The organism is Okeania sp. SIO2B3 (assembly GCF_010672525.1).
Taxonomy (GTDB): Bacteria; Cyanobacteriota; Cyanobacteriia; order Cyanobacteriales; family Microcoleaceae; genus Okeania.
Genome location: NZ_JAAHGH010000013.1, coordinates 1 through 115,343 on the forward strand (window position 1 = coordinate 1; position 115,343 = coordinate 115,343).

Sequence of the window (115,343 nt, forward strand, 5' to 3'; positions counted from 1 at the left end):
TCAATCAAAACAAAATTCAAAGTAATAAAAAGAAGCCTCCAACAGAATTGGAAGCTGTAGTGTCAGTTAAGCACAGCGGTCATAACTATTATGGTTATGAGTTATATATTTCAGGTCCTTGCCAAATCGTCTATCGACCTTACAAACCAGCAAGTTGTGGCGCTCATCTGTGGATTAATACTTTTGATTCTGTGCAATTCATAGATACGAAATCCAATCCAGCCACTGCAAGGCAATCCAGCAAACAAATTTTCATCTAGTCTGGTTTCAAAAGCAGAATATCATCACCAAAAAATATTTATTCGCTCTAATAGCTTAACTGACAATAACTTCAGCAGGCTTTGTGCTGTTTGTGAGAAATCGTCACAGTATTAAAATTTTGATCTTCTGCCTTTATTAGAGTTGTTGGGAAATAAAAATTGAACAATGCTCAAAACCTTATAGAATAAGCTTTTCAGGATTCTAGGGCTGAAAAACGCTATAAACTTTGACCAATAAGGGTTTTAGCCATTTTTTTAGCTTAATTCCCAACAACTCTATTAGTTAGGATTGCTGAAGATTGGGAAACAGAAAATGAATAATCTCAAAAGAGGAGAATTCTGTTTAGTACAACATTTAAATCATTTTTAAAGGAAATCAGGACTTACGCAAAGACACTGTGTATAGAGTCCAGTAACTATTGGACAATAGTTATGAGTACTATATATAGCGTATCTGCGTAAGTCCTAGGAAATAATAAATATGCCAGAACTCAAAATTAAATGCCAGCACCCAGAATCATTAAAAATTTTATTAAAAGCAGCAGTAGAAAAAGAATTACAGTCTTTGTCTGATGGTATTGAACGAACAAAACAAAGACTGCAGAAATTTGAGACTAAATATCAGTTATCTACAGAAGAATTTCTCATAAGATATGAAAATTATGTACGCATATCAATATAGGAAAGAGTCACACGTATTTACGCATCACACTGAATCAAAATCCGATCGCCTCTCATAGTTACCGGATATTGTTGTAAGGTCATTTCTGGAGCAGTTAAACATTCTCCGGTTGCTAAGTTATACTTAAAGTTATGAAATGGGCAAGTTAGAATACCTTCTATTACTTCTCCTTTATCTAAAGGTTTAGCTAAATGACTACAACTATTACGATAGGCAATGACATTATTACCCACACGAGTCAAAATTAATTTCAACCCATCCACATCAACAGCTAAAATACCAGCTTTCGGTATCTGGTCAATATTTGCTAAAGCAACCCAACCTGTTTCTTCTTTTGCAGCAAAGGGACTCGCAATAGTATTGCTTGCTCTTCCACTAACTGGAGTATTGACCGAAACTACATTTTTGATTTCCGGACAGTGGGTTTTAATTGCCTGCTCGACTCCCTCTTTCATGGTTAAGGTTGAAGCAGGACAGTTACTACAATTTCCCACTAATTTTACTTCTACCGTATCCGGTAGTTTGATGGCGACTAATTCCACATTGCCATTATGGCTTTGCAAACCGGGACGCACTTCATCTAATGCCTGATGAATCCTAATTTCTAGAGAAGGTGTAGGTGGTTTAATCAATTCGTGGTAGCGCAGTAGACTATAAACTACTTCATCTTGCACTGCCTGACGCAATGCTGGCATAGATTCCTGTTTAACACTACGAATTAATCGGGTTAAAGCTTCTTTGTGTAATGCTTCTATGGCATTTTTCAACCCTTCAACCACTACCTTTTGATTTTCATCCCAATGAGCGATCGCCTGCTCAAAGTGAGTAATATCAGACACTAGAGATTCTAGACTCACAGATTCTTGCAAAGGAAGTTTAGCTTGAGTCACTTCAGTTATCAGTTATCAGTTATCAGTTATCAGTACCTCCTGTAATAGGGAGGCTTGAAAATACAGAATTCTCTTTTCTTTTGGTTCATTGGATATGGCGAGTTCCTCTCGCCATCCCACCCTACGGGAAGCTGCGCTACGACCGCTTTTTATTCCCTTAAAAGGGGAGGCTATTGACCTAATTTTTTGGTCATTTTGATGATTTTCTTCCTATTGCAACTTCAGATCTTTCAGCAAAAATGGCATAGAGATTCCAGTTACCAGACTAGAAATAATAATTGGAAGCAATAGTGTTGTTCCCATTTTGGCCATTGCTATTAGTAATAAAGCACCAAAAGAAGTAGCTATAGTTACTTGTTTGACAAAATAAAATGGATTTCGTAATAGTTTTCCTTTGAGTAATAATTTGGTGCTAAACCAACCGACTTCTAGCATAATTGTTTCTCCTTTTTTCTACTGTTAGTTACTTTAGGGTTCACAAATAGATTCATTACATGGTTTGGAAATTGTAACAAATACTCAAACATTGATATTTAAAGCACTTTCCGTTGTTATTAGGTACACCCCGGAGCGGGCAAGATGCCCGCACTACAATATTTTCATCATTTACCCTGTACCTCATTTGCCCGAAATATGCTGTATTATCGGTGGTGGTGCATTGTAATGGTGGTCTATTGTAATTATTTTGGTCAAGGACAAAGCAGTGGGAGCATCTTGCTCCCTTGTTAGTATCTTGATCTCATAAAGTACCATTGTTCATCCCCATCTACCATTACGTAAGCATGACTACCTTATTGTCAAACCTGTCATTGCCAACCCTAAAATCTTTGAAAATATTGACAAATTATGATGCACCAGATTTGATATTACGAATCAATCTCTGTACATCCTATCCAACAAATTAATGTCTTGCTCCTAAACAAATTTTAAAATTGCCAAGCCAACAATAACTGCCGGAATTACACCAGCAGGGCCAAATAAACCACCAATCATGGCAGCTAGACTATAACCTAAATCTTTTCTTGCTAACCATATTCCACCAATAGCTCCAGCTATAATGGAAATTCCGCTAGCAATTCCTAGCCAAAATATGGCTGTTAGTATTGTAATTTCTCCAGTAACTAAGTCACTGATAAAAATTTGAAAGCTTGGTATGGCTTCCAAGTCTGTAATCAGAGTATTGAAAACAGTAATTAGACTGCTCATTTCGTTGATTCTCCTTTTTATTTAGTAACTGCTGACTTAACTAGCTATCAGCTTTTAGCTAAAATCGGCGGGTTCGGTGTCCCCCACGCTTATTCTAAAAAATTAATGGTGTGTGTGTTCTGGGGGTAGGACACCCCCATCATATGCCTTGAGAGCTGTTGGCGATAGCCTTGCGATAGCAATAGGCTGACCGCTGACCGCTGACTGCTATTTCAACATCAAAAAGTGACAGTTCGCTTTCCACTGCTGCTAATGCTTCGGAAACTATTGTTGCTCTTTCTATTTCACTATACTGACAAAAAATTCCTTGAGCTTCTTCATAGAGCATTTTTGCCTGGAGTAGATTTTGCTGATTTCCTGCTTCTGGGTGTTTCGGGTTATCAGGTAAGTTGTATAGCAGGTTAGCTTTATTAGAGATTGTAGCTGCATACTCTAATGGTTGATCTTTTGCTGTACGGACTTTCAAGGCTTCATTGTATGCAGTTAATGCTCGCAAATTATTATCTACTGGATGCAGACTGGGGAGGTATTGCAAGGCATTGGCTAGGTTATTTTGCAACATCGCGTATTCGTTGGGATGTTCAATGAGGTTAACTGCCTTTAATGCTTCCTCAAATGATTGTACTGCCATTGCTTGTCGCATACCTTCTCTTTCTGGAGATAGGGTCATCGAGAGATAAGCGATCGCTATATTATTCTGTAATATGGCATATTCTTGTGGGTGTTTATCTGCGGTAAATATTAGTAACCCCCGTTGATATGTTTCTATTACCTGTTTCGTTGTTGCCAAGTTAAAATTAACTAATGCTTGTAAGACCAAGCCTAAATTCATTTCTGCCTCTGCAACTTCTTCAGGTATTCCTTGTTCCCGTAATATTTCTAGGGCAGTTTCATAAGCTTCTCTCGCCTCCAGCAATAGATCGGGTCCTTCTCCCGGCATAGCTCTTAATGCTGTTGCCATTCCTACCAATGCTCTTGCTTGCAGCAGAGGATAATCGTTGCTGGATAATTCTATAGCTTGTTGATATAGGCAAATAGCATCATCTAGTTGTTTAGGGTCTTTTGGTTTTTGTTGCAACCCATTTGCCATTTCTATCAGCATCTGAATTTTTTCTGCAACATTTGCTGATTCAGATTCAATGGCATTCAGTGCTGCTCTAACAGAGGTATCACTAATAGTTTGAAGCACAGTGTTTTAATAAATTAGTATTTTCAAGAAAAATATGCTGTTTTTGTTATTATTATCCAAGTCTAACTTTAAAGTTATTTTTATTTTATCAATATTCTTAGATTCCCCTCTTATTGTTTATACTCTTTTTATATTTTTGCCGAATTTGAGTAATATTATCGATCGCATACTACGCTAAATCCGGCGATCGACATAACCAATATTGATGAAGGTAAAGAAATAAGGCAGAGGGCTGCTATGCTGAAGAATTAGAGAGAAAGCAGAGTTGATTAATTTTTTGATGAAAACGACACTATTACTATCATTTACCATTAAAAAAAACTGTTATCTTGGCTACTTATTTAGATAAAAGTAAAATTGGTATTAATAACCGTAGGTTGGGAGTAGGAACGATCTTCGGAGCTTATCCGTAGGATAAGCTGCGCTAACACTTCGTACCCAACCTACATTTTTAGGTGGTTCACGTCACTATCAATAGCTAACTCCGTAACGAAAGCGCTATACAGAGCATATATCAGATTAATGTGTTACAACTGACGGGGTAAATATTTTTTGTTTGTTCCCTATCTTGCCCTCCACCTTCACCTACTAGGAAACTGCTGCATATAAAAAATCAAGCTCGTATGGATGTGTATTAATAGTAAAAAAATCTGAATAAATCATCAATTTCAACTATTAATATTCCCCAAAAACGAACTTGATTTATTATTTTAAACTCAAACTTTTGCTGTTTGAGACATTTGTGAATTACGCTCAAAGCTAATCATATTAGCAATAGATTCTGGTAATTCCTGCAAATCATCTGTATCTTGAGAACCACTTAAAGGAGAGACAAAAGTATAACAAGGGTCACATTCACCCGTATCATAAACCTGAAGAATCCAATAATCAGGATATCCTTCTATTGCTACTTCCACAATATACCAATTAGGCTCTTGTTTCGTATTTCTAATAGTAAACCACTCTTGTTCTGCCTGGGGAATTTCCCAATCATTCCTCAAGAAATCAATGGCTAATTTTTCTGCTTCTGTCTGAGAAAACATAACATTAACTATCTACATGATCTTTATCAAAATAATATGGGTCGCGCAACCCCGCTTTTTAAGGCGATCGGGTTTTTGGAGCGAAGGTCAAATCCCCTACTTCCCCTCCCCTCCACCGGAGGGGTTAGGGGTGGGTTAACTTTTGACTTCTGAGTTCTGAGTTCTGACGCGCGTTAACCCTTATGGGTTTAATACCCCACCGTCAGCAGGGGTGCAAATGCGGTTGGTAGGGTGAGAATTCCCATCGACTCCATTCTCCTGACTCCTGACTCCTTCTTCAATGGGCAGGTGTTGTAGCAGCTTCAGGGTCAGGATACAATCCTAGTTGTTTAGCTAATTCACGAGCAAGATGGAATAAAAACTTAGCACCATCTTGATTACCATGATGAATTTGTGCTTGACCAACTTGCATTAAAACTGACACAAAACCAGCATCAACTAATTCAATATTTTCATCTAAAACATCAGGCTCTTTTCCATTAGGACATTGCACTAATTTATCAATTAATTCATAATATTGTTCTGTTCTTTGTTCGTCCATGATAATTTCCTTGTGTTAAAGTAGCAGTCAGCAATTAGCCATCAGCTATCAGCTTTTTCTTTTGCTTTACTTTACTTTCCAAAAAACTGATAGATGGCTAAATTTAAGGAAGAATAAATAAGCTAAAAAGACAAACTTTCCACTTCTAATTCTCAATTTACAGTAATTGATAACTAAGTAAATAAGAACAATATTTGTATATTTACTACTCAGTTATATTTCCTGTTCTCTGTTCCCTCATGCCAAAATTTTAAATTAATTTTGCACGGGTACTTAATCAATTAAAGTTGATATAAGTTCTTGAAAAACCTTCTCAGCAGAACGCTGAACTACAGAAGAAAGTTCTAGACCAAAATCCAAATTTTCAGCTTCTATTAAATAGACAATTACATCTTGAGGAAAATCCTCCCGAAAGATTTTTCGACCCACCGCCAGAGCATTATCCCAACGAAAATCATGCAAACTATAACTAGGTTCTGGCAGTGCTTCCAACTCCGAACTAGGAACTTTAAATATTGCACCTGGTTCAGAACCTGTAGCACTAGCATCCAGAATAATTAATTGCTGAGTTCCCCGTGCCTGAAACATCACTTCCATTCCCGCAGTACCGCAGTCATAAACCCGGACATTTGGATGAGGATGTTCAGTCAGATATTGCTGCAAGCGTTGAGCAATAATTACTCCTACCCCATCATCACTACGGTTAAGATTACCGCAACCGATAATTGTCAACATTATTTATTTGTTAAGTGGGGTATTAGATGTGCCCAAAAGTAGATTTTATCTAGTTTATTAACTTTACGTCCTCAACACTAACCCATTTTTTAAACCGTTTTTGTAACCTAGTAACATATATTTGAAGTCAGAATTGGTAGGGGCGTTTTGCTGTCGCATAACTCCGTTAACGCTCCGCGACATATAAAGCGGCAGCTTTGCGTCAGCAAATGGCCATTCGCCCCTACAGAAGTCAAAAGTTAAGTTATTGTTGTGAGTGAGGCAAGAGAATTTGAGAATGTCGGCGATTGCTCTGTCTACTAAAATATTGGAAAGCAAGCAGTAGCATTAAATTGTTAAAAAGATAATTATTATAAGAAAAACTTTAGATTCCGAATATATTTATCGCTCAATACTCAAGCTAACTTTTGTAGTGTTTTGCTAAAGTCTCTGAAGGCAACTCCCCAAACATAGCTTTATAATCTCTAGCAAAATGACTTGCACTGTAGAACCCAAATTGACTAGCAAGGATGGCGATGGTACAACTTTCGGGTTCGCTTGCCTTCAGGCGTTGTCGCACTGCATTAAGTCGTCTTACCTTGAGATAGCGCATGGGACTCAGGCCAAATAAGTCTTTAAAACCAAAAGATAACGCACAACTGCTACACTTTAAATTTTGAGCTAGTTGTTTTAAGGTCAGAGGTTTTTTCAAGTGTCCTAGCATTTCTGTTTCAGCTTTGGCAATCAACTTTTCTCTTCGAGAAGGTTTGAGGAAAAACTTGGAATTTAACTTAATGGGAATGTTACTAATCAACAAAGGCAGGAAATCATCAGTAACCAGCTCCTCAATATGAGGTTTTTGTAACCAATTTGGTTGGTGTACTGCTAACCAAATCAGTTGTTTCAGATAATCTTTAATTTCTTTCATCCCAGTTAGAAGCAAATTTACATGATTTTTACTCCGGAAACTATCGTCTAGATCGTGGCGTTGTAGTTGGTCTGCATAAGCATCAAAAGTTTGAACAGGGATGACAATGTTTGTCAATGCTCCACCTTGAGGAAATATTTCGTGTGCTTCAGTGTTATTGAAACCAAAAACAGTCCTTTGAGGTTTGACAGGGTGACGGAAGGAGTAATATTCCTTTTCATTCTCAGACCAAAGTATCGCAAAACATATGTATCCCTTTGTACCATCACCCGAAAATTGAAACCCTTGGTTCACCTGATTATATACGAAAAATATGTCACCAACCTGAATCGACAAAAACTCACCTTGAAGAGAACCGGGAGTGAGTTGTATTATTTCCTTATTTTTATACTCAAAAAACTCTTTGAAATTATCCACATCTGTAAAGGATTTAGAAACAATTTTCTGATTACCTGTTCCAGGATCATCCTTAGCTTGAGTAATTGTACTCTTGTTTACATCCATTAACAAACTCATCTTTTTCTATCAAAATAATCAAATCAATTATAAGCCAAACTAATAAAAATAAAAAATTAGTTTTTTAATTTGTATAGCTGAGAAAGTTATAATTTTTGATCATTCACAGAGAGAGCTTACCACTAAACTAACCTTTAAGTCTTGGACTTACCCCATAGCACAACATAGTGGCTATTACTGAGTGAAAGTGTCCAGTATTCATCTCTTAAGATATTACCTACCCTCATGAGATTGATTGATCTGGAAAACTGATAACACCCATTGATTGATGAACTTTTGCGTCTGTAATTCAGCCAAGTGTAGGGTTCGGATCGAGCGTTCGGGATTCTAAAGGCCATACCAAGGCTATCCATGTTGTGTTTTGGGATATGACCTGAGATTGTGTTAACCCATTTTATGAGGTTTTATCTATGTTTTTGAACGGTCTTTGGAACCGAATTTTGAGAGGCGTTGTGGCGTTTACGCTCGTCACCGCTCTCCTCCTAACAACCCCTACCAAGGTACTAGCGGCTACCTATGAGCCAAATTATCCCGATCGCTATATGGGCGGTCCGGCGAACTTAGCCACAGCACAAAATGGGGCAATCGTTTACGACAAGACTCTTGAGGCCACGGAGAATAATATTTACACCGAACCCTATGTTGATGAACTCAAGGATGAATTCGGAAATGGCATAGGCATATGGGTGATTGGGGGAGAGTCCATGGTTAACTGCATTGTCATCGAAGCGCCATTAGGACTAATTGTTTATGAAACGGGTTCCTCCGGTGAAGATGGAGAACGCTTTCGGGAAGTGATTGAATCCCAGATTAGTACTAAGCCCATCAAAGCGATTATCTATAGTCATAGTCACTATGCCTTTGGTGCTGGGGCAATGGTAGACGATCCCGATTCTGTTGAAGTCATTGGTCATCCAAAACTCAAGGAGACTGTGGAGAATATGGTAGGGGAAGCCCCGTCCGCTATTCCCGAACTTAGCCCAATACTGACAGCGCGGAAGGCGGTTCAATTTAACAACTATCTTCCTGCTGAAGGACAGGATGCCGCGATCGCTGCCAAGCTTGAATACAAGGAAAAAGCATATCTACCCGTGACTTACGAGGTAGAAGATAGCGAAAAAAGAGATGTTGCGGGTCTAACCCTTGAGTTCTTCACAAAGTATATTTCGGACGATTACTCGGTTACGGTCTGGATTCCCGAAAAAAAGGCGGTTTTGAATAACTTTTTCTGGCCTGGCACACCCAACCTTTATTCCTTGCGGGGTGCTCTCTATCGAGATCCCCAACAGTTGATCGGTGGCCTGAAGGTGATACAGGGTCTCGAACCCACTTACCTTATTAGCAACCACGCTCGCGCGATCTCGGGTAAAACTCAAGCGGCTGAAGCATTGAGTAATTACGTTGATTTAATCGCTCTAACTTACGATCAAACTCTGCGCGGTATTCTCCAAGGTTTGGGTCCTGATGAACTCCGTTACTTCATCTACAAGCCCCAACACCTCGCCGATTCTGACTACAACGCCGAGATCTACGGTGAGACTCCTTGGTATCCTCCTGCTGTGTTTTACTACCAGATGGGTTGGTACGATCGCAATCCCACCAAGATTTTCCAACTCCCTCCCCAAGAAACTGCTCAACGGCTCGTTGCACTGATGGGCGGACGAGATGCTGTGGTGGCCGCAGCTCAGTTAGCTCTGGATGACAACGAATATGCTTGGGCAGCTCAACTGATCGACTACATCTACGAACTTGACCCCAAAGATGCAGAAGCTCGCACCATCAGGGCAAATGCACTGCGGAAAATGGGTCAACTTTCCATGGGTTCGATTGGTCGAGCTTGGTTGCTCAGTGAGGCACGAGCACTGGAAGGGAAAGAAAGGATTCAGAAACTTATTCCCCCCGACTTGGATACCATTGCGGAGGATCCAACAACATACGTGAACTATCACCGCGTTCGCATTGATCCCCGTAAAGCGGAGCCTATCGACAAGGTAATCACCTTTACCTTTAGTGATCTAGACAACAAAACCGTGGGTCTTCATATCCGCCGTGGTGTGGCAGAGTTTATCCGAGAACCCGCCAATTACAATCGGCCATCGGACATTGAAGTCTCTCTGACAAGCGAAACTTGGGCTAAGCTCTACCTCAACAGGACAACCCTGCCGTTAGCTATAATCCTTGGCAATGCTGAGGTGCTAACAGGCACCGACGATGATGCCGTTGAGATTCTCAATCTTTTCGACAAGTTCAATCCTGTCGGCAATTTATTCACAGTTCCCCCTGTAGGCCCAATCCCTGATTAGGTGAGAACTCCATAACGCATCCCAAGACCATCTCGATCGCATTTTGGGATGCGTCCCGAATTTTGTTAACTCTTTTTATAAGGTTTTACCCATGTTTTTTAACCGAATGTTGAGATTGATCGCCATATTTGCGATTTCTCTTTCTCTTCTCCTAACAACCCCGACTAAGGTACTAGCGGCAACCTACGACCCCAACTATCCTGATCGCTATATGGGCGGTGAGGCAACCCTGACCACAGCTCCCAATGGTGCAGTGATCTATGACGAAGCCCTTGAAGCAGCAAACGCCACCACCTACAACGAACCGACTGTTGAGAATCTCGGCAATGGTATTTGGATTATTGGGGGCTATTCCATTGTTAACTGCATCGTCATCGAAGCACCGGACGGGCTAATCGTTTACGATACGGGCGACTCTGCCGAACAAGGAAAACGTTTTCGCGAGGTTATTGAGTCGGAAATTAGCACCAAGCCCATCAAAGCAATTATCTATAGCCATAGCCACTATGCTTTGGGAGGTGGCGAAATGGTTGACGATCCAGACTCGGTTATGGTAATCGGTCACCCAAAACTCAATGATACTGTTGAAGCCAATCTTCAGAGTGGAGGTGCCCCCTCTGCAATTCCCGAACTGGGTCCGGTACTGACAGCTCGGGCTTTCGTCCAGTTCAACAACTATCTTCCGGAGGAAGGAGCCGATGCAGCGATCGATGGTCGCCTGACTATCGAACCTACCAACTTTTTAAAGGTAACAAAGACGGTAGAAGATGAGGAGGAACTGGTTGTTGCGGGCTTAACCCTTCAGTTTTTTACTGAGTATTCCTCAGATGATTACTGCGTTACCCTTTGGATTCCCGAAAAAGAAGCAGTTTTGAATAACTTCTTCTGGGAGACTACCCCAAACCTTTATTCCTTGAGAGGAGATGTCTATCGCGATCCTCTGAGTTGGATCGATGGCCTGCGGGAGATTCGAGATCTTAATCCCACTTACTTAATCAATGCGACTGCTGTTCCAATCATAGGAAAAGCTGAAGTTGCTGAAGCCTTGAAAAATTACACCGATCTTGTTACCTTGACCTATGATCAAAGTTTACGGGGTATCCTTCGGGGGCTGAGACCAGACGAACTCCGTTACTTTATCTACAAACCGCAACACTTGGCTGATGCTTCGTACAACGCCGAGACCTATGGTGAAACCCCTTGGTTTCCCCCAGCCATGTTTTATTACCAGATGGGTTGGTATGATCGCGACCCCAGCCAATTGTTTCCGCTCCCTCCCCAAGAAACAGCACAACGGCTAGTTACTTTGATGGGAGGACGGGATGCGGTGGTCGCTGCCGCTCAAGAGGCTCTGGAACGTGAGGAGTATGCTTGGGCTGCCCAACTCATCAATTACGCCTACGAAATTGACCCAATGGATGTTGAGGTTCGCACGATTAAAGCTGATGCGTTGCGGAAAATCGGTCAATTGGCAATGGGTTCGATCGCCCGAGCCTTCGCAATCAGTGAAGCGCGGGCACTGGAAGGGGAAGAAAGGATTCTGAAACTCATTCCTCCAAGCCCTGCTATCATTGCTGCCGATCCAACAACCTATGTGAACTATCACCGCGTTCGCATCGATCCCCGTCAAGCCGAAAACATTGATAAGGTAATCACTTTTATCTTTGACGATCGCGATAATGAAATGGCAGGGCTTCATATCCGCCGTGGTGTTGCCGAGTTTCTACCCGAGCCGGTTAATTACTCTCAACCATCAGATATTGAAATTGCCCTGTCAAGTGCAACTTGGGCTAACCTTTACCTCAACTTAACAACTCTGGAAGCAGCAGTAGACAGTGGAAATGCTCGGATAGAGAAAGGCTCCCGTGATGAAGCCACTGAGATTCTCGATCTTTTCGACAAGTTTCGCGATTTCTTTACCGTTCCGCCTTTAGTTCCTCCCACCGTTCCGCCTGTATTTCCATCCGCAGCTTCCTCACCGAGTCAACTCCAGATTAGGTGAGAACTTTAATAGGCGATCGCATTTTAGCTCTCTTCTGTCACTCTGGAACATTTCTACGAATTTCCGCCATTACAGCCGACGAAAAATCAACGTTTCAACCCGGTTTGACAGAAGAGAGTTAGGATGCGTCCCGAATTTTGTTAACTCTTTTTAGGAGATTTCACTTATGTTTTTGAACCGGATTTTGAAAGGAGTAGTGGCAGTAGCGACCGCCCTCACCATCTGCGGAGGCACCCTAGTTCCATCTGCAATGGCTCAAACCAGCAGCGATGACATTGCTGAAATTGCTACCCAAGCTTACATCTACGCCTATCCATTGGTGCTACTGGAAAAGACACGTCAGGCTACAACCAACGTCACACAGCCAATCGATACCTGTGCGCCAATGAATCAGTTTGCCCACCTACGGGAATTTCCAAACGCTTCATTTAAACAGGTTGCTCGCCCCAATGTTGACACCCTCTACTCTTCGGCTTTTTTCGACTTGTCCGATGGACCCTTGGTGCTTTCCGTGCCTGACACCGATCGATATTACCTCTTGCCAATTCTGGATATGTGGACTGATGTGGTTGCTGTGCCAGGAACTCGGACAACAGGCGAGAGTGCAGGAAAATTTGTCTTGGTCGGTCCGGATTGGGATGGGGCTTTACCCCAAGATCTGACTCCTATTATTCCCGTAACGACTAATCTGGGTTGGATTGTGGGGCGGACTCAAACCAATGGTAGTGATGATTATGAACACGTCTGGGAGATCCAAGACGGCTATCAACTCACGCCCCTTAGTCAGTGGGCCACGGGTGCAGTCCCTCCCATTGACGTGTTACCAGAAGGAACCTGTGACTCGAGTATTAAACCCTCTGAGCAAGTCGCAGCAATGGATGCAGATACCTTCTTTAGTTTGTTTGCAGAGTTACTCAAGCAAAATTCACCCCATCTCATTGACTGGAGCATGGTGGAACAGCTTGAGAAAATCGGCGTGGTTGTGGGAGAAAGCTTTGATTTTAATGCCCTTGACAGTGACACCCAAGCTGCACTGACTGCCGCTGTATCCGAAGGTTTGGATTTGGTCGTCAGTAAATCGTTAGTAGGAGATCAGGTGAACAATTGGGTTGTGGGACGAGAATTTAGGGGAACCTATGGTGCTGCCTATTGGCAACGGGCTAATGTTGCTTTCAGAGGGGTAGGTGCTAATCCTCCAGAAGATTCGATTTACACGGACACTGTTTCTGATGTCAATGGTGAGCGTTATGAAGGCGGAAATAACTATGTATTACATTTTGATGCTGACCAATTACCCCCCGTTAGTGCATTCTGGTCTGTGACCCTCTATGATCCAGACGGATATTTTGTCGGTAAGGGTGATCCGGGTGAACGTTATGCGGTCGGCGATCGGGATGACTTAACGTTCAACGATGATGGCTCCCTTGATATCTACATTCAGAGTGAGAGTCCTGGTCAGTCGCTAGAGTCTAACTGGTTGCCCGCACCTGCAACGGGTGGATTTGACCTGATGATGAGACTGTATTGGCCTAACCTAGACATTTTGACTGGTCAATGGAATCCTCCTGCTGTTTTCAAAGAAGAGTCTTAACCGCCCTATAATAATGCGCTTGTACTTACCAGAATACCCAGCATTGTCCCGGTGGTTGGTACCCCCCGCTTTGACGAATCTAGGCCCTGTTGGTGATGCGAACTAATTCTAGATCCCTCGCCCATAGCGGAATGGCACTCAGTTAAGGTCAAATCCTAAACTGATGAGGAGTGTGGGGGGTGTGGGAAGTGTGGGAGGGGTGGGGAGTAAAAGAGAGATGACTGGCTGTTGGGAGAACAGAGTCCTCCAACAGTTCATGCATTCAGACTATGATCTCTTCTCTCCCCACACTCCTCTGTCTTTCCCATCTCCCCATACCCATCTTCTCGAAAGGCTTTCGGCTTATCTTAGTGCCATTCGCCCATAGCGGTTTTACCATCGAACTAAAAAATAAAAAATCAGGAGTTTTTGACTTCATGCAACAAACAATAAACAAAGGAATCGCGATCGCGACCTCCCTGCTACTATTCCTTTCGGGAATGCTGTCCTTGCTCCCGAGTGCTCTTGCCGCCACTCCGGTGCTTAAGCCCAAGCCTAATATCATTGTGATTTTGGCAGATGACCTGGGTAATGCCGATCTAGGTTATCGTGGCAGCGAGATCCGGACACCGAATATTGACCAGCTTGCTGCTACAGGCGTGCGCTTGGAATCATACTACGGTTTGCCCCTATGCACTCCGGGAAGAGCAGCACTGTTGACAGGGCGTTACCCCATGCGCTACGGTTTGCAGACTAACGTTATCTTTGACGCACACAGGTACGGATTGCCCACGGATGAGGTGACTCTGCCTCAAGCTCTCAAAGGAGCTGGTTACGAAACGGCAATGGTCGGCAAATGGCATCTCGGCCATGCTTCTACGGATTATTGGCCTCAGAATCGCGGCTTTGACTATTTCTATGGCAACGTCATGGGTGAGGTAGATTATTTTACTAAGGAGCGTGGAGGTGTGATCGACTGGCAGCGCAACGGTGAAAGATTAGAAATTGTAGCACCCGAAGATGGCTACTACACAGAGTTGATTGGGGACGAAGCCGTCAAGCTAATCCATCAACACGACCAGTCGAATCCGTTTTTCCTCTATTTCTCTTCCCTTGCCCCCCACACTCCATTTGAAGCCCCCGAAGAAGATATTAAAGCTTATGAGGATGTGTTTCCGGGTGATGAGCAGAAGGATGTGGATAAACGCACCTACGCAGCGATGATAACCAGTATCGACACGCAGATCGGTCGTATGCTTGATGCCCTCGAAGAGGAAGGTATGCGCGAGAACACGCTGATCTTCTTCTCTACCGATAACGGTGGCGGCGCAGAAAGGCCCGAAATATTCTACGCACCGGGAGCCACAGTTCCAGACAGTCTGCCAAGCTCTAACGAGCCTTTCCGAGGTGGCAAGTTAGGCCTTTATGAGGGAGGAGTACGTTTACCTGCCATCATAAACTGGCCAGCCCAACTCCAGCCAGCAGAGGTGAACGAACCTCTAGATCATGTAGATATCATGCCTACCCTACTGGCTCTTGCCGATGCTGAGGGCAGTGCCGATCATCCTTTTGACGGGAAAAACGCATGGGCGACCATTGCTGAAGGGGCTCTTTCACCCCATGAGGAGATTTTGATCAATGTCGAGACCTATCGCGGGGCTATCCGCAAAGGCAATTGGAAGCTGATCAAGTACGCAACTTTTCCTGGTAAGACCGAGCTATTCGATCTTTCTCAGGACAAGGAGGAGCAGATTGACGTTGCCTGGCTGCATCCAGATATCGTGGAATATCTTGAAGCGCGGCTTGTTGCCTACGCAGAGGAGCAGAAATTCAGCGAGTGGTTCAAAGCCCAGCCCCAGTTCATGGACGATCAGGGGATACCCTACTTCGATCCTGATTATGAGGTAGATGATGGTGGCCCGCTAGACCAAATACCAGTATTGCCGGAAAACTTCTAGTCGTCGCTGTAGGGTGGGCACTGCCCGCCCTTTCAAGGTGCAGCTACGATTAACCCATGCAAAATATCCATACTAACCCTTGCATCTCTAATTCAGCTAAGACTGTAGAGTTCCAAGCTAGCGATCGGAACTCTACAGGCCATCCCAAGGCTATCCAGATCGCGTTTTGGGATGCAGCCTGAGTTTAGTTAACCTTTAGTCCATAAGGAGTTTCCTTTGAGAACTGTAAATAGAATCGCGAGCGGTCAGAGAAACCGCACGTTGAGATATCGTTTGATCCAGGCTCTTTTCATTTTCATTCTGTTCGCCGTGGCGTTCCTTTCTAGCGGCGGTCAGGTCTTAGCCCAGGATGGGGAGAATCCCATTAGCGGCAAACCACCAATAGGCTCGGAGCCGTCGGTTGATGACTTTGACTACCAGGTCAAGTACCAACGGGCATTCGAGGCAGTGATTTGGAGCAGGCCGGCACTCGGAATCTACTCCTTTCGCAGAGCCGCCTTCGATTGGTTAGGTTACCAGGACAACGACATCATCGCCTACTCCGAGTTGGCTACGCCGCGACTCGAAGCGCTGACTGCGAACAGTAGCACATCGTACATCGCAGCCTTCACTGACTTAAGGAAGGGGCCTGTCGTGGTTGAGATTCCCGCAGCCGGAGACGACGGCTCTCTCTATGGCCAAGTCGTTGATGCCTGGCACTTAACAATTGCCGATGTGGGTCCCTCTGGTATCGACAAGGGCGAAGGTGGCAAAATCGTTTTCACGCCACCAGGCTACAATAAAGAGATTGACGATAATGAATACATCCATGTTCCCTCACCCAACTATCGAATTGCCTTCGCGTTTCGTTCCGTTGTCCTACCTGGCAAGACGCTGGAGGATGCCTACGAGTATGCAAAACGGACGCGGATATATTACCTTTCAGAGGCTGATGAACCGCCGGAACCGAGGTTCATCGACCCCATCAACGATCGTTACCCGACCTTGCCGTTATATGACGAGCACCTCTTCGAAGACATTTACGACATCGTCACTGTCGAGCCCGTCCAGAAGAAAGACAAGGTGATGATGGGTATGCTGAAGTCTCTTGGTATCGAACGTGGCAAACCGTTTTCACCGGACGAGACTACTGAACTCGCTATGCGTCAAGCCGCGATCGACGGGTGGCATTACCTACAATACTTGGTCGATAAGGAGATGATAAACCGTCCCTATTGGGAGGATCGACATTACTACTCTCTGCAGCCGACAGATGCTAACAATAAGTTCGATTTCACCTATGAAGATCGGATTGATTTGATTGAGCGCGCTCTACCGTTTTTCTGGGGTACATTCTACCCGAAGGAGTTAGCCGAAACGCCAACCACGGAATACACGGCGGCGATCGCGGACAAGGACGGTAATTTGCTGGAGGCCGACAAACTCTACAAAGTTAACGTTCCTGCTGACGTGCCTGTGGAGCAATTCTGGGGGCTCACGGTCTATGACCGCGATACGTTCTCTTTTATCTACAGTGCCAGCAACCGCACCACCCTCTCGTCCTACGACATCGAGAAAATGGAAACGAATGCTGACGGAAGTGTCACGCTCTATGTGGGTCCCAATGCCCCTGATGGACTCGAATCCAATTGGATACCCACGTCAGGCAAGCGCCCGATGCCGGTAATGCGGTTCTATGGGCTGACCGAAGAGTTTAAGGATTCATTCATAATGCCAGATTTTGAATTGGTTGAATAATCGGAAACTGCTAACAAGCTGATGCAGCGGCCTGCCGTGGCGGAGCTGCTGCATGAGTCGAGCCTGTCCAATTTTAATTTCAACAATTTCTTTGTGGATATTGTCAAACTTGTCATTGACATCTTCAAACTTGTCATTTACTTCCTTTCGGAAAGTTTCAAACTTATCATCCATGCGATCGAGTTTCTGTATGCTTTGTCCAAAAACGTCTTCCAGAGAATACCAGCGGTTTTCATATGAATAAACCACAATGATACTGACTCCTAACTCCGTACGGACGTTTAGCTGGCGCACAACTTTCCTAAGGTCATGCTCCGCAAACGTTAACGCTGCGCGACATGAAACGCATTTTTGTTATGCAACGTCCCTACCTCCTAACTCCTAACTCCTGACTCCTGACTCCTGACTCCATAACAATGATATATAAGTAAAGTTAATACATTAAAAAAATTAGTTATTTAATTTGTATAGCTGAGAAAGTTATAATTTTCGATCATTCACAGAGATAGCTTACCACTAAACTAACTTTAAAGTCTTTGATTTACCCCATAGCACAACAGAGTGGACATGACTCACCCTGTTTCGATTAAGGCTTTGGATCAATGCTTTTTTGTGGTGTGGAATTGTTCTCCACCACGCTCTGAAAAATTGGCTCGTACCAAATCCGGGTTAAAAAAACCCGTTTTAAATAACCCAAAAAAGCTCTCTAGAGACCTTGCATGCAAGCTTTCTACAGGGTGGGAGCTAACGGGGATATTTATACCGGATTTGGTATCAGTAGTAGGGCGTCTACGTCAAAGCAGAAGTTATAACAACGAACCAATTTTTCCTGTCAAAGTCTCTTGTTGGCCTTAGAATTAAACCTTTCTTTCGCTCAAACTAGCTAGCGATATTGAGACTTTATTAACCCTTTTTGGGATGCGTCCCCAATTTTGTTAACTCTTTCTTATTAGGTTTTACCGATGTTTTTGAATCGAATGTTGAGAGCGATCGCGATATTTGCGATGGCCATCTCTCTCCTATGGGGAAGTATTACTCCCCCTGTATTGGCACAAACTGCTGATGGCTCGGTTCTGCCATTCCCGACAGTGCCATCAGCCAGCGTTGCTGGACCGACCTTGCAAGAGTCCACCATGATCCGGCGCGAGGAACCGAACCGTATACCCAACGAAGATCCGCCCAACATCCTGATTATCCTGCTGGATGATGTAGGCTTCGGGCAGCCTGACACCTTTGGTGGCGAGATCCACATGCCGACTCTAAGCCGTTTGTGGGATGAAGGGATTGCCTATAACACCTTTCACACTACTGCCATCTGCTCGCCCACCCGCGCCGCTCTCTTAACCGGGCGCAATCACCACCGGGCCCAATCAGGTACGATCGCAGAATTTTCGGTGGACTGGGATGGTTACCTGGGGGTTATTCCCAAGACCACTGCCACCGTCGCCGAAGTTTTGAGCGAATACGGCTACAAAACCTCTGCCTTTGGCAAATGGCACAATACCCCAACCAATGAGACCACAGCTATGGGTCCATTCGATCGCTGGCCTACTGGGCATGGTTTCGACTATTTCTACGGCTTCCTTGCGGGTGAAACCTCTCAGTATGAGCCGCGCCTCTATGAGAACCTCAACCCCATAGAGCCGCCCCACGACGAGACTTACCACCTGACTGAGGACATGGCGGATAAAGCGATCAACTGGATGCGTCACCACCGTTCCTATTCTCCCGACAAACCCTTCTTGATGTACTGGGCACCAGGGGCAGTCCACGGTCCTCACCATGTCTTCAAGGAATGGGCAGATAAGTATAAGGGTAAATTCGATGACGGCTGGGACGAGTACCAAAAGCGGGTCTTTGAAAACCAGAAAGCCCTGGGCTGGATTCCAGTAGATGCGCAGCTAGCTACTCGGCCTGATGACATGCAAGCATGGGATGATATTGAGGATGAGGAGGAACGTGATTTCCAACGGCGGTTGATGGAAGTCTATGCAGGGTTTCTCGAACATACAGATACCCAGGCAGGTAAGGTGATCTCGGAACTCGACAATCTGGGCATTCGCGACAATACCATCGTCTTTTATATTGTTGGTGACAACGGAGCCAGTGCCGAAGGTCAGGAGGGCACTATCAGCGAATTTCTTGCCCAGAACCTAATTCCCAGTACGATCGAGGAGCAACTTGAGGCTCTCGACGGACTAGGCGGACTTGATGCCCTGGGAACCCCAAAAACCGAAAATATGTACCACGCGGGTTGGGCCTGGGCAGGGGATGCCCCCTTCCGTTATACCAAGCTAGTTGCTTCCCACTTCGGTGGTACCCGCAACCCGATGGTAATCTCCTGGCCCAAGGGCATTACCCCCGACAAAACCCCCCGGTCTCAGTTTCACCATGTCAACGATATTGCTCCAACTATCTACGATATCCTCGGCATTACCCCCCCTGAAGAAGTTTACGGCTTCAAGCAAAAACCCCTCGATGGGATTAGCATGAAGTACACCTTCAACGATGCCAACGCAGAGGATCGAAAGAATCTTCAGTATTTCGAGAACAGCGGCAGCCGAGGCATCTATATCGATGGCTGGTATGCCTGCACCTTTGGTCCTCAGATCCCCTGGAATATAGCTAAATCAGCAGAGGACTTCCCTGACTGGGATGCCAATGAGGACGTTTGGGAACTGTATCACATTACCGACGACTTCACTCAAATGGAGAATCTGGCAGCTCAGGAGCCAGAGCTTTTGGAGGTAATGAAACAAATGTTCTTGGAAGAAGCAGAAGAGAATTTGGCATTCCCCATTGGGGGCGGCCTGTACGTCAACGCTAATCCCGAAGACCGGATCGGGAGTCCCTACACTAGCTGGACTTTTGATGAAAGCACAACTCGTATGCCTGAATTCACTGCACCGAGCCTAGGTCGCGAGAGCAACGTGGTTACGATTGATGTCGATCTGGAAGAAAATGCTTCCGGCGTTCTCTATGCCTTGGGAGGTTCCGGTGGCGGTGTGAGCTTGTTTATGGACAACGGAATTCTCAAGTACGAGTACAACATGCTGCTCCTCGAGCGTTATAAGGAAGAATCAAATGCACCGATCGCTGCTGGTCATCACACCATTGAAGTAGACACAACCATCGAGGATCTCTATTCCCCTGGTAAAGTGGTTATACGAGTGGATGGCTTAGAAGTCCTCGACCAGCCAATCACTATCCAAACAATCGTCGTGGGAGCCTTCAGTGCCAGTGAAACCTTCGATGTCGGCACGGATCTGGGGGCTCCGGTTTCCCTAGACTATGCCGATCGCGCTCCCTTTGAGTTCGACGGAACGATTAACACTGTGAAAGTAGAGCTGACATCAGCTGAACCTCACTTTTTACCTTCACTCCCAGCTCCCTTGGACTAGAATAATGCTGATGTAAAGGAATTTAGTTACGGGGTGGGCGTTGCCTACCCTCATTACCTAAGTTCTACTCTAATTCAGCTAAACCTGTAGAGTTCCGAGCCAGCTCGGGACTCTACAGGCCATCCCAAGGCTATTCAGATTGTGTTTTAGGATGCAGTCTGAGATTTTTTTGTTAACCCTTTTATGAGGTTTCACCCATGTTTTTGCAACGGATGTTGAGAGCGATCGCGATATTTACGATCGCCCTTTCCTTTTTCCTCAATACCTCTGTGTTGCCAGCAATGGCCCAGCAGATATTGCCCCATCCCGACCCTATTTTCACCGGCAAAATGGGACTCACTTACGAAGACTCCGAATCCGAAAAGGCAGACCTGAAATTACCCTCTACCTTCGGGATTGAAAATGCCCCCAATATCCTTGTGGTGATGTTGGATGACGTGGGCTATGGTCAGATGTCAACCTTTGGCGGCGCTATTCCCAGTCCGACCTTAGACAAGCTCGCAGATAATGGCTTGCGCTATACCCAGTTCCACACCACAGGCATCTGTTCCCCCACGCGAGCAGCCCTTCTCACCGGACGCAACGCTCACTCTGTAGCATCCGGGGCAGTCATGGAGGCCGGAACGAATTTTCCGGGCTATTCCACCCTTATCCCCCAGAATGCTGCAACAATCGGCCAGATTCTACAGTCCTATGGCTATGCCACGTCTTGGTTTGGTAAAAACCACAACGTTCCCGACTGGGAAACCGGGGCGATCGGGCCGTTCGAGCGCTGGCCTGTGGGTTTAGGATTTGACTATTTCTACGGCTTTGTTGGTGGCGAAACCAACCAATACCATCCTGCCTTGGTAGAAAATACAACTCGTTTGGAAGCGCCCAAAACTAATGCCGATGGATCGCCCTATATCTTCAATACCGATTTAGCCGATCATGCCATCAACTACATCCGCACAACCTATGCCCTGTCAGATGAAAAACCTTTTTTCATGTTCTTTGCTCCGGGCGCGACTCATGCCCCGCATCAGGTTCCCGAAGACTATATCAAGAAATTCGCGGGTCAATTTGATACGGGCTGGGATGAGTACCGCAATCAAACGTTTGAGAAACAAAAAGAATTAGGGGTTATTCCACCAAACGCCGAACTCACTCCTCGCGAGGATTTACCTGATTGGGAGGAATTAAATGCAGACGAACAAAGACTCTATGCCCGCATGATGGAAGTCTTTGCTGGCTTTACCCAACAAACAGATGAAGAAATCGGTCGAGTGATTGATGCCATTGAAGACTTGGATCTCTTGGACAATACGTTGGTGATTTATATTGCTGGCGATAATGGTGGTAGTGCAGAAGGTGGATTGGAAGGGACGATCAATACAACCACCTACCGCAACGGCTTGACAGAACCCTTTGCTGACAAACTGGCGGCGATTGACGAGTTAGGCAGTTCCAAACACGATAATCATTTTCCAGCCGGTTGGGCTTGGGCGATGGATACGCCCTTCCAATGGACCAAACAGGTTGCTTCCCACTTTGGAGGAACTCGTAATGGCATGGTTATTTCTTGGCCTGAGCGCATTACCGATAAGGGAGATGTACGCTACCAGTTCAGCCATGTTATCGACATTGTTCCGACTATTCTCGAAGCAGTTGGCATTGAAGCACCGACTCAAGTTAATGGTGTCACCCAGAAACCCATCGAAGGAACCAGTCTGGTTTATACCTTTGATGCAACGGATGCTGACGGTGACGATCTGAGCGCGATTGATGCCCCCAGCGAACATACAACCCAATATTTTGAGATTGCCGGAAATCAGGGTATCTACGATAATGGTTGGATGGCAAGTGCAATTCGGACAGTGCCGTGGGTTGGGGATACGCCGTTGGGCAACAGCCTGATCGATATGGATTGGGAGCTTTATAACGTTGGCGGAGATTCTGACGAGAATTGTTCTGTTAATACTCCAGACTTTACCCAAGCCAACGATCTGGCTGAGGAGTGTCCTGATAAGCTGGATGAAATGGTCAAGCTCTTTTATGCCGAGGCCGCCAAACATAATGTCTTTCCGTTGGACGATCGTCGTTACGAACGGTTCGATCCAGACCTGCGTCCCAGTTTGGTAGAAGGACGAACCCATTTTATCTTCCCAGATCATTTCCGCGCTCCTGAAGGTGTAGCACCTAACTTGAAGTCCAAAAGCCACACGATTACTGCAGATGTCGTGTTTCCACCGGGGGGCGAAGGTGTATTAGTGACTTTAGCGGGTGCTTTTGGCGGGTATGGGTTGTTTGTACAGGACGGTAAGTTAGTGTATGACTACAACTTAGCCAGACTTGAACACTATCGGATCGAAGGATCTTTATTGGAGATTCCAGTCCCCACCATTGGTCTCCCCATTACTCTCAAGGCAGTTTATAAAACTGTTTCTGATGAGCCTGGTGTGGGAGGAGAAGTCACCCTTTATGCCGACGGTCAGCAAATTGGTCACGGCTTTGTCTGTGAGACCTTGAGTACCCGCTACACCCCGGATGAAACCTTTGATATCGGCTTTGATACGGGTTCGGCAGTATCCGACACCTATGAGGAGCTGATGCCCTTTGATTTCAGCGGAACTTTGAACTCAGTGACAATCGAAATCACTGACGATGTAGCAGACAAAGAGTCCGTAGATGCATACTGCGGGGAGCCTTTACTTCTTAATCCCATTCCGTTCTACGATTAATCATTGCAAAATTCGACCATTGATTTAATATCAACATGACTTACGCATAACCACCATATCTTGTAGGGGCGATTTCCTACGGAATGCTCCGCAAACGCGAATCGCCCGTACATATAGCGGATGAGTTCGCATTTTGCGTAAGTCCTAATCAAATCCGGTAGTATCGGTAGAATTTAAGACCGTAGGGGTTTGGTCTCCAAACCCTCTACAAACTAGGAGTTTTCGCCAATAGTGATGGTAGAACCTTATTCTCCAAAGCCAACGGATTTGATATACAGCGCTTTTCAGATGAATAAACCACATCGTCATAACCAAAACCCTGTAGGGGCGATTCGCTTGCTCGCCCCTACTGTGGTCTACCGAAATGAAAACCGCTGTAAGACCGAAATGGAAGTAGGTATTTTAATAGCGAACTTTTAGTCGGGTGGGTAGCGCCCACCCTTATTCATGTCGCGCCAGTAGTGGCGCACTCCAAAAGAGATATATAAGTAAAGTTAATACATTAAAAAAATTAGTTATTTAATTTGTATAGCTCAGAAAGTTATAATTTTTGATCATCCACAGAGATAGCTTACCACTAAACTAACCATTAAGTCTTTGATTTACCCCATAGCACAACAGAGTGGACATGGCTCACCCTGTTTCGATTAATGCTTTGGATCAATGCTTTTTTGTGGTGTGGAATTGTTCTCCACCCCGCTCTAAAGAATTGGCTCATACCAAATCCGGGTTAAACAAACCCGTTTTAAATAACCCAAAAAAACTCTCTAGAGACCTTGCATCCAAGGTTTTTACAGGGTGGGAACTAACGGGAATATTTATACCGGATTTGGTATCAGTAGTAGCGCGTCTACACTAAAATTGTGAGTAAAACCTAACCCCCCAACCCCCTTCCTATCCCCCCTTGCCCCCCTTTCAAAGGGGGGAGGAGGGAAGGGGAGGATATTCACCCCTCTCAAAAGCAGGAGAGGGGGAGGGGCAGGGGGGAGAGGTCTCCCGGGATACTGAAATTTACCCACATTTTCAAACTAGACGTGCTAGTACAGACCTCCGCCCCTAGCCTGCTGCAACCCTGCACAAACAGGTTCAAGAGGATGTCACAAAAGAGTTAATCAATCAAAGACTCAAATGTTAACAGCACAGCACTAAGTGTATGAAGGAAACTTTACAGAAACTTAAAATACTACTCAATTTCCTAGTGGTAGTGATCTTTTCCCTAGGAGTATTAGTACCACCAGCCTTGGCTCAGGAAATTCTGCCACAACCAGACCCAGAATTTCAGGGTGACATTGGTGTTACTTACGAAACTTCCGGGCCGCCAGATAAGTCAATTATGGAATCCCCTGAAGCCCCAGAAGATGCCCCTAACATTGTCCTTGTACTCTTGGATGATGTGGGATTTGGTTCCTCAGAAACCTTTGGTGGCTCGATTAAAACACCTACTCTAGAGACACTGGCAGACGAAGGGATAACTTATAATCGATTCCACACAACTGCCCTCTGCGCACCAACTCGTGCAGCTCTACTAACTGGACGCAATCACCACTCAGTCGGCTCTGGAGTGATTCAGGAACTGGCAACAGGTTATCCTGGTTATAAAGGCTTGATTCCCAAAAGCACAGCGACAATTGCCGAAGTCCTCAAAGAGAATGGCTACAGCACAGCTTGGTTCGGCAAAAATCATAATGTTCCTGATAACCAAACCAGTATGGTTGGTCCCTTTGACCGCTGGCCTAATGGTTTAGGATTTGACTACTTCTACGGATTTATTGGTGGAGAAACTGACCAGTGGTATCCAGCACTGTATGAAAATCAGAACCCCATCGATCCACCCGCCAAAATGATGTACAATGGAAAAAAAGAGGACTACAACCTCACCCATGACCTTGCCGATAAAGCAATTGGTTGGATGAACAATCAGCATTCAATTGCACCAGATCGCCCATTCTTCCTTTACTTTGCTCCCGGTGCTACCCACTCACCTCACCAACCCCCAGATTCCTATCGCGATAAATACAAAGGTGTGTTTGATGACGGTTGGGACGCAGAGCGTGTGAAAATTTACAATCGTCAGAAAGCTCTCAACATAATTCCTATTAAGACTGAACTTACCCCTCGCCCAGAAGGAATACCTGCTTGGGAAGATTTCGACGACAGCGCTCATGTGGCATTAGCCAAGGAGATGGAAATCTATGCGGCTTTTCTAGAATACACTGATGTAGAGGTAGGTCGTGTTCTTCGTGCTATTCCTGAAGACGAAGTAGACAACACCATGATCATCTATATCGTGGGTGACAACGGTGGTTCAGCAGGCGGTGGTGTGAATGGAACTTGCAACACCATGAAAAATCTTAACGGACTGGGCTATAATATTGAAGAAATCAAGGAGTGTGCAGAGGATTGGGGTGGACGTGACAGCGGAACCTCGCCAGGATACGCCATTGGCTGGGCTTGGGCTACGGATGCGCCTTTTCAATGGACAAAGGAGATAGCTTCCCATTTTGGCGGTACTCGCAATCCCATGATTATTAAATGGCCAGAGGTTATTCGCCCGACTCCAAACAGAAGGGAGATCCGAGACCAGTTTCACCATGTTATTGATATCGCACCGACAATTCTGGAAGTAACTGGGATTCAGGAACCAGAGATCGTTAACAGCATCCAACAGCAGCCCATAGAAGGGGTGAGTTTAGCCTATACCTTTGGTTTTGGTAAGAAACTTGATAGTGGGAAAAATGCTGAAGGTACTCATAAAACTCAGTATTTTGAGATGTATGGGAATCGTGCCATATACAAGGACGAAGAAGAACACGAATGGATGGCATCAACTATACATGCTAAACCAGTTGGCGATGAACCTCTTAAAGATTTCGATGAAGATGAGTGGGAACTGTACGATTTAAAGACTGATTTCTCTCAATACGAGGACTTATCCAAATCGGAGTCAGAAGAAAAAGATGTTTATCTTGATAAATTAGAGGAACTCAAAGACTTATTCCTCGTTGAAGGAGGTAAGTATAATGTTTTCCCTCTGGACGATCGCTTTGTTGAACGAGGTGATGTTAATTTACGTCCCAGTTTTACTGCAGGACGCTATCATTTCAAGTTCTATGAAGGCGCGGTTCGATTGCCAGAAGGGACAGCACCCGATGTGAAAAGCAAATCTCATCAAGTTACTGCTGAGGTAACGATTCCTAAGAGACGCCCTAAAGGTGTAATCCTGGCGCTCGGAGGAGAGACAGGGGGCTATAGCTTCTACATTAAGGACAAAAAACTCCACTATACCTACAACTTCTTTGGCACCCCCTATGACGTTGTTTCTGAAGAAGATGTTCCCACTGGTGATGTTGAGCTAGGATTCAAGTTTGAATACTCAGGAGATTATGGAGATGGTGCGGGTAAAGCAGCTACAGTTAACCTCTTCATCGACGGTCGTCAAGTTACTGATTGCACTGATAACATCAATGATTGCACTGATAACATCAAGCAGACTGTACCTGCACGATTCTCTCTGGAAACTCAAGATGTAGGGATGGATTTACTCACACCAGTAAGTCATAAATATAAGTCACCTTTTAAGTTCAGAGGCACAATTGATCAAGTGACAATAGACATTGAACCACCACCTTGCTCAGAATCAGAATCAGAAGATTGCATAGAGTAAGCCTTCCGTTGAAGTAGCAATAGAATTGTATAGCAAAAGGCACTTATGCATCTCTCCTCCTGCCCCCCGATGATGCGCTATCCCTTATAAGGAACGGCTGAAAAGCTTGTGGGGACGGTGGAGAGGATGAGGAGGATGAGGAGGATAAGGTTTTGGGGATACCCAAGTTGCATGAATAAAAGCGGACTTTCCTCCCACACTTCCCACATTCCCCTCCTGGGAGGGGTTAGGGGTGGGTTCCCACACCTCCCTACCCTCTCCTACTTTTTTCTAGGCGTGACAATAAATTGACCCTGCCCTTTGAAGGGGGGAGGCAAAAGGAAAAATCTTGGTTTGTTTGGGTTTAGGGTTTTGATGTGGGAGCGCCCTTTGCTTCGACTGCTATAAGCTCAGATGCATTTATGTTTGCTGCTGATATCTTTAACTAACCTCAGTTCTACTCTAATTCAGCTAAGACTGTAGAGTCCCGATCGCTAGCTCGGAACTCTACAGGCCATCCCAAGGCTATCCATGTTGTGTTTTGGGATGCAGTCTGAGATTGTGTTAACCCCTTTGATGAAGTTTTATCTATGTTTTTCAACGGTCTTTTGCACCGAATTTTGAGAGGTGTCGTGGTGTTTGCGATGACCACCTCTCTTCTATTGGGGACTATCGCTCCCCCGGTCTTAGCAGAAACTGCTGACGGTACGGTGCTACCCTTCCCTCCCGTACCTTCCGCGAGTACCGCCAATGAGACCCTACAAGACTCCGAGATGATTCGACGGGAAGAACCGAACTATCTACCCGACGAGCCTCCAAATATCCTGATTATCCTCCTGGATGATGTGGGATTTGGGCAAGCTGAAGCCTTTGGGGGGGAAATTAAAGCGCCCACCATTCAACGCCTGTGGGATGAAGGAATTGCCTACAACACCTTTCACACCACCGCGCTCTGTTCTCCAACCCGTGCCTCCCTGTTGACCGGACGCAGTCAACATAATGTACACTCCGGCACCACCACCCAACGGGCGCTAGACTGGGATGGCTATATGGGCAGCATTCCCAAGACTACAGCGACACTACCAGAAGTGTTGCGGGAATATGGTTACAAAACCGCAGCCTTTGGGAAATGGCATAATACCCTCGCCAATGAAACCACGGCAATGGGACCCTTCGATCGCTGGCCTACCGGACACGGCTTTGACTATTTCTACGGCTTTAACGCTGGAGAAACCTCCCAATACGAGCCGCGCCTGTATGAAAACACCACCCCGATCGAACCCCCTCACGAGTTCCCGGATGGAAGTCCTTACCATTTAAGTGAAGATATGGCAAATCAGGCTGTGACTTGGCTGCGCCAACGCCAAGCGTATAGCCCTGATAAGCCCTTCTTTATCTACTGGGCTCCCGGTGCTGCTCACGGTCCCCATCACATCTTCGGCGATTTAGCCGATAAATATAAGGGTACATTTGACGATGGCTGGGATGCCTTGCGCGCCCGCACCTTTGAGCGCCAGAAAAAGTTGGACTGGCTCCCCTTGGCAGATGATGCCGTGGATACAAGACGCCCTGAAGAGATGACCGCTTGGACTGAAATTACAGACGATGACGAAAAGGCATTCCAAATCCGTTTGATGGAGCTTTACGCTGCCTTTGTCGAAGATGTGGATACCCAAGCAGGCAAGATCATTGACGAACTGGAAGCCGAAGACATTCGAGACAACACTCTGATCTTTTACGTTTGGGGCGACAATGGTGCCAGTGCCGACGGACGAGATGGCAGCATCAGCGAACTGTTGGCTCAGAACCAAATTCCCAATACCGTAGCAGAACAACTCGAAGCCCTCAGTGAGCAATTTGGCACCGAAGAAGATCCCTCGGGTCTGTCTGCTTTGGGAACGGCAAAAACGGACAATATGTACAATGCAGCTTGGGCTTGGGCTGGCGATGCACCGTTCCGCTATACCAAGATGATTGCCTCTCACTTTGGCGGTACTCGCAATCCTCTCGTGATTTCTTGGCCTAAAAAGATTACCCCCGACCCCACCCCCCGTTCCCAGTTCCATCACGTCAACGATATCGCCCCCACCATTTACGAGATTTTGGATATTACCCCACCGGAGGAGTTCTATGGTGTTTTCCAAGATCCGATTGATGGTGTCAGCATGAAATATAGCTTTGAAGATGCCAATGCTCCCGGCAAGAAGAAAATTCAGTATTTTGAGAATAACGGCAGTCGGGGTATCTATTTCGATGACTGGTATGCCTGCACGTTTGGTCCTCTGATTCCTTGGGAGACTGCCTCCAGCACCGATTTAGCAAATTGGGATTCTCGTGAAGATGTGTGGGAATTATATGACCTGACAACAGACTTCACGCAGCAGAACGACCTCGCAAAAGAAGAGCCAGAGATTCTGGAGATGATGAAGCAATTGTTCTTGCAAGAAGCAGAAGAAAATAAGGTCTTTCCCATTGGTGGCGGTCTCGAGACTAGCATCAATCCCGACGCTCGGCTTGAGAACCCGTATACCAGTTGGACGTTTAATACCAGCACCACCAGGATGCCGGAATTTACGGCGCCAGGTCTGGGTCGCGAAAGCAATACGGTGACGATTGATGTCGATCTCAAAGGCGACGATTCCGGGGTTCTCTATGCCCTCGGCGGTTCGAGTGGCGGTTTGACTTTGTTTATGGAGGACGGAAAGCTCAAGTATGAGTACAACATGATGTTGTTGGAACGCTACAAGACTGAACCCATCGCGATCGCAAGCGGTCATCACACGATTCAGGTGCAAACCACCATCAAGCTCTCGGAATCTGCTGACCCAGAAAATCCTGACCTAGAAGATATCTTTGCAGATGTAGAGATTCTGGTCGATGGAGATGAAGAGGGTAGCATTAAGGTCGATCGCATCGTGCCGTCTGCTTTTACCGCCAGCGAGACCTTTGATGTGGGGACGGATTTGGGTTCTCCTGTTTCGCTGGATTACGCCGATAACGTGCCTTTTCCTTTCACTGGTACGATTAACACAGTGAAAGTGGGTCTTGTAAATTCAATGGAACTTTACTTATTACCTTTACCCTCGCCTTCCTTCGACTAGATATTCATAGAAGAGTATTGATACTCCCATTACGCTCTAAGATTACCGAAAAATTGTAGGTTGGGTTGAGGAACGTTAGCGGAGCTTATCCGTTAGGATAAACCCAACACAGATATTGGGTTTCACTTCTTTCAACCCAACCTACTTTATAGAAAATCTTCCACCGGTAAGGGAGTCATGTGGCTTGTCAATAGACCGCGATTTAAACGCCAGTATAAATTTCAGAAATGCGGTCGGCTTGACCGTTAATGCCTGTGGACGGAGTGCTGCCGACAGTTCCGGTAGAAGCAGGAAGTAAACATTAAAATATCACGCTATGTGACGTTTTATATCAGTTTTATGAAGCAGTAGTTGATGAACTGTAGCATATCCCTGCTGGAATAGTGTGCCAGTAATTTAAGTTTTCTCAATTATCGTGGCTTACATTAGCCACGATCGCCTTCCTCTCATATCAAATAAATAAAGTTTCTCTGTTCAAAGCTATTCTCCACTTTAGAAAAAGGATTCTGTAACTTAAATGATGGATAATTCTCAAAATTATCAGGACTTAGGCAAACTTGTAGATAATACGCTATCTGTAGAGGGCAAATGCCATTTGCCCCTACGAGATATGGCGGTTCTGCGTAAGTCCTGTTATATTCAAAAACTCCTAATTGTTCTCAGTGTTTTTATTCTGACTGTTACTATTTTTAGTCCGAGTGCATTTGCCGTACCATCTTCAACTTGCCCCCAAGATATGGTTTTTATTCCGGGAGGAGATTTCAAAATGGGGTCGGATAAACCAGAATTTATCGAAGAACTACCCGTTGAAGATGTTAGTGTCAGTTCATTTTGCATTGATTCCCACGAAATTACCAACGCCCAATTTACCAAGTTTGTTGAAGATACAGGTTACGTTACCATAGCCGAACGTCCCCTATCAAAAGAACAATTTCCTGATTTACCTGATGAACAGCGATCGCCTGGTTCTCTCGTTTTTGAACCTCCCGCAGAAGGTATTCAACAAGTGGCTTATCTGAGTTGGTGGCATTGGGTTACAGGAGCAAACTGGCAACATCCCTACGGCCCCGATAGCAATATTAGCGGGAAAGAAAACCATCCCGTTGTTCATATTGCCTACGAAGACGCCTTAGCTTATGCAAAGTGGGCAGGAAAACAACTTCCCACCGAAGCCCAATGGGAATATGCTGCCAGAGGTGGTTTAAAAGAATCTACTTACACCTGGGGTCAAGAATATTCTGCCAAAAAAGCCAACACCTGGCAAGGAATTTTTCCCTTTCTAAATACCAAAGCAGACGGCTACTTGGGAACTGCTCCCGTTGCTTCGTTCTCGGCAAATGGTTACGGTTTGTATGACATGACGGGTAACGTTTGGGAATGGACTGCCGACTGGTATCGCGTTGAACGAAAGGATATGGCTCATAGCGTTAATCCAGAGGGTCCCAGACAAGCCGAAAGTTTTGACCCCAAAAAACCTGCCGAGGGTGCGGTACACGTGATTAAAGGTGGTTCTCACCTCTGTGCGCCCAACTATTGCAGTCGATACCGTCCGGCTGCACGGGAGTCTCAGTCACCGGATACAGGAACCACTCACATTGGTTTTCGTCTTGTCAAAAATTTAGGTTAACTCAAATTATCAATCGCTCGCGACTGATAGATACTGGCGTCTGGCGATCGCTTCCTCAATTGGTGCGTTATATTATGTCCGGTTGAATACTTATAAATAAACGACTGAGGAGACAGGAGACAGGAGTCAGGAGACAGGAGGGAAGAAAGAAGAAGAAAGAGGAGAAAGTTTTTTTGATCACTGATTATCCGGACATGATATTATATCAAATCCGGATGATTAGTTATTCTAAGTCCGCCCCAATCCGAAAAAATGTGCTAAGTAGGGTTTGCTGATTAAAGATCGCGCATATTGACTGGTATTGGTTTGAGCAATTTTAGGTCTGGAGGGGGTGCGAGGTTTTAGGTGGTAATGGTTCAAAAATTCAGGATTTTGGTCAAGAGTTGGGCAGAACAATCTTGGGACAAAACGCCCGCTCCTACCTCCTCCAAATTCCCCGTTCCTCCTGTCTTCCCCTCCTGGGAGGGGGAGGGGCGAGGGGTGGGTTGTCTCCTGTCTCCTACCTTCACCCATAAGACTTTTTCAGCAAGCCCTAAGTAGGTAGGCACGAATCAATCTCACTATGTAACGAAATGTTATACAGTTAAAACCCTTGATCTTGTTGCCTTCCACTCTGTTCCAGTCTCTGCGGACGTAACGGTTGCAGGACTGCCACTTATTTTTTGCTTTGATTGATCGGTTTAGAAGTTAAAACCAAGTGTAAACGAGCATGAATCAAACTTAACTCTGCCAAACCTAAATCTAGACTGCCATCCAAAACCACTCCAGTATTAATTATCCGGTCTAATAACTCTAAAATAGAAGGACTTTCAGATTTTTCTCCTGGATAATACTCTCCCGACTTTGGCAACAAAGTACCAATTTCACCCAAATCCAAATTCAAATCTTCGGGGTCAATATCAAATACCCCGCACAATTTAATCACCTGTTCTTCCAACTGTCGCAAACTTTCAGCCGCACGGTCTAATTCTTCATCACTCAACATTTCTGCATCCATTCGCCGAATCACCTGAGCTTCCATTAATTGCCGTAGCAACTCAATAACTGTTAGCAACAATGGAGCTAACCCTGCTTCTGAATTACTTTGAGATTTGCCAATAGGAATTATTGAGGGTTCTTCTGGAGACGGTTCTAGGGACATAAGAAATAAAGTGTGGGGAGTAATTTCAGTTATCAGTTATCAGTTATCAGTTATCAGTACCTCTGGCGGAAGCAAGAAGCTTGAAATTTGACAATATTCCCTTTTTTATCCCTTTAAAAGGGGAGGCTTTAGAGCCAAATTTTTCGGTAATTTTTTTGCCCTTGCTAACCAAGAAAATGAGCGTCATTTCAGTTATCAGTTATCAGTTATCAGTACCTCAATGGAATAGGGAGACAAGAAAATAGTGAATTTTCTTTTTTTTTTAATCCCCTTGAAAGGGGAGACTATTGACCTAATTTTCTGGTCAGTAATTACTTCTAAATTCTAAATTCTAAATTCTAAAACGTTGTAAAGCTTGCCATCGAACAAACCGCCATTGTTGAAGTTCTCTGTGAGACATAACTTCAGTTCTAGCAATACGCATTCTAGCTCTTTCAACTGCTCGATTATTTCGACCATAGAGACCGCGACAAGACAAACACCCACGAATAGCTTTACTACTGAGAATATCTTTGCTAGTTTTGATTTTTATTGCTGTATCTATTGCCATTTTGTACCGTTATTGTGACCATTATTGTGACCGTTATTTGAAGAGTGACCATTGGTATGATATTCATATCGATCGCTCTTAAGTGCTTTTATCTCTGACTCTAGAGAAGCAACTCGATCAAGAAGTTTTTGATTTGCCTCCATCAGAGAATTGCTTTGACTGCTGAGGTAGGGGTCACTTTCCCACCAGTTAATTCCAATTTCTCTGGCTTTATCCACAGAAGAAATTAACAGGCGAATTTTAATGCTGAGAAGTTCTGTCGAACCAACAGAAACAGAAATATCTCCTGCAATAACTATTCCCTTATCCAGAACTCTTTCCAGTATATCTGCTAAACTAGACCCATTAGTTGCTGTCGCTAATGTATTGTTAGTTTTGGTATTCATAGCTTCTATTCCCAGTTCTATATATATTTTATCATCGTTAGATTACTTCTTAGTACGACGACGACTACTCTGCTTCACAGTTTTTTGTTCCACTTCTGCGGGAAATAATTCCCGTAGAACTTCCTGAAGTTTCTCCATAGCTTCTCCCCTAGGTAAACTAGCTCGCGATATTAATATATCAGCACAAATATCTTGAAAATTAGGATCTTGACCATTCACTGGAACATTATGGTCGTGACAAACCTTACCAATAATTAGACAGGAACGCAAACCGCCTAATTTTTCTTCCCCCACTGTTGTCCGAAAAGTACGTACTAGGTTAACTATAGTTTCGGCTTTTTTGGGGTCGATACCTGTTTGACGTATGACTATTTCTTGTTCGGTTAGAGCATCAGGTTCTCCCATATTAATTGTCACCACTCGGTCTAATAAAGCATCTTGAGTAGCATGAACTCCACAATATTCTTCTGAGTTGGAAGTTAAAATTACTCTAAACCTAGGATTAACTTGAATATATTCCGAGCGGTCTTGGTTGGGTGGCAAAACCAACATTTTCTCTTCTAAAACTGAGAGTAAAATATTGTTTACCTCTGGACGAGAGCGATTAAATTCGTCATAAACTAAGGTAAAACCTTCTTTACAAGCTAAGGTTAATCTAGAGTCAATCCAATGATGTTTCAGTTCATCCTCAACTTTTAATACGGTATGGATATAATTATCCACAACTTTTTTCCTAGTATATCCAGATTGATTACCTATTAAATCTGAGGTTTTAAATTCATCATCTCCAAACATTAAAACAATGGGTTGGCGACGTAGATGAGCAAGGTGTAATGCAAGGGTTGTTTTACCTACTCCTGCTGGACCGCGCAAATGAACTGAATAGCCAGATTTTAAATAACGCAAAGCACGTTGAGCTATACGTTCGACACCGGGGGTGCTGACAAATTGTTGGGGTGAGACATTAAGTACAGTAGTCATTTCAGTTATCAGTTATCAGTTATCAGTTATCAGCTATTAGTTACGGCGTTGCTGAATTGAAGTATGAATGGGCGATTGTTTAGTTCTCGCCTTCGCCCCCGCGCATCCCGCAAAATTGGGGGACTTTTAGAGTTTTATTCCCCCCAAAATTGGGGGGCTAGGGGGGCAAAATCATATACGGCGTTGCTGAATTGAAGTATGAATGGGCGATTGTTTGGTTCTCGCCTTCGCCCCCGCGCATCCCGAAAATTGGGGGACTTTTAGAGTTTTATCCCCCCCAAAATTGGGGGCTAGGGGGGCAAAATCATACCCAGAAGAAGTGCTGTATAAATTATTAATTATTAATTATTAATTATTAATTATTTTAATATCCTAAAGTAATTGTTTTGAATTTTGATTTTTGTGGTTCTGGTGTTCTAGTTTGAGATTTTTCTAGTTTCTTACTTGTTAATTTATTCGTGCTAGGTTTCTGAGATTGAATTGGTTGCCGAGATTGATTTTTTAACTCTTTATTTGTTTGTTCATCTAGAACAGCAAGACGTTCTTTGATTTGATTACATCGCCTTTCTAAATTTTGCAGTTCTTTTTGTAAACGTTCTTTTTCTACAACATTTTTATATACTGTTAAATATGTTGTAGCTTCCGAACGTTGGCGCGGCATACTGCTAAGTTTTGGTGGAATTTTTCCACGTTTGGCTGAACGGTGCATAATATAATTTTTAGTTGAGTATTTGGTAGTTAGGATTTATGATTTATGAATTAATCATCTGAACTTTCATGTTTTAATTTTCTGGTGTTTAGAATTCAAATTGAAAGTAGCTCATGCTAAAAGTAAACTTTATTTTCCCACGGAGACACCACTAGGGAAAACTCTTTTTGGCAAGTTAGTCTAAACCACAGAGTAATACATTCAGCATTTCTAGATTTCCTGTGGCACTAGATTTTGACCTCCGCCGTTCAGGATTTCTATCCATGTTTGAAAGTCTAATGCTTTATACTCCTCAATTTTCTGACTAAGCATTTCTTTGAGTTGAGAAAAGGAAATTTCCACTCCTTTTAATTGAGCTTTTTTATACTCTGTCAGAACTTCAATATAAGCAAAACCAATTACTAGCATGGATAGTGATATTGAACCCCCAGCTATTATTTCTTGGGCAAGGTCATCAAAAATATATTTTGCTATTTTGTCTAAAACCTCATCCATAGATAAAGTAATTAAAGTCAGATCGGTTCCTACGAAAAGCAACTCAGGAATTTGCTCATTTTTTAGCTCCAATTCAAATAAATATAAAAAGTGTACAAGCATTAATGTTTGAACTGCAACATCACTCAATTTTTTGTTTAAGAAAGGAATTGGTATAAAACCAGCAATTACAAATCCACTTCCCGCATAGAGAAAAAGCGATATATAGGCAGCTTTTTTCTTCAAATCAATATCTAATAAAGCGTTTATAAATGATTGTCTGGCTATCTCTGGGATTAGCTCAGTAGTTGTTTTAACTAAAGACTCTAACCCAGGAGTATCTAACTTAGGACTATATACTTGTTGCCTAATTTGCTCAACAACTTGTATCGGTTCAGTTCCTACTCTAATAATTTTTGATAATTCTTGTTTCTTCAAGTAATCAAAGAAATCTTCCTTATAAGCTGGTTTAGTTAAAACAATAATCATTTTGATTTTGGCTTGCATTAGTTCTTCAATCCACTTTCTTTCTTCTTTTTCAAATCTCTCACTCCATTCACCCAAGCAGTACCATATACAATGAATATGTTCTTCTAGTTTCCGTTTTCGTCGATCTTTGATAAGTTTAAAAACATCTTTCTTGACGTTTTTAATCTTGCTTATTTCAAGGCCAGGAGTATCATAAATCCTAAAATTATTTGCAGGAATTTCATAATATTCAATATCTTTAGTGACTGCTTCACCTACCCCTGTTTCAGCCAATTCATCTTTAAAAACTGCGTTGATTAATGTACTTTTTCCTACACCAGTTCTGCCAGTTATTAAAATATTACATTTGCTTTTACTACTTTTACTAATGAATTGTCTGGCTTTTTGATATTCTCTTTGCAATTTTTCTTCTTCAGGTGTCATAAAATAAATATCTCGTAAAGCGTTTATAAATGATTGTTTAGCTATCTCTGGGATTAGCTCAGTAGTTGTTTTAACTAAACACTCTAATCCAGGAGTATCTAATTTAGAAGTATCTACTTGTTGCCTAATTTGCTCAACAACTTGTATCGGTTCAGTTCCTACTCTAATAATTTTTGGTAATTATTGCTCCTTTAAGTAATCAAATAATTCATCGTTATATGCTTGTTTAGTCATAACAATAATCATTCTGATTTTGTATTTTATTAGTTCTTCAATCCACTTTCTTTCTTCTCCTTCAAGTCTACCAGTCCCTTCATTTATGCAGTACCATATACAATTAATATGTTCTTCTAGCTTACGTTTTCGTTGCTCTTTAATCTTTTGAAAAACCTTTTGCTTGAATTTTTTGATATCCTTTATTTCAAGGCCATGGAGTATCATAAATTCTAAAATTATTTGCAGGAATTTCATAAGATTTAATATCTTTAGTGACTGGTTCACCTACCCCTGTTTCAGCCAATTTATCTTTAAAAACTGCGTTGATTAATGTACTTTTTCCTACACCAGTCATGCCAGTTATTAAAATATTACATTTGCTTTTACTATTTTTACTAATGAATTGTCTGGCTTTTTGATATTCTCTTTGCAATTTTTCTTCTTCAGGTGTCATAAAATAAATATCTCGTAAAGCGTTTATAAATGATTGTCTAGCTATCTCTGGGATTAGCTTAGTAGTTGTTTTAACTAAAGACTCTAACCCAGGAGTATCTAATTTAGGACTATATACTTGTTGCCTAATTTGCTCAACAACTTGTACCGGTTCAGTTCCTACTCTAATAATTTTTGGTAATTATTGCTCCTTTAAGTAATCAAATAATTCATCGTTATATGCTTGTTTAGTCAGAACAATAATCATTCTGATTTTGTATTTTATTAGTTCTTCAATCCACTTTTATTCTTCTGCTTCAAGTCGACCAGTCCCTTCATTTATGCAGTACCATATACAATGAATATGTTCTTCTAGCTTCCGTTTTCGTTGCTCTTTAATCTTTTGAAAAACCTTTTGCTTGAATTTTTTGATATCCTTTATTTCAAGGCCAGGAATATCATAAATTCTAAAATTATTTGCAGGAATTTCATAAGGTTTAATATCTTGAGTGACTGGTTCACCTACCCCTGTTTTAGCAAATTTATCTTTAAAAATTGCGTTGATTAATGTACTTTTTCCTACACCAGTTCTGCCAGTTATTAAAAGATTACATTTGCTTTTACTACTTTTACCAATTAATTGTCTGGCTTTTTGATATTCTTTTCCTAATTTTTCTTCTTCAAATTTAAATTTCATAATTAATCAAAATCCAATACTTGACAGTTTAATTATAACCAAACTTACCAATGGATAATTGATAATTGATAATTGATAATTAATCAATTCGGTTTAAAGCCTCTCTTTTTAAGGAGAAAAAATAAATTGTGATTTCCTTATCTTCAATTCCGTAACGGTTTTAACCAGAGTTAATTATCCATTATTGATGCTCCATTATTTATTAATGAAAAGGGGTTGCACATTATGGAATGATACTGCCAAAAATTGGCTTAGACTTTGACTAAAAAAAACCTAATGTTAATAATTCTAGCAATTGATTAATCCCAAATTATGTTCATCAAAAATCTCAAATCATTCCTCACTGTGCAACGCCAATGAAAATGTACCTACCACAAACAATCAACAAATCAAAATAAATAATTAGCTGCTCCTTTTATTTGTTCTATAGGTTCAATTGAACGAGGTAACATTGGCATACAAAAAACTTCTGCTCCTGGAAATTTATCCCTAGGAACAACGCTATTAGAGGTAAAACAATTTAAAACCACATAATTTTGTGCTATCTTCTTTTCTACAAGAGATTGATAAAGACGTTCTGCTTCGGCAATAACTCCGGTCTGGGGACGCATAACTCCAATAAATTCTGTTTTTTGCGAATCTTTCAGAATTTTTTGTGCATTAACTACCCGTTTCCGTAAAGTTCTTAAACGCCCCATAAATTCGGTTCGACCAATAATATCTTGATATTTTATCCATAGTTTAAAAATCCAACTCAACCAATCTTGCATAGCACTAGGCATTTCCAAAAAACGTAATAAATGACCAGTGGGAGCTGTATCTAAAATAATTAAATCTTCTTGGTTTTTTTCCAACAATTCAATTACTGTTAATAAGGATAATATTTCATCAATACCAGGTAAAGCTTGTTCGACAATTTGACGCCATCCCTTGGGAGCAAATGCCATTTCAAAAGATGCTGAATTATCGGCTTTTTCCCCACTCATTATTTCTGCTAATTCCCACAAATAATCTTCTCGAAATTTATCAAGAACTCGATTTGATTCTATTTCTTGTCCTTTGAGGTTAGTATTAATTATAGATGGTTCATGGCTTAGAGTTAGACCAAAAGCATCTCCTAAAGAATGGGCAGGATCTATAGAAACTGTTCTAATGTGACTTTCTGGATGCCGTTGTGCCATTTCCCAACCAATGGCAGCAGCTATAGTAGTTTTCCCTACACCTCCTTTTCCCCCAATAATTAATAAACGCTTACCCTCTTCAATAAAGTCAGTAAAACCAGGAGGAATTTTTTCCGGCCATTTAATATCTACTTTCTCAGAAGTTGAGAGTGGTAGACTTTCTGCTGGAGAAATTTGGTCGATTAGATTTTCTAGGGCAGTTATACCTAAAGGTTCAGAATTTTGTTGGGGTATCAGGTATACCGATTTTTCTCCTGCCAGTTCCATAAACTGACTAACTAACTTTCCTTGTTCCAGACAGCGATCGCCACTACTATCCTTATCTATAACAATTTGATTCACAAAAATCGCACCGTAAGGAATTTTCAGATTTTCCAAAGAATCTAAAAATCTCCTGGTCTCCTGAAAACTCATCGGTTCGGGTAGTGCCATAACTAAACAAGCGGTATTAGGAGACTCTTGTAATAAATGACGACCTGCTGCTAATTCGTCCTTAAGATTTTGTAATGTTTCATCCGCCTCATCTGGTGTATACTTACCCGCGAAACTTTCTTTTATGTAGCGATATTTCTGTTGAAAAAGTTCTAGGGAGTTGAGTAGGGTATCCAAAAAATCCATTAGTCGGAATAAGTTGAGAGTATGACCGCTCGGAGCCATATCTACTACTACTCGATTGACTACTTTTTCGTTACAGAGGCGTTGTATTTCCAGTAAACCCATTAATTCGTCTAATCCTGGCCAATCTAAATCCCAGACTGGGGTGAGGTCTTCCCCTTCAACAAAACTACCTCGTTCTACCAGTAGTTCTAGGATATCGCCGTAACGTTGTTTAAATTCTTCGAGCAGGAGATTAGCATCTAAAGCTCTGACTGAAAGATTGGGTAAATTTTGTAAAGGTGTTGGTGTATCTGTGACTTGTATTTGCAGGACATCTCCTAAAGAGTGGGCAGGATCGGTGGAAATTAAGAGGATTTTTTCATCAGGGAATTTTTTCGCCCATTGGCAAGCAAAAGCACAAGAAGTTGTGGTTTTTCCCACACCTCCTTTGCCACTAAACATTGCTAAGTTTAGGTTATCAAAAAGTTCCATCAGTTTTTTTATATTAAAAATCAAGGTTTATTTGAATTAGAACCCACCCCTACTATAAATTTTCCCATTCATCCTCAGAAATACCAGCTTGCATTAAAATTCGTCTGAGTAAATTCCTACTAATATCTCCTCGATGAGGGTTAGGAATACGAACTCGCAAACTATCACGCACCATAAACTGATGTTTTCCTCCAGAATAAGGACCAGAAAAACCTGCTGACCTCAATGCTGCAATTAAGTCGCGACGAGATATGGGACCAAAAACAGGCATTACCGAACAGACTCCACTTTTAAACTAACACCATCAAATTCAGGGAGTTGATGACCCATTGCCACACCAATAAGTACCCACTCTTCTAATACTTCTAATAATTCCTGACGACATTCTTCTAGAGTATTACCAGTTGCCCATACTCCATTAGCGCCAGAAATTGACCCATAAAAACCCTCTTCATCTTCAAGTATTTCATAATTAGCGGCTTGCATTGCTTTGTGTAGATATTCTTGAATCATTAATTAATGTTTCCTTCAATATGTTATTGGTTAGTTTGTGATAATAGAATACAAAACATCAGGGTCTAAATCTGCGCCATTTTCCCAATAAATGGCGCCCCATTCAGGATTAAGTTTGACGGTTTTAAAATAATTTATATCTTGTAATTTTGCAAAAATTCCTGTAAATTTTATTAGCTGACTAATATCTACAATTCCCTCTTTCCCATCTTCAAATTTAAGATGAAGTAGATAGTTTTCTTGATGATTAACTTCGATAATGTCTTCTAACATCAAATTAGATAAATGTTATAATATTTACCAAATAAATAGCAGAAGAATTTAAATAGATGCGATACCCAGTTAAACTGAAACAAACTGATGAAGAATATGCTGTTTGGTGTCCTTATTTACCTGGATGTTGGTCTCAGGGAGAAACTGAAGGTGAGGCATTGGAAAATATTAAGGATGTCATAGAATCTTATTTAGAATACATAGAAGAGTTAAATTCAGATAGTGAGTTACGTTAAAGTCCACAAGTCTCTGCACGAGAGAAGAAATTCCCTGCCAACCAACACAAAGAACTAGAGTGGGTGCAGTCAAACAAAGCTGGTAATTGTCCCCGATAAGAGCTTTCTAAATCAATATTCTCCCTCCTTCGCCTTATTCCCAATAGGTCATAACCCCATCCTACTTCTTCGCTAAACTCTTCCCAGATCGAGATATCTGCATTATTATATGTAGATGTACCACCAAAACTCTGATAAATTTTCTTCTGCACGGAAAAGCCAAATTTACCTTTACTATATTTTACCCAAAGTTGGTCTATTTTCTTGAAGTCTGGACATGAAAAGTTGGCAATTGACTCATAATTTAGCCAACCTTTTTTTTCTCGATTACTAACTTTAAAAATAATGTTATAAGTTTCCTTTTCAGCTTCTCTCCATTTATTTTGTTTTAGTAGATTTTCTAGAGTAGAATAATCTATCCTGATGTTAGTAGGTTGTTTGGTACTTTCAATGTTATCTGTGTGTTGTAGTTCAGATTGTAGTGATGTTATACTATTAATATTGTTTATGTTGTGTGAGCTACTTAAGTAAGATGTCACTATTAAAATACTCATGCACGTTACTAGCAAAATTACCTCTCCCAAGTTAGACCTTGATTCAAAACTATTAGCAGTATATTTAGTAGGATTTTTTCGAGCTACCGTTGAGAATGATACTTTTTGATCTTTGTTGTTTAATTGTGTAGAATTTTGTGATTCCAATGAATGAGTTATAATCTGTTTTTTTTCATTATTTTTAATTTCAACCACTGAAATATTTTGAAATTGTAAACCCGGTAGTTGAGAGATAATTCGTTTTTCTATAGGCTCAACATCTTCATTTCTCAGTCCTAAAATTGACTTGATATTCCGTAGTTTTTCCTTTTCAGTTTCCACAAATGGAAAACATTCTTCAACTGCTTGATGAAAAATATTTTCATAACGTTTTAACTTTTTATTAAACTGAATATAAGGTTCTTTTTCTTCAGTTTCAATCACCTTTGCTTCCTCATCAGATATACAATGTCTATTACATAGTTCCTCTAATAAAAAACGATTGAGAAAATCTATATTGCCATTATTTTTGCGCAATATTTCCTGCACTTTGCGACGATATTGCAATTTCGGATCGTCTTGGGGAGAACTTGCTAAATAAATTCGATAACCGTCATTCACAGGTGCAAATTGAGGAATCATTGCTGGAGATTCTTCTTTTACCTTTTCACTCACATATTGATGCAATTCATCCGCTGAAATTTTGCCATTATTATCAGTATCTGCTGCCCCAGTTTTAATTCCTTCAACTAGATATTTTGTATAAATAGATAGTTCCGAACCTTCAGGCGCATAAGAAACTTGGCCAGAACTAGAAGACATCAAAATTGCCCTACCTTTACCCCCTAATTCTGCTTGGATATCTATATTTTCATCCCCTTTAGCAATCATTCCTTTAGTAAATGCGCCACTATAACAACAGTCAATAATCACAACCAGGCGTTGGGAAAGACTATTATCCATTTCACCTTGTATAAAACTAGCACCCACAAAAGTCGGTGTAACAATTCCCCGTGTATCTTTGCGACTTTTAGGAGTGGCTAAAAATAGATTACCCTCTTGACTTGTAACACCATGACCAGAAAAATAAAAAAGTAAAACATCTTCCTGACTCCGGTTAGCAAACAATTCATAAATTGCCTCTTCTATTTGTTGGCGATCAGAATTTTTCAACACTTTAATATCATCAAAACCTCCCATTTCGGAATTACTTAAAACTTCTTTCATTGCCTCAACATCTTTCACAGGACTAGGCAAAGCTGTAAATTCTGGGAGGTATTCACTAATTCCAACTAATAAAGCTATTTTTGCCATGAAAAAATCTCCTTAACCATTAATAACTTTTTTTATTGTTGGCTCGACTTTCTCATACTCCTCATTCAATTCTTTAGCATTACGGCCTTCAATCTCGACTTCTACCTCTCGATCATTGCCTTTACCTTTAACTTTCATTTTAGCAGCTTTACCATAGAGGTGATCGGCTAAATACCTCACTAAAAATCTCAAACATTCACTCGTAATAACAGTTACTATGATAGTACCTATTTGAAAACCTCCGTCACTTTTAGCACCAGGTTCGGCAGTTTCTATTTGCATTAAATTTGCCTTTTGCACACCATCAAATTTCTTTATTTCCGACAAAATATTCCGGGTATCTGTTTGAAGTCTATCTTCGTCTAATTGTGGGTCAGATAGAGAAATTGTTAGTTGAATATTTTCTAATGACATAATGTTTGATTGTGACTTTTCAGGAATAAAATGATTATACCCTTAAATTAATTTTTTAAGGAAATTTAGGTGTCATATCCTACGATCAAGATTCTTGAAATTGAGAAATTAGAGAGGCAAAAACTTGATTTTGACTGACACTTCGACTCTGTTGTAAAGCCTCTTTTAAAACATCTATTACTAACCCTGGTAAAACTTGAGATTCTGTAATCCTTTTACTGCCACCATCAACCATAGTAAAAGCAATAATATCTACATTTTTTACGTCAATTATCCAATATTCTTTAACTTTTAAATCTTCATAAATCAACCTTTTCTCACCTTTATCATCAGAGAGTGAAGTATTGGCTATTTCTATGACTAAATCTGGCGATGGACATCTATCTAAATCTATAATAGAAGTTTCCACGGGAAAAATATTAGCATTATCACCTATATAGTAGGAAATATCTGGTTGTACTTCTCGAACTCCAATTTTTCTATAACTACAATCACCTAAACCATTACTGTCGATATTTTTGAGACTACAGAAAATATTAATAGCTGTGGAAATTAGTATATCATCCTTGGCATGGTTGTAACTTACTGGTGACATTTCTATTCTGAATTTTCCTTGATAATAATAAGATTTTGCTTTAGCATAAATGGGATTTTCAATAGTTTGGAGATATTCATCCCAAGTAGCTGAAACCCATGTATCTGTTGGAATTTTTACTTGTAAATTTGTCATAAATAAAATTACTGTTAACTAATACAGCAGTTTTGATGTTAATTAACTAAACAAAAAACTGAAGGCTAAAATAATTATTCTTCTTCTTTAAGCCTTTCTTCTTCCGCCGCCTGAATTGCTAATAAAAGCTCCTCTTCTTGTTCTTCAAAATCTTCTTCTGAAACCTCTCCCATGTCAAAAGCAAGTTGAAGAGCTAGAAGTTTTTTACTAAGATTTTCTTTATCATCCACTTCTGTATCAACTTGTTCTTGAATTTTTTTCCCTAACCAAACTATTCCTCCCAATGGACCAGTAATAGGCAGAGTTAATAAACGGATAATCATAATTATGAAGTCCTAAAATTAGTTATCTAAGCAAAAATTGTCCCATTTGTGGAAGTCAAAAGTCGTAGGGGCGAATGGCCATTCGCCCGTACAGAAATTGGATTTGATTGACTAAAAACTTTGACAAGACAATAGTTTCGGGTAATTATTTGACATTATAACTTTGAAACTATTTGTGAAATTCTTATAGTGAAATGGTGTTAATTCAGGGATTATTTACAGAATTATATTAACTGATGTACTCTAAAATTAGAGAATCAACCCCTAAATCATTATTCCATCTTAACAATTTGTTATGATTAAATATTAACAGTCAGATAGTTTTAGAGACCAAACCTCTACAATAATTAGAACTACTCCCTATTCCCTATTCCCTATTCCCTCAAATGAATTATTAATTATGAAATCTGGTTTCTATGTTTATGGTATATTCCTACCACCTGGTCCGCAAAATTTAAGTTTACAAGGATTGGATAAAGAAGTTGTAAATATTCAAATTGTTGATGAATTTGCTGTGCTTTATTCTATGGCAAAACAGGAACGTTATCTGGCAAGTCGTCGCAATTTAGTTACCCATGAAAAAGTGCTTGAGTCAGCGATGGAGGCAGGTTATAGAAATGTTTTGCCTATGCGATTTGGTTTAGTAGTTTCTGACTGGGAAAAATTTTCTCAACAGTTGACTAATCCTTTTGAACAGGTAATGAAAGAATTATTTGTTAAGTTAGAAAATAATCGAGAAGTAGGAATAAAAGTATATTGGGAACCAGATGCCGAAATTCAAAAGTTACTTGTAGAAAATCCACAACTAAAAACTCAAAGAGATAGTTTGGTTGGCAAAAATTTAAGTATGGATGAGGTGATTCAGATTGGGCAAGCTATTGAACAAGAAATGAATAGTCGTAAACAAGATATTATTGAAATTTTCCAAACAACTCTGAATAAAATGGCGATTGAAGTAGTAGAAAATGACCTGCAAACAGAAAAAATGATTTATAATGCAGCCTATCTAATACCCTGGGAAAAAGAATCTGAATTTGGTGAAAAAGTAGAAGCTATTGATAGTAAATTTGAGGGAAGATTTAAAATTCGCTACAATAGTTTTACTGCTCCTTTTAATTTTGCTCGAATTGAAGAATGAAAAGCATTCAGCCATTAGCTATCAGCTATCAGCTTTTTTCAAATGAAGGAGGTAATAACCTTTGAGAAATTGATAGATAATTAAAAGAAATTTCAGATTTCAAGCCTTCTACTAAATGAGGAGATACTAATAATTGATATAGCAATTCCCGCAGTTATAAAGTACATTTACGATCCCCCGCGCATCCCCCTTAGAAAGCTATGCTTTATAAACATCTTTCTTAACATAAAACTTGACAAAAATATCATTTGATGTATTACATTCTGAAAGCTCCTAGTGTCGTTGCGATCGCAACAACAAAAAACAACTTTTAGGAGTACACAAGTTAGCCAATTTGTCAAATCAGTAAAACCAACAAAATGCTCGTAAGCTTTTGAGAATAGGCATTATCCACTTTTGTAAAGAATTTTGCTGATAAAGCATAGCTGATTAAGGGGGGTTAGGGGGGATCTAAAACTGTACCTCTACTAAATGAGGAGATACTAATAATTGATATAGCAATTCCCGCAGTTATAAAGTAGATTTACGATCCCCCGCGCATCCCCCTTAGAAAGGGGGACTTTGAAGGCTCACCTTTTTAAGCGTTTCCCTATTTTTAAGCGGTTCCCCCCTTATTAAGGGGGGTTAGGGGGGATCTGGGAGCGGGGGAGGATCTAAGACTGTACCTCATAGATTAAAGAACTTTTATCACTCAAAAGCACTAATTTTAGAGGATATCTGAAAAGTTTTTTGATACTGAATTTTGCCCCCCTAGCCTCCCAACTTTGGGGGGAACAAGAGTTAATTTTCTTCTAAAAGTCCCCTAAAATTGGGGGATTTAGGGGGCTTGGATACTGAATTTTGCCCCCCTAGCCAACTTTGGGGGGAACAAGAGTTAATTTTCTTCTAAAAGTCCCCCAAAATTGGGGGATTTAGGGGGCCTGGATGTAGCATATTGGACTTCTCAGAAAACCTCTGATACTATCAAAAATTAAAACAATGAATCATTTTTTAAGATTAGACTTAAGACAAATAATAGAATTAGCAAAAGTTCTAGAAAAAAAATCCGAAACAGGGGAAGTAAAAACTTCCTATCAAGTACAGTCTCGAACTATTAACAATACTCCCAGAAGAACTAACACTAACATACCAAGAAGAAGAGACCCTTATCAAACCCAAATCAGACAACCTCCCAGACAAACCAGACCTCCACAACCAACTAACTTTACTCCCCCACCCCCAGACACAAAACCAGCACCCACCTCAAAAGAAACTGGCGGTGTAACAGAAAACAGACCTCAACAACAAACTAACTTTACTCCCCCACCTCCAGAAACTAAATCAAGACCTACTCTCAAAGACATTGGGGGTATGTCCGAAATAATTCAAGAATTAAGAGAAGTAATAGAACTCCCACTCAAACGCCCCGATCTATTATCACAATTAGGACTAGAACCTGCTCGTGGAGTCTTATTAGTTGGACCGCCAGGTACCGGTAAAACTCTCACAGCTAAAGCAATAGCAGAAGAACTGAGACTCAATTATATTGCAATTAACGGGCCCGAAGTAATCAGCAAATATTATGGGGAAGCAGAAGCGAGGTTACGCAAAATTTTTACCAAAGCAAAACAATCTGCTCCTTGTCTGATATTTATAGATGAGATTGATAGTATTGCTCCAGACCGTAGCAAAGTTGAAGGAGAAGTCGAAAAACGATTAGTTGCCCAATTATTAGGATTAATGGATGGATTTGTCGAACATCAGGGTGTCTTAATTTTAGCAGCAACAAACCGCCCAGACCATATCGATCCTGCTCTCCGTCGTCCGGGAAGATTTGACCGAGAAATTAATTTCCGTATTCCAGACCGCAATGGAAGATTAGAAATTTTGCAGATAATGACAAATTCTATGCCATTAGATAGTTCTGTTGACTTGGGAGAAATTGCCGATATGGCAGTTGGGTTAGTGGGTGCTGACTTAAAAGCTTTATGTCAAAAAGCAGCTTATTTAGCTCTCCGTCGTCAAGTTCCATCTTTAGATAGTCCGACTCCAGAGGATATGAGTTTATTGCAAACTGATTTTCTAGCAGCAATTAAAGAAATTAAACCTTCTGTATTACGGTCTGTAGCGGTAGAAGTGCCTAATGTCAGTTGGCAAAATATTGGCGGTCTGGATGCAGTAAAACAAAAATTACAAGAGTCAGTGGAGGGAGCATTACTGTATCCAGAATTATACGAACAAACCAAGGCAAAAGCTCCCAAAGGAATTTTATTATGGGGCGAACCAGGAACCGGAAAAACTTTGCTGGCAAAAGCTGTTGCTTCCCAAGCACAAGCTAATTTTATTGCTGTCAACGGACCAGAGTTGCTCAGTAAATGGGTGGGAGCAGCAGAAGAAGCAGTACGAGAACTTTTTTCTAAAGCAAGACAAGTTGCACCTTGTGTAATATTTATTGATGAAATTGATACTCTAGCTCCTGCTCGTGGTAAATTTATCGGAGACTCTGGAGTGAGCGATCGCCTAGTTGGTCAATTATTAACAGAATTAGATGGTTTGCGCGACTGTACTCAGACATTATTGGTGGGAGCAACTAACCGCCCCGATGCTCTAGAACCAGCATTATTGCGAGCGGGAAGATTAGATTTGCAAATTAAAGTAGACTTACCAGATAAAGCAGGTCGTTTAGCAATTTTGAAAGTTCATAATCAAGACCGTCCACTGCAAGGAGTAAATTTGAATGATTGGGCAAATTGTACCGAAGGTTGGAATGGAGCAGATTTGGCATTGTTAACTAATCAAGCTGCTTTAGCTGCTATTCGTAGTTATAGTGCCAAAGGAATTAAGTCTCCAAACAAAATTAGGATTAGAAATGCTCACTTTACTACTGCTTACAACGCTCTAATTAATCAAAAACAGTCTCATAATTTTAATTCTGATTCGAGCTCAAGTAGGGTGCGTTAATGAAATGTAACGCACCTTCTATCCGAAATATTTCGCTCAGTTACGCTTTCGGTGCGGAATGCTGCGCCAACGGTAACTCTCCCAAATATTTCGGTGCTCTCCCAAATATTTCGCTCAGTTACGCTTTCGGTGCGGAATGCTGCGCCAACGCTAACGCACCCTACTGGACTACTATTCGTAGTTATAGTGCTAAAGGAATTAAGTCTCCAAACAAAATTAGGATTAGAAATGCTCACTTTACTAATGCTTACAACGCTCTAATGAATCAAAAACAGTCTCATAATTTTAATTCTGATTCTAGTAAGTAGAATAATGTAGGTTGGGTTGAACCAGTGAAACCCAACAAATTCTTACACCATTTTAATAAAGTTTTGAGCCTATAAAATCTTACTTTTAACTTTTAACTTCCGTGAAACGATATTACTTGTGTTGGGTTTATCCTACGGATAAGCTGCGCTAACGAGGCACCCTCAACCCAACCTACGAGCAAAAAAAACTTACTGCCATAACACCAAGCACCCAAAATGTCATTTTATGTCTACGCTTTCGTTAATTTACCCAAATCATCCCTAACATTGCCAAAAGGTATGGAAAAGGAAGTCGAACTAATTCCATATCAAAATCTGGCTGCTGTAACTGAATCAGATATATCTATTGAAGCAATACAGGAAACAGACGAAAAATTACTCCAAGCAGTATTAACTCACGATCGCGTAGTTAGAGAAATATTTCAGCAAACTCCCCTAATACCACTCAGATTTGGAAATGCTTTTGCTGCTGTTGGAAATATTATTAATCACTTACAAAATCATCAGCAACAATATCTGACTACTTTAACTCAATTGGCAGAAAAGGCAGAATATACCATCAAATTTTCTCCCGTTTCTCCTCCTTCTAGTCTAGAAAGTAGTAATGCTCGTGGCAAAGCTTATTTATTAGCAAAAAAACAACGCTTTCAACAGCAGCAAGCTTTTCAAACTGAGCAACGTCAACAGTGGGAAAATATACGTCAGTTAATTCTCAAAGAATATCCTGAAGCAGTCTGGAAAAATAGTACAGAAAGCGAAATTAAGCAAGTCCATTTGTTGGCCAATAGTAAAGTAGAAGTTCTAACTACTCAACAATTACCAACTTGGCAAGCTGAGTGTTCCTATTGGGAAATTAGTTTGAGTGAAGCACTTCCACCTTATCATTTTGTATAGCAAGAAACAAAAAGAAATGTTTTTCCCACTGTTGCCTATTCCCTGTTTCCTGTTCCCTGCTATATGAAAATTATCATCAGAATGACAAGTCTAATGTTATAGTTAACTGAGACTTAAAAATCTCTGTAAAGCTCATTATCTCAGCATCCTAATATTTAACAGTGCCTACTTGTAAAGTCAACTAAAAAATTACATAGTTGCTGAATTGAAGTATGAATGCGCGATTGTTTGGTTCTGGTCCACGCCCCCGCGTATCCCCCATCCTTCAAAAGCGAAGCAACATCTGGCTTCCCCCTTTCCAAGGGGGACGGGAGGGGGATAAAAAAGGGGGACTTTTAGAGTTTTATTCCCCCCAAAATTGGGGGGTTAGGGGGGCTTGCATCATACCCAGAATCAGCAACGCCAAAATTACATAGTTGCTAAACCAAGGAATAAAACTGTTAAATTGATGCTTATTGCAAAAAAGGAATAAAAATTATGGCAGTAGAAAAAATCAACTCATCTTCCAGTCTAGCTGAAGTTGTAGACCGCATTCTTGACAAAGGTGTTGTCATAGATGCTTGGGTTCGTGTTTCCTTAGTCGGTATTGAATTACTGGCAATTGAAGCTAGGGTAGTTATTGCTTCAGTAGAAACTTATTTAAAATATGCTGAAGCAGTTGGTTTGACAGCTCTAGCCGCAGCACCAGGAGAAGCTATGTCTAATGATTTAGATGATGAACCTATGGACGCAATAGGAGTAACAGAACCTTCTGCTGCTGGAGCTTATTAATACTAAAGCACAACTTTAATTATGGCTCTTAAAGATACATGGGCAAAAGAGCGATCGCAAAGATTAACGGAAATTGCCGAACGCAAACTAGAGGTTGCCCAACACAGACAACAAACTCAAGCGGAACTTCGTGCTATTAGACAAGAGCTTAATGAAGAAGCTCAGGTGCTTCACACTATGTTACAGGAGTTTGTGACAAAACTTCAGGAAACAGGTTTGGCAGAAAAACAGCAAAGACAACTGGATAATGCCGAACGTCATCAACAAGTGCGGACAATGTTAGAAGATTATGTTGAAGCACTGCGTTTGTATGAACAACAAGCACGTCAGGAGCGTTTAGAAGATATTGCTAAACGCAAACAAGAAGTATTAGAACTTAAGCTTGAGGTGTTGCAACTTCAGGAACAATTCAGTTCTGATCGGGCATTAATGTCTCAGGAGTTGACTGAGACATTACAGCGCTTCCGAACTAAATTGCATGATTATGTTTGGGGATCTTAAGCAGTTCAAGACTTTGAAGTAAAGGAATAAATCAAAATTATGGCAGTAGAAAAAGTTAACTCATCTTCCAGTCTAGCTGAAGTTGTAGACCGCATTCTTGACAAAGGTGTTGTCATAGATGCTTGGGTACGGGTTTCTTTAGTAGGTATTGAATTACTTGCAGTTGAAGCTAGGATAGTTATTGCTTCAGTAGAAACTTACTTAAAATATGCCGAAGCAGTTGGTTTAACTGCTCTAGCAGCAGCACCAGGAACAGAAGTTGTTGATGAAACTGAAATAGGACAACCGATGGCTTCTCCTACTTTAGTATAATTTGAAATAGCAGTCAGCCGTCAGCCGTCAGCCGTCAGCTCTCAAGGCGTATGATGGGGGATACTCAAGAGAAGCCGTTCCGCGTCTACAAACCCCCAGAACACGCACACCACTAATTTTTCAATATAGTGGGGGATACCGAACCCACCGATGTTAGCTAAAAGCTGATGGCTGATAGCTGATAGCTAGTTAAGGAGATGTCTCTTTTTAAACCTTTTAATTGATTAAAGGAGTTTGAGATGAAAAATTTCAAAAATCTGCAAGAGAAAGGGAATTTACCTAGTATTCCCAATCCTTTCAAGAAAACTACTGATGTCGTAGAAAATATTACTGAAAATTTGCCCACAGAAAATTTATCTTCTCTCAAATATTTGCCAAATGAATTAACAGATAAGGTGGAAAATGTTACAGAAAAACTACCTTTACCAGGTTTGAATCTTTTGATGGGAATGTTTAGTTATATCAAAAAGTTTTTGACATTCATTTTCACTGTTATTAGCAATATATTTTCAGGGATAAAAACACTATTTCAAGTATTTATTGCGATTCCCGTAAAAATATATCTCTTTTTACTTCAGGCGATCGGCAAAATTTGGTCATGGCTGAAAGCTGTTTTTAAAGCTTGTGTGAATTTAATCGTCAAAATATATGAATTTATCATCGATAAAATTAGCAAAATATTTTTAGGAGTCAAAATACTATTTCAAATATTCATTGCTATTCCAGTTAAAACCTATTTATTTATAGTTGATATTATCGGCAAAATTTGGTCATGGCTGAAAGCTGTTTTTAAAGCTTGTATAAATCTAATTATCAAAATCTATGAATTTATAATTGACACTGTTAAGAAAAGATTTTTCTGGGTGAAAATACTATTTCAAGTATTCATTGGTATTCCAGTTAAAACCTATTTATTTATAGTTGATATTATCGGCAAAATTTGGTCATTTATCAAATATTTTATTAAAACTTTAATAGCATTTATTACTACAATTGGCAAAATTTTAAAACTTCTCTTTTTGAACCATTTATCCCTACTTACTAATCCATTGCAAAGTTTGAAATATCTTGGTAATAGTGGAGGAGAAATAGTAGATAATTTATCTGAAGGACTAGGAGAAGTTACAGATAATTTATCTGAGGGACTAGGAGAAGTTACAGACAATTTATCTGAAGGAATAGGAGAAGTTACAGACAATTTATCTGGAGGAATAGGAGAAGTTACAGACAATTTATCTGAAGGAATAGGAGAAGTTACAGATAATTTATCTGAAGGACTAGGAGAAGTTACAGGTAATTTATCTGAAGGAATAGGGGTAGTTACAGATAATTTACTTGGTGGTAGACAGAACAAAAAGACAAAAAATCAGAAGACAAAACCCCTGGAAAAGTCAAAAAAAAAACCAGAATCAGATCCACCACCGTCACAACCAGACTCCTCGGAATTACCAACCGATATAGTAGAACAATTCCAACTACCAGACGAAGCATCCCCATCAGCTCTCCCATTACCCCCAGAGTCATCGGAACCGCCCACCGATATAGAACAAGAAGACCCAGACGAAGTTTCCCCCTCAGAACTTCCAGACACATCAGACGTAGTTTATAAAAAGACTAAAGGATTAATCTATATTCAAGATTTGTATTCTAAAGGCAAAGCAAGTAATCTCTATACCCTAGATATAGAATCAGGTAAAACAGTCTTAATTGGTTCTATGGGTATGCATATAGTTGATATTGCTTTTTGTGGAAATATACTCTATGGTATTCGGTGGCGCGACCAAAAAACAACAGATTTAGTCAGAATAAATCCCACCACTGCCAAAACTACAATTATTGGTAAATTAGGTAATAGTAAAGTAGCTAGTTTAGCTTTTTCTAAACATAGAAAAACTCTTTATGCAATGGGCCCTCAAACATTATTAAGAGTAAATGTAAAGACAGGTGCAGGAAGAGTTATTAGGTCTTATAAATCTTATTATCCTTTTTATTGTGGTGGTTTAGCTTTTGATAGTAAGGGCAGAGCATATTCAGATTTTGGTAATAATAATAATCGGCAAAGATACCTGATGCGACTTAATAATAACGGTACTCCTATTGCTGTTGGTGGTGCTAGTGGAGTCAAGAATTATGGTTGTCTAGATTTTTATGGTGATGAATTATTTGCTATATTTAATGGTCAAATCTTTAAGTATGATTTAGTTACTGGTAAAGCAAAGCTTGTAAATTATATAGAACACAATATTTCTTGGGCGGGAATGAGTGTTAAATTGCATCCTAGTATAAATAAAATGTCTTGAATTTGAGTTAGAGAATAAAAGAAAGTCATCAATTTCTGCCTATAATAAATTTTTAAAATTGTATAAGCTACCTATCTCTATCATTATTTACCTTTTTTGATTCAATATTTATTTCTTCTTCTTTATTCCTGATTCCTTTGTGATATATTAAATTAAATAACTAAAATGTTAAACTTTTAGGATTTAGATGTTTATTTGAGAGGTATTGAGTGATGAGGGATCTTAGTAATGTTCCAATACATTTGCTGAATCACGAACATTATCGTCAAATGTTAGTTCGTGATGGTCAACGTCGTTTTAATGAGTGGCATACAGAATATCTCAGATATCAGCAAGAATTTCTCAAGGATCAGCGACGTCGAATTCGGGAACTAGAAAATTTGCGTGAGTCTATTTATCAATATAATAAACGTCGTTCCCGGGAGTCTCGGAGAGAATTTTTGCGTTATCAGAATAAGTTTCTGAATGAGATGCGCCGTTATTAGGTTGATATTTTTCCACTCCAAATTAATTTCGTGGGGTGGAAATTTCAGCCTTGCTGAATTAGTGTATAATATTAATCGCGCATTACTTAGGAGTCAACCCACCCCTCGCCCCTCCCCCTCCCAGGAGGGGAAGTCAGTCGGAGATCCTCAGGAGGGAAGGAAGAAGAAGAAACAGGAGTAGAAAGAGAAAGTTTTTTGTTTGCTGGCGCACAACGCACGTTAACGTGTAAGTGGAACGGAGTTCTATCTGGCTTTTATCCGGACATGATATTATACCTCAAATCACCAAGCCGAAATTTATTTTCCTCTACGTTTCAATTAGTCTAGTTGTTAATATATAAGGTAGAGATTAACTATAGCATTAACAAATAATGATTAGAGTTGTCGCTAAATAAAGGAAAAAAATCGCTCTAATATCATGTTCGGATAATCAGTTATAAATAAAATTTAAGGACTTACAGTACTGACGGTACAAAAAAAATACTGAAATTATCAAGATCCCATCTCCAATATTTCCTATTTTCCCCCTTTCTTCCCTCCTGACTCCTGACTCCTGACTCCTCCATCATTTATTTATAAGTATTCAACCGAACATGATATAACCTAGACAGAGCAATAATTCCAAGCATTTTTATTCTCCAATAGCTACAATCTTTACAGAACAAGGCTTTTGGGGATTTTTTAAGTTATAAAGCGACAAGTCTATTATACGAGAAGCTTTAGATTCAGATTTAGACGATGTACTATCTGTCGAACGCGCGGCATTTATTTGAAGTCAGAAGTCCCCAAGTCAGAAGTCAGAAGTTAATTTATTATCGTGACTGAGGCAAGAGAATTTGAGAATATTGGCGATCGCCAACTCCACTGTTATATTGGGATAAAATAATAGGATTAAATTCTGAGACAGATTAATGATTATAAGAAAAGCTTTAGATTCAGATTTAGACGATGTGCTATCTGTCGAACGCGCTGCGTTTGACTCAGACGAGTGTGTTGAAATTGTGCAACTGCTTCTTGGGGATGATAGTGCTAAACCTATTATTTCCCTGTTAGCTTTCCAAGAAAATAGAGCAGTAGGACATATTATGTTCAGTAAAGCTCGTCTGGAACCCAACACAGATAGTTTAGAACCCAATGCTCCCTTATCAATTTCAATTCTGGGTCCCCTAGCAGTTATGCCTGATGTTCAAAAACAAGGTATTGGCGGTAAACTCATTAAAAATGGATTAGATATTTTATCGAAATCTGGCGTAGACCTCGTTTTTGTTCTCGGTCATCCCACATATTATCCACGTTTCGGATTTAAACCAGCAGGAAATCTTGGGTTTGAGCCTTCCTATCCCATACCAGAAAAAAACGCAGATGCTTGGATGGTTCAAGAATTGCGTCCGGGAATTATTGGAAATTTCAGTGGAAGAATTATCTGTGCAGATAGTTTGGATGATCCTAAATATTGGCGGGAATAGGATTAACGAACTCAGAAGTCAGAACTCAGAAGTCAGAAGTTAAGTTCTTGCTGTGACTATAATTTGAGAAGGGTGAGAATTTCCTCAAAGTAATGGCAACTCCTATAGGTTAATAATTAAAACTTGGGCGATCGCTCTATTTTGAGGGTGAGTTGCCACCAAGTTATATCGTTTCACTAAAGTCAGAAGTCAGAAGTGATGAAAGAGATGTTTTAGCGACTTTAAACCTAAATTTTACAGTAATTTCATCTTATTATTTTACCGAAAAATTGGGTTTAAAGCCTCGCCCATAAGCGGGCGACTTTTTATTTGCAAGTAAATTGAATATATGCTACTGTACTAACAGTTGCCGGGGGGCACGCCTCCTCCGGAGGAGCTACGCTAACGGAAACTCTAAACGGACGTGGAGGCAAGCATAAGACTACTGTCAAAGTAGCAGCAGCCTAAGAAGCGTCAACCCGCCGAAGAGCTACGGCTCAGTAGGAATCTCCGTGCCTTTAGGCCGGAGAGGATGTCAATTCATCAATTACCAACTATTTGTGACATTTTTGACAGCGCTTTTCAAGTTGATGAACCACATCTTCACAAATAAAACCTTGTAGGGACGTTCCATGGAACGTCCCTACTGTGGTCTACCCAAATGAAAACCGCTGTAAGTGAATTGGTATTAAATTTTCCTATATTTACACATTATCCTGAAAATTCAAGAGATATTCTGGAATAGAATAGCTGTTAAATTTACCAATAATTATATATGGCCACCAGATTAATTGAATTAGAAGATGGTATTTTAGTTGAGGCTGAAGTCCCAGAGAATGAAGCCCAGCCTATTTCTACTAATGTTATAAAAGAAGTTAAATCTAGTTTTGCTAAAGTTAAGCCTATATTAATTAGTATTAGTCGCCCTATTGCTGAAGCTTGGCAAGAAATTAATAAAGATATGGAAATTGAACAAGCTGAGGTGGAAGTAGGTTTTAATTTTGAGGGGGAGGGTAATCTTTATATTACTAAAGCAAAGGCTGGTACAAATTTAAAGGTTAAGTTGGTTCTGAAACCTAAAAAGTCAGATAATGAGTAATTTAGAAGAATCTATTGTTTTAATTTCCAGTGCTAGTGACAACTCTCGCAAGGCAGATGTTATTGGTACTGGATTTGCTTTTTATCGAGAGGATAATTATACTTATTTGCTAACCTGTGCTCATGTTGTTGAGGATGTGGGTGGTGAGGAAAATGTTTTGGTTAATAATATTCCGGCAGAAGTTTTAGCAACAGGAGATGTTAAGGGTTTTGATTTAGCAGTATTGCGAGTTGAAAAGCTGAATGTGCCACTTTTCCATTTAATAAGTTTATCCGAAGCAAAAAATCGCAAGTTTCGGACAGCAGGTCATTATCTCTATGGTGAGGAGAAAAAAATCTTGCTGGAAACTGTTGATGGAACTTTGGGGAAAAAGCGTTTCGCTCGTCAAAATAATGAAAGGTTGGCAGTTTGGAATTTGTTGGTTGATGAAAGCGATCGCCTCCGTAGAGGTTATAGTGGCGCACCTGTTGTTGACTTGGAAACTGGTGGTGTGTTGGGTGTAGCTACGAATATGGAGAAAGATGGAGCAAAGGGGTTAGCTATTTCGGTAGAAGCTTTGCATAAAATTTGGCATCAAATGCCTCCTATTATTTCTTATTTTTACCTAGAAAAATTTGATGTAATAACGGTAAACAATGAAGGTGAAGAAATTGATCGTCGTTCCGATGAAGCAGTATTTTTTACTGAAGATTTTGGTAATGGTGTGATATTGGAAATGGTGGCTATTCCTGGAGGTACTTTTATTATGGGTTCGCCGGAAAATGAAGAGGGAAGATATAACAATGAAAGTCCTCAACACCAAGTTACTCTGCAACCTTTTTATATGAGCAAATACCCTATTACTCAAAACCAATATCAAGCCATTATGGGAAAAAATCCCTCTAGCTTTAAAGGAGGAAACTGCCCTGTAGAAAAGGTTTCATGGTACAATGCTGTAGAATTTTGTCAAAAACTATCCCAAAAAATGGGAAAAACATACAGACTGCCAAGTGAGAGTCAGTGGGAATATGCTTGTCGCGCTGGTACAACTACACCATTTTATTTTGGAGAAACTATAACGTCTGAGTTAGTGAACTGTAACGGTAATTATACTTATAGCAATGCTCCCAAAGGAAAATATCGCCAAGAAACAACAGATGTAAGAAGTTTTCCTCCTAATGCTTTTGGTTTATACGATATGCACGGGAATGTCTTGGAGTGGTGTCAGGATGTTTGGCATGATAACTACGAAGGCGCCCCTACTGATGGTAGTACTTGGAAAACTGAAGGAGATAGTCGATTACGAATGCTCCGTGGCGGGGGCTGGGGGAGCTATTCTAGGTATTGCCGCAGTGCCAGGCGTTTCTATTACGATGCCGACTTCCACGACTTCAATTGGGGTTTTCGGATTGTCTGGTCTGGTCTGGTAGTTTCTGCCTTTCGTTCCTAGGATTCTTCCCCTTTGCTCTTTTCCTCTTTTTCCCTTTACTCTTTTTTTCTCTTTCTTTTGAGTTGCGCTAAAGCACGTCGAAATTTTTTTTAGATTCTGTTAGTGTCATTTTATTAAAGAAACTAAGGATTAAAAAAGCTGATGATTTGTAAATCGATCATCAAGACTATCTCAAGAAATTTGACAAATCATTGAGTTGACCTCACATAGGATTCTATCTTCTTCTTTCTCATAATTCCTCAATAGTTACCAACCCACCTTCAGTAAACTGAATTACCAGTTCAGCTTCTTCTAACATCGCGGTTCCCAATAAAGGTCGTCTTCCAGTTTCCAGAACTCGAACCGCCCTTTATTCACCATTCCAGAGAATATAGCGCTGTGCGCAGGCAACAGCTCCGGAAGGCAACAGCTCATCTGGGGGAATAAATTACTGATAATATAAGACTTTTAGCTATTTGGCCTCTCCTGCAATTTGTAAATACACCAGCGCTCATTGCTATAATTGCTTCATAAACTGGTAAGATAACTTCTGTATTATCAGCTAAATTGGCAGGCATAGCAAACCTAAAAGGTAAACCTAACAAAGCAACAACTTCACTTGGTAAGCAGAGTTCATCTGTAAATCCAGTATCAATCACAAACTGAATCGAAAAATTAGGATGATCAGGGAGACGGAATGTTATGGATACTGTAGGATATCCATTATTAACAATACCAGAAATCACTCGCTAACTTTCTCCATGAAACCACTAAAAGATGCAGCCACATTATATCCAATACGAATGCCAAATAATCTAGCTAGGGGATTTTTCTTATAGAGACAATCTGCTGCTTTTCAACCATTTTTATCAACAGAATAATCCCCCGTTTCAATATCAATAATCACCATTTTGCCTATATTCTCTGGTATTTCAACAGCAGCGCGGATATTACTTTGATAAAGCTGTTCAGCAATCTTTGCAACTTCTTCATAACTTAATAAGAGTGTTTCCATCAACTTATGCTCCAAAAAAAGGATTGTTTATTTATAATAGCAGAAGTAAGAAGAAACTCATTATATCATATCAAATTCGGTAGCATTGGTACAATTCAATATCGTAGGGGTTTGGAGACCAAACCTCTACCAAACTTGGAGCTGATGTCAGATATTTATACCTAAAACTGTGTTATTATTAAATATTAGTTGTAATCAGCTTAAAACTTAACTTTTCCAGGAGTAGCATGACTACAGAGAATGAAAAGAATGAAAAATGCAGAATTCTCAGCCTAGATGGTGGTGGTATCCGTGGAGTTTTATCTGCAAGAATTCTCCAAGAAGTAGAGAAAATTCTCGAAAAAAAAGGCCACAAACTACATACATATTTTGACTTTGTTGCTGGCACATCTACTGGCTCAATTCTGGCTGGTGCTATTGCTTGTCAGAAGAGTGCCCAGAAGATGATATATCTCTACGAGGAGAAGGGAAAAGATATTTTTCTCGACAGTGTGCGTCAGCAAAGGAAATGGAGAAAGATTAGCCAACTTTTGGGAGATAAAATTCAGCAACTTTTGACTAAACCTTGGGGAATTAAGGTTTTATACCCCCATGAAGATGGAAATCGGGGTTTAGCTAAAGTATTGGAGGAAGAATTGGGGTCTACGAAGTTGAGGGAGATCGAGACACCTCGCATTCTGATTCCTGCTTATGATGTTTATAGCCGAAACACAACTTGGTTTTGCAATAACCCTCCTAATGAGGAGCCAGAATGGTATGACAACATTGAGCTATGGAAAATATGTGCTGCTTCAGCATCAGCTCCAACATTTTTCCCCCCTTATAAACTTCCCTATTATGCAGACGAGTATCCAGAGCAATATCTTCCGCACATTGATGGTGGAGTATCAGCTAATAACCCTTCTTTAGTAGCGATCGCTCGTGCTTTTGAACTAAATAAAGGATTAAACTTCAGCAATATTGCTGTACTTTCCATTGGAACTGGTCAGACAACTCGCCCCTACAGATATGAAGAGGTCGAAAAGTGGGGACTGGCAAGTTGGGCTAAAAATATACCCAATATATTCATGGACCCATCTGCGATAAATTCAGAAGAGATTTGTCGGCGAATAGTGAGAAGTCAAGGGGGCAGTTACCTACGTTTGAATTTCGATCTAAACGAACACCTCAAAGGAAAGCGACAAAAACATCGGCTCCGGGAGTTACTAGATGAAAAGGATGCCTATAACAAATTCGTTAATGAAAAAGTCAGTGAAGAAATAGATAATCCTAAGAACTGTGAGGAGCTAAAAACAGCAGCGGAATACTACATTGAAAAAGGCGACGTCCACGAGTATAAGGAAGGTATAGATACATATACTAAAATTCCAGAGGCAATTGAACAATTTATTGATTCAAATCCTAAGCCTAAGCCTAAGCCTAATTAATTCTCCAGCTATAGACAACATTATAGTAGTTCGGGTGAGTAATTCCTAGTTTTTAAGAGGATGAAATTAAGAGCGATCGCCTGCTATAAAAAACTAAGCCCCTGCATCCAACGCCCCTTTTTAGCTAATAGCTGAAAGTAGTTTAGTAGGGTGTGTTAACGTTTGCGCAGCATTCCGCAGGAAAGTGTAACGCACCACCCAATCTACAATATTTCGGTGGGTTACGCTGACGCTAACCCACCCTACGGTTGACTGCTGAGTCCAGTAGGGTGTGTTAACGTTTGCGCAGCATTCCGCAGGAAAGTGTAACGCACCACCCAATCTACAATATTTCGGTGGGTTACGCTGACGCTAACCCACCCTACTAGCTGGAAACTAACTGCTAATTATGACGTCCGAAACCGCGCTAACTCTTCCCCAGTCTTCGCATCGTGAGCGTGAACAGTACACACCAAACAAGAATCAAAAGACCGAGCAACATGACCTACTTCCACGGGGTCATTCACATCAGCAATAGGAATACCAACCAACGCCTCCTCAATAGGTCCGCGCACCCCCTCACCATCACGGGGTCCCACATTCCAAGTAGTCGGCGCAATAACCTGATAATTCTTAATCTTACCCCCTTCTATTTCCACCCAATGACAGAGGGAACCACGACTAGCATTAGTCGCACCCCAACCACGACCGTCTTTTTCTTCAGGCTTAATATACCAAGGATCGCGCAACTTAAATTCCCGCAAACAACGTTCTGTTTCACGGTACAACTTAGTTAGTTCGTGCATTCTGGCAAACACGCGCAAATGTACGTTCGGTCCGCCCATTTTCTTGAACATATCCAAAACTAAGCCGTCTTTCTGCTGCCAACTTTCCCCATGGTCGCCACCTGATATCAACTCCCGCGCTAAAGCACCAACTTCCATCCGACCTAAGTCTTGGTGAGATACAGCAGTTGACCAAGAATAAGCACCATCAAAGTCAATATCATTATTAGGAATGGGTACCGTAGTGCGGTCAAAAGGATGTACATCTCCATCACCCTCGTTATACCAAGCGTGGGAAGTATTCTCCCGCGTAAAAGTATGCTCCATCAATTGATGAATATCTGTAGCGCTATCATAAACACCACTTTTCATAATCATCGCAGCATTGCGACCTTCAATAGTCGGACGTTGATATTTATCTTCGTGAGGCAAATATCCCCAACTCATATATTTACCAACACCCGCACCAATTTTATCCAAACCAATATTCAGACCCATGCGCCAATAGAAACCGAGGTCAGAACTAGCATGATTAGGATTTTCATCCAACCATTCCATGAAATCTTCATAAGTTTGAATTTGTTCAAACCTGTCAATGGAACAACCCAACCATATAGGTTCTAACCAGTTGGTGCGGTAATATTCCAACATTGCCCAGGCGCGGGTAACATCGGTGAGAGTAGGAGCGCACATGACACCACCGGGCACCATGAAACTAGAGTGAGGCCATTGACCGCCGAATAGAGCGTATATTTCTACGGGTTTTGCTGCAACAGTAATACCAGGTTCGTAGGATGTACCTGTGAATGCTGCGAAACGCTTACAAGCTTCTTCGTAGAAAGGACTATTGTAGTATTTTTTGTTAGTTAAGTCGATCGCGTATAAACCGTAGAAGAAGCGGGGATGACTTTGGAGTGTTTCTACAAGTTGACCGAGGTTACGAGCAAGGATAGCGTTACGAGGTACTTCCGTTTGCCAAGCTGTATCTAATGCCCAGGAAGCACAGGTGAGGTGAGAAGCACCGCAAATTCCGCATATTCTGGGGGTGACAATGAGACCAGCTTTAGGGTCTTTACCTTTGAGGATGACTTCAAAACCTCGGAACATTTGTGCTTGAGTCCAAGCGTTGGTTACATATCCGTCTTGAATGTCAACTCTTACATCTAGGTCGCCTTCAACGCGACCCACGGGGGAAATATCTAATGTTTGTACTTTAGTTTGAACCATTATTTTAGTTATCAGTTATTAGTTATCAACTGTAGGTTGGGTTAAGCGGCAGCGCAACCCAACAACTATATCTAAGTAGCGAAGTGTAATTAAATCAGGAGTTACGCAAACTAACAAAGAAACTGGGTTTATTGCCTTGATTACTGTTATAACGAATTTTTGTCGATCGACCCGGTTTGTGCGTAAATCGTAATTATGTTGGGTTTATCCTAACGGATAAGCTGGCGCTAACGTTCCTCAACCCAACCTACTTTTAAACGGTAAAGAAATCTTCCTCTGCCCATTTTGGAATTGAATCTTTCGCAACCATAGTCAGCAAAGCATAATCTTTACGGTTAACTCCCGTTGGTAATTCTTTGGGAACTCCCATGACTGTTTGAGTCTTAAATACTGTTCCCGGTGCGAGGTCATGGAATGGAAATTCTGGTTCCGTACAGCCTAAACATGGCATTCCCGCGCGAGTCTTAGACGAAACTCGGTTCCACAAAATGCGGTTACAGGGAGAATGAGTCATCGGTCCGCGACAACCCAAGTCATAGAATAGACATCCTTGACGCTGCCCAAAATCTGAGGTTGAAGCTTTGTAAGCAAAGTGAACGTTGCGAGTACAACCTGTTTGAGTGAAGCTTTTGAAAAATGTTTCGGGGCGGTGAAATTCGTCTAAGGTAATGTCATCAAGTCTGCCAGTGGCAACTGCTACTAATATTTGGGAAATCCAATCTGGGTGCGCGGGGCAACCGGGAATATTGATAACAGGATATCCAGCTTTACTTTTGAAGTCTTCTCCTAAAAATCCACCTTTTTTCCGTTTGAGAAATTGCAAACCTTCAGACTCACTAGGGTTTGGTGACATTGCTGGAATACCACCATAAGTAGCGCAGTCTCCCACCGCGACCACGAAACCAGCAACTTCCGATAATTCTTTTACCCAATCTTTCATCGGGCGATCGGCAAAACGGTTCCATTCTCCCGTACCATTGGGAGCATTAATTATAGTTCCTTCGTATACTAATATATCTAAATGTATTGTTCCCGAAATACAATCTTTTAATAATTGTTGAACGTCTGTACCAAGTTCAAATCCTAAAGAAGGATGCCAAAGTACATTAATGCCGAAGTCTGTAATTAAGTCACAAATATTTGGTTCTTCAGCATTGAGAAATGATATGGTATTGCCAGAACAAGCTCCGCCTTGAAGCCACAGTAGATTTATCATTCTGTCCTGATTCTCCTCTCTGTTATATGAGGTTGAGATGGAATTCACGATAGAATTTGTCGCACCCTAATTCAACCTTTATGAAATTATAAAGGATAGATAATGATGATTTTGTATATTTTATGAAATTTTTAATTATTGATTAATTGTTGGTTTTTTGATATTTTTTTGTTATTTTAGATACTTTATTTTTAATGTTTTATTGGTAAGGAAACATTGAGAAAATCTAAGACTTAGTTAAATGTCTACACTTGTAGCGGATTACACCTTGGTTAGGTACACGCACGGGGGCAATATGCCAGCACTGGGAACATTGAATGGCTTTGTTGCACAAAAGACGATCTGGTAAGCTATTTTTTTGCGAGTCCCTTACTCAAGCGTTGGCGGAGCCTAGCGGCAGCTATATCGCTAACTTTCGGGAGATTGATGTTTGATTTATCTATTGTCCAATAGTTATCTTGAGTTTAGATACAGTGAGAGTCAAGTGATCGCTGATTTGAGGGGGATTAATGTTTGATTTATCTATTGTCCAATAGTTACAGCAGTTGATGTTGTCCTAAATTTTCAACTGTAGATAAAGGAATATTTATCATTTCAGATTATAACTCCCTTCTTTTAATATTAGAGCTGCCAATTCTACTACTCAAAGTAAAATTTCCTGAACGTTGTCTAACAGTTTCTTTTCATGTTACACTGTCATATTATCATGTAATGCTCAAATATACCCATTCCTACGAAGGAGCTTTTGGTTTATAGTTTCAACTAACTAATAATAGAAGAAATGAGCAATAAAAAACTCCTAGAAAGAATCACTATCGACCCAAACATCTGTCACGGTAAACCCTGCCTCCGGGGATTGCGTTATCCAGTAGAATTTATACTAGAATTGCTTAGTAGTGGCATGACTATTGAGGAAATTCTTGAAGACTATGATGATTTAGAAAGAGACGATATTCTTGCTGCTTTACAGTTTGCTACTCGTTTAACTCAAGTAAAAAGTATTTATAGCATAGTGCCATGAAATTCTTAGTTGACGCACAACTGCCAGTGCGTCTTGCAGTTTTTCTCCGATCTGCGGGTTACGATACTATTGACACAAAAGACTTACCTCTTCAAAATGCCACTCCAGATACAGAAATTAATTTTCTTTCTGTCCTAGAAAATCGAATTGTTGTTACTAAAGACCACGATTTTTTTGATTCTTTTTTGATTCGTCAAGAACCTTATAAGCTGTTGTTAGTTACCACTGGTAATATCCCTAATAAAGAACTGATGAAGTTGTTTATAAATAACCTGTCTCGGTTAGTCCAGCTACTTGAGGGAAATTCGCTAGTAGAAATGAGTAGAAATTCTATTATTGTACATCAATAATTTATAATATTCAGTATTTCCTTAAATATATCTATTAGAGTTAAATGAGTCTACACCTAGAAGAATCTATTGTTTTAATTACCAGTGCTAGTGAAAACTCTTTTAAAGCAGATGTTATTGGCACTGGATTTGCTTTTTATCAAGCAGATAATTATACTTATTTGCTAACCTGCGCTCATGTTGTTGAGGATGTGGGTGGTGAGGAAAATGTATTGGTTAATAATATTCCGGCAGAAGTTGTTGCAACAGGAGATGTTAATGGTTTTGATTTAGCAGTGTTGCAAGTTGAAAAGCTGAATGTCCGACTTTTCCAGCTAATAAGTTTATCCGAAGCAGAAAATCAAAAGTTTCGGATAGCAGGTCATTATCTCTATGGTGAAAATAAAAACGTTATGCTGGAAACTGTTGATGGAACTCTAGGGAAAAAGCGTTTCGCTCGTCAAAATAATGAAACGGTGACAGCTTGGAAATTGTTAATTAATGAAGGCGATCGCCTTCGTAAAGGTTATAGTGGAGCACCTGTAGTTGACCTGAGCGATCGTGTTTTGGGTATAGCAACCAATATGGAGAAAGATGGAGCAGAGGGGTTAGCTATATCCGTAGAAGCTTTGAATAAAATTTGGCCTCAAATGCCTATTGCTATTTCTCTTCAGTTGCCTGAAGTTGAGCTTAGGTCTGATGTTGGTTGTAACTATACTAAGTTAAAGAGATTGTTGAGTGAGGGAGAGTGGAAAGAAGCAGATGAGGAAACAGCTCGTTGTATGTTGCAAGTTGCAGGGCAAAAGGAGGGTTTACTAACAGAAGAAGATATGGATACATTTCCTTGTACAGACCTCCGTACAATTGACCAACTTTGGGTAAAATATAGTGGTGGTAAGTTTGGATTTTCCGTCCAAAAGAAAATTTATAAGAATTTGGGTGGTACGAGAGAGTTTGAACAATCAGTATATGAAGCATTCGGTAACGAAGTCGGATGGCGTCAACGAGGAAAATGGTTGTTTGACTTTGAGATAACTTTTAGCTTAGATACGGATTATGCAGGGCATCTCCCCTTTAGGGTTTGCTTGGGACATCTCCCTTGGGCGGTAATACCCAATTCCCCTATTTTTGGTTTTAGCTGGTCTCTTTGGTTTGGAGCTTGCGGGCCTCTGTTCTCTCGCGTAGAGACTTGTAGACTTTAAAATATAAGCCTTTCAGCCGACTCATTAGTTATCAGTTTTTTATAACCCATTTTTCCCTCTACAAATCATTAAAAAATTGCATTGCTACCTCTTGTTCTGAGGTATTTCTACTGTTCTATTCAACCTCCTAGAATTTCCTTTGACAAATGTAGATATTTTTAACTCCATAACCAGAAATATAAAATAGTAGAACATCATCCTTATTGCGGTCATATCAAATCCGGCTGAAAACTCGTCATTGCGACGATAGGAAGCAATCTCGCGCAACCCTTGAGATTGCTTCTTTCCACTCCGTTCCAGTCGCAATGACTTATAATAACTAATCATCCAGATTTGATATCAGCTAACAATTTAGTTATTATTATTTTGGGATTCAAGGAATATTTAAAAATGGCTTACAGTGATTTTAAAACTATTAATCAAGCTCAAGCTACTTTTGACCTTAGTATTAATATGGTTAATTTGTTTCCTAATATCGAGTTAGTTGAACCCAGTGAATATTTGAAAATTACTCTCAAACGTAATCTCAAAGTTGCTTTTGATAATAATACTGAAAAAGCCCGTTCGGAGTTAATTATTGCACCATTGTTGATAGAAATCAGAGAAATATTTGATGGTAAAATTAGTTTCTTTTCTGGTAGAGATTTTAATGTCGATATTACCAGCGGGCTAAATGGGTTTTGTGACTATATTTTGAGTGCTTCAGAGTTCACTTTAGAAATAGAAGCTCCCGTAATAACTATTGTTGAAGCTAAAAATGAAAGTACAAATGTAGGTTTAGGTCAATGTATTGCGGAAATGGTGGCAGCACAGAGGTTTAACCAAGCAAGAAATAGAATAACTGAAAGTATTTATGGTGCTGTTACGACTGGTCGTATCTGGCGCTTTCTGAAACTTTCTGGTCAAAATGTTGCCATTGATAATAAGGAATTAGTCATTGAAAATGCAGAAGATATAAATGTTTCTAAGATTTTAGCAATTTTAAGTTTACCTATTAAACAATTGAACAGTTAAATTTTTTGGTGTTGCTGAATTGAAGTATGAATGTGCGATTGTTTGGTTGTTGTCAAGCCCCCTAAATCCCCTAATTTTGGGTGACTTTTAGAATTTTATTCCCCCCAATTTTGGGGGGCTAGGGGGGCAAAATCAGACCCATAATCAGCAACGCCAATTTTTTAATAAATCATATTTATCCTAAACTAAAAGCAATAGTTGAGGGATTTTTGCGCAGCATTACGCAGGAAATACTTACAACATTAGTAATGTTTTGTTAGGTTTAATTTCGTATATAATATATTAAAAAAATCCCAATTAATCTGGAGGTAATTATGTCAGAAAAATTGACTATTCTGCCCCATGGAGAACCAGACACCAATAATATGATTCTGGAGAATGATACTCACTTCCCCCATGGAGATCCAGACACCAGTCACATGATTCTGGAGGATGATACTCCCTTGGATAGTTTTATTAATGAAAAACAACAACGTTTACTCACAACTGTATTTTATAGCGGTGCGGAAATACCAATAAATGTTCCTTTTATTGTTGCTGCCAATGTAGGTTTATTTTCTCATCTCCTAGATTCAGGAATTGTACCTGATGTCTTTTTAAGTTTGAATATTATTGGTGAGAAAGAATGGTGGAAACGTAATGTCCGTTCTTATTTATTCTGGGAATTTGGCAAAGCACCAGATGTCGTAATAGAAATTGTGTCTCCGACTCCCGGCAATGAATTAGGAAGTAAATTAACGGACTATGCAAAGTTAGGAATTCCTTATTATGTTGTCTACGATCCATTGCAAAAATTCAGCGAAAATGTACTGCAAGTATTTCAACTGCAAGTTAATTCTTACGTTCCTAAAAATGATGCTTGGTTTGCCCATGTTAATTTGGGACTAAATCTATGGAATGGTGTATTTGAAAATATTAATGGTACTTGGTTACGTTGGTGCGATGCTGATGGAAATGTAATTAAAACAGGAGATGAAATAGCAATAGAAAAAAATCTTGAAATCTCCCAAAAAGACGCTCAAATCTCCCTAAAAGATGCTGAAATATCTCTAAAAAATACTGAAATATCTCTAAAAAATACTCAAATTAAACAGGCGTTATTATTAGCAATTGAAATGGGATTAAAACTCAAGTTTGGTGATGAATATGTGGGAATTTTATCAGATATTTCAAAAATAGATGATGTGAAATTGTTAGAGACCATTGTTTCTCAAATTCCCCAGATTTCCTCAACAGATGAATTGCGAAAACTATATACTGAATAGTTTAAAAATTGGGTGCATATTCCGCACCCTATTGTTGAGCAGGGGAGTTGGGGAGATGGGGAGATGGGGAGATGTATTGGAGTATTTTTTAACCTTTTTCTCGAACCTATCCCACTAATAAGATTTTTGCTAAAAACCCTAAATATTTTGAGAGTTAAAAACGAAAAATCAAGCTTTTCAAGCACGTTTTACTTAAACAAATAAGCTTGTTAAGAATAGTGGGATAGGTTCTTTTTCTCGTATTGCTTTTATCCCACGACTCCGCTCCTCAAAAATTTAATCAAGGCAAAGATACTAAATGGTTTCTAGAAATCAGGACTTACGCACGAGGTACGAAAAAGTAGCATTTGAGGTTGCTTTCCTGTGGGTTGCTTCGGACGGAAATACGTTGCAGGTGCGTAAGTCCTATTTATTATTGGAGATGTCTATTTATAAATAATGGCGAAAATATTAGTAATAGGTTACGGTAATACGCTCCGCAGTGATGATGGTGCGGGTCAAGGGGTGGCAGAGTTGGTGGCGGAATGGAAGTTACCCAATGTGCGATCGCTCCCGGTGCATCAACTTACTCCAGAATTGGCAGAACCTATATCTCAAGCAGAATTAGTGATTTTTGTTGATGTTTATCCGGCAACTTCTGAACAAGGTTTACAGATACATCAACTTTGCGTTCCCCACACTCCCCACACCCAAGAAAGGGGGGAATTTGAGAGTCAGGGTTTGAATATAGGACATACAGGAGACCCGCGATCGCTACTTGCTCTTAGTCAATTTGTCTATAACAATGTACCTCCAGCTTGGTGGATATTAATACCCGCAGTTAATTTTGAATTTGGGGAAGATTTTTCGAGGGAAACAGCTCAAGGAATTACAGATGCTTTAGCACAAATTCAACAAATTGTTGTTAAGTAAAGTTTAAAAGTTTTATTGACAAATTTTTTTAATTTAGCAGTTATTTTATCAACCTTTTGTTATGTGCAAAAGTCAAGTTTTGTAAAAAAATTTTAAGTCATCGCCCGATTAGGAAGAAATAGATCGGATAATAAAAGTAAGAGGTTATTTGAGAAATATCCTATGAAACTGATAGACCAGAAAAATCTAACCTTCCTTTATCTATTCCATAGAAGGGAATGAGGATTTTTAAGCCTCTATTTTATAAATTGAGAGGATTGACTTAATCAAGGAATAAGGGATAAAACTATACAGAAATTTTTGATAAATAGGGCTTACCCATTGTGGTGCGTTACGCTACTGCTTACACACCCTACTAATAGCTGAGAGGATTAACTTAATTAAGGAATAAGGGATAAAACTATACAGAAATTTTTGATAAAATCTCTTAAAAAAAGGATTGTTGTGATGTAAAACACAAAGGTTTGGCTTGTTCAATAATGGACAATTGATAATTGATAATTGATAATTGATAATTACCTCTCCCTAAAACGGATAGGATTGAATAAAAGGAAAATATTTTCTCTCTTGGTCGATTGGATATGGCGAGGAGACCTCGCCATCCCATCCTAACGGAATGCTCCGCAAACGACCGCTTGTTTCTCTTTTAAAGGAGAGGCTTTAAACCTTAATTATTCGGTAAAAAAATGTAGATTTATAGAAGTAAATAAAGAGGTATAATTTCCGCATTTGGCCATTAAATAAATAACAAAACAAATCCACAATATTTGTAAATAACCAGAGAATTTCAACAGGAGAACATCTATGAGTGACAAAACTTTTGCAACACTGGATGGTAACGAAGCAGTTGCTCGTGTTGCCCACAAACTCAATGAAGTCATTGCCATCTATCCCATCACCCCCTCTTCACCAATGGGTGAATGGGCGGATGCTTGGTCATCCCAAGGCACGCCTAATATTTGGGGTACTGTTCCCAGTGTGGTTGAGATGCAGAGTGAGGGTGGGGCGGCCGGAGCAGTACATGGTTCGTTGCAAACAGGTTCTCTAACTACCACGTTCACAGCATCTCAGGGATTATTATTAATGATTCCTAATCTTTATAAAATTGCTGGGGAACTGACTTGTTGTGTTATTCATGTGGCAGCTCGTTCTCTGGCAGCTCAAGGTCTCTCTATATTTGGCGACCACGGTGATGTGATGGCGGCTCGTGCTACTGGTTTTGGGATGTTGTGTTCTGCTTCGGTACAAGAAGCTCACGACTTGGCACTTATTTCTCAAGTTGCCACTCTGGAAGCAAGACTGCCATTTATTCATTTCTTTGATGGTTTCCGCACTTCCCATGAGGTACAGAAAATTGAACTTCTGCCAGAAACGGTTTTGCGGGAAATGATCGATGATGAATTTGTTTTTGCTCACCGCGCTCGTGGTTTGACTCCTGACCGACCAGTTTTACGGGGTACTGCTCAAAACCCAGATGTTTATTTCCAAGCGAGGGAAAGTGTCAACCCTTTTTACACTGCTACTCCCGATATTGTTCAGAAAGCAATGGATAAATTTGCCGAACTGACGGGGCGACAATATCAATGTTTTGAATATCACGGTGCTGCTGATGCAGATAGGGTTATTATTCTGATGGGGTCTGGTTGTGAAACGGTTCACGAAACTGTAGACTACTTAACGGCAAATGGTGAAAAGGTTGGGGTATTGAAAGTTAGACTATATAGACCATTCGATGCCAGAAGGTTAGTCGCAGCATTACCTGAAACTGTGAAAAAAATTGCCGTGTTAGATAGAACAAAAGAACCCGGTGCAAGTGGCGAACCTCTGTATCAAGATATAGTTACTGCTCTGAATGAAGAATGGTCAGGCGTAATGCCAAAAGTGGTCGGGGGTCGTTATGGTTTATCTTCTAAAGAGTTTAACCCGGCAATGGTGAAGAGCGTTTTTGACAACCTCAGTGCTGACAAACCCAAAAATCATTTTACTGTCGGTATTAACGACGACCTTTCTCACACATCCTTACCTTTCGATGCAGGTTTCTCTATCGAAGCAGATAATGTGGTGCGGGCAATGTTTTACGGTTTGGGTTCCGATGGTACTGTGGGTGCAAATAAAAACTCCATTAAAATTATTGGGGGAGAAACTGACAACTACGCTCAAGGTTATTTTGTCTACGACTCGAAAAAATCTGGTGCTGTTACTGTCTCCCACCTCCGCTTCGGTGCTAACCCCATTCGTTCGACTTATCTGATCGACCAAGCAAATTTTGTCGGTTGTCACCAATGGAGTTTTCTAGAAAAATTAGACGTTCTGACTTCCGCAGCGAATGGTTCTATTTTTCTGATGAATAGTCCCTACAGTGCTGATGAAGTTTGGCAACAGTTGCCTGTAGAAATTCAAGAACAAATTATCCGCAAGAATTTAAAAGTCTACGTCATCAATGCCAATAAAGTTGCTAGTGACAGTGGAATGAGGGGACGCATTAATACAGTAATGCAAACTTGCTTCTTTGCCTTAGCTAATGTTTTGCCCAGAGAAGAGGCGATCGCTCAAATTAAAAAATATATCCAAAAGACCTACGGCAAAAAAGGTCAGGAAATTGTCAATATGAATTTACAAGCTGTTGACAATACTTTGGATAATCTCTACGAAGTTAAAATTCCCACGGAAGTTAGCAGTAGTCTCCACCGTTTACCACCCATTCCTGATACAGCGCCAGAATTTGTGCGGGATGTTTTGGGCAAAATGATTTCTCGGGAAGGCGACCAACTACCAGTCAGCGCTTTACCATGTGATGGAACTTACCCCACGGGTACAACTCAATGGGAAAAACGTAACGTTACTCAAGAAATTCCAGCTTGGGACCCCAATGTCTGCGTGCAATGTGGTAAGTGTATTATGGTTTGCCCTCATTCGGTCATTCGTGGTAAAGCTTATGAGGAGACTTTGTTAGATAATGCTCCGGCAACTTTCAAATCTATAAATGTCAAGGATAAAGACTTTACCGGACAGAAATTTACTATCCAAGTTGCACCCGAAGACTGTACTGGTTGTGGTGTGTGTGTAGATATTTGCCCGGCGAAAAATAAATCTATGCCATCCCGCAAAGCAATAAATATGGAAGCGCAGTTACCATTGCGGGAACAAGAAAGGGAAAATTGGGATTTCTTCTTGGGTCTACCTAACCCCGACCGTCGCTCCCTCCATCTCGACCGCATCCGTCAACAACAATGGCAAGAACCCTTATTTGAATTTTCCGGTGCTTGTGCAGGTTGTGGGGAAACTCCCTATATTAAATTAGTCAGTCAGTTATTTGGCGATCGCTCGGTTGTGGCGAATGCTACGGGATGTTCGTCTATTTACGGCGGTAACTTACCTACAACTCCTTGGACAAAAAATGCCGATGGTCGCGGGCCCGCTTGGTCAAATAGTTTGTTTGAGGATAACGCCGAATTTGGTTTAGGTTTCCGTCTGTCTCTCGACAAACATAGTCAGTTTGCTGCGGAGCTTTTGCAAAAAGTGGCGGGAAGTGTGGGAGATAATTTAGTTGATGCCATTCTGAACGCTTCCCAAAAATCGGAAGCTGATATTTGGGAACAACGGGAGCGAGTCGCCCAAGTCAAGGAAAAATTGCAAGGGGTAGATTCGCCAGAAGCAAAGCAACTGCTGACTTTAGCAGATTATCTGGTGAAAAAATCAGTTTGGATAGTTGGTGGTGATGGTTGGGCGTATGATATTGGTTTTGGTGGTTTAGACCACGTTATCGCTAGCGGTCGAAATGTGAATATTTTGGTTATGGATACGGAGGTTTATTCTAATACTGGCGGTCAGTCTTCTAAAGCGACTCCCCGTGCGGCAGTTGCCAAGTTTGCAGCAGGAGGAAAACCATCAGGCAAGAAAGATTTAGGTTTAATAGCAATGACCTATGGCAATGTTTATGTTGCTAGCGTAGCAATGGGAGCGCGAGACGAACATACCCTGAAAGCATTTTTAGAAGCTGAAGCTTATGACGGACCATCTTTAATTATTGCTTACAGTCATTGTATTGCTCATGGAATTAATATGACGACAGCAATGAGTAATCAAAAAGCTCTTGTAGAAAGTGGTCGGTGGTTGTTGTATCGGTATAACCCAGACTTGGTACAAAAAGGAAAAAATCCTTTGCAACTAGATATGCGCTCGCCTAAGAAACCAGTAGGTGAGTCGATGTATCAGGAAAATAGGTTCAAAATGCTAACCAAGAGCAAACCTGCTGATGCCAAAGATTTATTAGCACAAGCGCAGGAAGATGTCAATACTCGTTATGCAATGTATGAATATTTGGCAGCTCGAAAATTAGAAATGCTCAATGGCAATAGTAGCGGTAACGGTAATTCTGATGGTATGAAAACACCAGAAAAAACGACTAATAGCTAATATTTTTTGACTCAGAAAACCGTAGGTTGGGTTAAGCGCAAGCGCAACCCAACAACAAGGAGTGTTTGAGGGATTACACATTTTTGAGTTGATAGTAGTATCTTTGCCTCATAGATGTTTGTTGAGCTTCGGTCCTCCTCAACCCTACCTACATCTCCATAACATTCATATTACTTTTGACTTTTGATTTTTGACTTAAACATTATCAGGACTTACGCACGGACACTAAATTGAGTGAGGGCGCAATTCGGAGCTTTGCGGAACGCAAATGCCATTCGTCCCTACTATTGCAACATTTTAGGCGTGTGAGGGCGAATGCCATTCGCCCCTACTATTGCAACATTTTAGGCGTGTGAGGGCGAATGCCATTCGCCCCTACTATTGCAACATTTTAGGCGTGTCACGCTATTACGCCTTTTTCGTTTTTAACTTTTGAATTTTGACTTTTGACTTAACCATGGATATTACGACAAATTATTTAGGATTACAATTACGTTCCCCTCTAGTTGTAGGAGCTGCGGCACCTTTAACCGAAGACTTAGATAATCTCAAACGGATGGAAGATGCTGGTGCTGCTGCAGTAGTTTTACATTCTTTATTTGAAGAACAACTGCAACAAGAAAAGTTTGAATTACACCATCATTTAGAATACGGCACAGAAAGTTTTCCAGAAGCTCTAACTTACTTTCCAGAACCAGAAATATTTCATGTCGGTGCTGAGGAATATTTAAAGCATATTAGTGAAGCAAAAAAAATGGTAAATATGCCAATTATTGCCAGTTTAAATGCTTCAACTATTGGTGGTTGGACTCATTATGCTAAAGAATTAGAAGCTGCTGGTGCAGATGCTTTAGAGTTAAATATCTACAATATTCCTACTAATATGGATATGACCGGGGAACAAGTAGAACAAAGTTATATTAGTATTCTGCAAGCTGTTAAATCTGAGGTAAATATTCCAGTGGCAATTAAACTTAGCCCCTTCTTTAGTAACATGGCAAATATGTCTAAAAAATTGGTAGAAGCAGGGGTCAATGGATTAGTTTTGTTTAACCGTTTCTATCAACCAGATATTAATATTGAAGAGCTAGAAGTAACAACTAATTTATTATTAAGTACCCCACAAGCAATGCGTTTACCTATGCGTTGGATAGCTATTTTGTACGGTAGATTAGAAGTAGATTTTGCAGCAACAAGTGGCGTTCAAAAAGGGCAAGATGTAATTAAAATGATGATGGCAGGTGCGAATGTAACTCAGCTAGTAGGCACTTTATTACGTCATGGAATTAATCATATTCAAGTTATCGAAAATGAGATAATTCATTGGATGGAAGAACATGAATATGAATCAATAGCACAAATGCGCGGCAGTATGAGTCAAATTAATTGTCCTGATGAAAGTGCATTTGAAAGAGCGCAATATATGAAAGCCATTCAAAGTTATAAACCTGCTCAAAGTTTGGTTTAATTAGGGCTTGCTGATTAAATCTCAAAGCATTGACTGATATTGGTTGTAGCATTTTTTGATCTAAAAAAGTGCGCCTGTTTTCAGTGGAAAAAACTCATGCATGCTAGTATTTTGGGAGGATTATGGCAGACAAATCAAGGGACAATTTTTCCGACTACCTCCTCTATAATTCCCATTTCTCCTGCCTTCCCCTCCTGGGAGGGGGAGGGGCGAGGGGTGGGTTGTCTACTGTCTCCTACCCTCACCCATAAGACTTTTTCAGCAAACCCTGATTAGCATTAGTAGCGTGTCTAGCCTTAGAATGTGGGTAAAGTAATTGCTAAGAAGGCAGTAAATTTACGGCCTGTGTTTACCCACAATTTTAGTCTAGACGAGCTAGTAGTAGACTGACACATCTAAAATGGTGCAATAAGTGTAGTGGACTGTTGCACCTAAAATAGTGCAGAGCGCTTTTTTCGTCACCCCATCCCCCCATCACCCCATCCCCCCATCACCCCATTTTCTCATGCACCATTTTAGCTGTGTCAGTCCAGTAGATATAGATAGAATTTGCTAACCTTACCTATTAATCAGGACTTACGCATGAGGTACGAAAAACTTGGATTTGAGATTGCTTCCCTGTTGGTCGCTTCGGACGAAAATACGTTGCAGGTGCGTAAGTCCTATTACAGCGCTTTTCATATTGATGAACCACATAGTCACAATCACGCACCCAGTCCTTACTGTTGTCTACCGTTTGGTATTACCTCTTTAATTTGAATAATGATTTTAGCCATTTTGGAAATGGCAAAGCATTCACTGTTACTCCACATTCTCCCATTATCTTCAGAGCTTGATGCGATGCAGCAAAACTTTGCTGAAAATTGCCTTGTTTGCCAGTCCTGATATTTAGGCAAGCTAGTAATCAAGAACTTACCCAAACTTACCCAAATGAGATTTGAGCTTTGGAGTTAGCTGCCTGCTTCTGTTTAATGCAAGTAGGTTGGAATATAACTAATCGCCTAGATGACTAAACGCCTTTTTCCTTCTTCCTTCTCCTATATTAATGAACTACAAAAAAAGGCGTTGGTGATTTGAGGTATGAAATAAGTAATTTAGGTAAATTAAGAGTCATTCAAAGATGGCAAAATTAGATATTGTCAATTGACCGAAAAGTACTTTTCTTTCTCCTGACTCCTGAGGACTGACTCCTAACTCCTGACTACTTCAAAATCAAACAAACTTACTCCCTTTCGGCCAACCATACAATTGTAATCTGTAGAAAAAGTTGGGGAATAAAGCAAACAAATACTTAAAAATCTTAAATCCCAAAGGCTCATCATAAGTTCCCACCCATTCCTTACTATTCTCAATCCAATTAACAATTTTCTCAGCTACCTTATCCCCGGAGGGAGCAGAATTAACTCGATTAGCCCGAATCTTGTAAGCCTTATCATTCAAACGATTCACTGGTGCCCAAGCAAACTTACCAGAAATAGCACCAGGGCGATACAACCGCAGGCGAATCATATTTTTACTGGAATGATAAACAATTGGCCCAACACCAGACCAATAATAATGCAAGGCAATTTTGCCAGAATGATAAACAGGTCCGAAACAAGAAGGACTGCCATCAGCAATTGACCCAATCGCAATCACATCCAAAGGTCTACTCCGGGGTAACTTGGCTGCCTCAGCACCAACCACTGCAGGCCAAGTATAATTCACCCGGTTCATCGACTCCACCAACTCAACGATCGGAATTCCACCCTCTCCTACTTCCGTCTCAATTTGACCAGCATTCAAAATCACCACATCCGGGTCATACTCAAATAGTTGTCTGGCATCCTCAATAGTTTCCTGGGGAGAAACACACAACTCATCAAAAAAATCTCCTTCTAAACTGGGTTGACGAGTTACACCAACAACCCGCCATCCCCGTGACTTATAAGCTTTACCCATCGCACTACCCAAAGTGCCTGAAATTCCAGTAATTACAACAGTTTTCATTTAATTTTATCATAACGTGAAGACCTGCGCTCTCCAGTAAGGGAACGTTAGGATGTTTGCGTAGCATGACCTAGGAAGAACCAAAACCAATAAATTATACAAAAAATATGTTAAAATATCAATATTAAATCCCACATTCGGAACTTCAAATTGTAACATTAAAAATAGTATACCAATCCGTAGCTTGATAGGTATTTATACTATGCAAATCATCTCAATTACTTTTTTCGTTGATCAAATTCCGAGTCAAAAATTTACGCATAAATACTTGCCACGGCAGCTATAATTTTCTTCTAAAATTCTGTCTCCTGTCTCCTGACTCCTGATTCTATACTACATTTTGTGGTGCGGAATGTGGGTTAAATAAGTAATGCTGTAGATGATCGAAAAAGCCTATAAATTTAGGTTCTACCGAACTCCAGAACAGGAAAATCTGTTGCGGAGAACCTTAGGTTGTGTTCGACTAATCTATAACAAAGCTTTGGCTGCGATAACAGAAGTTTAGCTTGAAAAGCAAATTAGAATTTTCCCAGTAAAGCTGTTCCTTGTTCCCTCCTTTCAAAGCCAACCAGCAAACTCCGTAGTAAAGCGATCGCCCAAAATAGCATCTCGAATACTTTGGGTAAAGCGAATTAACTCTGTGACATTATGAAGAGACAATAGGGTATAACCTAAAGACTCCTTAGCTCTTACCAAATGAGCCAGATAAGCTCGACTAAAATTTTGACAACAATAACAAGGGCAAGATTCATCAAGAGGGGTATAGTCTTCTCGAAACTTAGCATTTTTCAAATTCCACCTCTCCCCTCTAACCAAAGCTACCCCATGTCGCCCCAAACGAGTTGGAATTACACAATCAAATAAATCTATGCCAGAAGCGATCGCTCGTACCATTTCTCGATAAGTCCCAACCCCCATCAAATAACGAGGTTTATCTTCTGGCAATAAAGGAGCTGTTACTTTAACTATATCATCTATTAGCTCGCCCGGTTCTCCCACACTAACTCCACCAATAGCATAACCCGGTAGATCCAAATCTACCAACTGCCTTGCTGCTACAGAACGCAGATCGGGATAAACACCTCCTTGAACAATACCAAAGAGAGCCTGATCCTGACGCTGATGAGCCTCAACACAACGCTTCAACCATCGATAAGTACGATTTGTTGCCAACTCCACTTCTTCCTTACTTGCTGGGTAAGGCGGGCATTCATCAAAAGCCATAATCACATCAGCTCCTAATTCATTCTGAATTTGGATCGAACGCTCTGGAGTTATATCAATAATACTACCATCACGAGGTGAGCGAAATTGAACACCTGTTTCGCTAATAGTTCGGATTTCTCCTAAACTAAATACTTGGAAGCCCCCAGAGTCAGTTAAGATTGGCCCACTCCATGCCATAAATTTATGTAGCCCACCAGCACCAGCTATAATACTTTCTCCTGGTTGTAAGTGGAGATGATAAGTATTTGCCAAGACCATCTGAGCACCCGCCTTCTCTAACTGAGCAGGTGTGAGAGTTTTAACAGTTGCTAAAGTCCCCACAGGCATAAATCTAGGTGTATCTACACTACCATGAGGGGTCAAAAAAACACCTGCACGAGCTTTTGTGTTGGTACAATAAGCCTGACAATGAAAGGAAAAGTTTTGGGACATGATAGTTAGGTATTGGCAATTAAAAAATTCTAACTGTTTTCTCTAAACTGAGAACAATTTATATGCTTTGCCTAATTCCCTATTTTTTTCCTTTCTGCTTAAAAGGGGCAATCATCATCATCAAACTGCATATCCCAATTAGATGACAAAACTTGATCCATTACTGCGTCAAAAGCTGCAGCATTGATATTTTTGTGAGCCTCTTCTTTGAGAGGGTTTGACAGAGGAATTAGTCTTAACTGACGTCCTTCGGTAATTAAATCAAAATATGTTTCTTTCTGTAATGATTGTCCAAGTTCTAGGTAATCAAAACTAAGTACATTTAGGTATATTGAATGATTAGCAACTAAAGTTGACCGTTGACAATCCGCAAATACTTCTAGTATGTATCCTTCACCTCGGCTTTGAATTTGGCCATCTTGAGTATGGATATAGCGGACTCTACCTAAATCGATCAACAGTCTTTGCATATCACGTTTATTGACAACTATGCCACTGTCAATTATGCAAGGAGCAGATACTCTCTGGTCAAAATTATTGGAACTCATATAGCAAAAGCCTCTGAATTTGATAGAAATTGATCAGAACAGTTTTTTTTAGTTCTGAGTTATTTAGATAGTGCTATTCTTGTTCCAATTCTGGCATAGTTTCTTGGAGAATGAACCAATAATATGGCAATATGGTTTGGAATATGCACAAAATCTCATGGAAAAGGGAAGGATTTATCTAACAACAGCTCATCTGGAGTCAGAGTTTCAGACTTTTAATATATAGTTTGAATTTTTTATACATTCTATACTATGTATATTTAACTATGTATATTTAACTATGCATTCTTGAAATCTTTTGAGGTCTATACAGAACTATACTGTATATTTACTTTCTACCATACAAAATTAATTTTGTCTACTCCTTGGTTATTAATTTGATTTGAAACAAATGCAGCAAATATTATTTTTTTTGATACTATAGTTAACAATAAAAAGCCAAGCTCAGAAAATTTTGGGTGGTAAAAAATATTGCTCCATGTAATTAGGAAAACTCTGACAAAACTCTGTGCTGGAATTGCATTTTACACCTGTTTACCAATTCCCCATACTTGGAATTTGGATTTTAACGGTATTGCTCGTTTCGCTCCTGTGATAGGATTGATAGTGGGGGGTATCCTTGGGCTAATTGACCTTGGATTACAAATTTTAGGAATGCCTATACTCACTAGGTCTGCTGTAGCAATTGTATCTGGAATTGCCTTAACTGGTGGTTTACACTTGGATGGGGTGATGGATACTGCTGATGGGTTGGCAGTGCCAGACCAGAAACGACGACTGGAAGTAATGAGTGATAGTGCTACAGGAGCTTTTGGTGCAATGGCAGCGATCGCTCTACTGTTGCTAAAAATTACTGCTTTAACAGATTTAGATAGCGACCGCTTTTTAATACTAATGGGAGTAGCAGGTTGGGGAAGATGGGGTCAGTTAGTAGCGATCGCTCGTTACCCCTATCTCAAACCTACTGGAAAAGGAGCATTTCACAAAGAGGCAAAATATTCGATTTGGGATTTTCTCCAAAGTCTACTTTTATTAGTGAGTCTGAGTGGAATCCAAATTTTATTAAACCCTGAAAGTTGGTTAGTAGCTTCTGGGATGGCAATAGGGGGAATAGCGATCGCTCTGTTGACAGGTGCTTGGTTTAACTATCGTTTGGGCGGTCACACTGGCGATACTTATGGTGCTGTGGTTGAATGGACAGAAGCATTATTATTGTGTTTGTTGGTTACTTTGGAATAGCGGTTATTTCAGTTATCAGTCATCAGTTATCAGTTATCAGTTTTGCCGACTGAAAACGCCATATGTAGGGGCGAATGGTATTCGCCCTAACTTTTGAAGTTAAAATATAATGTTGACTTTAGACGTACAAATAATTTTAAACTCAATTCCTAATGAGGTTGCTTGGCAAGATATTGTACAATTTGAGAAGCTTGACGACCGCGTTGCTATAGCTAATGATTTTTCTCCTAATATGGTTGGTGTCAATGATGGTTTTATTGAGTGGTGTCCTAATGATGAACCACCAAGCTATTTAGAAAAATTAGTTTGGTGGTGGGTGGTTCGTCCAGATATGGGGGCAGCGTTCGCGGAGCGTTGCGGATGCAACATCGCTCTTGAAGCTCATGTTGAATTGAAAAGAATTATTGGGAACTATATTTTGAGCAGTGAATAGAGTGATTTTGCATCCACAAAGCTTTCTTGCGGAATGCTGCGCAAACGCGGTCGCTTCTAAAATATCATGGCTTTGGGAGGAGGTTATCGCTCTGTTTGCTTGGTTTAACCATTGCTTAGGCGGTAATACTGTCGATACTTATAGTGCTGTGCTTAAATGGACATAAGCATTATTATTGTGTGTTTTGGTTACTTTGGAATAGCGATTGGTTATCAGTTTTTGAGAAGAAGAAAATTATCGCTGGTGCTTTTATCAAAAAGATACTATTTTTTACATTTTTACAGCGCTTTTGCTAATACATGACCTCACGTTACCAGCAAAACCTTGTAGGGAGGTTCCATGGAAGCTCCCTACTGTGGTATACCCAAATAAAAATTGTTGTAATTCCTCAGTTATGCCAAACTAATAGTATTTTCTTGAGAGAATCCCCAGTTAACGCCATTTATATAGGTGATACGATCCATTTCACCAGATAAATCTGCATGGATAACTCCTTCATGGGCAGCTCTTGAGTCTATAGTCCATAGGGTATTACCATCGTTGCCATACCAGTCATATTGTAAGTCTGATGGCAATTCTCCATCTACATTATTTTTGATCCAGTCTGCATAAACTTTAACTACTGCTCCGTGATTGTCTATATTATTCCTAATCGGAGTATCTCCGGTAAAGTCGATCAAAAATGATCGATCAGCAGTTTTAGCTTGTTCATTGTCACCTGCAAGATCTCCTTCCCATAAACTTGATACAACAGTAAGGGGAAGGTTAAATCTGTCAACTGTAGCATCTACAGTTACTAATGCTAGGGAGTCTTGAGCTATATCCCTAAAGTTTGGTACTCTCTGCCCCCATCCTAGTGCTTCACCGTCTATGTCATAAGTATTGCCAGGCCATGCTGGATCTAACGCCACAAATTCTTTAACTTCACCCCAGTTGTTCTGTTTAAAGATACGTCCAATTTCTGCACCAACATAGGAACCTAAACTGTGACCAACAATTTTTAACTGCTCGGGATTCATTCCAGCCTCATGCAACCAGTTTGCTGCTTGACGAGCAACGGGAGCTATTGCTCCGGCTGTGTGGAAAGGGGCACCAAAATCAACAGGAATGCTTCCGGACTGGAAATTAGTCAAGGCAGAAGTAATTGTTCCAGTTAACAGATAGCTAGGAGTGGGTAAATTATTATTCCAACGAGCTGGCTCCTCCCAATCTAAAGCCAAGACTTGATAATCTTTACTAATTGCTGTCTTCAACAATTCTTCCATATCATCAGGGCTATTATTCCATCCATGAATAATTAGCATTGTTTCTTTATTTGGGTCAAACTCAGCATAAGCGTTTAGTTGTACACCTCCAGAATATTGACCGTGATTCCAAATATCACCTAAGGAGACAACAAAAGGGTCTCCTAAATCATTAGAGTTTGAAGTATCACTTGAAGAACTAGCCGATAAACTTAAGTTGTAATTACTATTAGCGCCATTATAAGGATAAATTTCAATGTAGTAATTTCCTGGACTCAAGGTTGTATTAATAAACTCATCTGAGTTGAATGAATTTGTTGAGGACTCAATTGAATTATTACTATCAAATAATCTCACATCAATATTCTCACTCAAACCGTTAAGGACAAGATTGAAATTACTGGTACTATCAAGGTAGAAATCGTAGCGATCGCTAGTATCACTGTTACCTACAAAACCACTAAAACTGCGACTACCACTGAGTAATCCTAAATTGGAGTCAATTGTTTCTACTACGCTCGTTTGAGTAGTCGAACCTCCAGTTGTTCCTCCTGTAGTTGTTCCACCTCCAGTTACTACAGTTGAGTTATCTTGAGAAATTAGATGTTGAGGAATCCGAATGGTATCATAAGGGTCAATTTGACTAGGATCGGAAATACTATTATGATTGGCAATCACTGAGTAATTCGAGCCATTACCAGTAAAACGAGTAGCAATATCCCAGAGATTATCTCCATATTCTACTGTATATATAAAGTCGTTAGAGTTTCCAGTTGTTACTCCTCCAGTTGTTACAGTCGCTTCATCTTGAGGAATTAGATGCTGAGGAATCCGAATTGGGTCATTAGGGAAAATTAGACCGGGATTGGAAATACCATTATAATTGGCAATCTCTAAATAATTAGAGCCATTACCAGTAAAACGAGTAGCAATATCCCAGAGGTTGTCTCCTTCCTGCACTGTATGTATTAAATCGTCTACTGAACTTGCCTGTCGTATTGCATCAGATTCAACACTCTCTCCTGTCAAACTATCTACAGTTGAAGCAGTAGAATTATCAACACCTAATACTTCCCCAATAATTCCATTGTCTGCTGGAGGCAAAATAATCTCGTTGTCGCCTTCTGCTCCAAAAGTCGGAATAATAATCTCTGAAGTCACATCATTACTAGGAATATTATTTATCCCCAACGTCTCAGTTTCTTTATTACCAAAACCAGCGATCGCCTGCTCTAAAAATTCTTGTGGCTCAAAATTACTCATGGTAGAATTTCCCTATTTATTAACATTAGTAGCGCAGTTGTTATTTGAGAACTAAACTATCAGGACTTACGCAAAGGCACTATTTATAGAGTAAAGTAACTGTTGGACAATAGTTTTGAGCGCTATATATAGCGTATCTGCGTAAGTCCTAACTATGTAAGTAATTCTCTACAGATGGCTAGTGCCATTATTTTTTAAGTATTTACACTGGCTTTTTTTTTATTAAGTAATATTTATTACTTAAGCTAAATCAATCATAAGCGAGTAAAGACTAGGGTTCAACTAGCAAAAGTTAGGATTTTTGGTTATGCTTGGGTTAGGTGTTTATCTGCATAGCATAAAATGGCATCAAAAAAAGATGAAGTTTTTGCAGCTTCAGCAAAATATTGGGACTTAGAAAGGCTCTATCAAGCTTTAGCAGCAGTCAAACGAAGAATCTCTCCTGGCTCTCGCAAGGGATTAACGGATACAGAAAAGCTTTATTTACGGGGAATTCTTTGTGGTCATAGTCCAGCAAAAATAGCTAAGAAGCTATATAGAAGTCCTAAAGGTGTAGAGGTGTATGTGTGCAAAACTTTATACCAATATCTCAAGCAACTTGTGGATACATCGAGCGAACAGATGGGAAATTGGAGAAATATTCATACATGGTTGGAAGATGCAGGATATAAAACGCTGTCGTCTGTTGAATCTAAATTAAATCATAATTCTTTACCTACGGAGGCGCTGGTAAATATAGTTGGTATGAATTTTGAGAACTCGAATACATTAAATATAGATATTAATATCAAATTATCATTTCCTTCAGGTTCAGAAACTGAAGAGGCAGAAAATTTAGAGGAATAATTATCCTAATTTCTGCCATCTTAAAAAAGTCTGAATACTGACTCCTGACTGCTAATTTTTAGGTTCTATCCAAATTTTTATACCCTCTACTCTGAGAGCTTGGTTGCGAGTACCACAATATGCACCATTAGAATAAACTGGTAAATCTCCCATATTCTGAACGTGAGCTGTATAGAATACATCATAATTGCCAGCTTGAATACCTGTAATACGAACCGCAAATCCTTCTATTCTTCTCCCTTTGCCGCGTTCTCCAGCTAATTTTCCAGCTTCTAACCAAGGAGTATCACCTATGTCAGAAACATGAGCCATGTATTCAAGGTTTAACCCAGGAATAGAGGGTTCTATATTTATTTGAAAAGCTTCTACACGAAAACCTTGACCGCGAGTACCTGCATATTCTTGACTGCCAAAGATGCGATCGCCTATATTTTGTATATGAACTAAAACTTTCAACCCTACAGAAACTGCTGATGTTTGATTAGTAGTTTCTCCCAACATCATATTTGGTCTTTCAACAGTGGGAGAATTTTTAGATACTTCCACACCAGGAACAATAATGATTTCATCTACAGGGTTTGTACCTCTAGGTGTTGGGTCTTCTAAAATCATCACATCTGGATCTTCAATAGCTGTTTCTGCACCACCAGAAGGTACTACTATTAAAGGTGGTAAACTTGGAGCAGTTGGTTTTTGCGTATTAGTTGGTTGAGTGGCAATATTTTGCTCTAGTTCTTCTAGTGCTGGCAGTTTAATTCTAGATGTTGTGGGTGAAGAATCATTAGGAATGGTTAGTTTTCCTCTGGATATGGCTAACATTAGTTTTTTGCCAAAGCTGGCATTAACTTTTTCCTCTAATTCCAACCACTGCTCATCATCTAAACTTTTACCCTGTTTGACAAGTGTTAATATTGCTGAAAGTGGATGTTTATTTGCAATTAAAGCTTGAGCATCATCTGGTAATTTGTCAGATTTTGTATTAGAAATTAATTGGTGTAATTCTTTAGCTTTTGCCTTAACTGGTTGTAAAGGAGGAAATTCTGGTTGTTCTTGATGAGCGATCGCCAAGATTTGATTAAGAATATCTAAAACTGGTTGACTGGTTGATGATTCTGTGGTTGAAGCTAGTGCTTTAATTAAGTTTTCTAAGTCTGTGAAAGAAGATATTGCCCCAGCAGAAACTTGAGATGTTTTTGCCAATTCTAGTCCCTGCTTTTTGAGAGTAGCAAAATCTCTACCATAGGCCATCAATTCTTCTAGTAAACCTTCTGAAGGGGGAGTACCTGCGTTTTGTAGTTCTTTAGCTGCCAGGGAGAGACGAATACCCAATTTAGGAAAATTGTCTGATAGAGATGCTAGTTTTTCCAATAAGTTACGATTGACTGTTTCCATATTATTGTTAGAGTATATTTATCAAGAAAGGCAGAAGGCAGAAGGCAGAAGGCAGAAGGGAATAAGGTTATAAAACCCCACCGTCACTAGCGGTGCATACAATTGGTTGGAGTCAGAAACCCCATCCAATTGTTCCTTCTGGCCTTAGCATAGCTGCCTTCTGCCTTCGTTCATATAATTACAGTTTTATATATTACTTCAGAAGATACATCTGATATCAAGTCCGGCAGCATCGGTATGATAAATTCCAGGTAAGGGATAAGGAAGAAGATTTGAAAGAAAGAAAAAGTAGATATTTCTCAATTTTTTACACAAACGATACCAACAGACATGATATGATTGAAATAAAAAACTCAAAAACCAAATGTCTGATACCTTCGATAAAAATGTTTGATGCAACCCATGAAATTTTGAATGATGGTCGTATTCATAAATACATATTGACTCAAAATGGGCAACCAATATCCTATGCTGAGGTTTTAAACTTATGGCAGTATGAGTCAGACTTCGTCTCCTTCTTCATTTCACTTTTATCTGACTCTCCCTTTTCTGCCTATCGATGGGAAACACCACCCATTACAAAAGATACCGTAAAGCGCCAATTTGAATTCGTGTTGCTGAACTCTCCACGGTTAGCAAGCAACCCAGACAAAACGACATTTCGTGATTATTTCACAACTGATGATGTTAACAACGGAATAGTTGTATTTGAAAATTTAGGCAAAGATGCAATACTTGTAGTTCCATCTCCCAGGAACTCAAATTCCTCCTGGGAAGGAACTGCTTTTTCAGCTTATTCTCATCTAGCGGCCTTCATTCGTGGTGCGTCGGATGGTCAAAAACAGTCATTGTGGCAAATTGTGGGACAAACTGTGCAACAACAGATTTCAGACCGCCCGCTTTGGGTCAGTACGGCCGGTGGTGGAGTTGCTTGGCTTCATGTTAGATTAGATTATCGACCAAAATATTACGGGTACAAAATCTATAGTTTATCAGATCGAGTCTAGAAGAGCAAAAATAGAGATGATAGAAACAGGACTTACACAAATTAACCTTTAAAACGCCATATGTAGGGGCGAATGGCATTCGCCCTCACTCAATGTAGCGTCCGTGCGTAAATCCTGAGAAAAATAATAGCTCTTCCTATTGCCAATTTGAGGCTTAAGATGCTAATGTTAGTATGGGTATAAGGGCGCGTAGCTCAGTGGATAGAGCACCAGATTCCGGTTCTGGGTGTCGGGGGTTCGAATCCCTCCGTGCTCGTTTCAATATATATCCTGACTAACTGAAATATTAGCTATTCCTGATTTTTTTACCCTGGCCTAGAAATTAAGAAATTATGATGTAGGGGCGAATACCATTCGCCCTATATTGTAGCGGCGTTTTGCTCCGCAGCAAATGGCCATTTGCCCATACACATTGTATGAACAAAGGCAGAAAGCAGAAGGGACAATTTTATAGCAATGTGCGCTGGCATATTTACAAATTGCAGGAGGTGTCCAATGGCTAAAAGTCTTATATTATGGGTAATTTATTCCCCTCCTGGGAGGGGGAGGGGCGAGGGGTGGGTTGCCTGTTGCCTGTTGCCAGATGAGCTGTTGCCTGCGCGCAGCGCTATATCCTTATTCTGTTGGTGCTGTTTCAGCTTCCGGTGGCATAACCTCAATAGGTATACCTTCCTCCTCTTGCCCATCCTGAGTTGGTAATGTTTCTCCAACGGATGTATTTTCCGCTTCTGTTTCTGTTGACTTTGCTGTACTACAGTTAGAACTATCAAAATTAAATTCATACTGATAAAGTTTTGAGCGATCGCTACTGGAAAAAGATTGATTATTAACTGCATCTATAGCTGCTTCATCTAGCACTGAATGACCACTTTCTAGTAATAACTTTGGTCCATTAGTAATACTGCCATCTGGACTAACTAATACTCCCACAGTAGATTTACCTTCTAACTTTTTCTCGCAAGCTGCTTCTGGATAAGCATCAGCGATAGTTGTAGGTTCAGTCAAATTATCTTCTTCTAATTCCAATTCTATTGCCCACTGCAAATAAGTACCCACAGCACCTAAAGCAATATCTCTTGATTCTGATTCTTCATTGACAGCAGCATATTCTTGCTTTTGTTGCTGTAGTTTTGCTAACAGTGAACCTTTAAATTCTCCTTGCTGCTGTACTGGTGGGGATGGTTCAGGTTCCTGCTGTACTGGTGGAGATGGTTCAACAGCAGGTGTTATTACTGGTGTTGGTGGTTTTGTTTCTTCGATAGTAGCAGCAGCTAAATTTTCTTCAGGTGTTGGAGATGGTTGAGGAACGGGAGTAGTCGTGGTAACTGTTTGTTGCTTTTGTTGTTCAAATTTTTCTAATAATGAACCTTTAAACTCTTTTGGTGTTTCTGATGTGGGAGATGGTTTAGGAGTAGGAGCAACAGGAGTTTCCTGAACTTCTACTTCAATTTCTGGTTGAGACTTGTTAGTTTCAGTTGTTGCGGGAGTGACAACAGCTACCTTTTGTTGTTGCTTTGTTTCCTCTGCTATATCTTGAATAGTTTTTCCTTCTCGTAACTGCCTAACTATTGGTGCTTCTGGCAGTCTGCCTTTTTTTGTGGGGTCTGGTGTTGGAGGAATTTGAGGAGTTGGAGGAGTTGCTGTTGCTATAGTTTTTTTCTCTGTTTGAGTTTGAGTATCGGTATCATTTTTATTTGGAGCAATAGCAATTTGATTTTCAACTTTATCTTGGTAACGTCGTGGAGGCAATTTTAAATTAGCTGAGTATGACTCTCCAGTTGAGTTTTCAACTATAGAAGTTCGCTCTTGAGGGTCGATCTCTAGAGTTGAACGACGTGATAAACCAGAGTCATAGACTTTATCTGTCAAGTTCAAATTTTTTCTGAGTTGATATTCATCTATTTCATTTTGATTTGATTGTTGTTGTGGGTCAACTCGAAATATCTCTGCTGGTTGACTATTTATACTAGGTAGCGGGGGTGGAGATATTGGTGTTGTTGGTAATGACGATCTGCGGGGTATGGATGGATAATTGTAGGAAAATTCGCTTGGGGATGTATTTCTGGGCAACCTAGAAACGGAAGGAGTGGATCTTGAGCGGGTAGAGGAGGATGAGGTAGTAGAATCTTCTGGTGGTAATTTTGGTAAGTTGTAATCTGAAGGGTCTACAGGTATTGTTGGTAGTTCTGAGGATGATGATTCGGGGACAAAAGGTACTTCACTCGGAGATGGTGGTGAAATAGGGGATAAGTTGGATGGTGTTGGTATGGTTGAGAATGTAATTTCTGGTTCTTCTGGTTGAGGGAGGAGTTCGAGTTGTTCTGGTGTTAATTCTATTAATCCTACTGTTGGTGGTAATTTGGCTTTCTCTGAGAATAGGGATAATTTTGGTAGGTTAATTCCTAATATGGCATGAATGCCCACAGAGGTGAAGAGTGCTATCCATATTGGTTGACGGAGGGTGTCTATGATGGAAGGTTGTTCTATAGGTTGATTTAGGTCTAGGGAAGAAAAGTCAGACATATTAGGAAACTCCTATAACAATCAAATATACTTTATAAATAATATCGTTTCAATTTGCATTTTAACATTCAGCCATTTTTTGACCATAATAATGTTTTAAGTCCCATTATTGAAATATTGAGAGGACTTACGTATGCAACTCCCTTGAAAACGCCATCTGTAGAGGCGCCATTCGGCAGCTCTACGGAACGCAAATTCTATTCGCCCTCACTCAATTTAGTGTCCGTGCGTAAGTCCTGATTGAAAAAGAATATAGAGACCTTCTATGGGAGGTCTCTATACAGCTTACTGGAAAAAGTATTAATTTTTGGAGATATCTAATGTCTGACTATTACCAAAGAGCGATCGCTAATTTCTGATTGAGAAATCTTCTGCTTCTAACAATGGACTACCTGTTAAAGTTGCAAATTGAGCACCATCACCGAAACCACTTGCACTACCATTAGGATTATAGAATAAGTTACCATTGCTACTGTTATAAACAATTACTCCATCAGAGGTTGCTGCCGCAGCATCACTATTAACTACATCAAATTCATCTGGTATGCTGAAACCTGTTCCTGAAGCACTGTTGATAGCGGTGAAACTGTTGCGGTCTAGAATAATTATGTCTCCTGGTGTTTGGGAAAAATCTGTAATTTCGTCTATACCAAAATCCTCTGGTTGAAATGCTTCATTACTATTGAAGATAAAGCGGTCAATACTAGCACCACCTGTAAGTATATCGTTTCCTGCTCCACCATTAAGGCGATCGCGACCAATACCTCCTAGTAGAGTATCGTCGCCTGCTCCTCCTAACAAAATATCGTTATTAGAGTTACCTACTATCAGGTCGCCACCAGCTCCTCCAAGTAATTGATCGCTACCACTAGCTCCACTTAGAGCGTCGTCACCATTACCACCACTAGCAGTGTCTTGACCGGCACCACCATTCACGGTATCATCACCATCGTCACCGTTGAGGCGGTCGTTACCAGCGCTTGGAGCAACGAAGTCATCACCATCACCAGCGTCAACTAGATCATCACCAGTGCCAGGATCGATGACATCATTACCATTGCCAGATTCGATCTCATCGTCTCCTTCACCACTATCAAAGAACTCATCTATATCTGCTTCTGGATCATCACTGACTAGCAAATTATCGCCATCAGTACCAGGAATTTCTAGCAAAATACCACTGCCACCGCTATCTGGATCGCCTATATCTAACTCGCTGGTATTCAGGTTAGCAATAAACAGACCTGAATCTAAGACTTGGTCGCCAGTATCAGCAACGCCTAACTTAACGGTATTTTCTCCCTGTTGGACGGGGGCAAAAACAGTTAGTTTAGAGCTGACTCCATCATATTCGATGGGAAGAATATTATTGGCATTATCAATGAAGTTGCCTAATGAGAGATTATTGCTGATAACACTTAAAGGTTGAGTAAGATCGTTGTTGAACAATGCAACATTGTTTCCATTAACAAAGACTCCTGCTACATCCACAAAGGAGGTGTCGGAAAACTCAGGAAACTCATCAGACCCAAAAATTAAATCAAAGGTTATAGACCTGACGGTGGGGTCTTCGATTACAAATTCAAACTCTAGAATGTTTGCATCCAGAACTTCACCAGCTCCAGAAAAAGCGCTGTTGGCCACAGCTTGAAGGTCAGGATCGGAGTTCCCCAATTGTTCAACACTATAACCAATTTCAGTATTTTGGTCGGGTGGGGAGCCATCGCCAGAAGTCAGCAAGATGCCTGAATCAATTCCTAAAGGCAGAGTACCATCATAAAATGAGGATTGACCAATGCCACTTGGGGAGGTGCCACCAACGCTAGGGGAGAGTGGAACAACCGCACCTTCAAAATTTATAGAACCAGGTATGACTGTCAAGTTAGCTCCTGGGTCTACAATTGCATCTACTAGGTCTTGGACTGTGTCTACTGTTGGGTCGAATTCTACGAATGCCATATTCTCTAATTCCTAAAAAAAATTAACAACTAAATTTCACAAATTAATGGTCAAATTGTCTATTCTAGGGGGTCAAATTTTGTACATTTGGTACAGTTAGCAATTATCCTCAGATTTGACCACAGCAAAGTTTAAGCTTCACAGGTATGCTGAACAAAAGGCAGCGAGTTTAAAGGGAAGCAATCTCAAATCCTACAGGACTTACCGAATAATTAATAATTAATAATTAATAATTAAATAATTCGCGCCTTGAAGCCGACCCTTTTAAGGGGAAAAAAAAAGAAAATATTCCTTATATTCAATCAAGAGCGGTTAAAACCCGAGGTAATTATCAATTATCTATTATCCATTATCAATTAATGAAGCACGGACACTAAATCAAGTGAGGGCGTCATTCTGAGCTTGGCGGAACGCCAATGGCATTTGCCCCTACAGATAGCGTTTTCAAGGGAGTTGCATGTGTCAGTCCTGTCCTAGTTTTTCGTATCTCATGCGTAAGTCCCGATCAATAAGAATTTTTTACTTTTGATTAGCAGATCCCATAAAATTGACTTTGCCATGGCCTATTGTTTTCAAAGATAATATATTTCTGAGCTAAACTGAGGTTATGCAAAAAAGAAATTTTTTAATTAAAGAAGTTATTCAGTGTATTGACTCCAACTCAACTATTATATCCAGGACTGATGTAAAGCCTTTGATTATACACAGGAATTACCCAAATTTACTTTTAAAGCATCATTTGTAGGGGCGAATGGTATTGGCGTTCCGCCAAGCTCCGAATGACGCCCTCGCTATATGTAGAGTCTCTGTGTAAGTCCTGATACATTAACTTTAGTAGAGTTGTCGCTAAATAGAGGGAAAAAAATCGCTCCAAGCTAGACAGAGCAATAATTCTAAGCATTTTTGCCTTTCAATAGCTACAATCCTTACAGAACAGGGTTATTGGGAGTTTTTAAAGTTATAAAGCGACAAGTCTAGTGTATGTTACAAAATACTCTACAGGTAAAGTCCTTGGGTAAGCCATTTATATCATTACTCTGGAGTAATAATAATATTAATGATATATTTTGAGCAAATATAATATGGCAGTTCTCAACTATTTGTAACAAATTAGAGCATAGATAAATAGAGAAAATGTCTGAAACTCTTACCCAGAATTAGATGAGCTATTGTTCTATAATTTATATAGATATTTTCTACACAACCATTCTCAGGATTGTTATATATTTATGTTATGAATATATGCAAAAAATATTTGATTATCTGACATATGAAAGAATTTTATACCTGGAAAAAATACCGGTGTGCTTACGAATTCTATCCTCAAAAAGAAGGAGATGGTTCTACCATACCTTTACTATTACTGCATCCTATTGGAGTAGGTTTATCTAAAAATTTCTGGCATAGGTTTTGTTCTTTATGGCAGGAGCGAAGTTTACTAAATCCTATCTATAATCCAGATTTATTAGGGTGTGGTGAAAGTGATATGCCATCTGTGGCTTACTATCCTATAGACTGGGCTGAACAATTACAATATTTTTTAGATACGGTTGTACAAAGACCAGTGATTTTAGTGGTACAAGGTGCTTTGTTTCCTGTGGCTGTATCTCTGGTGAAACTACAGCAAGAATCAAGTTTAATTGATGGGTTAATATTATCGGGTCCGCCTCAGTTGGAATTGATGACCAAAGCTGATTCACCTATTAGTCAAAAATTGAGATGGAATCTTTTTTATTCACCTCTTGGTAAAGTTTTTTATCGCTATGCACGCAGTCGAAAATTTTTAGATTCTTTTTCTAAAAAACAATTATTTGCTGATGAAGAGCGAGTAGATGAAGAATGGTTAGATACTTTAGAAAAAGGAGCAAAAAATCCCCAAAGTCAATATGCTGTTTTTTCTTTTTTAGCAGGGTTTTGGAGACAGGATTTTAGTCAGGATATTGCTCAAATTAATCAACCTACTTTAGTATTAGTAGGAAAGCAAGCATCAACTATTAGTAAAACTGAAGAAATTGAAACGCCAGAGCAAAGAATTAATAGTTATTTAAAGTTGTTACCTCAAGGAGAGGGTTGTCAAATATCAGGGCGAAACGTTTTACCTTATGAGTCAACAGAAGAGTTTATTAAAGCTGTTAGTAAATTTTCACAAAAGATTAGTTAATAATTTGACAACTTATAAAATTAATCGCAAAATTTCTCAAATGTAGAATAGGTATAAATCAAATGGATAAAGTTGCTAATAATATTGAAAATAAGGCAAAAAATAGTACTATTTTGATTGTGGACGATCATCCAATTGATTTGAAGTTGGTAATTACTGTTCTGGAAAGCTATAACTTTAAGGTATTAGTATCTGTTGATGGTGAAAATTGTTTGAAACAAGCAATAGAAAGTAGCCCAGATATTATTTTGTTAGATGTTTTAATGCCTATAATTGATGGTTTTGAAATCTGTAAGCGCTTAAAAGCAACCCCAGAAACTACAGATATTCCTGTAATATTTATGACTGCTTTATCAGATATAGAAGATAAAATTACAGGATTTGAGTTAGGAGCGGTAGATTATGTTACCAAGCCAATCATAATAGATGAGGTTTTAGCAAGAGTAAAAGTACATATACAACTGCGACAACTAACTGAAAAATTAAAGAATAAAAATTTACTGCTGCTAGAAGAAATTACACAAAGAAGAGCAGCAGAAGCAAAACTTAAAGAAACTTTGCGGCAGTTACAAACAGCTCAAAAGCAGATTATTGCTAAAGAAAAACTTGCGTACTTAGGTACTTTAACTTCAGGCATTGCTCACGAACTTTGTAATCCTCTTAATTTTATTCAAAATTTTGCTCAACTTTCCACAGATTTAGTTGAGGAACTCATGGAGGAATTAGCTTTAGAAAGTAATAAAATGGAAGCTGAAAAATTTGAAGAATTTCAAGAAATTGTTAATGATATTAAACATAATTCAGATAGTATTTACCAACACGGTAAAAGAGCAGAAAAAATCATTAAAGGTATGGTAAGACATGCACAGATTGACAACAATAACTTACAATATAGCGATATTCATAAGATGCTAAATGAGTCATTGCAATTGGCTTGTCAGAGTCTGTGGGCAAAACAGAATGTTCCGATGAAAATTAAGACTAATTACGATGAGTCAATTAGTAAAATTAACTTATCATTTTCTGATATATTTCAAGCTTTTATGAACATAATTGATAATTCTTGCTATGCTCTCAAAACTAAGTTAGAACAACAGACAGCTGCTAATCAAGATTTTAATCCTACCTTATCTGTAGAAACCTACAATTTAGGAGAAAAAGTAGAAATTCATATCTACGACAATGGTATAGGAATAAGCTCAAAAATTAAAGATAAAATTTTTGACCCTTTTTTCACTACTAAACCTCCTGGAGAAGGAGTAGGTTTGGGTTTATCTCTCGTTCATCAAATTATTGTTGGACAACATCATGGCAGTATTAAAGTGGAAACCCAAGGGGGAAAATATGCTGAATTTATTATTGAAATTCCCATGACTAATTCTACAAATTTTCTACCAGAGCAAGATTAAAATTAAGTATGTCTGAAAATTAATTTGAAAAAGATAGTTTAGGTTGGGAATTCCACAAGTTACAACAAAAAATTGGTGAATGGTGGGAGCTTCAAACTTATCAGATTCTTTTCAAGGAGAGGTAATAATTAATAATTAATAATTAATAATTAATAATTAATAATTAATAATTAATCAGTACTTACGCAAATTGACTTTCAAAGCACCATTTGTAGGGGCAAATGGCATTTGCGTTCCGCAAAGCTCCGAATGGTGTCCTCACCATAAGTAGAGTCTCTGCGTAAGTCCTGTTAATTATTAATTGTTGAACTAATACCATTTCTCCATGAAGTTATATCATGTTCCCCCTCCGGGGGAGCTACGCTAACGGATAATCAGTTATAATAAAATTTAAGGACTTTGGGTACCGACAGTACCAAAGAAATACTGAAATTATTAATACCCCATCTCCAATATTTCATAAGTATTTCTCCTTTCTTCCCTCCAGAGGACTGACTCCTGAGGACTGAGGACTCACAACAGTTATTTATAAGTATTCAACCGAACATGATATTACACTTAATATAAAGATCAGAATAGTCAGTGTAATAAGGTCTGAACAACAATTATTAAGGGCATTTTTACAGATAAATGGTATAAAAATTAAGGATAAAAGCTTTTCTCTGGCGGCACTACAGGCTTTTAACCTACAAGCATAAACAAGCAAAAATTTTTCCTACCGCATCAATCCTATCCGTTTTCAAGGAGAGGTAATTGTTAATTATTAATTATTAATTTTTGAAGGATAAAATACACTATCAAAGTTTTTATATTCGCTCAAAAAAAGCTAGTAATTACGCTTTTTATCTTAATATATTGACTAATAATTTATAGTTAAAAACTTACCATTTGCCAATTATTAATAATAAAAAAAATCTGACTTTTTTCCGGAACTATACCCGATACTCTTGTTCCACTATATATATATCAAATTCAATTAGTAAAGCAGTGCAGGAATTAATGACTTTGAGTGGAAGCCAAACTTCTATCAACTTGTCCTACATTGTGTTACATTGAATTCAAAAATTATTGATATTTTATATTATTGTAGATCAAAATACAAAAGTGTGGAGAAAAGAGTGAGCATAAAAAATAACTATAATTATCAATCTCGTCAATCAGGAATATTTAAGTTTATTATATTTAGCACAATCGCACTCATCCTCATTAGCTTAATGATATTTACTCCAGGAGCAGCATTAGTAGAATTTAAAAATTCTACAGCTCCAGTAGTTTTAGATGGGCGACCAATACTCAAAATTAGCAGTGCAGGAGAATATACTGCCCAGAAAAGAGCCGAATTAATTGAAAAAAAGTTATTAACCGCAGTTTCATCATCAAAACCTATAGATTTAAAAGTTAAAACAGATGAAAAACTACCAACAATTTGGTTAAATGATGCCTATCTATTAACTGTTACTCAAAAAGATGTTTTTCCAGGAAGTAATCTAAAAGAGCAAACAGAAATTTGGGTAGAAAAAATTGAGGAATCAGTAAAAATATCCCAAAAAGAACGCTCTTTAAAATTTATGGGCAAGACATTAACTAAAGTAGGATTAATTATTAATAGTGCCATAGTAATAAACTGGCTATTAAAATTAGTATGGCGAAAATATTTATATCAAGTTATATTGTTTATTTTGGGAAATAATGGCATTTCTCATCCTGAAGAAAGCAAAAGTTTATCTATATTAATTAGTTTAAGTTTGCTAGTTACGAGAATAGCTTTATGGGTAGGAACAATTCTGTATATTACCAATAAATTTCCCCGAACTCGACAGTTTAGTTATCAGTTTACCGATACCTTAATTTCCACCTTTACTTCTCCGGTAATTCATTTGGGAAATCAAACATATTCTGTACCCGATCTATTAATTTTAGTAGGTTTAGTCTGGGTATTAATAATTGGTGTTGGTGGAATAACTAATATTTTAAGATCACGCATTTTACGAGTAACCGGAATTAACCGAGGCGCTCAAGAAGCGATCGCCACTATGACCAAATACAGTTTAATCACTATTGGAGCGATCGTATTATTGCAAGTATGGGGTTTAGACTTGAGTTCTATTACCTTGTTAGCGAGTGCGTTTGGCGTTGGTATTGGTTTAGGTTTCCAGGATATTGCTAAAAATTTTGGCAGTGGTTTAGTATTACTGTTTGAGCGACCGATACAGGTAGGCGACTTTGTAGAAATTGGAGAATATCAAGGTACAGTTGAACGCATTGGTGCCCGCAGTACAATGATTAAAACTTTCGACCATGTGTCTATTATTGTACCTAACTCCCGGTTTTTGGAGGCGGAGCTAATAAATTGGGATCACGACCACCCAGTTTCTGCGTTGCGGTTACCAGTGGGAGTTGCTTACGGATCTAATGTAGACGCAGTACGTCAAGCTTTATTAGATGCAGCAGCAGCAGTTTACCCCGATGTATTATCGATACCAGAACCACAGGTTTTGTTTATTGAGTTTGGAGATAGTTCTCTAAATTTCGAGTTACGAGTATGGACAGCGGAACCGAGCAAACAGGAAATTATTAGGAGTGACTTGTATTTTAAGATCGAGGCAATATTGCGGGAGCGTCAGATAGAAATTCCGTTTCCGCAACAAGATTTACATTTGCGGTCTGGGAATTTACCAATTGATTTATCCCCACGAATGGAAGCGATGTTGATGCAGTTTTTCCAGCAGGGAAGCAATGGCAAAAAAGTTAATTTGACTGGAAAGGAGGAGCAGAATTAATACCAAATTTGCGGAAGGAAGGCAGAAGGCAAAAGGTTTTTTCCCATTGCTACCTTAATTTTATACACAAACGATGCTACCGGACATGATATCAGGAGTCAGGAGTCAGGAGTCAGGAGTCAGGAGGAAATAAAGAAGAAGGAAGAGGAGAAGAAGGACAAAGTTTTTTGCCCACGCTCCTATCCGGACATGATGTAAATGGCGATCGCCTGTTTTTGACTGTCTATTTTTCACCTTGGCGGAGCAAGTGCAGCAGCTACTATATTAGGACTGACGCACCTGCAACGTATTTTCATCCTAAGTGACCGACAGGGAAGCAATCTCAAATCCTAGTTTTTCGTACCTCATGGGCAAGTCCTGATGTTTGCTAAAGGGCAAAAATAGGGTAGCGAGAGAGACCTCAATCGTTGTCGATCATGTGGACATCTTTTGCGCAGACGCCAGTGTATGTCACTAGGACATCAGCATCGAGCTTGGCCAGTGGTTTGGGTGTGTATTTGTAGTGCTGTACTTTAGCTTTAGGTTCTAATGCTGCCATAGAGGCGATCTGTTCGGGAATTTGATTGGGCATACAGATGGAACCGGAATTTTTATAGATGGTTTGTGTATCAATGTGTAGAAAAAGAAGAAATAATAGATAGCAAAATGGAATTGAATAAAGAAATAGGAGTTGCTCAAACACCACTATCAGGTTTTATTATATGTGCCTAAACTTGTAAATCTTAGAAAAAACAGTTGATGCTCCAGGCAGATAAGTTATCAGTAATAAAGGCCAGAGAATAGGTAAGCACCATAAAATTTCCCGTACAGCAAATAACCCTTTTCTTGTTGCACCGTTGGGTAGTAAAATATGCAATTCTCCGCGACATTCCTCAAGTAAAATGTGCGAATGGGTTCGGGACAAGTTTTGCCATCGTACTTCTAGATCGCTATAGTTAAGACGTTTGAGCCAGTCAAAATAACAGAAGAACGTGATTAAACTAAATATAATGGGGAGACAAACCATCGTAGAGAATCTCTAGTTTATTCTGATTTTGGGAAAACTTTTGACGGCGCGAGAAACTGTTTATAATTGATGTCCAGGGAATAAAAACTGAATAAATCGCAATGTATTGGAAAAATGGTGCTGCCTGAGCTAAATATATTCCAGTGTGGAAAGCTGTCCCCATAGGAATATAAACCCAGACTAACCTCGGAAAAATTAGCACTAGGAAGAAAGTAACTTCAAATAAAATTGCTACATAGGAAAATATTAAGGCTAATATATATTTTTGACCCAACCATATTCCTAAAGGTCTATCCCATGTTAGTGCATCACTGAGTAAGTAGGTTTGAAGAGTATAGCCATTCAACCATTCTAGTCCTCCAGCTGACAACTTGGCAAATCCTGCACTGAAATATACAAAAGCAAACATCCACCAAAGCAAAATAATTGGCCATCTCGCAAAAATACTTTGCTCTTCTGTAAGATGAAAGGTGGTAAAATTTTTATTCTTAATATTTAGTTTTATTCTTTCTCCTAGATCGTCAATAGATAAAACCCTACCTGCAGGACTTAAAGCAAGTATTAAAAGTGCTATCATCATTAAAGCATCTGGATGATGGAATCTGCCAAAGGAGTAAACATAAGCTTGGAGAAATAAATTACCTACAGCAAAAACTATCAAACTAAAGTTAGTCTTAAATCCAAATAAAGAAAAAAAGCCAGCAATAATGGTTAACCAAAATAGACTGATTAAAAACCAATCTGGTGGAGGAGTATTTAAACCGAAGGGCAAACTTAAAAGTTTGACTATCAATGTAGGATTATATTTTGCACCAGGACGGTTAGCTCTCTCAAGTATTTGACCTAAGAAGTCATTCTGCAAAATAATTTGATTTAGTTGAAAAGCAATTATTATAATCCGACATATTGCTAAATTCAGTAGCGGAGATGGTTGAAACCAGTATGACTCCCAAATTCTCCCAAGTTGATTTAAGTTTCTAGAAAGATTTATAGATAAAATCATTTTATTTGCCTCTAAAATTTAATGTATTCTGTTGTTTTGTTCTGAGGTTTTATTCCTTCTTTTGAAATAACAAAAGACTGCTTTTCGAGACGTATACCTATCAATTTTTTGTTATATTGTTTTTGATATATATCGACAAATTCATTAATCACTTTGTTTTTTTTGCTTCTGATAGCCGGAAGATAAAATCTTCTAAACCAATAAGGGCTTAAATTAGCATCGCGTATGTTGAGATTTTGATTAGTGATAGAAACTTCACTTAAATCTTCTAAAATTCCAAATACATTTAATTGAGTAACTAGAGAGCCTGGTTGTTTAGCTCCTTTGTACATGGGGTATGATAAAAAAGGATATAGATAAGGGTCGCAGGGCATTTTGAAAAAGCAAAAGATTCTCAAAGCAGTTAGAGCTTGAAGAATGAGAAAAGTTACAATGACGAGAGATGCTATTGGGATTGATATTAAACTGAAATTTAATTGAGATTTATTTAACATAATACTAAAATGTTTAATTAATTTATTTCATTTTTACGCTAATTAATCAAGAAGATCGAGAGAATACAAATTATAGTCATTCTTAATAAGATTAGGATACTTTTTTAGCTGAAATTCTTTCAAGGCAAGAAACCCTTGTCTTAATCTTAACTGGAATAACAATAGCAGATGTGAATAAGTAATTTTATAACGTTTCTCAAGTTACTGAGGTACAGTGTTGATTTCATTAATTAGATAATGGATAATTGATAATTACCTCGGGTTTTAACCGCTACGGAATTGAATATAAGGAATATTTTCTTTTCTTGGTCTCATGGATATGGCGCAGGTTTCGGAGCCATCTCTCGACCGCTTTTTTTCCCTTAAAAGGGGAGACTTTAAGGCGCGAATTATTTAATTATTAATTATTAATTATTAATTATTAATTATTCGGTAAGCATTCAGCTATTAGCGGTCAGCTATTCCTACGGAATACTTACGCAAACAGCTTTTTAATGAATGAATGAAGTAAGCATTTGCTTAACTTCTCAGCATTTTTAAACAAAGAGTTGAAGCACAAGAACAGCAAGCTTAAATAGTACACTAAAGGTAATAAAGCTGTTTGCGCAGCATTCCGGAGGAAATGCTTAGGTGTTGATTTACTTTGCTTTGTAACGTTCCTGTCCACTAGGATGCCACCTCGGTAAGATGATCATAGTCAGTGTAGTCAGAGCTGAGTAATAATTATTAAGCGCATTGTTACAGAGAAATAGTATTAGTTATAAATCAAATATTCTTGTAGGAAACTTCCTTCTTCTTCCCTCAACCAAACTCCCCAATCTTTATACTATTAATTTGTAAGCATTTCCTGCAGAATGCTGCGCAAACAGCTATTAGCTTCAGCTCTCAGCTCTTATGAGGGAGTTTAAATGAATATAGACTGTTTTAGCTGGCTTTTGTAGTAAGATTTAATTCTGACTCAGTTAGTAAAGCTTTTATCTCAAACTAAAAACAATAGCTGATAGCTGATAGCTGATAGCTGATAGCTGAAGGTTAAATGCTTACGTTAATTTAATCATTAACATGAAGAGTAATTTTGTTATCTTGAAGTTTCTCTGATATCCAACGCTCAAATAATTCACCGTCTAATTTTTTCCTAATTTCAGGATTATCTAAAGAAGCACCTTGTAACTGCTCTAACCTAAATAAACTCCAATACTTATTAGTCTGAAATGGTCCTAAAATATCGCCAGGATTAGCTGAATTAATAGTATTTCTCAAATCTTCTGGCAAACTACTTAAACTAACAGCACCCATAATACCATTAAAATTTTTATCATTTGTCACTGAATATTCCTTAGCTAAATCTTCAAACCTGCCTCCTTCTTCCACAATTTTTCGACGCAAAGCATCTGCTAATTCTTTATCTTCCACGACAATTCTAGATAAAATCACATAATCTAGACCTGCTTTCCTTTCATTAAAATATGCTTCTATTTTTTCTGCAGTAATAGAATCTCTTAATTGCTTTAGTTTAAAAGAATTTTCTATCTGTGATTCTAAAGCATTATAGTTAATTCGATTTTGTTGTAACCATTCTTGAAATTTTTGTTGGTCTTCCAGCTTTCTTTGCAATCTAAAATCAATCATAGCCTGTTGAATAACTGCTGGACTTACATTAATATCTTCCCTAGATTGCATTTCTTTTTCTATCACATATTGACGGACAATTTCTGTGACAAAAGACTGTAATTTCCCAGATGCTTGTAAATATCTTAAACCTTGTCCCCAAGATAATTGTTCTTCACCTATAGTTAATAGTGGTTTAGATTCCATTTTTAATATTCCTTTCTTTAGATAATCTTACTCCAGACTTTAGTCTATCCCAACCAATCATTTTTTGAATCTGCTTTTACTAAATCTTTAACTGAATTTTCTTGAAGAAGGAAGAAGGAAGAAGAAAGAAGAAAGAAGAAAGAAGAAAGAAGGAAAGACCGAAGGACTGAAAAAGTGGATGGCCATAGTCAACGACCGACCACTTCCTGTCTACAAAACCCAAGGAATAGACTGTTTTAGCCAGTTTTTGTAGTAAGATTTAACTCTGACTTAATTAGTAAAGCTTTTATCTAAAACTAAAAACAATAGCTGATAGCTGATAGCTGATAGCTGACGGCTGAATGCTTACTAGAGCATAATACCAAACTATAGCTAATAAAATTGCAGCGATCGCCCCGATTAAAGTATTGATAATATTTACTATTTCATTGGTTAACCATTCAAACCGAGATTGTACAGTTGCCCCAATCACACTTTCTAAATTAGTAGCAATAAAAGCTGCAACAACACAAAAAGCTATTCCTGTCAAGTCAATTAAACCTACAGACCAACCAACCAGAGCGATCGCCACGGAAGCTACAATACCAGCTAAAGTCCCCTCTAAACTCACAGCACCCTCGGTTCCTCGTGGTACTGGTTGTAGAGTTGTAATTAAAAAAGTTCGTTTACCATAAGCTTTTCCTACTTCACTAGCACAAGTATCAGAAAGCTTGGTGCTAAAACTAGCCACATAACCCAACATTAGCAGAAATGGTAAATTCTCTATGGGAGGATGATTTGGGTACAACAGACTAATAACCCAAACTCCCACAGCACAGATAGCAGCAGTCAGAGCTGAACCCCAAACATTTTCTGGCCCTCTAGCCCCTTCTCGTTTTTCTGCAATTCCTGCTGCCTGCTTTTGGGCCATTCCAATGCGAGTAACACCAGAGCCTACTAAAAAATAAAAGGCCACCACTAGATATCCAGGCCAACCCAAACTACCCCAAATTATTACTCCTAATATCCAAGCATGAAGTATTCCTGCTGGGGTTAACAATTTTTTAGGGGCAAAATAAAGGAGACTGAGTAAGATAGTATTTAAGTTGATAGCTATTAGCCAGGGATTTATAGAATTAATTGCAGAAAACATAGTATCTACTCATTGGAAACATCTATTTTAATTTTAACTTGAAGAAAGAAAGAAGAGTATGGAAAAAAAGCAAGGGTAAAACACATAAGCATTTCTTGCGGAATGCTGCGCAAACAGCTATTAGCTGTCAGCTCTTAGCTCTTATGAGGGGATTTTAATATATAGACTTTAAAGCCAGCTAGAGAGCGTAAAATTTAATTCTCACTCAATTAGCAAAGCTTTTATCTAGAACTAAAAAAAGCAATAGCTGACGGCTGAATGCTTACAAAACATCCCCAACTTCTTAAAGAAACTCAAATCCAAAACTGAATACTTCTTCTTCCTTTTTGTTTAAATTTTATCAGATGTTTTTAGTCAAAAATATATTGATCGATTACTAGGAATTAAACATGAATCAAGTTCTTTTTCACTTAGCTTTTCCCGTTAATGATATTGCTCAAACAAAAGATTTTTATGCTGATGGTTTGGGTTGTGAAGTTGGTAGAGAATCTTCAAATTCTGTTATTTTAAATCTTTACGGTAATCAAATAGTTGCTCATGTTGCTAAAGAAACTGTAGAACCACAAAAAGGAATTTATCCGAGACATTTTGGTTTGGTTTTTACTCTAGAAAGTGACTGGGAAGCTTTGTTGGAACGTGCCGAAAAAAATAATTTGAAATTTTATCAACAACCTAAGCGACGATTTACAAATTCTCCTTTGGAACATCGTACTTTTTTCTTAGAAGACCCGTTCCATAATTTGCTAGAGTTCAAATATTATTGTCATTCAGAAGCAATTTTTGGCTGCAATGAACATCAAAAAGTTGGCGATGCTGTAGCAGTTTAAATTAGTCTAGTTGTTAGATATGAGAAAGCTCTCAAAAATAGACTTATTGTAAGAAGCATTCAGCCGTCAGCCATTAGCTATCAGCCATTAATTTTGGGCAAGTTCATTAATTGATAATGGATAATGGATAATTGATAATTACCTCGGGTTTTAACCGTGTATTAGAATTTGTTTCTGGAGATTGTACTGAATAAAGAGACAAAACTCCACCAACAATATCGGATTTTCAAGAGTATAAAAAAATCGGTAAGTTTTGGGTTGATTAATGAGGGATTAGGATTCCATTTTACGGCATTTATGAAGTTAAAAAAGCTGCTGTAGAATTATATAGTTTGGCTTCTAATTATTATGAATTTGTAGAGGCTAATGAAAGGGATCATTTTCCTATTCCACAGTTAGGTATTGAATTAGGAATTTGGCATGGGAGGTATAATCATATGGAATTACATTGGTTGCGTCGGTGGGATAATCAAGGTAATTTATTATTGACTGGTGAAGAACTTGCTCAACAAAAATATCAACGTGCTGAGAGATTAGCAGAAAAATTACGTCAAATGGGAATAAATCCAGACCAAGAATAAAGGTAAGAAATATATAAATTATTTAGAGCGATCGCTTACTTTTTCTCTAGGAATATAGTGAATAAGCAAATACATCTTTTCAGAAATTTCCTGGTACTAAAATCAACTGATAAAATTGACATTTAATTTTGACTTTAGAGCTGCTTTTAATTCCTCAACAATTACTTTAAAAACTTTTTCATCTGACACCATCCAAGCATGAAGTAAAACATTTATTTTGATGTCTCTCCCCACTGGTATTTGAGAACTTCTAGCAGGCAAAATCATCGCATCATAAGGAGTCCAAATAGAGGTAAAATTTATCTGCTCTAATAAAGCAATATCCTGGTTTAAATCTTCCATAAAATCACTTTTTGGACGCATCTGCTTGGGTGCTGCTAAATTTAAAGCGTAAGCTGTTAATGTGCCGTTGTGAGGAGAAGAAATGGTAATAAAACGTTCTACTCTTTCTATACCACCTAATCTTTGAACATAGTAACGACTGACTATTCCTCCCATACTAAAACCTATTAAATCTAAGGGTTGATTAGGTGGAAATGTTTTGCTGATATAATCATCGACTTGTTGAGCTAATTTATCTAACCCTAAAATACCGTAATTAGGAACTAAGTTCAGAGAATAGACATCCCAACCTAAGTTTTTGAGGTATCGAGACATTCGATCAAATATTCTAATAGTGTCAAAAATTCCGTGGATTAGTAATACTGGATTACGTTTATTCAAACTGTTCATATTCCTGATTTATCTAAATGTTGGCATTTATACCCGCGCTCTCCCGTAGGGGAGCTGAGTGATGGGAATGCCAATCAATCTTGCGGTTTTACACATAATCTGTTAAAATGTCAAAGTCGAAAAGCAAACAGTAGATGGTTGAAAAAGCGTACAAATTTAGGTTTTACCCAACTCCAGAACAGGAAAATCTGTTGAGGAGAAACTTGGGTTGTGTACGTTTGGTCTATAACAAAGCTTTAGCTGCAAGAACTCAAGCTTGGTATGACAACAAAGAGCGAGTCAGCTACAGGCAAACTTCCGCTATGCTTACCAACTGGAAAAAACAGGAAGATTTAGATTTTCTCACAGAAGTAAGCAGTGTTCCATTGCAGCAAGGCTTAAGACATTTACAAATAGCTTTTCCTGCGGAATGCTGCGCAAACACTAACTTTTTTAGTGGGCGAGCTAAATATCCTAACTTCAAGAAAAAGCGCAACGGTGGTAGTGCTGAATTTACAAAGTCTGCATTTAAGTGGGAAAATGGTCAAGTCTATTTAGCCAAATGTGCAGAACCATTACCCATTAGATGGAGCAGGCAACTGCCCCCAAACTGTGTGCCTAGTACAATTACTGTCAAACTTGGCCCGTCTGGTAGATGGTCTGTATCTCTAAGAGTTAATGATACCAGAGATTTGAAGCTTAAGCCAGTCAAAAAACAAATCGGGATTGACTTAGGGATTACCAGTTTAATAACTACCAGTGATGGAGAAAAAGTAGCTAACCCTAAGAATCTGAACAAGCTACACAAAAAACTGAGGTTAGCGGGGAAGTCTCTAGATAGAAAAACCAAGGGAACAAATAACTATCATAAAGCCAGACTTAAAGTAGCTAGAATACACGCCAAGATTAAAGATTCAAGACTTGACTACACCCATAAACTGACAACCCAACTAATTAGAGAAAACCAAACGATAGTAGTTGAGGACTTGGCAGTAAAAAACATGGTCAAAACCATAACCACCCCCATCCCCTCCCGGGAGGGGAGCAAGAGGGGTGGGTAGTGATGCTAACTGGGGAGAAATAGTCAGACAGCTAGAATACAAAGCAGAATGGTATGGAAGGGAGTTAATCAAGATTGATAGATATTTTCCGAGTGCCTCTTTCAGAGGAGCTTCGCTAACAAAACGTTGTTCTAACTGTGGTCATGTAGTAGAAAAATTACCTCTAAAGATTAGAGAGTGGGATTGTCCTGAGTGTGGTAGTCACCATGATAGGGATATAAATGCAAGTATAAACATTTTGCGGATGGGAACCCGCGTCGGCGAAAGACGCAAGCGGTCAGACCCCGCGCCGCCGATAGGCGCAAGGGAATGCTGACCAAGAGAGGGAACGCCCACGCTCGAAGGCTGCTGGGCTAGCAGTGTCAGTCTGCGGAGCGACCGTAAGATCTGAAGGGAACAAATCCCAGAGGACAGGTGCGATGAGGCAGAAAGCCCCTAACAGCAATGCTAGGGAATCCCGCGCTGTCTCGTAAGAGCAGCGTCGGGAGGATGTCAATGTGCTTATCTTCATTCTAAATTTTAGAGTGTAGCGATCGCTATTCTTTTGTTGAGTAGGACAATTTTTTTACTGGTATAGCAGAAGAAAGAAGGAAGAAAGAAGAAAGAAGAAGGAAGAAGGAAAAATATTGTGTTGTCTGAGCTTTAAGCTTTTGATATGTCCTAACCTTTCCTTCGACTGCTATAGCACTACAAGAATTGGTTAAGAAATTTTTCAATCCTGTTTCCTGAAGGATTCCGCAGGAAAAAACCTTTTACGCCTGTTATTCCCTGTTCCCTCTTCCCTAATTAGGGTTTGCTGAATAAAGTATGAGTGGTAGGTGTAGGAGACAGGAGACAACCCACCCGCGGGGCCCTCCGGTGGAGGGGAAGACAGCTATACTGGAGAAATGGAAATTATAGAGGAGGTAGTCGGGTATATTTGTCCCAAGATTGTTCTGCCATAATCATCCCAAAATACTAGCATGCATGAGCTTTTTGGGTCGAAAACAGGCGCACTTTTTAAAGGCCTAAAAAAGCTGAAGCCAATATCTGTCAGTGCTTTGATATTTAATCAGCAAGCCCTAATTATTAGTATATATGTCAACAATTACAAATTTTTTGGCTTCTGATTTTCTCCAATTGCCAATTTTATGATGCATCTATATAATATATTTATAGTTAACGTAAAGTTTTATAAATAAATATAGACAAAAATTACGTTAGCTTCTAATTTGAACATATTAAGAATTTAACTGTAAAATTGTTTACAGAAAATCATTTTAGGAGATAAAAATAATGTTAGCTTTTATCGGAGGATTGTTCGCTGGGGTATTTGGTATCCTGGAAAATCTGCGGGGAAAGAAGTCTGATTATTTATTAGAATTTGACGATGCTAAGGGCGCTAATGAACCAAAGGAAGAATCTACTCAAGCAAGTGTAGCAGCACCAGAACCTACTACAAAAAAAGAAACTAAACCTGCTAGTCCTGAAACTCCAAAACCTGAAACTCCAAAAATTGCTAAAGCCAAACTTTCTGAGGCTAAAAAAATTGCTAAAAAAGCTGAAGCTGAAAATGGTACTCCTGCAGTGGCAACACCACAACCTCCTGTAACCGATATTAAAGTTTCCCAGGAATCAGAAGAGGTAGTATTATTTGCTCCTAACTTTTTAATGCCAAAACCTACAGCAAAACGTCGTAGTCCTGGTCCTAGTATGGGTATGTTTCGTGGGATGGCTAAGGATTTGAACCTGCCAAGATAGTATTTGATCAAGAACTTAAAAATAAAGGGGTAAAAAATTTAGCTTTTAACTTTATATTTGCTATGTTAACCCCCTAATTTTTTAAGAATACTAATGTACTGTATAAATGAAAAGCTGGGTCCCACATTGTTTCTATTTTGCGCGATATATCAATGTAATATTTGAGGCGACTTAATAATTGAGTGTAATCTCGACTTGCGACTTCTCCAAAAGAAGTAAAATCAGACCAAGTTGTTACTTTAGCTAATTTTGGGTTAATCATATTTACTAAGTCATTCCATTTACTTCTATTAGTAGTTTTTAGTGTTAATAGGGATTCATCTTGAGTCTGAACCTTAGAAGTAATTCCTTTTTGATATTGATAATTTTGGTCGCAAAATCTAATAATACTACGCCGACGAGAAAGATGTAAATCTAATATATTGGCATAATCTTGAGTCATTTGTTTATGACGGATTTTTTCGGAACGTCGCCTAGGATCGTAATCCATAGCATTCATAAAAATAGGTAATAACCCCTCAACTTTATCTACTACTTCTGACCATTGAAAATTTAAACTACCCATTTGATCTTGTTCATTTAGACAAACAATACTTGCCTCAGAAGAAGAAATAGATTGAAAATATTGAACTCTAAATATATTTATCTTCTCAATATCTGATATTTTTGCCCAAAATACAGGAATGCCTGCTTTGAGCATTTCTTCACCATAAATTTTTAGTTCCCCAATAGCTCCAAGACGATAAATTCGCCAACCTCTACTTTGTAATTGCATTCTAGCTGTATAGGGGTCAATTTTCATAATTCTAGCTAGATTTTTGGCAGCTTCCTGTTTATTTTCTTTACTAATAGCTTCAATAATAAGTAATCCTGGTTCAGTATTTTTCGGGTCAGATTTAGCAGTGGCGATCGCCTGTTGCTGGTGTTTTTTCTCTATAGTTTCTATTCTTTGTAAACCTTGACGTGCTTGTGCAACTACTTGTGGATTTGTTGCATCTTTGAGCAATTTTCTATAGAATTTTTCTGCTGATTCTAATTTATTTATTTCTTCATACCATCTCCCAATATAAAGTTGTACCCACAGATTTTGAGGATGTTCTTTTTGTAATTGTTTTAGTAATTTGGCTGCCTGTTGATAGTTTTTTTGTTCTAGGAAAGTAGCAACTTCTTTTATTTCTTTCATATATAATAGTTCTATTTAAGCTGCCAGAAAATATCTCGGAAAAAGGCAAGAGCAGTTCAATAATTAATAATTAATAATTAATAATTAATTATTAATTATTACCTCTCCTTGAAAACGGCTCCTTGAAAACAGATAGGATTGATGCGGAGCGTGAAAATTTTTTCTTCTCTTGGTCCATTGGAGTCCAGCGAGGTATCCTCGCTATCCCACCCTACTAGACTGACACAGCTAAAAATGTGCATTAGAAAATAGGGGGGTGAGGGATTGAAATAACCGGGTGATGCGGTGATTATCAAAAAGCCTAATGCACTATTTTAGGCGTGTCAGTCCACTACTGGCGCGTCAAGCTTGAAATAGTGTGCTAGGAAAATTCTCCAAACCTTAGTCATAGCAAGAATTATACTCAAAAATTTAATACATCATTTTCAGCTTGACGCGCCAGTAGATCGAGATAGACAAGTTAATAAATTTCATAATTCTGTGCCACTTCACATAAAATTAGTATAATACCCAACACCTACTACCTAAGACCTACGACCTAACACCTAATTCTGTGCAGCCTCACATAAAATTGTTATAAGTCTTGACATCCTCCCGACGTTGCACTTGCGTGACAATGCGGGATTCCCATCCATCAAAACAAGCGAAGTTGAATTGGCTCAGGGCGGGTAGACGACTCATTGCTGCTGGCTAGCTTTTCACGGCGAGTCTTACGGCTGCTCCTCGTCTTGTTTAATGTCTCGGACTGCCCGCCCGCGACTACAGCCTCCTGCGGAGGAGCTACCCTAACAAAAAGTGATAGTTGTAAAGGATTCTCAAGTGCCTCTTTCAGAGGAGCTTCGCTTTCAACAATTTCCTCAACTTTGGTTATCGGTTGAGTTATTTCTGCAATTGTTTCACTAACAGTATTAAGAATATTGATAGCAGCATTGATATCACGGTCATGTACAGTTCCACAATTTAGACAAGTCCATGCTCTAACATCTAATTCCTTTTTACCTCCTTTAAAACCGTATGGGAGAACAATGCATGGAAAGTAGGTTCCCACCTAGAAATAACTCTAAATTCTCTCCCATATTTCTCACATTTGGCCTCTGTTAAAGTTCTAAATTGTCTCCATCCTAAATCACTAATTGCTTTGGCTAATTTGCGGTTTTTAACCATACCGGAAACCTTTAAGTCTTCTAATACGATAGTGTCGTATTTTTTGACTAAATCATTTGATAGCTTGTGCAGGAAGTCTGTTCTAATATCCTTAATTTTGGCATGGAGTCTAGCTATTTTCAATCGTGGTTGAGCCTTAATCCCTTTCCTTTTACCAGTACAACTATTAAAGAAGTTTCTGTAAGCTTGCTCTAAGTCTTTGAGAGACTGTTGTAATGGAGTAGAAGCTACCTCTTTTAACCAAAGTAATTCTCACGCATGCTTGTGTTATGAATTGTTTAGTTAAATCAGTATATGAAGGCTTTTTAATACCATTAATATACAACTGATTACAATGTGCTAAACTTTGATTCCAAACATACCGACAACAACCAAATAATTGATTTAATTTAGTTATTTGGATATGGTTTGGATAGATGCGGTATTTGTACCTAGCTTTCAATTTGATCGACCTGTTACTAATATTAGTTGCTATATCATAGCATGGGTTGGTATTCCCATACGACGCTAAAGGTGCGGGAGAGCGCGGGTCTTCTACCAACATTTAGATAAACACTACTTATTTCATAGTTAATAGTTTTAATTTACTACATATATTGTTTTTGCGTAAGTTTTGTATAACTTGGGATTTTTATCTTTTCTTTTGCGGGTTTAATACCCTACCGTTAACGGGGGTGCTTAAAATTGTTTGGGGTTTGTAGAAATGAAGTGATGTATCGAAGACTATCCATAAGCATTCTCCTTCTGCCTTCTTCAATTAGGTAGATTTGGAAATTATGAATGAAACTTTTATTTTGAAAGTTTGAAATTATGAGGTTATACCAAACCTGGTTATCAAAAGGTACTTTTTCCAAATCTATTCTAATATTTATGCTTTCTACTTTGCTTTCTTAATCAAGATACTATCATTGCAATTCTGACATAGGCAATAGTCATAATTAAACATCTATAGAAAATATACTTCCTGTTTTTTCTTCTGAAAAGCTTTATCTGTAAGCTTTTTAAGGTTTAATAATTGGTAAAAAAAACATCAATATAAGTTAAGATTATAGTATATTGTTAAATATATTTGAAATTTAAACTCAATTTTCCAAAAAAAGTTTAAATGAGCTATTTAGGGGAAAAAATGGGGGTAATTTGAGTGCGATCATGCTTTTGTTGGCCATTCATTCAAAGTTTTGATATGTAAGAGATACAGGGTGGTTGCTTGTGAAGAAATTTTCGTGTATTTTTGAGGTAAGTAATTCGCTCTGCGTAGGTGCTTATTAAAATGAAAAAGAGGATTAGTGAGTGGAAGTGCGATCGCGCTAGCGTAACGTAGTTTTATCGCGTAATAGAACCCATTTAATATCTTTACTTTATTATTACCAGTATTCATGCTTAATTCATAGCGTTGGCGGAGCAAGTGCGGCAGCTACATCGCTCTTTTATATTACTTTAATATTACATCTTGAAGTGCGGAATGTGGGTTGCAATTGTTTCTCTACAAACTCCTGTCAGTGTTCCGAATACTCCGGCTTCTGGTCATCCCCTAGGAATTGATATTGGAGTTGATAAATTCTTCGCAACAACTGAATTGTGAATTGATTGAACGTCCAAAGTTTTTAAGCCAACGACAAAGCAAGTTGAAAGCGAAGCTCCTCAGTAGGAGGCAATTACTGCAACGTAGATTAAAGTTAAAATCATCCAGACAGAGCAAATCGACATAAGCTTAACCAAAAGATAGCAAGACTTCATCAAAACATATCAGACACCCAAAAAGACTTTCACTTTAAGCTAGCTCATCATTTATGCGACCAAGCAGGAATGATATTCGTTGAAGAGCTAGACTTGAGAACCTGGGCTGAAGGAATGTTAGGTAAACATACTTTAGATGCAGGTTTCGGTCAGTTTTTCAAGCCTTTTGGCTTGGGTATGCAGGAAACAAGGAAAAATTTTTCTTGTTTCTCCTTGAAAGGAGAGGCTTTAAACCTTAATTATTCGGTAAAAAAGACCTGTCTGAGCGTGAACATAAATGTCCTGAATGTCACTACCCAATCAACCGGGATGTAGCAGCAGCAAAAGTGATCTGTCATGGAGGTGTCACTGCGGCCTTTGCAGACCGTGGTTCAACAAATTGACGCTCGTTGGCGTACTGTCGGGGACTGGCAATAGTCTAGATAAGTGCCACTCAAGTAGTAAACCGCGCCGATGCGAGGTTTGGGTTTCTCACGTTATAATCTTCGATTTAACCGCAGAGGATGTCAAACTTTTCTTTTCTCTAATACAGCAGCAACTAGAGATAACGCTACCAAAGGAGCTGTAACCGCTCTGAGAATACGTTTACCTAGAGAAACAGCTTGGAAACCTGTAGCGATCGCTGCTTCTACTTCCACATTAGTCCAACCTCCTTCCGGACCTGTCATTATTACTATTGATTCTGGTAGTTGATTATCTAATAAATTTTCCAGTAAAGAAGAGTAGTTATTACGAGCGACACATATATATTTGTAATAATTAGATAAAGTTTGATGATCGAATAATGATAAAGCTGCCGAATATTCCATAGTTTCTCTGATTATTGGAACTACTTGACGCTCTGATTGTTCAGCAGTTTCACGGGCAATTTTTTGCCACCTTTGTAACTTTTGCGGACTAGGTTTTAGTAAAGTTCTAGAACTTATAACTGGCAAAATATGAGTCACTCCTAATTCTGTACTTTGCCGAACAATTTCATCAAAATTATTTCCTTTGGGTAAGGCAGAAATTAGAATCAGCTCTATTGGTAGTTCATTTTGAATAAAAATTTCTTTCTCTAAAATTGCATTGACTGTACTTTTTTTAGAGGTTTCTGCTTTAAGTTTCGCTAACCAAGAATTACCTTGACCATCCATTACAATAAATTTGTCTCCTTCCCTTAGTCGTAACACTCGACTTAAGTAATGCTGTTGTTCAGCACTTAGATGTACTTTCTGTCGCTCAATTTGGTGGGGGGCGATCGCTAATCTTTGCAAATCAGCCATATCTAGAAAAAAATTTAATTGTTCAAACTTGGTTATTCTTACATTAGACATCTCCTCTAAAAGAGGGAGTAGGGAGTAGGCGGAAAGAATTAATGATTTATGTACAATAATTAATTTGATTTTTGATGATTGGAGATGTCTATTGGACTTCTGGCGGTCGTTAATCTCAAAGCCTTGTCATATCATCTCCGATTGAATATTTATAAATAAGGGAGTAGGGAGAATATAAGTAGATTTGCTCTGTATAAGAAAATAGGTTTTTTTATTGATATAATACTTGAGCAAAAACTTAGTTTCAATCAGATGTCTATTTGAATATTTATAAATAAGGGAGTAGGGAGAATATAAGTAGATTTGCTCTGTATAAGAAAATAGGTTTTTTTATTGCTAATTATCTGGACTTGATATAATACTTTGAGCAAAAACTTAGTTTTAATCAGATGTCTATTATTAAATCTAAACTGATTTATCAAGTAAATTTTCAGAAGCTGAGTTAGTTACCAGACAATGCCAATAAACATCTCCATAAAAAGTTCTAAAACTCTCTTGCTACTGTGCCAAAATCGGTATTTTTGGATTGACTGGGTAGTAAATTTATTATAGATCCTTGAAATTGAAATTTCAGATTCACCACTGTAAGCATTCAGCTATTAGCATTCCGGAGGAAATGCTTACTCACTACTACATCATATTTTTAACCTAGAAATACTGAAAAACTGTTTGGGTGGGAGGGGTTTTTTCTCTGCCTCTAATTTTAATTAGAGGACAATTACTACCCATAATCTCCCACAACATTTCAGTTTATTGGAGTGAAAAATCTATTCACTATTCTTGCTTAAAATTAGTTTCATCTGTAGCAGGTGAGCTTTCGTTATTCCTGATTTTCTCCAAGTATTCTGCAATTGCTTCAGTTGCTAATTGAACTACTGGTTTACCCTGACGTTTTGACTCTTCTTTTAGCTTGGTATAGATTTCATCTCTAACACTAACCCGATGCCGCATTTTACTCGTATCTTTTGGCTTTTCTGGAAGAGTTGGTTGACCTGCTTCTGGAGAAAAATTAGAAGGAGTAGTTGATTGACTAACCTCTTGACCAACACTAGAAGAGGGTGGTTGACCTG

General features: G+C 39.5%; 98 protein-coding genes, 1 tRNA gene and 4 pseudogenes (1 of these 103 running past the window's edge). 51 read left to right on the top strand and 52 right to left on the bottom strand.

Going from position 1 to position 115,343, the window contains the following annotated elements:
• Both F6K15_RS13575 and F6K15_RS13580 read left to right on the top strand, forming a co-directional pair.
• A pseudogene (locus tag F6K15_RS13575) lies at nucleotides 1-260 on the top strand (hypothetical protein); the annotation flags it as partial.
• 481 nt (nucleotides 261-741) lie between these two features.
• Nucleotides 742-942, top strand: coding sequence for a hypothetical protein (locus tag F6K15_RS13580; protein WP_293061565.1), 201 nt, complete (start codon nucleotides 742-744; stop codon nucleotides 940-942).
• A gap of 17 nt (nucleotides 943-959) precedes the next feature.
• Here the strand turns inward: F6K15_RS13580 and F6K15_RS13585 are convergent, their stop codons facing one another.
• The 10 genes from F6K15_RS13585 to F6K15_RS13630 all read right to left on the bottom strand — a co-directional run bounded on the left by F6K15_RS13585 (nucleotide 960) and on the right by F6K15_RS13630 (nucleotide 7,957).
• Entirely contained in the window at nucleotides 960-1,832 is an 873-nt protein-coding gene (locus F6K15_RS13585) for a NifU family protein (RefSeq protein WP_293061566.1), read from the bottom strand.
• Between the two features lie 210 nt (nucleotides 1,833-2,042).
• Entirely contained in the window at nucleotides 2,043-2,267 is a 225-nt protein-coding gene (locus tag F6K15_RS13590) for a hypothetical protein (protein ID WP_293061567.1), read from the bottom strand.
• Between the two features lie 183 nt (nucleotides 2,268-2,450).
• A complete protein-coding gene (locus F6K15_RS13595; protein WP_293061568.1) occupies nucleotides 2,451-2,585 on the bottom strand; it encodes a hypothetical protein in 135 nt (44 codons plus the stop codon).
• 162 nt (nucleotides 2,586-2,747) lie between these two features.
• On the bottom strand, nucleotides 2,748-3,038 hold the full coding sequence (locus tag F6K15_RS13600) for a hypothetical protein (RefSeq protein WP_293061569.1): 291 nt from the start codon (nucleotides 3,036-3,038) through the stop codon (nucleotides 2,748-2,750).
• Between the two features lie 139 nt (nucleotides 3,039-3,177).
• On the bottom strand, nucleotides 3,178-4,227 hold the full coding sequence (locus tag F6K15_RS13605) for a hypothetical protein (RefSeq protein WP_293061570.1): 1,050 nt from the start codon (nucleotides 4,225-4,227) through the stop codon (nucleotides 3,178-3,180).
• Nucleotides 4,228-4,401: 174 nt separating this feature from the next.
• Nucleotides 4,402-4,539, bottom strand: a complete 138-nt coding sequence (locus F6K15_RS13610) for a hypothetical protein (RefSeq protein WP_293061571.1) — start codon at nucleotides 4,537-4,539, stop codon at nucleotides 4,402-4,404.
• Between the two features lie 404 nt (nucleotides 4,540-4,943).
• Complete coding sequence (locus tag F6K15_RS13615) at nucleotides 4,944-5,270, bottom strand: hypothetical protein (RefSeq protein ID WP_293061573.1); 327 nt, start codon at nucleotides 5,268-5,270, stop codon at nucleotides 4,944-4,946.
• A 277-nt stretch (nucleotides 5,271-5,547) separates the two neighbouring features.
• On the bottom strand, nucleotides 5,548-5,811 hold the full coding sequence (locus F6K15_RS13620; RefSeq protein WP_287526000.1) for a hypothetical protein: 264 nt from the start codon (nucleotides 5,809-5,811) through the stop codon (nucleotides 5,548-5,550).
• Nucleotides 5,812-6,084: 273 nt separating this feature from the next.
• Complete coding sequence (locus F6K15_RS13625) at nucleotides 6,085-6,546, bottom strand: hydrogenase maturation protease (protein WP_293061575.1); 462 nt, start codon at nucleotides 6,544-6,546, stop codon at nucleotides 6,085-6,087.
• Between the two features lie 400 nt (nucleotides 6,547-6,946).
• The gene (locus tag F6K15_RS13630) at nucleotides 6,947-7,957 is read right to left on the bottom strand and encodes an AraC family transcriptional regulator (protein WP_293061577.1); all 1,011 of its coding nucleotides are present in this window, start codon (nucleotides 7,955-7,957) and stop codon (nucleotides 6,947-6,949) included.
• Nucleotides 7,958-8,379: 422 nt separating this feature from the next.
• On the opposite strand from F6K15_RS13630, the gene F6K15_RS13635 reads away from it, so the two are divergent.
• The 6 genes from F6K15_RS13635 to F6K15_RS13660 all read left to right on the top strand — a co-directional run bounded on the left by F6K15_RS13635 (nucleotide 8,380) and on the right by F6K15_RS13660 (nucleotide 17,539).
• Entirely contained in the window at nucleotides 8,380-10,272 is a 1,893-nt protein-coding gene (locus F6K15_RS13635; protein ID WP_293061579.1) for an alkyl sulfatase dimerization domain-containing protein, read from the top strand.
• Between the two features lie 91 nt (nucleotides 10,273-10,363).
• On the top strand, nucleotides 10,364-12,274 hold the full coding sequence (locus F6K15_RS13640; RefSeq protein WP_293061580.1) for an alkyl sulfatase dimerization domain-containing protein: 1,911 nt from the start codon (nucleotides 10,364-10,366) through the stop codon (nucleotides 12,272-12,274).
• Nucleotides 12,271-12,396, top strand: a complete 126-nt coding sequence (locus F6K15_RS13645; protein ID WP_293061581.1) for a hypothetical protein — start codon at nucleotides 12,271-12,273, stop codon at nucleotides 12,394-12,396. The genes F6K15_RS13640 and F6K15_RS13645 overlap by 4 nt, the downstream gene beginning before the upstream one ends.
• Nucleotides 12,397-12,440: 44 nt before the next feature.
• A complete protein-coding gene (locus F6K15_RS13650; RefSeq protein WP_293061583.1) occupies nucleotides 12,441-13,865 on the top strand; it encodes a DUF1254 domain-containing protein in 1,425 nt (474 codons plus the stop codon).
• Nucleotides 13,866-14,215: 350 nt separating this feature from the next.
• Entirely contained in the window at nucleotides 14,216-15,802 is a 1,587-nt protein-coding gene (locus F6K15_RS13655; protein ID WP_293061585.1) for an arylsulfatase, read from the top strand.
• A 273-nt stretch (nucleotides 15,803-16,075) separates the two neighbouring features.
• Nucleotides 16,076-17,539 carry a DUF1214 domain-containing protein gene (locus tag F6K15_RS13660; protein WP_293061587.1) on the top strand — a complete coding sequence of 488 codons (1,464 nt, stop codon included), beginning with the start codon at nucleotides 16,076-16,078 and terminating at the stop codon, nucleotides 17,537-17,539.
• Here F6K15_RS13660 and F6K15_RS13665 read toward each other — a convergent pair.
• Nucleotides 17,504-17,788 (bottom strand): hypothetical protein, encoded by a 285-nt coding sequence (locus F6K15_RS13665; protein WP_293061589.1) that lies wholly within the window; start codon nucleotides 17,786-17,788, stop codon nucleotides 17,504-17,506. The genes F6K15_RS13660 and F6K15_RS13665 overlap by 36 nt on opposite strands.
• A gap of 713 nt (nucleotides 17,789-18,501) precedes the next feature.
• Here F6K15_RS13665 and F6K15_RS13670 point away from each other — a divergent pair.
• The 4 genes from F6K15_RS13670 to F6K15_RS13685 all read left to right on the top strand — a co-directional run bounded on the left by F6K15_RS13670 (nucleotide 18,502) and on the right by F6K15_RS13685 (nucleotide 27,324).
• Nucleotides 18,502-20,940, top strand: coding sequence for an arylsulfatase (locus tag F6K15_RS13670; RefSeq protein WP_293061591.1), 2,439 nt, complete (start codon nucleotides 18,502-18,504; stop codon nucleotides 20,938-20,940).
• A gap of 197 nt (nucleotides 20,941-21,137) precedes the next feature.
• Nucleotides 21,138-23,660 (top strand): arylsulfatase, encoded by a 2,523-nt coding sequence (locus F6K15_RS13675; protein ID WP_293061592.1) that lies wholly within the window; start codon nucleotides 21,138-21,140, stop codon nucleotides 23,658-23,660.
• Between the two features lie 288 nt (nucleotides 23,661-23,948).
• Nucleotides 23,949-24,080: a hypothetical protein gene (locus tag F6K15_RS13680; RefSeq protein WP_293061593.1), complete on the top strand. Its 132-nt coding sequence runs from the start codon at nucleotides 23,949-23,951 to the stop codon at nucleotides 24,078-24,080.
• A 733-nt stretch (nucleotides 24,081-24,813) separates the two neighbouring features.
• On the top strand, nucleotides 24,814-27,324 hold the full coding sequence (locus F6K15_RS13685; protein WP_293061594.1) for an arylsulfatase: 2,511 nt from the start codon (nucleotides 24,814-24,816) through the stop codon (nucleotides 27,322-27,324).
• Between the two features lie 436 nt (nucleotides 27,325-27,760).
• Here F6K15_RS13685 and F6K15_RS13690 read toward each other — a convergent pair whose 3' ends face one another.
• On the bottom strand, nucleotides 27,761-27,904 hold the full coding sequence (locus tag F6K15_RS13690) for a hypothetical protein (protein ID WP_293061595.1): 144 nt from the start codon (nucleotides 27,902-27,904) through the stop codon (nucleotides 27,761-27,763).
• Here F6K15_RS13690 and F6K15_RS13695 point away from each other — a divergent pair.
• Together F6K15_RS13695 and F6K15_RS13700 are read left to right on the top strand one after the other, a co-directional pair.
• Nucleotides 27,894-30,404, top strand: coding sequence for an arylsulfatase (locus F6K15_RS13695; protein ID WP_293061596.1), 2,511 nt, complete (start codon nucleotides 27,894-27,896; stop codon nucleotides 30,402-30,404). The two genes, F6K15_RS13690 and F6K15_RS13695, sit on opposite strands and share 11 nt — an antisense overlap.
• Nucleotides 30,405-30,921: 517 nt before the next feature.
• Nucleotides 30,922-32,031 carry a formylglycine-generating enzyme family protein gene (locus F6K15_RS13700; protein ID WP_293061598.1) on the top strand — a complete coding sequence of 370 codons (1,110 nt, stop codon included), beginning with the start codon at nucleotides 30,922-30,924 and terminating at the stop codon, nucleotides 32,029-32,031.
• A 655-nt stretch (nucleotides 32,032-32,686) separates the two neighbouring features.
• Here the strand turns inward: F6K15_RS13700 and F6K15_RS13705 are convergent.
• The 13 genes from F6K15_RS13705 to F6K15_RS13765 form a co-directional block, all read right to left on the bottom strand.
• Nucleotides 32,687-33,172, bottom strand: coding sequence for a gas vesicle protein K (locus F6K15_RS13705; protein ID WP_293061600.1), 486 nt, complete (start codon nucleotides 33,170-33,172; stop codon nucleotides 32,687-32,689).
• Between the two features lie 331 nt (nucleotides 33,173-33,503).
• Nucleotides 33,504-33,722, bottom strand: coding sequence for a hypothetical protein (locus F6K15_RS13710; RefSeq protein ID WP_293061602.1), 219 nt, complete (start codon nucleotides 33,720-33,722; stop codon nucleotides 33,504-33,506).
• Entirely contained in the window at nucleotides 33,713-34,108 is a 396-nt protein-coding gene (locus tag F6K15_RS13715) for a gas vesicle protein (RefSeq protein WP_293061604.1), read from the bottom strand. Before F6K15_RS13715 ends, F6K15_RS13710 begins: the two co-directional genes overlap by 10 nt.
• Before the next feature lie 42 nt (nucleotides 34,109-34,150).
• Nucleotides 34,151-35,089 carry a gas vesicle protein GvpN gene (gene gvpN / locus F6K15_RS13720; RefSeq protein ID WP_293061606.1) on the bottom strand — a complete coding sequence of 313 codons (939 nt, stop codon included), beginning with the start codon at nucleotides 35,087-35,089 and terminating at the stop codon, nucleotides 34,151-34,153.
• Nucleotides 35,090-35,453: 364 nt separating this feature from the next.
• Nucleotides 35,454-35,798, bottom strand: a complete 345-nt coding sequence (locus tag F6K15_RS13725) for a hypothetical protein (protein ID WP_293061608.1) — start codon at nucleotides 35,796-35,798, stop codon at nucleotides 35,454-35,456.
• A 210-nt stretch (nucleotides 35,799-36,008) separates the two neighbouring features.
• Nucleotides 36,009-37,184 carry a GTPase domain-containing protein gene (locus tag F6K15_RS13730; protein ID WP_293061610.1) on the bottom strand — a complete coding sequence of 392 codons (1,176 nt, stop codon included), beginning with the start codon at nucleotides 37,182-37,184 and terminating at the stop codon, nucleotides 36,009-36,011.
• Between the two features lie 180 nt (nucleotides 37,185-37,364).
• Complete coding sequence (locus F6K15_RS13735; protein WP_293061611.1) at nucleotides 37,365-37,655, bottom strand: hypothetical protein; 291 nt, start codon at nucleotides 37,653-37,655, stop codon at nucleotides 37,365-37,367.
• Nucleotides 37,606-37,854 carry a GTPase gene (locus F6K15_RS13740; RefSeq protein ID WP_293061612.1) on the bottom strand — a complete coding sequence of 83 codons (249 nt, stop codon included), beginning with the start codon at nucleotides 37,852-37,854 and terminating at the stop codon, nucleotides 37,606-37,608. The genes F6K15_RS13735 and F6K15_RS13740 overlap by 50 nt, the downstream gene beginning before the upstream one ends.
• 282 nt (nucleotides 37,855-38,136) lie before the next feature.
• Entirely contained in the window at nucleotides 38,137-38,529 is a 393-nt protein-coding gene (locus F6K15_RS13745; RefSeq protein WP_293061613.1) for a GTPase, read from the bottom strand.
• A 389-nt stretch (nucleotides 38,530-38,918) separates the two neighbouring features.
• Nucleotides 38,919-40,799 (bottom strand): ArsA family ATPase, encoded by a 1,881-nt coding sequence (locus F6K15_RS13750; protein WP_293061614.1) that lies wholly within the window; start codon nucleotides 40,797-40,799, stop codon nucleotides 38,919-38,921.
• Nucleotides 40,800-40,851: 52 nt separating this feature from the next.
• Nucleotides 40,852-41,070 carry a type II toxin-antitoxin system HicA family toxin gene (locus tag F6K15_RS13755; protein WP_293061616.1) on the bottom strand — a complete coding sequence of 73 codons (219 nt, stop codon included), beginning with the start codon at nucleotides 41,068-41,070 and terminating at the stop codon, nucleotides 40,852-40,854.
• Nucleotides 41,070-41,312, bottom strand: coding sequence for a type II toxin-antitoxin system HicB family antitoxin (locus F6K15_RS13760; RefSeq protein WP_293061617.1), 243 nt, complete (start codon nucleotides 41,310-41,312; stop codon nucleotides 41,070-41,072). Before F6K15_RS13760 ends, F6K15_RS13755 begins: the two co-directional genes overlap by 1 nt.
• A gap of 30 nt (nucleotides 41,313-41,342) precedes the next feature.
• A complete protein-coding gene (locus F6K15_RS13765; protein WP_293061695.1) occupies nucleotides 41,343-41,585 on the bottom strand; it encodes a DUF2442 domain-containing protein in 243 nt (80 codons plus the stop codon).
• Between the two features lie 56 nt (nucleotides 41,586-41,641).
• Between F6K15_RS13765 and F6K15_RS13770 the strand changes: the two genes are divergently transcribed.
• Complete coding sequence (locus F6K15_RS13770; protein ID WP_293061618.1) at nucleotides 41,642-41,821, top strand: type II toxin-antitoxin system HicB family antitoxin; 180 nt, start codon at nucleotides 41,642-41,644, stop codon at nucleotides 41,819-41,821.
• Here F6K15_RS13770 and F6K15_RS13775 read toward each other — a convergent pair.
• The 4 genes from F6K15_RS13775 to F6K15_RS13790 form a co-directional block, all read right to left on the bottom strand.
• Nucleotides 41,818-43,707 carry a GUN4 domain-containing protein gene (locus F6K15_RS13775; RefSeq protein WP_293061619.1) on the bottom strand — a complete coding sequence of 630 codons (1,890 nt, stop codon included), beginning with the start codon at nucleotides 43,705-43,707 and terminating at the stop codon, nucleotides 41,818-41,820. The genes F6K15_RS13770 and F6K15_RS13775 overlap by 4 nt on opposite strands.
• Before the next feature lie 12 nt (nucleotides 43,708-43,719).
• Complete coding sequence (locus F6K15_RS13780; protein WP_293061620.1) at nucleotides 43,720-44,121, bottom strand: hypothetical protein; 402 nt, start codon at nucleotides 44,119-44,121, stop codon at nucleotides 43,720-43,722.
• A gap of 85 nt (nucleotides 44,122-44,206) precedes the next feature.
• Nucleotides 44,207-44,851, bottom strand: coding sequence for a Uma2 family endonuclease (locus F6K15_RS13785; protein WP_293061621.1), 645 nt, complete (start codon nucleotides 44,849-44,851; stop codon nucleotides 44,207-44,209).
• Nucleotides 44,852-44,925: 74 nt separating this feature from the next.
• Entirely contained in the window at nucleotides 44,926-45,174 is a 249-nt protein-coding gene (locus F6K15_RS13790; RefSeq protein ID WP_293061623.1) for a gas vesicle protein GvpG, read from the bottom strand.
• A 400-nt stretch (nucleotides 45,175-45,574) separates the two neighbouring features.
• On the opposite strand from F6K15_RS13790, the gene F6K15_RS13795 reads away from it, so the two are divergent.
• From F6K15_RS13795 to F6K15_RS38340, 12 genes and pseudogenes are all read left to right on the top strand, one after another.
• Nucleotides 45,575-46,312: a GvpL/GvpF family gas vesicle protein gene (locus tag F6K15_RS13795; RefSeq protein WP_293061624.1), complete on the top strand. Its 738-nt coding sequence runs from the start codon at nucleotides 45,575-45,577 to the stop codon at nucleotides 46,310-46,312.
• Between the two features lie 978 nt (nucleotides 46,313-47,290).
• Complete coding sequence (locus F6K15_RS13800; RefSeq protein WP_293061626.1) at nucleotides 47,291-49,252, top strand: AAA family ATPase; 1,962 nt, start codon at nucleotides 47,291-47,293, stop codon at nucleotides 49,250-49,252.
• On the top strand, nucleotides 49,252-49,560 hold the full coding sequence (locus F6K15_RS13805; protein ID WP_293061628.1) for a hypothetical protein: 309 nt from the start codon (nucleotides 49,252-49,254) through the stop codon (nucleotides 49,558-49,560). The genes F6K15_RS13800 and F6K15_RS13805 overlap by 1 nt, the downstream gene beginning before the upstream one ends.
• 216 nt (nucleotides 49,561-49,776) lie before the next feature.
• Nucleotides 49,777-50,454 carry a GvpL/GvpF family gas vesicle protein gene (locus F6K15_RS13810; RefSeq protein ID WP_293061630.1) on the top strand — a complete coding sequence of 226 codons (678 nt, stop codon included), beginning with the start codon at nucleotides 49,777-49,779 and terminating at the stop codon, nucleotides 50,452-50,454.
• A gap of 477 nt (nucleotides 50,455-50,931) precedes the next feature.
• Nucleotides 50,932-51,141 (top strand): annotated as a pseudogene (gene gvpA, locus F6K15_RS13815) (gas vesicle structural protein GvpA); the annotation flags it as partial.
• A 105-nt stretch (nucleotides 51,142-51,246) separates the two neighbouring features.
• On the top strand, nucleotides 51,247-51,726 hold the full coding sequence (locus tag F6K15_RS13820) for a hypothetical protein (RefSeq protein WP_293061632.1): 480 nt from the start codon (nucleotides 51,247-51,249) through the stop codon (nucleotides 51,724-51,726).
• Nucleotides 51,727-51,765: 39 nt separating this feature from the next.
• Nucleotides 51,766-52,038: a gas vesicle structural protein GvpA gene (gvpA, locus tag F6K15_RS13825; RefSeq protein ID WP_293061633.1), complete on the top strand. Its 273-nt coding sequence runs from the start codon at nucleotides 51,766-51,768 to the stop codon at nucleotides 52,036-52,038.
• Between the two features lie 239 nt (nucleotides 52,039-52,277).
• A complete protein-coding gene (locus F6K15_RS13830) occupies nucleotides 52,278-54,338 on the top strand; it encodes a hypothetical protein (RefSeq protein WP_293061635.1) in 2,061 nt (686 codons plus the stop codon).
• Between the two features lie 212 nt (nucleotides 54,339-54,550).
• A complete protein-coding gene (locus tag F6K15_RS13835; protein WP_293061637.1) occupies nucleotides 54,551-54,823 on the top strand; it encodes a hypothetical protein in 273 nt (90 codons plus the stop codon).
• A gap of 911 nt (nucleotides 54,824-55,734) precedes the next feature.
• Complete coding sequence (locus tag F6K15_RS13840) at nucleotides 55,735-56,289, top strand: GNAT family N-acetyltransferase (RefSeq protein ID WP_293061638.1); 555 nt, start codon at nucleotides 55,735-55,737, stop codon at nucleotides 56,287-56,289.
• Between the two features lie 754 nt (nucleotides 56,290-57,043).
• Complete coding sequence (locus F6K15_RS13845) at nucleotides 57,044-57,367, top strand: CU044_2847 family protein (RefSeq protein ID WP_293061640.1); 324 nt, start codon at nucleotides 57,044-57,046, stop codon at nucleotides 57,365-57,367.
• On the top strand, nucleotides 57,360-58,796 hold the full coding sequence (locus F6K15_RS38340; RefSeq protein ID WP_363267926.1) for an SUMF1/EgtB/PvdO family nonheme iron enzyme: 1,437 nt from the start codon (nucleotides 57,360-57,362) through the stop codon (nucleotides 58,794-58,796). Before F6K15_RS13845 ends, F6K15_RS38340 begins: the two co-directional genes overlap by 8 nt.
• A gap of 410 nt (nucleotides 58,797-59,206) precedes the next feature.
• Here F6K15_RS38340 and F6K15_RS13860 read toward each other — a convergent pair whose 3' ends face one another.
• A complete protein-coding gene (locus F6K15_RS13860) occupies nucleotides 59,207-59,521 on the bottom strand; it encodes a clan AA aspartic protease (RefSeq protein ID WP_293061642.1) in 315 nt (104 codons plus the stop codon).
• Nucleotides 59,522-59,631: 110 nt separating this feature from the next.
• Nucleotides 59,632-59,790, bottom strand: a complete 159-nt coding sequence (locus tag F6K15_RS38345; protein WP_363267928.1) for a hypothetical protein — start codon at nucleotides 59,788-59,790, stop codon at nucleotides 59,632-59,634.
• A gap of 227 nt (nucleotides 59,791-60,017) precedes the next feature.
• On the opposite strand from F6K15_RS38345, the gene F6K15_RS13870 reads away from it, so the two are divergent.
• Nucleotides 60,018-61,217, top strand: coding sequence for a patatin-like phospholipase family protein (locus F6K15_RS13870; protein WP_293061644.1), 1,200 nt, complete (start codon nucleotides 60,018-60,020; stop codon nucleotides 61,215-61,217).
• Between the two features lie 386 nt (nucleotides 61,218-61,603).
• On the opposite strand, the gene F6K15_RS13875 is transcribed toward F6K15_RS13870, so the two are convergent.
• Both F6K15_RS13875 and F6K15_RS13880 read right to left on the bottom strand, forming a co-directional pair.
• A complete protein-coding gene (locus tag F6K15_RS13875) occupies nucleotides 61,604-63,208 on the bottom strand; it encodes a nickel-dependent hydrogenase large subunit (protein ID WP_293061646.1) in 1,605 nt (534 codons plus the stop codon).
• A gap of 253 nt (nucleotides 63,209-63,461) precedes the next feature.
• On the bottom strand, nucleotides 63,462-64,424 hold the full coding sequence (locus F6K15_RS13880) for a hydrogenase small subunit (protein ID WP_293061647.1): 963 nt from the start codon (nucleotides 64,422-64,424) through the stop codon (nucleotides 63,462-63,464).
• A gap of 781 nt (nucleotides 64,425-65,205) precedes the next feature.
• On the opposite strand from F6K15_RS13880, the gene F6K15_RS13885 reads away from it, so the two are divergent.
• The 8 genes from F6K15_RS13885 (at nucleotide 65,206) to F6K15_RS13920 (ending at nucleotide 76,051) form a co-directional block, all read left to right on the top strand.
• Nucleotides 65,206-65,445, top strand: coding sequence for a DUF433 domain-containing protein (locus F6K15_RS13885; protein ID WP_293061648.1), 240 nt, complete (start codon nucleotides 65,206-65,208; stop codon nucleotides 65,443-65,445).
• Entirely contained in the window at nucleotides 65,442-65,795 is a 354-nt protein-coding gene (locus F6K15_RS13890) for a DUF5615 family PIN-like protein (RefSeq protein WP_293061649.1), read from the top strand. The genes F6K15_RS13885 and F6K15_RS13890 overlap by 4 nt, the downstream gene beginning before the upstream one ends.
• A gap of 44 nt (nucleotides 65,796-65,839) precedes the next feature.
• Nucleotides 65,840-66,976 (top strand): GUN4 domain-containing protein, encoded by a 1,137-nt coding sequence (locus F6K15_RS13895; protein WP_293061650.1) that lies wholly within the window; start codon nucleotides 65,840-65,842, stop codon nucleotides 66,974-66,976.
• A 390-nt stretch (nucleotides 66,977-67,366) separates the two neighbouring features.
• Entirely contained in the window at nucleotides 67,367-67,990 is a 624-nt protein-coding gene (locus F6K15_RS13900) for a hypothetical protein (protein WP_293061651.1), read from the top strand.
• 314 nt (nucleotides 67,991-68,304) lie between these two features.
• Nucleotides 68,305-69,255, top strand: coding sequence for a Uma2 family endonuclease (locus tag F6K15_RS13905; protein ID WP_293061652.1), 951 nt, complete (start codon nucleotides 68,305-68,307; stop codon nucleotides 69,253-69,255).
• A gap of 438 nt (nucleotides 69,256-69,693) precedes the next feature.
• Nucleotides 69,694-70,167 carry a hydrogenase maturation protease gene (locus F6K15_RS13910; protein WP_293061653.1) on the top strand — a complete coding sequence of 158 codons (474 nt, stop codon included), beginning with the start codon at nucleotides 69,694-69,696 and terminating at the stop codon, nucleotides 70,165-70,167.
• Between the two features lie 804 nt (nucleotides 70,168-70,971).
• Nucleotides 70,972-74,583: a pyruvate:ferredoxin (flavodoxin) oxidoreductase gene (gene nifJ, locus F6K15_RS13915; protein WP_293061654.1), complete on the top strand. Its 3,612-nt coding sequence runs from the start codon at nucleotides 70,972-70,974 to the stop codon at nucleotides 74,581-74,583.
• Between the two features lie 457 nt (nucleotides 74,584-75,040).
• On the top strand, nucleotides 75,041-76,051 hold the full coding sequence (locus F6K15_RS13920; protein ID WP_293061697.1) for a dihydroorotate dehydrogenase-like protein: 1,011 nt from the start codon (nucleotides 75,041-75,043) through the stop codon (nucleotides 76,049-76,051).
• Between the two features lie 1,212 nt (nucleotides 76,052-77,263).
• Here the strand turns inward: F6K15_RS13920 and F6K15_RS13925 are convergent.
• Nucleotides 77,264-78,040: an NAD-dependent epimerase/dehydratase family protein gene (locus tag F6K15_RS13925; protein ID WP_293061655.1), complete on the bottom strand. Its 777-nt coding sequence runs from the start codon at nucleotides 78,038-78,040 to the stop codon at nucleotides 77,264-77,266.
• A 379-nt stretch (nucleotides 78,041-78,419) separates the two neighbouring features.
• On the opposite strand from F6K15_RS13925, the pseudogene F6K15_RS13930 reads away from it, so the two are divergent.
• A pseudogene (locus F6K15_RS13930) lies at nucleotides 78,420-78,539 on the top strand (helix-turn-helix domain-containing protein); the annotation flags it as partial.
• Between the two features lie 59 nt (nucleotides 78,540-78,598).
• Here F6K15_RS13930 and tgt read toward each other — a convergent pair.
• A complete protein-coding gene (tgt, locus tag F6K15_RS13935; protein WP_293061656.1) occupies nucleotides 78,599-79,699 on the bottom strand; it encodes a tRNA guanosine(34) transglycosylase Tgt in 1,101 nt (366 codons plus the stop codon).
• A 98-nt stretch (nucleotides 79,700-79,797) separates the two neighbouring features.
• On the bottom strand, nucleotides 79,798-80,247 hold the full coding sequence (locus F6K15_RS13940; protein WP_293061657.1) for a hypothetical protein: 450 nt from the start codon (nucleotides 80,245-80,247) through the stop codon (nucleotides 79,798-79,800).
• Between the two features lie 471 nt (nucleotides 80,248-80,718).
• Here F6K15_RS13940 and cobS point away from each other — a divergent pair, with 471 nt between their 5' ends.
• Nucleotides 80,719-81,486 (top strand): adenosylcobinamide-GDP ribazoletransferase, encoded by a 768-nt coding sequence (gene cobS, locus F6K15_RS13945; protein WP_375341063.1) that lies wholly within the window; start codon nucleotides 80,719-80,721, stop codon nucleotides 81,484-81,486.
• Between the two features lie 109 nt (nucleotides 81,487-81,595).
• Nucleotides 81,596-81,919 (top strand): hypothetical protein, encoded by a 324-nt coding sequence (locus F6K15_RS13950; protein WP_293061658.1) that lies wholly within the window; start codon nucleotides 81,596-81,598, stop codon nucleotides 81,917-81,919.
• Between the two features lie 392 nt (nucleotides 81,920-82,311).
• Here the strand turns inward: F6K15_RS13950 and F6K15_RS13960 are convergent, their stop codons facing one another.
• Entirely contained in the window at nucleotides 82,312-84,426 is a 2,115-nt protein-coding gene (locus F6K15_RS13960) for a LysM peptidoglycan-binding domain-containing protein (protein ID WP_293061659.1), read from the bottom strand.
• Nucleotides 84,427-84,768: 342 nt separating this feature from the next.
• Here F6K15_RS13960 and F6K15_RS13965 point away from each other — a divergent pair, with 342 nt between their 5' ends.
• Nucleotides 84,769-85,272 carry a DNA-binding response regulator gene (locus F6K15_RS13965; protein ID WP_293061660.1) on the top strand — a complete coding sequence of 168 codons (504 nt, stop codon included), beginning with the start codon at nucleotides 84,769-84,771 and terminating at the stop codon, nucleotides 85,270-85,272.
• 51 nt (nucleotides 85,273-85,323) lie between these two features.
• Here the strand turns inward: F6K15_RS13965 and F6K15_RS13970 are convergent, their stop codons facing one another.
• The gene (locus tag F6K15_RS13970; protein WP_293061661.1) at nucleotides 85,324-86,664 is read right to left on the bottom strand and encodes a hydrogenase; all 1,341 of its coding nucleotides are present in this window, start codon (nucleotides 86,662-86,664) and stop codon (nucleotides 85,324-85,326) included.
• A gap of 335 nt (nucleotides 86,665-86,999) precedes the next feature.
• Between F6K15_RS13970 and F6K15_RS13975 the strand changes: the two genes are divergently transcribed.
• Nucleotides 87,000-87,671, top strand: coding sequence for a DUF6940 family protein (locus F6K15_RS13975; RefSeq protein ID WP_293061662.1), 672 nt, complete (start codon nucleotides 87,000-87,002; stop codon nucleotides 87,669-87,671).
• A gap of 183 nt (nucleotides 87,672-87,854) precedes the next feature.
• A tRNA-Arg gene (locus tag F6K15_RS13980) sits at nucleotides 87,855-87,927 on the top strand.
• A gap of 359 nt (nucleotides 87,928-88,286) precedes the next feature.
• Here F6K15_RS13980 and F6K15_RS13985 read toward each other — a convergent pair.
• Together F6K15_RS13985 and F6K15_RS13990 are read right to left on the bottom strand one after the other, a co-directional pair.
• Nucleotides 88,287-90,194, bottom strand: a complete 1,908-nt coding sequence (locus F6K15_RS13985) for an energy transducer TonB (protein WP_293061663.1) — start codon at nucleotides 90,192-90,194, stop codon at nucleotides 88,287-88,289.
• 348 nt (nucleotides 90,195-90,542) lie between these two features.
• The gene (locus tag F6K15_RS13990) at nucleotides 90,543-92,153 is read right to left on the bottom strand and encodes a choice-of-anchor L domain-containing protein (protein ID WP_293061664.1); all 1,611 of its coding nucleotides are present in this window, start codon (nucleotides 92,151-92,153) and stop codon (nucleotides 90,543-90,545) included.
• Nucleotides 92,154-93,423: 1,270 nt separating this feature from the next.
• On the opposite strand from F6K15_RS13990, the gene F6K15_RS13995 reads away from it, so the two are divergent.
• From F6K15_RS13995 to F6K15_RS14005, 3 genes are all read left to right on the top strand, one after another.
• Nucleotides 93,424-94,314 carry an alpha/beta fold hydrolase gene (locus tag F6K15_RS13995; protein ID WP_293061665.1) on the top strand — a complete coding sequence of 297 codons (891 nt, stop codon included), beginning with the start codon at nucleotides 93,424-93,426 and terminating at the stop codon, nucleotides 94,312-94,314.
• Nucleotides 94,315-94,376: 62 nt separating this feature from the next.
• A complete protein-coding gene (locus F6K15_RS14000; protein ID WP_293061666.1) occupies nucleotides 94,377-95,723 on the top strand; it encodes a hybrid sensor histidine kinase/response regulator in 1,347 nt (448 codons plus the stop codon).
• A 1,118-nt stretch (nucleotides 95,724-96,841) separates the two neighbouring features.
• Nucleotides 96,842-98,503 carry a mechanosensitive ion channel family protein gene (locus F6K15_RS14005; protein WP_293061667.1) on the top strand — a complete coding sequence of 554 codons (1,662 nt, stop codon included), beginning with the start codon at nucleotides 96,842-96,844 and terminating at the stop codon, nucleotides 98,501-98,503.
• A gap of 400 nt (nucleotides 98,504-98,903) precedes the next feature.
• Here F6K15_RS14005 and F6K15_RS14010 read toward each other — a convergent pair whose 3' ends face one another.
• The 5 genes from F6K15_RS14010 to F6K15_RS14030 form a co-directional block, all read right to left on the bottom strand.
• Nucleotides 98,904-99,074 (bottom strand): hypothetical protein, encoded by a 171-nt coding sequence (locus tag F6K15_RS14010; protein WP_293061668.1) that lies wholly within the window; start codon nucleotides 99,072-99,074, stop codon nucleotides 98,904-98,906.
• 409 nt (nucleotides 99,075-99,483) lie between these two features.
• Complete coding sequence (locus tag F6K15_RS14015; RefSeq protein ID WP_293061669.1) at nucleotides 99,484-100,512, bottom strand: HTTM domain-containing protein; 1,029 nt, start codon at nucleotides 100,510-100,512, stop codon at nucleotides 99,484-99,486.
• A gap of 11 nt (nucleotides 100,513-100,523) precedes the next feature.
• On the bottom strand, nucleotides 100,524-101,006 hold the full coding sequence (locus F6K15_RS14020) for a hypothetical protein (protein WP_293061670.1): 483 nt from the start codon (nucleotides 101,004-101,006) through the stop codon (nucleotides 100,524-100,526).
• A gap of 1,050 nt (nucleotides 101,007-102,056) precedes the next feature.
• Nucleotides 102,057-102,821, bottom strand: coding sequence for a peptidylprolyl isomerase (locus F6K15_RS14025; RefSeq protein ID WP_293061671.1), 765 nt, complete (start codon nucleotides 102,819-102,821; stop codon nucleotides 102,057-102,059).
• 286 nt (nucleotides 102,822-103,107) lie between these two features.
• Nucleotides 103,108-103,953 carry a TIGR00297 family protein gene (locus F6K15_RS14030; RefSeq protein WP_293061672.1) on the bottom strand — a complete coding sequence of 282 codons (846 nt, stop codon included), beginning with the start codon at nucleotides 103,951-103,953 and terminating at the stop codon, nucleotides 103,108-103,110.
• Nucleotides 103,954-104,342: 389 nt separating this feature from the next.
• On the opposite strand from F6K15_RS14030, the gene F6K15_RS14035 reads away from it, so the two are divergent.
• Both F6K15_RS14035 and F6K15_RS14040 read left to right on the top strand, forming a co-directional pair.
• Nucleotides 104,343-104,780, top strand: a complete 438-nt coding sequence (locus F6K15_RS14035; RefSeq protein ID WP_293061673.1) for a VOC family protein — start codon at nucleotides 104,343-104,345, stop codon at nucleotides 104,778-104,780.
• A 332-nt stretch (nucleotides 104,781-105,112) separates the two neighbouring features.
• Nucleotides 105,113-105,361, top strand: coding sequence for a hypothetical protein (locus F6K15_RS14040; RefSeq protein ID WP_293061674.1), 249 nt, complete (start codon nucleotides 105,113-105,115; stop codon nucleotides 105,359-105,361).
• Nucleotides 105,362-105,463: 102 nt separating this feature from the next.
• Here the strand turns inward: F6K15_RS14040 and F6K15_RS14045 are convergent, their stop codons facing one another.
• A complete protein-coding gene (locus F6K15_RS14045; RefSeq protein WP_293061675.1) occupies nucleotides 105,464-106,093 on the bottom strand; it encodes a triacylglycerol lipase in 630 nt (209 codons plus the stop codon).
• Nucleotides 106,094-106,227: 134 nt separating this feature from the next.
• Between F6K15_RS14045 and F6K15_RS14050 the strand changes: the two genes are divergently transcribed.
• The 3 genes from F6K15_RS14050 (at nucleotide 106,228) to F6K15_RS14055 (ending at nucleotide 108,873) form a co-directional block, all read left to right on the top strand.
• Complete coding sequence (locus tag F6K15_RS14050; RefSeq protein WP_375341064.1) at nucleotides 106,228-107,133, top strand: RNA-guided endonuclease InsQ/TnpB family protein; 906 nt, start codon at nucleotides 106,228-106,230, stop codon at nucleotides 107,131-107,133.
• Nucleotides 107,126-107,449 (top strand): RNA-guided endonuclease InsQ/TnpB family protein, encoded by a 324-nt coding sequence (locus F6K15_RS39080; RefSeq protein WP_375341065.1) that lies wholly within the window; start codon nucleotides 107,126-107,128, stop codon nucleotides 107,447-107,449. Before F6K15_RS14050 ends, F6K15_RS39080 begins: the two co-directional genes overlap by 8 nt.
• Before the next feature lie 959 nt (nucleotides 107,450-108,408).
• On the top strand, nucleotides 108,409-108,873 hold the full coding sequence (locus F6K15_RS14055) for a hypothetical protein (protein ID WP_293061676.1): 465 nt from the start codon (nucleotides 108,409-108,411) through the stop codon (nucleotides 108,871-108,873).
• Between the two features lie 73 nt (nucleotides 108,874-108,946).
• Here the strand turns inward: F6K15_RS14055 and F6K15_RS14060 are convergent, their stop codons facing one another.
• The 4 genes and pseudogenes from F6K15_RS14060 to F6K15_RS14070 all read right to left on the bottom strand — a co-directional run bounded on the left by F6K15_RS14060 (nucleotide 108,947) and on the right by F6K15_RS14070 (nucleotide 111,764).
• Entirely contained in the window at nucleotides 108,947-110,056 is a 1,110-nt protein-coding gene (locus tag F6K15_RS14060) for a lipopolysaccharide assembly protein LapB (protein ID WP_293061677.1), read from the bottom strand.
• Nucleotides 110,057-110,690: 634 nt separating this feature from the next.
• A complete protein-coding gene (locus tag F6K15_RS38350) occupies nucleotides 110,691-111,104 on the bottom strand; it encodes a zinc ribbon domain-containing protein (RefSeq protein ID WP_363267939.1) in 414 nt (137 codons plus the stop codon).
• Nucleotides 111,041-111,376 (bottom strand): annotated as a pseudogene (locus tag F6K15_RS14065) (RNA-guided endonuclease InsQ/TnpB family protein); the annotation flags it as partial. The gene F6K15_RS38350 and the pseudogene F6K15_RS14065, both read right to left, overlap by 64 nt.
• A gap of 10 nt (nucleotides 111,377-111,386) precedes the next feature.
• Nucleotides 111,387-111,764 (bottom strand): helix-turn-helix domain-containing protein, encoded by a 378-nt coding sequence (locus F6K15_RS14070; RefSeq protein ID WP_293061678.1) that lies wholly within the window; start codon nucleotides 111,762-111,764, stop codon nucleotides 111,387-111,389.
• Nucleotides 111,765-113,026: 1,262 nt separating this feature from the next.
• Between F6K15_RS14070 and F6K15_RS38355 the strand changes: the two genes are divergently transcribed.
• The gene (locus F6K15_RS38355) at nucleotides 113,027-113,272 is read left to right on the top strand and encodes a hypothetical protein (protein WP_363267941.1); all 246 of its coding nucleotides are present in this window, start codon (nucleotides 113,027-113,029) and stop codon (nucleotides 113,270-113,272) included.
• Nucleotides 113,273-113,463: 191 nt separating this feature from the next.
• Here the strand turns inward: F6K15_RS38355 and F6K15_RS14080 are convergent, their stop codons facing one another.
• On the bottom strand, nucleotides 113,464-114,222 hold the full coding sequence (locus F6K15_RS14080) for a 16S rRNA (uracil(1498)-N(3))-methyltransferase (protein ID WP_293061700.1): 759 nt from the start codon (nucleotides 114,220-114,222) through the stop codon (nucleotides 113,464-113,466).
• An 825-nt stretch (nucleotides 114,223-115,047) separates the two neighbouring features.
• Nucleotides 115,048-115,343 carry the end of a sulfite reductase, ferredoxin dependent gene (gene sir, locus F6K15_RS14085; RefSeq protein ID WP_363267943.1) on the bottom strand. 2,395 nt of this gene lie beyond the right edge of the window, so only the last 296 of its 2,691 coding nucleotides appear in the window; its start codon lies beyond the right edge, outside the window; the stop codon is at nucleotides 115,048-115,050.

Excerpts from the sequence above, each read along its gene's own strand:
- gvpA (WP_293061633.1), top strand. The coding sequence starts at position 51,766 with ATGGCAGTAGAAAAAGTTAACTCATCTTCCAGTCTAGCTGAAGTTGTA.
- F6K15_RS13830 (WP_293061635.1), top strand. The coding sequence starts at position 52,278 with ATGAAAAATTTCAAAAATCTGCAAGAGAAAGGGAATTTACCTAGTATT.
- F6K15_RS13680 (WP_293061593.1), top strand. The coding sequence starts at position 23,949 with ATGAATAAACCACATCGTCATAACCAAAACCCTGTAGGGGCGATTCGC.
- F6K15_RS13635 (WP_293061579.1), top strand. The coding sequence starts at position 8,380 with ATGTTTTTGAACGGTCTTTGGAACCGAATTTTGAGAGGCGTTGTGGCG.
- F6K15_RS13620 (WP_287526000.1), bottom strand. The coding sequence starts at position 5,811 with ATGGACGAACAAAGAACAGAACAATATTATGAATTAATTGATAAATTA.
- F6K15_RS13770 (WP_293061618.1), top strand. The coding sequence starts at position 41,642 with ATGCGATACCCAGTTAAACTGAAACAAACTGATGAAGAATATGCTGTT.
- F6K15_RS13805 (WP_293061628.1), top strand. The coding sequence starts at position 49,252 with ATGAAATGTAACGCACCTTCTATCCGAAATATTTCGCTCAGTTACGCT.
- F6K15_RS13715 (WP_293061604.1), bottom strand. The coding sequence starts at position 34,108 with ATGAATACCAAAACTAACAATACATTAGCGACAGCAACTAATGGGTCT.
- F6K15_RS13685 (WP_293061594.1), top strand. The coding sequence starts at position 24,814 with ATGAAGGAAACTTTACAGAAACTTAAAATACTACTCAATTTCCTAGTG.
- F6K15_RS13820 (WP_293061632.1), top strand. The coding sequence starts at position 51,247 with ATGGCTCTTAAAGATACATGGGCAAAAGAGCGATCGCAAAGATTAACG.
- F6K15_RS13885 (WP_293061648.1), top strand. The coding sequence starts at position 65,206 with ATGAGCAATAAAAAACTCCTAGAAAGAATCACTATCGACCCAAACATC.
- F6K15_RS13950 (WP_293061658.1), top strand. The coding sequence starts at position 81,596 with ATGTTGACTTTAGACGTACAAATAATTTTAAACTCAATTCCTAATGAG.
- F6K15_RS14055 (WP_293061676.1), top strand. The coding sequence starts at position 108,409 with ATGTTAGCTTTTATCGGAGGATTGTTCGCTGGGGTATTTGGTATCCTG.
- F6K15_RS14035 (WP_293061673.1), top strand. The coding sequence starts at position 104,343 with ATGAATCAAGTTCTTTTTCACTTAGCTTTTCCCGTTAATGATATTGCT.
- F6K15_RS14000 (WP_293061666.1), top strand. The coding sequence starts at position 94,377 with ATGGATAAAGTTGCTAATAATATTGAAAATAAGGCAAAAAATAGTACT.
- F6K15_RS13920 (WP_293061697.1), top strand. The coding sequence starts at position 75,041 with ATGGATATTACGACAAATTATTTAGGATTACAATTACGTTCCCCTCTA.
- gvpN (WP_293061606.1), bottom strand. The coding sequence starts at position 35,089 with ATGACTACTGTACTTAATGTCTCACCCCAACAATTTGTCAGCACCCCC.
- F6K15_RS13600 (WP_293061569.1), bottom strand. The coding sequence starts at position 3,038 with ATGAGCAGTCTAATTACTGTTTTCAATACTCTGATTACAGACTTGGAA.
- F6K15_RS13840 (WP_293061638.1), top strand. The coding sequence starts at position 55,735 with ATGATTATAAGAAAAGCTTTAGATTCAGATTTAGACGATGTGCTATCT.
- F6K15_RS13750 (WP_293061614.1), bottom strand. The coding sequence starts at position 40,799 with ATGGAACTTTTTGATAACCTAAACTTAGCAATGTTTAGTGGCAAAGGA.
- F6K15_RS13870 (WP_293061644.1), top strand. The coding sequence starts at position 60,018 with ATGACTACAGAGAATGAAAAGAATGAAAAATGCAGAATTCTCAGCCTA.
- F6K15_RS14030 (WP_293061672.1), bottom strand. The coding sequence starts at position 103,953 with ATGTTTTCTGCAATTAATTCTATAAATCCCTGGCTAATAGCTATCAAC.
- F6K15_RS13610 (WP_293061571.1), bottom strand. The coding sequence starts at position 4,539 with ATGGTAAATGATAGTAATAGTGTCGTTTTCATCAAAAAATTAATCAAC.
- F6K15_RS13705 (WP_293061600.1), bottom strand. The coding sequence starts at position 33,172 with ATGTCCCTAGAACCGTCTCCAGAAGAACCCTCAATAATTCCTATTGGC.
- F6K15_RS13710 (WP_293061602.1), bottom strand. The coding sequence starts at position 33,722 with ATGGCAATAGATACAGCAATAAAAATCAAAACTAGCAAAGATATTCTC.
- F6K15_RS13845 (WP_293061640.1), top strand. The coding sequence starts at position 57,044 with ATGGCCACCAGATTAATTGAATTAGAAGATGGTATTTTAGTTGAGGCT.
- F6K15_RS13810 (WP_293061630.1), top strand. The coding sequence starts at position 49,777 with ATGTCATTTTATGTCTACGCTTTCGTTAATTTACCCAAATCATCCCTA.
- F6K15_RS13875 (WP_293061646.1), bottom strand. The coding sequence starts at position 63,208 with ATGGTTCAAACTAAAGTACAAACATTAGATATTTCCCCCGTGGGTCGC.
- F6K15_RS13775 (WP_293061619.1), bottom strand. The coding sequence starts at position 43,707 with ATGGCAAAAATAGCTTTATTAGTTGGAATTAGTGAATACCTCCCAGAA.
- F6K15_RS13790 (WP_293061623.1), bottom strand. The coding sequence starts at position 45,174 with ATGATTATCCGTTTATTAACTCTGCCTATTACTGGTCCATTGGGAGGA.
- F6K15_RS13905 (WP_293061652.1), top strand. The coding sequence starts at position 68,305 with ATGTCAGAAAAATTGACTATTCTGCCCCATGGAGAACCAGACACCAAT.
- F6K15_RS13670 (WP_293061591.1), top strand. The coding sequence starts at position 18,502 with ATGTTTTTGAATCGAATGTTGAGAGCGATCGCGATATTTGCGATGGCC.
- F6K15_RS13590 (WP_293061567.1), bottom strand. The coding sequence starts at position 2,267 with ATGCTAGAAGTCGGTTGGTTTAGCACCAAATTATTACTCAAAGGAAAA.
- F6K15_RS13730 (WP_293061610.1), bottom strand. The coding sequence starts at position 37,184 with ATGACACCTGAAGAAGAAAAATTGCAAAGAGAATATCAAAAAGCCAGA.
- F6K15_RS13895 (WP_293061650.1), top strand. The coding sequence starts at position 65,840 with ATGAGTCTACACCTAGAAGAATCTATTGTTTTAATTACCAGTGCTAGT.
- F6K15_RS13580 (WP_293061565.1), top strand. The coding sequence starts at position 742 with ATGCCAGAACTCAAAATTAAATGCCAGCACCCAGAATCATTAAAAATT.
- F6K15_RS13675 (WP_293061592.1), top strand. The coding sequence starts at position 21,138 with ATGTTTTTGCAACGGATGTTGAGAGCGATCGCGATATTTACGATCGCC.
- F6K15_RS14025 (WP_293061671.1), bottom strand. The coding sequence starts at position 102,821 with ATGGAATCTAAACCACTATTAACTATAGGTGAAGAACAATTATCTTGG.
- F6K15_RS38340 (WP_363267926.1), top strand. The coding sequence starts at position 57,360 with ATGAGTAATTTAGAAGAATCTATTGTTTTAATTTCCAGTGCTAGTGAC.
- F6K15_RS13835 (WP_293061637.1), top strand. The coding sequence starts at position 54,551 with ATGAGGGATCTTAGTAATGTTCCAATACATTTGCTGAATCACGAACAT.
- F6K15_RS13785 (WP_293061621.1), bottom strand. The coding sequence starts at position 44,851 with ATGACAAATTTACAAGTAAAAATTCCAACAGATACATGGGTTTCAGCT.
- F6K15_RS13725 (WP_293061608.1), bottom strand. The coding sequence starts at position 35,798 with ATGCACCGTTCAGCCAAACGTGGAAAAATTCCACCAAAACTTAGCAGT.
- F6K15_RS13970 (WP_293061661.1), bottom strand. The coding sequence starts at position 86,664 with ATGGAAACAGTCAATCGTAACTTATTGGAAAAACTAGCATCTCTATCA.
- F6K15_RS13640 (WP_293061580.1), top strand. The coding sequence starts at position 10,364 with ATGTTTTTTAACCGAATGTTGAGATTGATCGCCATATTTGCGATTTCT.
- F6K15_RS14080 (WP_293061700.1), bottom strand. The coding sequence starts at position 114,222 with ATGGCTGATTTGCAAAGATTAGCGATCGCCCCCCACCAAATTGAGCGA.
- F6K15_RS14015 (WP_293061669.1), bottom strand. The coding sequence starts at position 100,512 with ATGATTTTATCTATAAATCTTTCTAGAAACTTAAATCAACTTGGGAGA.
- F6K15_RS13990 (WP_293061664.1), bottom strand. The coding sequence starts at position 92,153 with ATGGCATTCGTAGAATTCGACCCAACAGTAGACACAGTCCAAGACCTA.
- F6K15_RS13890 (WP_293061649.1), top strand. The coding sequence starts at position 65,442 with ATGAAATTCTTAGTTGACGCACAACTGCCAGTGCGTCTTGCAGTTTTT.
- F6K15_RS13755 (WP_293061616.1), bottom strand. The coding sequence starts at position 41,070 with ATGCCTGTTTTTGGTCCCATATCTCGTCGCGACTTAATTGCAGCATTG.
- F6K15_RS13630 (WP_293061577.1), bottom strand. The coding sequence starts at position 7,957 with ATGGATGTAAACAAGAGTACAATTACTCAAGCTAAGGATGATCCTGGA.
- F6K15_RS13910 (WP_293061653.1), top strand. The coding sequence starts at position 69,694 with ATGGCGAAAATATTAGTAATAGGTTACGGTAATACGCTCCGCAGTGAT.
- F6K15_RS13995 (WP_293061665.1), top strand. The coding sequence starts at position 93,424 with ATGAAAGAATTTTATACCTGGAAAAAATACCGGTGTGCTTACGAATTC.
- F6K15_RS14010 (WP_293061668.1), bottom strand. The coding sequence starts at position 99,074 with ATGCCCAATCAAATTCCCGAACAGATCGCCTCTATGGCAGCATTAGAA.
- F6K15_RS13960 (WP_293061659.1), bottom strand. The coding sequence starts at position 84,426 with ATGAGTAATTTTGAGCCACAAGAATTTTTAGAGCAGGCGATCGCTGGT.
- F6K15_RS13765 (WP_293061695.1), bottom strand. The coding sequence starts at position 41,585 with ATGTTAGAAGACATTATCGAAGTTAATCATCAAGAAAACTATCTACTT.
- F6K15_RS14045 (WP_293061675.1), bottom strand. The coding sequence starts at position 106,093 with ATGAACAGTTTGAATAAACGTAATCCAGTATTACTAATCCACGGAATT.
- tgt (WP_293061656.1), bottom strand. The coding sequence starts at position 79,699 with ATGTCCCAAAACTTTTCCTTTCATTGTCAGGCTTATTGTACCAACACA.
- F6K15_RS13740 (WP_293061612.1), bottom strand. The coding sequence starts at position 37,854 with ATGACACCTGAAGAAGAAAAATTGCAAAGAGAATATCAAAAAGCCAGA.
- F6K15_RS13780 (WP_293061620.1), bottom strand. The coding sequence starts at position 44,121 with ATGTCATTAGAAAATATTCAACTAACAATTTCTCTATCTGACCCACAA.
- F6K15_RS14060 (WP_293061677.1), bottom strand. The coding sequence starts at position 110,056 with ATGAAAGAAATAAAAGAAGTTGCTACTTTCCTAGAACAAAAAAACTAT.
- F6K15_RS13800 (WP_293061626.1), top strand. The coding sequence starts at position 47,291 with ATGAATCATTTTTTAAGATTAGACTTAAGACAAATAATAGAATTAGCA.
- F6K15_RS13615 (WP_293061573.1), bottom strand. The coding sequence starts at position 5,270 with ATGTTTTCTCAGACAGAAGCAGAAAAATTAGCCATTGATTTCTTGAGG.
- F6K15_RS13925 (WP_293061655.1), bottom strand. The coding sequence starts at position 78,040 with ATGAAAACTGTTGTAATTACTGGAATTTCAGGCACTTTGGGTAGTGCG.
- F6K15_RS13625 (WP_293061575.1), bottom strand. The coding sequence starts at position 6,546 with ATGTTGACAATTATCGGTTGCGGTAATCTTAACCGTAGTGATGATGGG.
- F6K15_RS38355 (WP_363267941.1), top strand. The coding sequence starts at position 113,027 with ATGATATTCGTTGAAGAGCTAGACTTGAGAACCTGGGCTGAAGGAATG.
- F6K15_RS13695 (WP_293061596.1), top strand. The coding sequence starts at position 27,894 with ATGTTTTTCAACGGTCTTTTGCACCGAATTTTGAGAGGTGTCGTGGTG.
- F6K15_RS13795 (WP_293061624.1), top strand. The coding sequence starts at position 45,575 with ATGAAATCTGGTTTCTATGTTTATGGTATATTCCTACCACCTGGTCCG.
- F6K15_RS13760 (WP_293061617.1), bottom strand. The coding sequence starts at position 41,312 with ATGATTCAAGAATATCTACACAAAGCAATGCAAGCCGCTAATTATGAA.
- F6K15_RS13700 (WP_293061598.1), top strand. The coding sequence starts at position 30,922 with ATGATGGATAATTCTCAAAATTATCAGGACTTAGGCAAACTTGTAGAT.
- F6K15_RS13880 (WP_293061647.1), bottom strand. The coding sequence starts at position 64,424 with ATGATAAATCTACTGTGGCTTCAAGGCGGAGCTTGTTCTGGCAATACC.
- F6K15_RS38345 (WP_363267928.1), bottom strand. The coding sequence starts at position 59,790 with ATGGAAACACTCTTATTAAGTTATGAAGAAGTTGCAAAGATTGCTGAA.
- F6K15_RS13595 (WP_293061568.1), bottom strand. The coding sequence starts at position 2,585 with ATGGTACTTTATGAGATCAAGATACTAACAAGGGAGCAAGATGCTCCC.
- F6K15_RS14020 (WP_293061670.1), bottom strand. The coding sequence starts at position 101,006 with ATGTTAAATAAATCTCAATTAAATTTCAGTTTAATATCAATCCCAATA.
- F6K15_RS13900 (WP_293061651.1), top strand. The coding sequence starts at position 67,367 with ATGGCTTACAGTGATTTTAAAACTATTAATCAAGCTCAAGCTACTTTT.
- F6K15_RS14050 (WP_375341064.1), top strand. The coding sequence starts at position 106,228 with ATGGTTGAAAAAGCGTACAAATTTAGGTTTTACCCAACTCCAGAACAG.
- F6K15_RS13940 (WP_293061657.1), bottom strand. The coding sequence starts at position 80,247 with ATGAGTTCCAATAATTTTGACCAGAGAGTATCTGCTCCTTGCATAATT.
- F6K15_RS13965 (WP_293061660.1), top strand. The coding sequence starts at position 84,769 with ATGGCATCAAAAAAAGATGAAGTTTTTGCAGCTTCAGCAAAATATTGG.
- F6K15_RS13975 (WP_293061662.1), top strand. The coding sequence starts at position 87,000 with ATGATTGAAATAAAAAACTCAAAAACCAAATGTCTGATACCTTCGATA.
- nifJ (WP_293061654.1), top strand. The coding sequence starts at position 70,972 with ATGAGTGACAAAACTTTTGCAACACTGGATGGTAACGAAGCAGTTGCT.
- F6K15_RS13985 (WP_293061663.1), bottom strand. The coding sequence starts at position 90,194 with ATGTCTGACTTTTCTTCCCTAGACCTAAATCAACCTATAGAACAACCT.
- F6K15_RS13745 (WP_293061613.1), bottom strand. The coding sequence starts at position 38,529 with ATGAAATTTAAATTTGAAGAAGAAAAATTAGGAAAAGAATATCAAAAA.
- F6K15_RS14070 (WP_293061678.1), bottom strand. The coding sequence starts at position 111,764 with ATGTTGGTAGAAGACCCGCGCTCTCCCGCACCTTTAGCGTCGTATGGG.
- F6K15_RS13735 (WP_293061611.1), bottom strand. The coding sequence starts at position 37,655 with ATGAAATTCCTGCAAATAATTTTAGAATTTATGATACTCCATGGCCTT.
- F6K15_RS13650 (WP_293061583.1), top strand. The coding sequence starts at position 12,441 with ATGTTTTTGAACCGGATTTTGAAAGGAGTAGTGGCAGTAGCGACCGCC.